Annotated in this window: 114 protein-coding genes, 3 pseudogenes and 2 riboswitches (2 of these 119 only partly in view); of the genes and pseudogenes, 33 read left to right on the forward strand and 84 right to left on the reverse strand. The window is 43.5% G+C overall.

Annotated features, from left to right (window positions below; translation table 11 throughout):
• The 7 genes from ACNAZ4_RS10280 to ACNAZ4_RS10310 all read right to left on the reverse strand — a co-directional run.
• Positions 1 to 1,203, reverse strand: the 5' portion of a protein-coding gene (locus ACNAZ4_RS10280) for a sigma-54-dependent transcriptional regulator (protein WP_415814260.1). 138 nt of this gene lie to the left of the window's left edge; 1,203 of the gene's 1,341 nt are visible here — the first part of the coding sequence; it begins with the start codon at positions 1,201 to 1,203; the stop codon falls past the left edge of the window.
• A complete protein-coding gene (locus ACNAZ4_RS10285; RefSeq protein ID WP_415814262.1) occupies positions 1,175 to 3,397 on the reverse strand; it encodes an ATP-binding protein in 2,223 nt (740 codons plus the stop codon). The genes ACNAZ4_RS10280 and ACNAZ4_RS10285 overlap by 29 nt, the downstream gene beginning before the upstream one ends.
• Positions 3,394 to 4,398 (reverse strand): ABC transporter substrate-binding protein, encoded by a 1,005-nt coding sequence (locus tag ACNAZ4_RS10290; RefSeq protein ID WP_415814263.1) that lies wholly within the window; start codon positions 4,396 to 4,398, stop codon positions 3,394 to 3,396. Before ACNAZ4_RS10290 ends, ACNAZ4_RS10285 begins: the two co-directional genes overlap by 4 nt.
• A 310-nt stretch (positions 4,399 to 4,708) precedes the next feature.
• Complete coding sequence (gnd, locus tag ACNAZ4_RS10295; protein ID WP_415814264.1) at positions 4,709 to 5,605, reverse strand: phosphogluconate dehydrogenase (NAD(+)-dependent, decarboxylating); 897 nt, start codon at positions 5,603 to 5,605, stop codon at positions 4,709 to 4,711.
• A gap of 130 nt (positions 5,606 to 5,735) precedes the next feature.
• Complete coding sequence (locus ACNAZ4_RS10300) at positions 5,736 to 6,596, reverse strand: MurR/RpiR family transcriptional regulator (protein WP_415814265.1); 861 nt, start codon at positions 6,594 to 6,596, stop codon at positions 5,736 to 5,738.
• Positions 6,597 to 6,894: 298 nt separating this feature from the next.
• Complete coding sequence (gene map / locus ACNAZ4_RS10305) at positions 6,895 to 7,644, reverse strand: type I methionyl aminopeptidase (RefSeq protein WP_415814266.1); 750 nt, start codon at positions 7,642 to 7,644, stop codon at positions 6,895 to 6,897.
• A 376-nt stretch (positions 7,645 to 8,020) separates the two neighbouring features.
• Positions 8,021 to 8,539: a type 1 glutamine amidotransferase domain-containing protein gene (locus ACNAZ4_RS10310; RefSeq protein ID WP_415814267.1), complete on the reverse strand. Its 519-nt coding sequence runs from the start codon at positions 8,537 to 8,539 to the stop codon at positions 8,021 to 8,023.
• Between the two features lie 203 nt (positions 8,540 to 8,742).
• On the opposite strand from ACNAZ4_RS10310, the gene ACNAZ4_RS10315 reads away from it, so the two are divergent.
• Positions 8,743 to 9,018, forward strand: coding sequence for a late competence development ComFB family protein (locus ACNAZ4_RS10315; RefSeq protein ID WP_415814268.1), 276 nt, complete (start codon positions 8,743 to 8,745; stop codon positions 9,016 to 9,018).
• Between the two features lie 104 nt (positions 9,019 to 9,122).
• Here the strand turns inward: ACNAZ4_RS10315 and treR are convergent, their stop codons facing one another.
• Entirely contained in the window at positions 9,123 to 9,848 is a 726-nt protein-coding gene (gene treR, locus ACNAZ4_RS10320) for a trehalose operon repressor (RefSeq protein ID WP_415814269.1), read from the reverse strand.
• A gap of 270 nt (positions 9,849 to 10,118) precedes the next feature.
• On the opposite strand from treR, the gene ACNAZ4_RS10325 reads away from it, so the two are divergent.
• Positions 10,119 to 10,439, forward strand: a complete 321-nt coding sequence (locus ACNAZ4_RS10325; protein ID WP_415814271.1) for a helix-turn-helix domain-containing protein — start codon at positions 10,119 to 10,121, stop codon at positions 10,437 to 10,439.
• A 102-nt stretch (positions 10,440 to 10,541) separates the two neighbouring features.
• Here ACNAZ4_RS10325 and ACNAZ4_RS10330 read toward each other — a convergent pair whose 3' ends face one another.
• Both ACNAZ4_RS10330 and ACNAZ4_RS10335 read right to left on the reverse strand, forming a co-directional pair.
• On the reverse strand, positions 10,542 to 10,670 hold the full coding sequence (locus ACNAZ4_RS10330) for an anti-repressor SinI family protein (protein ID WP_415814272.1): 129 nt from the start codon (positions 10,668 to 10,670) through the stop codon (positions 10,542 to 10,544).
• 29 nt (positions 10,671 to 10,699) lie between these two features.
• Positions 10,700 to 10,785, reverse strand: a riboswitch (cyclic di-GMP riboswitch).
• Between the two features lie 217 nt (positions 10,786 to 11,002).
• Entirely contained in the window at positions 11,003 to 11,218 is a 216-nt protein-coding gene (locus tag ACNAZ4_RS10335; RefSeq protein WP_415814274.1) for a hypothetical protein, read from the reverse strand.
• 220 nt (positions 11,219 to 11,438) lie between these two features.
• On the opposite strand from ACNAZ4_RS10335, the gene ACNAZ4_RS10340 reads away from it, so the two are divergent.
• Both ACNAZ4_RS10340 and ACNAZ4_RS10345 read left to right on the forward strand, forming a co-directional pair.
• Positions 11,439 to 11,780: a helix-turn-helix domain-containing protein gene (locus tag ACNAZ4_RS10340; protein WP_415814275.1), complete on the forward strand. Its 342-nt coding sequence runs from the start codon at positions 11,439 to 11,441 to the stop codon at positions 11,778 to 11,780.
• Between the two features lie 244 nt (positions 11,781 to 12,024).
• Positions 12,025 to 12,693 carry a nitrous oxide reductase accessory protein NosL gene (locus tag ACNAZ4_RS10345; RefSeq protein ID WP_415814276.1) on the forward strand — a complete coding sequence of 223 codons (669 nt, stop codon included), beginning with the start codon at positions 12,025 to 12,027 and terminating at the stop codon, positions 12,691 to 12,693.
• 71 nt (positions 12,694 to 12,764) lie between these two features.
• Here ACNAZ4_RS10345 and ACNAZ4_RS10350 read toward each other — a convergent pair whose 3' ends face one another.
• From ACNAZ4_RS10350 to motA, 7 genes are all read right to left on the reverse strand, one after another.
• Positions 12,765 to 13,496 (reverse strand): ABC transporter ATP-binding protein, encoded by a 732-nt coding sequence (locus tag ACNAZ4_RS10350; protein ID WP_415814278.1) that lies wholly within the window; start codon positions 13,494 to 13,496, stop codon positions 12,765 to 12,767.
• Positions 13,489 to 14,307 (reverse strand): ABC transporter permease, encoded by an 819-nt coding sequence (locus ACNAZ4_RS10355; protein WP_415814279.1) that lies wholly within the window; start codon positions 14,305 to 14,307, stop codon positions 13,489 to 13,491. The genes ACNAZ4_RS10350 and ACNAZ4_RS10355 overlap by 8 nt, the downstream gene beginning before the upstream one ends.
• Positions 14,304 to 14,765 carry a nitrous oxide reductase accessory protein NosL gene (locus ACNAZ4_RS10360; protein WP_415814280.1) on the reverse strand — a complete coding sequence of 154 codons (462 nt, stop codon included), beginning with the start codon at positions 14,763 to 14,765 and terminating at the stop codon, positions 14,304 to 14,306. Before ACNAZ4_RS10360 ends, ACNAZ4_RS10355 begins: the two co-directional genes overlap by 4 nt.
• A complete protein-coding gene (gene nosD / locus ACNAZ4_RS10365; protein WP_415814281.1) occupies positions 14,762 to 16,108 on the reverse strand; it encodes a nitrous oxide reductase family maturation protein NosD in 1,347 nt (448 codons plus the stop codon). The genes ACNAZ4_RS10360 and nosD overlap by 4 nt, the downstream gene beginning before the upstream one ends.
• A gap of 569 nt (positions 16,109 to 16,677) precedes the next feature.
• Positions 16,678 to 17,895, reverse strand: coding sequence for an MDR family MFS transporter (locus ACNAZ4_RS10370; RefSeq protein ID WP_415814282.1), 1,218 nt, complete (start codon positions 17,893 to 17,895; stop codon positions 16,678 to 16,680).
• A gap of 104 nt (positions 17,896 to 17,999) precedes the next feature.
• A complete protein-coding gene (gene motB, locus ACNAZ4_RS10375; protein WP_415814283.1) occupies positions 18,000 to 18,773 on the reverse strand; it encodes a flagellar motor protein MotB in 774 nt (257 codons plus the stop codon).
• Positions 18,766 to 19,560, reverse strand: a complete 795-nt coding sequence (gene motA, locus ACNAZ4_RS10380) for a flagellar motor stator protein MotA (RefSeq protein ID WP_415814285.1) — start codon at positions 19,558 to 19,560, stop codon at positions 18,766 to 18,768. The genes motB and motA overlap by 8 nt, the downstream gene beginning before the upstream one ends.
• 201 nt (positions 19,561 to 19,761) lie before the next feature.
• Between motA and ACNAZ4_RS10385 the strand changes: the two genes are divergently transcribed.
• Complete coding sequence (locus ACNAZ4_RS10385) at positions 19,762 to 21,243, forward strand: methyl-accepting chemotaxis protein (RefSeq protein WP_415814287.1); 1,482 nt, start codon at positions 19,762 to 19,764, stop codon at positions 21,241 to 21,243.
• A 62-nt stretch (positions 21,244 to 21,305) separates the two neighbouring features.
• Here ACNAZ4_RS10385 and ACNAZ4_RS10390 read toward each other — a convergent pair whose 3' ends face one another.
• Positions 21,306 to 21,680 carry a DnaJ family domain-containing protein gene (locus ACNAZ4_RS10390; protein WP_415814288.1) on the reverse strand — a complete coding sequence of 125 codons (375 nt, stop codon included), beginning with the start codon at positions 21,678 to 21,680 and terminating at the stop codon, positions 21,306 to 21,308.
• 173 nt (positions 21,681 to 21,853) lie between these two features.
• Between ACNAZ4_RS10390 and ACNAZ4_RS10395 the strand changes: the two genes are divergently transcribed.
• Complete coding sequence (locus ACNAZ4_RS10395) at positions 21,854 to 23,665, forward strand: solute:sodium symporter family transporter (protein ID WP_415814289.1); 1,812 nt, start codon at positions 21,854 to 21,856, stop codon at positions 23,663 to 23,665.
• Positions 23,666 to 24,228: 563 nt separating this feature from the next.
• On the opposite strand, the gene cydB is transcribed toward ACNAZ4_RS10395, so the two are convergent.
• The 3 genes from cydB to ACNAZ4_RS10410 form a co-directional block, all read right to left on the reverse strand.
• On the reverse strand, positions 24,229 to 25,257 hold the full coding sequence (cydB, locus tag ACNAZ4_RS10400; RefSeq protein WP_415814290.1) for a cytochrome d ubiquinol oxidase subunit II: 1,029 nt from the start codon (positions 25,255 to 25,257) through the stop codon (positions 24,229 to 24,231).
• Positions 25,247 to 26,599: a cytochrome ubiquinol oxidase subunit I gene (locus tag ACNAZ4_RS10405; RefSeq protein WP_415814292.1), complete on the reverse strand. Its 1,353-nt coding sequence runs from the start codon at positions 26,597 to 26,599 to the stop codon at positions 25,247 to 25,249. The genes cydB and ACNAZ4_RS10405 overlap by 11 nt, the downstream gene beginning before the upstream one ends.
• Before the next feature lie 293 nt (positions 26,600 to 26,892).
• The gene (locus tag ACNAZ4_RS10410; protein WP_415814293.1) at positions 26,893 to 27,504 is read right to left on the reverse strand and encodes a peroxiredoxin; all 612 of its coding nucleotides are present in this window, start codon (positions 27,502 to 27,504) and stop codon (positions 26,893 to 26,895) included.
• 117 nt (positions 27,505 to 27,621) lie between these two features.
• Between ACNAZ4_RS10410 and ACNAZ4_RS10415 the strand changes: the two genes are divergently transcribed.
• Positions 27,622 to 27,786: a hypothetical protein gene (locus ACNAZ4_RS10415; protein WP_214707667.1), complete on the forward strand. Its 165-nt coding sequence runs from the start codon at positions 27,622 to 27,624 to the stop codon at positions 27,784 to 27,786.
• A 122-nt stretch (positions 27,787 to 27,908) separates the two neighbouring features.
• A complete protein-coding gene (locus ACNAZ4_RS10420) occupies positions 27,909 to 28,226 on the forward strand; it encodes a YbjQ family protein (RefSeq protein WP_415814294.1) in 318 nt (105 codons plus the stop codon).
• 80 nt (positions 28,227 to 28,306) lie between these two features.
• Here ACNAZ4_RS10420 and ACNAZ4_RS10425 read toward each other — a convergent pair whose 3' ends face one another.
• Both ACNAZ4_RS10425 and ACNAZ4_RS10430 read right to left on the reverse strand, forming a co-directional pair.
• Entirely contained in the window at positions 28,307 to 28,720 is a 414-nt protein-coding gene (locus ACNAZ4_RS10425; RefSeq protein WP_415814488.1) for a GNAT family N-acetyltransferase, read from the reverse strand.
• 51 nt (positions 28,721 to 28,771) lie between these two features.
• Positions 28,772 to 29,203, reverse strand: a pseudogene (locus ACNAZ4_RS10430) (NUDIX hydrolase); the annotation flags it as partial.
• 70 nt (positions 29,204 to 29,273) lie between these two features.
• Between ACNAZ4_RS10430 and ACNAZ4_RS10435 the strand changes: the two are divergent.
• Positions 29,274 to 30,209: pseudogene (locus ACNAZ4_RS10435) on the forward strand (DNA topoisomerase); the annotation flags it as partial.
• Between the two features lie 137 nt (positions 30,210 to 30,346).
• Here the strand turns inward: ACNAZ4_RS10435 and ACNAZ4_RS10440 are convergent.
• Positions 30,347 to 30,887: pseudogene (locus ACNAZ4_RS10440) on the reverse strand (Tn3 family transposase); the annotation flags it as partial.
• Positions 30,888 to 32,017: 1,130 nt separating this feature from the next.
• Here ACNAZ4_RS10440 and ACNAZ4_RS10445 point away from each other — a divergent pair.
• Genes ACNAZ4_RS10445 through ACNAZ4_RS10455 form a run of 3 tightly spaced genes read left to right on the forward strand, consistent with a single transcriptional unit; the run spans position 32,018 to position 35,490 of the window.
• Positions 32,018 to 33,358, forward strand: a complete 1,341-nt coding sequence (locus tag ACNAZ4_RS10445; protein WP_415814295.1) for a spore germination protein — start codon at positions 32,018 to 32,020, stop codon at positions 33,356 to 33,358.
• The gene (locus ACNAZ4_RS10450; RefSeq protein WP_415814296.1) at positions 33,351 to 34,424 is read left to right on the forward strand and encodes a GerAB/ArcD/ProY family transporter; all 1,074 of its coding nucleotides are present in this window, start codon (positions 33,351 to 33,353) and stop codon (positions 34,422 to 34,424) included. Before ACNAZ4_RS10445 ends, ACNAZ4_RS10450 begins: the two co-directional genes overlap by 8 nt.
• On the forward strand, positions 34,411 to 35,490 hold the full coding sequence (locus tag ACNAZ4_RS10455; protein WP_415814297.1) for a Ger(x)C family spore germination protein: 1,080 nt from the start codon (positions 34,411 to 34,413) through the stop codon (positions 35,488 to 35,490). The genes ACNAZ4_RS10450 and ACNAZ4_RS10455 overlap by 14 nt, the downstream gene beginning before the upstream one ends.
• A gap of 171 nt (positions 35,491 to 35,661) precedes the next feature.
• Here ACNAZ4_RS10455 and ACNAZ4_RS10460 read toward each other — a convergent pair whose 3' ends face one another.
• The 5 genes from ACNAZ4_RS10460 to ACNAZ4_RS10480 all read right to left on the reverse strand — a co-directional run bounded on the left by ACNAZ4_RS10460 (position 35,662) and on the right by ACNAZ4_RS10480 (position 42,747).
• Positions 35,662 to 35,925 carry an ATP-binding protein gene (locus ACNAZ4_RS10460; protein ID WP_415814299.1) on the reverse strand — a complete coding sequence of 88 codons (264 nt, stop codon included), beginning with the start codon at positions 35,923 to 35,925 and terminating at the stop codon, positions 35,662 to 35,664.
• 248 nt (positions 35,926 to 36,173) lie between these two features.
• The gene (locus ACNAZ4_RS10465) at positions 36,174 to 36,764 is read right to left on the reverse strand and encodes a hypothetical protein (protein ID WP_415814300.1); all 591 of its coding nucleotides are present in this window, start codon (positions 36,762 to 36,764) and stop codon (positions 36,174 to 36,176) included.
• Positions 36,745 to 38,397 (reverse strand): site-specific integrase, encoded by a 1,653-nt coding sequence (locus ACNAZ4_RS10470; RefSeq protein WP_415814301.1) that lies wholly within the window; start codon positions 38,395 to 38,397, stop codon positions 36,745 to 36,747. Before ACNAZ4_RS10470 ends, ACNAZ4_RS10465 begins: the two co-directional genes overlap by 20 nt.
• Positions 38,398 to 38,411: 14 nt before the next feature.
• The gene (locus ACNAZ4_RS10475) at positions 38,412 to 41,456 is read right to left on the reverse strand and encodes a helix-turn-helix domain-containing protein (protein ID WP_415814302.1); all 3,045 of its coding nucleotides are present in this window, start codon (positions 41,454 to 41,456) and stop codon (positions 38,412 to 38,414) included.
• A 46-nt stretch (positions 41,457 to 41,502) separates the two neighbouring features.
• The gene (locus ACNAZ4_RS10480; RefSeq protein WP_415814304.1) at positions 41,503 to 42,747 is read right to left on the reverse strand and encodes a hypothetical protein; all 1,245 of its coding nucleotides are present in this window, start codon (positions 42,745 to 42,747) and stop codon (positions 41,503 to 41,505) included.
• 131 nt (positions 42,748 to 42,878) lie between these two features.
• Between ACNAZ4_RS10480 and ACNAZ4_RS10485 the strand changes: the two genes are divergently transcribed.
• The 4 genes from ACNAZ4_RS10485 (at position 42,879) to ACNAZ4_RS10500 (ending at position 48,122) form a co-directional block, all read left to right on the forward strand.
• Positions 42,879 to 44,090 carry a DNA topoisomerase gene (locus ACNAZ4_RS10485; RefSeq protein ID WP_415814305.1) on the forward strand — a complete coding sequence of 404 codons (1,212 nt, stop codon included), beginning with the start codon at positions 42,879 to 42,881 and terminating at the stop codon, positions 44,088 to 44,090.
• 274 nt (positions 44,091 to 44,364) lie between these two features.
• Positions 44,365 to 45,633 (forward strand): MDR family MFS transporter, encoded by a 1,269-nt coding sequence (locus ACNAZ4_RS10490; protein ID WP_415814306.1) that lies wholly within the window; start codon positions 44,365 to 44,367, stop codon positions 45,631 to 45,633.
• Between the two features lie 189 nt (positions 45,634 to 45,822).
• Positions 45,823 to 47,055, forward strand: coding sequence for an aminopeptidase (locus ACNAZ4_RS10495; protein ID WP_415814307.1), 1,233 nt, complete (start codon positions 45,823 to 45,825; stop codon positions 47,053 to 47,055).
• 794 nt (positions 47,056 to 47,849) lie between these two features.
• Complete coding sequence (locus ACNAZ4_RS10500) at positions 47,850 to 48,122, forward strand: acylphosphatase (RefSeq protein WP_415814308.1); 273 nt, start codon at positions 47,850 to 47,852, stop codon at positions 48,120 to 48,122.
• A 31-nt stretch (positions 48,123 to 48,153) separates the two neighbouring features.
• Here the strand turns inward: ACNAZ4_RS10500 and ACNAZ4_RS10505 are convergent, their stop codons facing one another.
• From ACNAZ4_RS10505 to ACNAZ4_RS10515, 3 genes are read right to left on the reverse strand one after another with little or no spacing between them, the layout of a single operon-like run.
• The gene (locus ACNAZ4_RS10505; RefSeq protein WP_415814309.1) at positions 48,154 to 49,476 is read right to left on the reverse strand and encodes a hypothetical protein; all 1,323 of its coding nucleotides are present in this window, start codon (positions 49,474 to 49,476) and stop codon (positions 48,154 to 48,156) included.
• Between the two features lie 12 nt (positions 49,477 to 49,488).
• Positions 49,489 to 49,881 (reverse strand): DUF6114 domain-containing protein, encoded by a 393-nt coding sequence (locus ACNAZ4_RS10510; protein ID WP_415814310.1) that lies wholly within the window; start codon positions 49,879 to 49,881, stop codon positions 49,489 to 49,491.
• Positions 49,882 to 49,895: 14 nt separating this feature from the next.
• Complete coding sequence (locus ACNAZ4_RS10515) at positions 49,896 to 50,468, reverse strand: DUF6230 family protein (protein WP_415814312.1); 573 nt, start codon at positions 50,466 to 50,468, stop codon at positions 49,896 to 49,898.
• A gap of 204 nt (positions 50,469 to 50,672) precedes the next feature.
• On the opposite strand from ACNAZ4_RS10515, the gene ACNAZ4_RS10520 reads away from it, so the two are divergent.
• From ACNAZ4_RS10520 to ACNAZ4_RS10540, 5 genes are all read left to right on the forward strand, one after another.
• Positions 50,673 to 52,172: a response regulator transcription factor gene (locus ACNAZ4_RS10520; RefSeq protein WP_415814313.1), complete on the forward strand. Its 1,500-nt coding sequence runs from the start codon at positions 50,673 to 50,675 to the stop codon at positions 52,170 to 52,172.
• A 100-nt stretch (positions 52,173 to 52,272) separates the two neighbouring features.
• Complete coding sequence (mscL, locus tag ACNAZ4_RS10525; protein WP_415814314.1) at positions 52,273 to 52,641, forward strand: large-conductance mechanosensitive channel protein MscL; 369 nt, start codon at positions 52,273 to 52,275, stop codon at positions 52,639 to 52,641.
• A gap of 78 nt (positions 52,642 to 52,719) precedes the next feature.
• The gene (locus ACNAZ4_RS10530) at positions 52,720 to 53,355 is read left to right on the forward strand and encodes a Bax inhibitor-1/YccA family protein (RefSeq protein WP_415814315.1); all 636 of its coding nucleotides are present in this window, start codon (positions 52,720 to 52,722) and stop codon (positions 53,353 to 53,355) included.
• Positions 53,356 to 53,689: 334 nt separating this feature from the next.
• The gene (locus tag ACNAZ4_RS10535) at positions 53,690 to 53,827 is read left to right on the forward strand and encodes a hypothetical protein (RefSeq protein WP_176167229.1); all 138 of its coding nucleotides are present in this window, start codon (positions 53,690 to 53,692) and stop codon (positions 53,825 to 53,827) included.
• 262 nt (positions 53,828 to 54,089) lie between these two features.
• Positions 54,090 to 54,422, forward strand: a complete 333-nt coding sequence (locus ACNAZ4_RS10540; RefSeq protein WP_415814316.1) for a DUF3243 domain-containing protein — start codon at positions 54,090 to 54,092, stop codon at positions 54,420 to 54,422.
• A 46-nt stretch (positions 54,423 to 54,468) separates the two neighbouring features.
• Here the strand turns inward: ACNAZ4_RS10540 and ACNAZ4_RS10545 are convergent, their stop codons facing one another.
• On the reverse strand, positions 54,469 to 55,407 hold the full coding sequence (locus ACNAZ4_RS10545) for a magnesium transporter CorA family protein (protein ID WP_415814317.1): 939 nt from the start codon (positions 55,405 to 55,407) through the stop codon (positions 54,469 to 54,471).
• A 181-nt stretch (positions 55,408 to 55,588) separates the two neighbouring features.
• Between ACNAZ4_RS10545 and ACNAZ4_RS10550 the strand changes: the two genes are divergently transcribed.
• The gene (locus ACNAZ4_RS10550) at positions 55,589 to 55,846 is read left to right on the forward strand and encodes a hypothetical protein (protein WP_415814318.1); all 258 of its coding nucleotides are present in this window, start codon (positions 55,589 to 55,591) and stop codon (positions 55,844 to 55,846) included.
• A 286-nt stretch (positions 55,847 to 56,132) separates the two neighbouring features.
• Entirely contained in the window at positions 56,133 to 56,792 is a 660-nt protein-coding gene (locus ACNAZ4_RS10555; RefSeq protein WP_415814319.1) for a TrkA C-terminal domain-containing protein, read from the forward strand.
• A 237-nt stretch (positions 56,793 to 57,029) separates the two neighbouring features.
• On the opposite strand, the gene ACNAZ4_RS10560 is transcribed toward ACNAZ4_RS10555, so the two are convergent.
• The 4 genes from ACNAZ4_RS10560 to ACNAZ4_RS10575 all read right to left on the reverse strand — a co-directional run bounded on the left by ACNAZ4_RS10560 (position 57,030) and on the right by ACNAZ4_RS10575 (position 61,492).
• Positions 57,030 to 57,416: a DUF1284 domain-containing protein gene (locus ACNAZ4_RS10560; RefSeq protein ID WP_415814490.1), complete on the reverse strand. Its 387-nt coding sequence runs from the start codon at positions 57,414 to 57,416 to the stop codon at positions 57,030 to 57,032.
• A 113-nt stretch (positions 57,417 to 57,529) separates the two neighbouring features.
• The gene (locus ACNAZ4_RS10565; RefSeq protein WP_415814320.1) at positions 57,530 to 58,861 is read right to left on the reverse strand and encodes a polysaccharide biosynthesis protein; all 1,332 of its coding nucleotides are present in this window, start codon (positions 58,859 to 58,861) and stop codon (positions 57,530 to 57,532) included.
• Between the two features lie 445 nt (positions 58,862 to 59,306).
• On the reverse strand, positions 59,307 to 61,205 hold the full coding sequence (gene abc-f, locus ACNAZ4_RS10570; protein WP_415814322.1) for a ribosomal protection-like ABC-F family protein: 1,899 nt from the start codon (positions 61,203 to 61,205) through the stop codon (positions 59,307 to 59,309).
• 128 nt (positions 61,206 to 61,333) lie between these two features.
• Positions 61,334 to 61,492, reverse strand: coding sequence for an RAxF-45 family protein (locus ACNAZ4_RS10575; protein WP_415814323.1), 159 nt, complete (start codon positions 61,490 to 61,492; stop codon positions 61,334 to 61,336).
• A 248-nt stretch (positions 61,493 to 61,740) separates the two neighbouring features.
• Between ACNAZ4_RS10575 and ACNAZ4_RS10580 the strand changes: the two genes are divergently transcribed.
• Positions 61,741 to 61,935, forward strand: a complete 195-nt coding sequence (locus tag ACNAZ4_RS10580; RefSeq protein WP_214707700.1) for a hypothetical protein — start codon at positions 61,741 to 61,743, stop codon at positions 61,933 to 61,935.
• A gap of 48 nt (positions 61,936 to 61,983) precedes the next feature.
• Here ACNAZ4_RS10580 and ACNAZ4_RS10585 read toward each other — a convergent pair whose 3' ends face one another.
• The 7 genes from ACNAZ4_RS10585 to safA form a co-directional block, all read right to left on the reverse strand.
• Positions 61,984 to 62,166 (reverse strand): hypothetical protein, encoded by a 183-nt coding sequence (locus ACNAZ4_RS10585; protein WP_415814324.1) that lies wholly within the window; start codon positions 62,164 to 62,166, stop codon positions 61,984 to 61,986.
• Between the two features lie 18 nt (positions 62,167 to 62,184).
• Positions 62,185 to 62,817, reverse strand: coding sequence for a response regulator transcription factor (locus ACNAZ4_RS10590; protein WP_415814325.1), 633 nt, complete (start codon positions 62,815 to 62,817; stop codon positions 62,185 to 62,187).
• Positions 62,810 to 63,856, reverse strand: coding sequence for a sensor histidine kinase (locus ACNAZ4_RS10595; RefSeq protein WP_415814326.1), 1,047 nt, complete (start codon positions 63,854 to 63,856; stop codon positions 62,810 to 62,812). The genes ACNAZ4_RS10590 and ACNAZ4_RS10595 overlap by 8 nt, the downstream gene beginning before the upstream one ends.
• Complete coding sequence (gene liaF / locus ACNAZ4_RS10600; protein ID WP_415814327.1) at positions 63,853 to 64,587, reverse strand: cell wall-active antibiotics response protein LiaF; 735 nt, start codon at positions 64,585 to 64,587, stop codon at positions 63,853 to 63,855. Before liaF ends, ACNAZ4_RS10595 begins: the two co-directional genes overlap by 4 nt.
• A gap of 127 nt (positions 64,588 to 64,714) precedes the next feature.
• The gene (locus ACNAZ4_RS10605; RefSeq protein WP_415814328.1) at positions 64,715 to 65,359 is read right to left on the reverse strand and encodes a PspA/IM30 family protein; all 645 of its coding nucleotides are present in this window, start codon (positions 65,357 to 65,359) and stop codon (positions 64,715 to 64,717) included.
• Between the two features lie 45 nt (positions 65,360 to 65,404).
• Positions 65,405 to 65,749, reverse strand: coding sequence for a lmo0954 family membrane protein (locus ACNAZ4_RS10610; protein ID WP_415814329.1), 345 nt, complete (start codon positions 65,747 to 65,749; stop codon positions 65,405 to 65,407).
• A gap of 186 nt (positions 65,750 to 65,935) precedes the next feature.
• Positions 65,936 to 66,544 carry a SafA/ExsA family spore coat assembly protein gene (gene safA, locus ACNAZ4_RS10615; protein ID WP_415814331.1) on the reverse strand — a complete coding sequence of 203 codons (609 nt, stop codon included), beginning with the start codon at positions 66,542 to 66,544 and terminating at the stop codon, positions 65,936 to 65,938.
• A 123-nt stretch (positions 66,545 to 66,667) separates the two neighbouring features.
• On the opposite strand from safA, the gene ACNAZ4_RS10620 reads away from it, so the two are divergent.
• On the forward strand, positions 66,668 to 66,811 hold the full coding sequence (locus ACNAZ4_RS10620; RefSeq protein ID WP_415814332.1) for a hypothetical protein: 144 nt from the start codon (positions 66,668 to 66,670) through the stop codon (positions 66,809 to 66,811).
• A 124-nt stretch (positions 66,812 to 66,935) separates the two neighbouring features.
• On the opposite strand, the gene ACNAZ4_RS10625 is transcribed toward ACNAZ4_RS10620, so the two are convergent.
• From ACNAZ4_RS10625 to ACNAZ4_RS10640, 4 genes are all read right to left on the reverse strand, one after another.
• Positions 66,936 to 67,514, reverse strand: a complete 579-nt coding sequence (locus tag ACNAZ4_RS10625) for a general stress protein (RefSeq protein WP_415814333.1) — start codon at positions 67,512 to 67,514, stop codon at positions 66,936 to 66,938.
• A gap of 76 nt (positions 67,515 to 67,590) precedes the next feature.
• Complete coding sequence (locus ACNAZ4_RS10630; protein WP_415814334.1) at positions 67,591 to 68,886, reverse strand: methyl-accepting chemotaxis protein; 1,296 nt, start codon at positions 68,884 to 68,886, stop codon at positions 67,591 to 67,593.
• Positions 68,887 to 68,976: 90 nt separating this feature from the next.
• Positions 68,977 to 70,119 (reverse strand): trans-sulfuration enzyme family protein, encoded by a 1,143-nt coding sequence (locus ACNAZ4_RS10635; RefSeq protein ID WP_415814335.1) that lies wholly within the window; start codon positions 70,117 to 70,119, stop codon positions 68,977 to 68,979.
• Positions 70,120 to 70,187: 68 nt separating this feature from the next.
• A riboswitch (SAM riboswitch) is annotated at positions 70,188 to 70,289 on the reverse strand.
• An 86-nt stretch (positions 70,290 to 70,375) separates the two neighbouring features.
• Positions 70,376 to 71,650, reverse strand: a complete 1,275-nt coding sequence (locus tag ACNAZ4_RS10640; RefSeq protein ID WP_415814337.1) for a CBS domain-containing protein — start codon at positions 71,648 to 71,650, stop codon at positions 70,376 to 70,378.
• 175 nt (positions 71,651 to 71,825) lie between these two features.
• Between ACNAZ4_RS10640 and ACNAZ4_RS10645 the strand changes: the two genes are divergently transcribed.
• A complete protein-coding gene (locus ACNAZ4_RS10645) occupies positions 71,826 to 72,692 on the forward strand; it encodes a YitT family protein (protein WP_415814338.1) in 867 nt (288 codons plus the stop codon).
• A 202-nt stretch (positions 72,693 to 72,894) separates the two neighbouring features.
• Here ACNAZ4_RS10645 and ACNAZ4_RS10650 read toward each other — a convergent pair whose 3' ends face one another.
• The 5 genes from ACNAZ4_RS10650 to ACNAZ4_RS10670 all read right to left on the reverse strand — a co-directional run bounded on the left by ACNAZ4_RS10650 (position 72,895) and on the right by ACNAZ4_RS10670 (position 82,319).
• A complete protein-coding gene (locus ACNAZ4_RS10650; RefSeq protein ID WP_260983522.1) occupies positions 72,895 to 73,029 on the reverse strand; it encodes a hypothetical protein in 135 nt (44 codons plus the stop codon).
• 24 nt (positions 73,030 to 73,053) lie between these two features.
• Positions 73,054 to 74,541 (reverse strand): amidase family protein, encoded by a 1,488-nt coding sequence (locus ACNAZ4_RS10655; protein ID WP_415814339.1) that lies wholly within the window; start codon positions 74,539 to 74,541, stop codon positions 73,054 to 73,056.
• Positions 74,542 to 74,655: 114 nt separating this feature from the next.
• The gene (locus ACNAZ4_RS10660) at positions 74,656 to 75,798 is read right to left on the reverse strand and encodes a DEAD/DEAH box helicase (RefSeq protein ID WP_415814341.1); all 1,143 of its coding nucleotides are present in this window, start codon (positions 75,796 to 75,798) and stop codon (positions 74,656 to 74,658) included.
• Positions 75,799 to 76,101: 303 nt separating this feature from the next.
• Entirely contained in the window at positions 76,102 to 78,492 is a 2,391-nt protein-coding gene (locus ACNAZ4_RS10665; RefSeq protein WP_415814342.1) for an immune inhibitor A domain-containing protein, read from the reverse strand.
• 338 nt (positions 78,493 to 78,830) lie between these two features.
• Positions 78,831 to 82,319 carry a bifunctional 2',3'-cyclic-nucleotide 2'-phosphodiesterase/3'-nucleotidase gene (locus tag ACNAZ4_RS10670; RefSeq protein ID WP_415814343.1) on the reverse strand — a complete coding sequence of 1,163 codons (3,489 nt, stop codon included), beginning with the start codon at positions 82,317 to 82,319 and terminating at the stop codon, positions 78,831 to 78,833.
• 292 nt (positions 82,320 to 82,611) lie between these two features.
• Between ACNAZ4_RS10670 and ACNAZ4_RS10675 the strand changes: the two genes are divergently transcribed.
• On the forward strand, positions 82,612 to 83,664 hold the full coding sequence (locus tag ACNAZ4_RS10675) for a M20 family metallopeptidase (protein ID WP_415814345.1): 1,053 nt from the start codon (positions 82,612 to 82,614) through the stop codon (positions 83,662 to 83,664).
• Between the two features lie 33 nt (positions 83,665 to 83,697).
• Here ACNAZ4_RS10675 and ACNAZ4_RS10680 read toward each other — a convergent pair whose 3' ends face one another.
• The 21 genes from ACNAZ4_RS10680 to ACNAZ4_RS10780 form a co-directional block, all read right to left on the reverse strand.
• Complete coding sequence (locus tag ACNAZ4_RS10680) at positions 83,698 to 84,879, reverse strand: hypothetical protein (protein ID WP_415814346.1); 1,182 nt, start codon at positions 84,877 to 84,879, stop codon at positions 83,698 to 83,700.
• A 136-nt stretch (positions 84,880 to 85,015) separates the two neighbouring features.
• Positions 85,016 to 86,227, reverse strand: a complete 1,212-nt coding sequence (locus tag ACNAZ4_RS10685; protein ID WP_415814347.1) for an HD-GYP domain-containing protein — start codon at positions 86,225 to 86,227, stop codon at positions 85,016 to 85,018.
• A gap of 222 nt (positions 86,228 to 86,449) precedes the next feature.
• Positions 86,450 to 87,685 (reverse strand): ATP-binding protein, encoded by a 1,236-nt coding sequence (locus ACNAZ4_RS10690; protein WP_415814348.1) that lies wholly within the window; start codon positions 87,683 to 87,685, stop codon positions 86,450 to 86,452.
• Positions 87,686 to 87,860: 175 nt separating this feature from the next.
• Positions 87,861 to 88,217: an SCP2 sterol-binding domain-containing protein gene (locus tag ACNAZ4_RS10695; RefSeq protein ID WP_415814349.1), complete on the reverse strand. Its 357-nt coding sequence runs from the start codon at positions 88,215 to 88,217 to the stop codon at positions 87,861 to 87,863.
• A gap of 118 nt (positions 88,218 to 88,335) precedes the next feature.
• On the reverse strand, positions 88,336 to 89,127 hold the full coding sequence (locus ACNAZ4_RS10700; RefSeq protein ID WP_415814351.1) for an ABC transporter permease: 792 nt from the start codon (positions 89,125 to 89,127) through the stop codon (positions 88,336 to 88,338).
• 11 nt (positions 89,128 to 89,138) lie between these two features.
• Positions 89,139 to 89,927 carry an ABC transporter permease gene (locus tag ACNAZ4_RS10705; protein ID WP_415814352.1) on the reverse strand — a complete coding sequence of 263 codons (789 nt, stop codon included), beginning with the start codon at positions 89,925 to 89,927 and terminating at the stop codon, positions 89,139 to 89,141.
• Positions 89,902 to 90,927: an ABC transporter ATP-binding protein gene (locus ACNAZ4_RS10710; protein WP_415814354.1), complete on the reverse strand. Its 1,026-nt coding sequence runs from the start codon at positions 90,925 to 90,927 to the stop codon at positions 89,902 to 89,904. The genes ACNAZ4_RS10705 and ACNAZ4_RS10710 overlap by 26 nt, the downstream gene beginning before the upstream one ends.
• Before the next feature lie 276 nt (positions 90,928 to 91,203).
• Complete coding sequence (locus ACNAZ4_RS10715) at positions 91,204 to 92,739, reverse strand: SulP family inorganic anion transporter (RefSeq protein WP_415814355.1); 1,536 nt, start codon at positions 92,737 to 92,739, stop codon at positions 91,204 to 91,206.
• 122 nt (positions 92,740 to 92,861) lie between these two features.
• Positions 92,862 to 93,167, reverse strand: a complete 306-nt coding sequence (locus ACNAZ4_RS10720) for a DUF5658 family protein (RefSeq protein ID WP_415814357.1) — start codon at positions 93,165 to 93,167, stop codon at positions 92,862 to 92,864.
• Between the two features lie 122 nt (positions 93,168 to 93,289).
• Positions 93,290 to 94,006 (reverse strand): LPXTG cell wall anchor domain-containing protein, encoded by a 717-nt coding sequence (locus ACNAZ4_RS10725; protein ID WP_415814358.1) that lies wholly within the window; start codon positions 94,004 to 94,006, stop codon positions 93,290 to 93,292.
• 68 nt (positions 94,007 to 94,074) lie between these two features.
• Positions 94,075 to 94,695, reverse strand: a complete 621-nt coding sequence (locus ACNAZ4_RS10730) for a TasA family protein (RefSeq protein WP_415814360.1) — start codon at positions 94,693 to 94,695, stop codon at positions 94,075 to 94,077.
• 82 nt (positions 94,696 to 94,777) lie between these two features.
• Positions 94,778 to 95,356, reverse strand: a complete 579-nt coding sequence (sipW, locus tag ACNAZ4_RS10735) for a signal peptidase I SipW (RefSeq protein ID WP_415814361.1) — start codon at positions 95,354 to 95,356, stop codon at positions 94,778 to 94,780.
• 1 nt (position 95,357) lies between these two features.
• The gene (tapA, locus tag ACNAZ4_RS10740; RefSeq protein WP_415814363.1) at positions 95,358 to 96,221 is read right to left on the reverse strand and encodes an amyloid fiber anchoring/assembly protein TapA; all 864 of its coding nucleotides are present in this window, start codon (positions 96,219 to 96,221) and stop codon (positions 95,358 to 95,360) included.
• A gap of 251 nt (positions 96,222 to 96,472) precedes the next feature.
• The gene (locus ACNAZ4_RS10745; protein WP_415814364.1) at positions 96,473 to 98,149 is read right to left on the reverse strand and encodes an acyl-CoA dehydrogenase family protein; all 1,677 of its coding nucleotides are present in this window, start codon (positions 98,147 to 98,149) and stop codon (positions 96,473 to 96,475) included.
• Positions 98,146 to 98,511 carry a MerR family transcriptional regulator gene (locus ACNAZ4_RS10750; protein WP_415814365.1) on the reverse strand — a complete coding sequence of 122 codons (366 nt, stop codon included), beginning with the start codon at positions 98,509 to 98,511 and terminating at the stop codon, positions 98,146 to 98,148. Before ACNAZ4_RS10750 ends, ACNAZ4_RS10745 begins: the two co-directional genes overlap by 4 nt.
• 95 nt (positions 98,512 to 98,606) lie before the next feature.
• On the reverse strand, positions 98,607 to 99,767 hold the full coding sequence (locus ACNAZ4_RS10755; protein WP_415814366.1) for a murein hydrolase activator EnvC family protein: 1,161 nt from the start codon (positions 99,765 to 99,767) through the stop codon (positions 98,607 to 98,609).
• Positions 99,768 to 99,902: 135 nt separating this feature from the next.
• Positions 99,903 to 100,808 carry an L-serine ammonia-lyase, iron-sulfur-dependent, subunit alpha gene (gene sdaAA / locus ACNAZ4_RS10760; protein WP_415814367.1) on the reverse strand — a complete coding sequence of 302 codons (906 nt, stop codon included), beginning with the start codon at positions 100,806 to 100,808 and terminating at the stop codon, positions 99,903 to 99,905.
• Between the two features lie 27 nt (positions 100,809 to 100,835).
• Positions 100,836 to 101,501 (reverse strand): L-serine ammonia-lyase, iron-sulfur-dependent subunit beta, encoded by a 666-nt coding sequence (gene sdaAB, locus ACNAZ4_RS10765; protein ID WP_415814368.1) that lies wholly within the window; start codon positions 101,499 to 101,501, stop codon positions 100,836 to 100,838.
• A 143-nt stretch (positions 101,502 to 101,644) separates the two neighbouring features.
• Entirely contained in the window at positions 101,645 to 102,679 is a 1,035-nt protein-coding gene (locus ACNAZ4_RS10770; RefSeq protein WP_415814369.1) for a GGDEF domain-containing protein, read from the reverse strand.
• A 240-nt stretch (positions 102,680 to 102,919) separates the two neighbouring features.
• Complete coding sequence (locus ACNAZ4_RS10775; RefSeq protein WP_415814370.1) at positions 102,920 to 103,921, reverse strand: anti-sigma factor; 1,002 nt, start codon at positions 103,919 to 103,921, stop codon at positions 102,920 to 102,922.
• Positions 103,902 to 104,447, reverse strand: coding sequence for a sigma-70 family RNA polymerase sigma factor (locus ACNAZ4_RS10780; protein ID WP_415814371.1), 546 nt, complete (start codon positions 104,445 to 104,447; stop codon positions 103,902 to 103,904). Before ACNAZ4_RS10780 ends, ACNAZ4_RS10775 begins: the two co-directional genes overlap by 20 nt.
• A 181-nt stretch (positions 104,448 to 104,628) precedes the next feature.
• Here ACNAZ4_RS10780 and ACNAZ4_RS10785 point away from each other — a divergent pair, with 181 nt between their 5' ends.
• The gene (locus ACNAZ4_RS10785; protein ID WP_415814372.1) at positions 104,629 to 104,973 is read left to right on the forward strand and encodes an ASCH domain-containing protein; all 345 of its coding nucleotides are present in this window, start codon (positions 104,629 to 104,631) and stop codon (positions 104,971 to 104,973) included.
• Between the two features lie 3 nt (positions 104,974 to 104,976).
• Positions 104,977 to 105,417: a hypothetical protein gene (locus tag ACNAZ4_RS10790; RefSeq protein WP_415814374.1), complete on the forward strand. Its 441-nt coding sequence runs from the start codon at positions 104,977 to 104,979 to the stop codon at positions 105,415 to 105,417.
• 479 nt (positions 105,418 to 105,896) lie between these two features.
• Here ACNAZ4_RS10790 and ACNAZ4_RS10795 read toward each other — a convergent pair whose 3' ends face one another.
• From ACNAZ4_RS10795 to ACNAZ4_RS10825, 7 genes are all read right to left on the reverse strand, one after another.
• On the reverse strand, positions 105,897 to 106,325 hold the full coding sequence (locus ACNAZ4_RS10795) for a protein-tyrosine phosphatase family protein (RefSeq protein WP_415814376.1): 429 nt from the start codon (positions 106,323 to 106,325) through the stop codon (positions 105,897 to 105,899).
• Between the two features lie 49 nt (positions 106,326 to 106,374).
• Complete coding sequence (gene arsC / locus ACNAZ4_RS10800) at positions 106,375 to 106,794, reverse strand: arsenate reductase (thioredoxin) (protein ID WP_415814377.1); 420 nt, start codon at positions 106,792 to 106,794, stop codon at positions 106,375 to 106,377.
• A gap of 18 nt (positions 106,795 to 106,812) precedes the next feature.
• Positions 106,813 to 108,108: an arsenic transporter gene (locus tag ACNAZ4_RS10805; RefSeq protein ID WP_415814378.1), complete on the reverse strand. Its 1,296-nt coding sequence runs from the start codon at positions 108,106 to 108,108 to the stop codon at positions 106,813 to 106,815.
• Between the two features lie 15 nt (positions 108,109 to 108,123).
• Positions 108,124 to 108,447, reverse strand: a complete 324-nt coding sequence (locus tag ACNAZ4_RS10810) for an ArsR/SmtB family transcription factor (protein ID WP_415814491.1) — start codon at positions 108,445 to 108,447, stop codon at positions 108,124 to 108,126.
• A gap of 219 nt (positions 108,448 to 108,666) precedes the next feature.
• Complete coding sequence (locus ACNAZ4_RS10815) at positions 108,667 to 108,897, reverse strand: thioredoxin family protein (protein ID WP_415814380.1); 231 nt, start codon at positions 108,895 to 108,897, stop codon at positions 108,667 to 108,669.
• Between the two features lie 21 nt (positions 108,898 to 108,918).
• Positions 108,919 to 109,920, reverse strand: a complete 1,002-nt coding sequence (locus tag ACNAZ4_RS10820) for a permease (RefSeq protein ID WP_415814381.1) — start codon at positions 109,918 to 109,920, stop codon at positions 108,919 to 108,921.
• Positions 109,921 to 110,283: an ArsR/SmtB family transcription factor gene (locus ACNAZ4_RS10825; protein ID WP_415814382.1), complete on the reverse strand. Its 363-nt coding sequence runs from the start codon at positions 110,281 to 110,283 to the stop codon at positions 109,921 to 109,923.
• 215 nt (positions 110,284 to 110,498) lie between these two features.
• Here ACNAZ4_RS10825 and ACNAZ4_RS10830 point away from each other — a divergent pair, with 215 nt between their 5' ends.
• The 4 genes from ACNAZ4_RS10830 (at position 110,499) to ACNAZ4_RS10845 (ending at position 112,116) form a co-directional block, all read left to right on the forward strand.
• Positions 110,499 to 110,813: an ArsR/SmtB family transcription factor gene (locus ACNAZ4_RS10830; protein ID WP_415814493.1), complete on the forward strand. Its 315-nt coding sequence runs from the start codon at positions 110,499 to 110,501 to the stop codon at positions 110,811 to 110,813.
• An 81-nt stretch (positions 110,814 to 110,894) separates the two neighbouring features.
• Positions 110,895 to 111,065, forward strand: a complete 171-nt coding sequence (locus ACNAZ4_RS10835) for a hypothetical protein (RefSeq protein WP_415814383.1) — start codon at positions 110,895 to 110,897, stop codon at positions 111,063 to 111,065.
• A 19-nt stretch (positions 111,066 to 111,084) separates the two neighbouring features.
• On the forward strand, positions 111,085 to 111,948 hold the full coding sequence (locus ACNAZ4_RS10840) for a permease (RefSeq protein ID WP_415814384.1): 864 nt from the start codon (positions 111,085 to 111,087) through the stop codon (positions 111,946 to 111,948).
• A 36-nt stretch (positions 111,949 to 111,984) separates the two neighbouring features.
• A complete protein-coding gene (locus ACNAZ4_RS10845) occupies positions 111,985 to 112,116 on the forward strand; it encodes a hypothetical protein (RefSeq protein WP_415814385.1) in 132 nt (43 codons plus the stop codon).
• Positions 112,117 to 112,317: 201 nt separating this feature from the next.
• Here ACNAZ4_RS10845 and ACNAZ4_RS10850 read toward each other — a convergent pair whose 3' ends face one another.
• The 3 genes from ACNAZ4_RS10850 to ACNAZ4_RS10860 form a co-directional block, all read right to left on the reverse strand.
• Entirely contained in the window at positions 112,318 to 113,583 is a 1,266-nt protein-coding gene (locus ACNAZ4_RS10850; RefSeq protein ID WP_415814387.1) for a hemolysin family protein, read from the reverse strand.
• A 215-nt stretch (positions 113,584 to 113,798) separates the two neighbouring features.
• On the reverse strand, positions 113,799 to 114,299 hold the full coding sequence (locus ACNAZ4_RS10855; RefSeq protein ID WP_415814389.1) for a flavodoxin domain-containing protein: 501 nt from the start codon (positions 114,297 to 114,299) through the stop codon (positions 113,799 to 113,801).
• A 465-nt stretch (positions 114,300 to 114,764) separates the two neighbouring features.
• Positions 114,765 to 115,066, reverse strand: partial view of a methylated-DNA--[protein]-cysteine S-methyltransferase gene (locus ACNAZ4_RS10860; protein WP_415814390.1) — the 3' portion only. Its footprint extends 202 nt past the window's final position; 302 of the gene's 504 nt are visible here — the last part of the coding sequence; its start codon lies beyond the right edge, outside the window; the stop codon is at positions 114,765 to 114,767.

The following is a 115,066-nucleotide window of genomic DNA, read 5'->3' on the forward strand; positions in this document are numbered from 1 at the left end:
TGAGCAGAGCCTGGTTGTCCCACCAACGGGTGCAGCACCAACGGCAACCTGTTTCGGTAAAAGCAAATTGTCGGCTTCGATCAGACTGCCCTTTGACAAAAGCACGCCGCGTTCGATCAGATGGCTGAGTTCGCGGACATTTCCCGGAAAATCGTATTGCTCGAGTGCAGCAAATGCTCCCTCCGACAACTGCTTCGACGGGTCTTTCGTCCTCACAATAAAGTAATCAATCAGCGAAGGCAAATCGCCTTTTCGCTCACGCAGCGGAGGAATCGTCAGCTTGACGACATTCAACCGGTAATATAAATCCTCACGGAAACGTCCCTCGGCGACTTCTTTTTCCATGTCGCGATTCGTGGCTGCGACTACGCGAACGGTTACATGGCGCTCTCGAACATCGCCGACGCGACGGAATTCACCGGTTTCGAGGAAGCGCAGCAATTTTACCTGAAGCGCCAATGGCATTTCACCTAGCTCATCCAGAAACAGTGTCCCGCCTTTCGCTGCTTCGACCAGGCCTTTCTTATCCTGGCTCGCTCCGGTGAATGCGCCGCGGGAGTGCCCAAACAATTCGCTTTCCAACAGATGTTCAGGCAGCGCTCCAGAGTTCACCGGCACAAATGGCTCATCAGCGCGGCAGCTCCAATAATGGAGGGCCTTCGCGAACAGCTCCTTCCCGGTGCCGCTTTCACCCTCAATCAGGACAGGCACATCGCTGTCGGCAATCCGCCTAGTCATTTCCAATACTTCTTTAAAATTGGCACTGTCACCGATGATCCTGAATTCATTATGCTGGGCGATGATTTTTTTCATCGAGTCATTTTTCTCTTTGAGCGCTTTATTCTCGGCAGCCTTTCCGATCGTCAATTCCAGTTCTGAAAGATTATAAGGCTTGGTGATGTAATCGAAGGCGCCTACTTTCATCGCTTCTATTGCGGTATCGATCGTTCCGTGCCCGGTCAGGATCAACACCTCGATATCAGGCTGCACTTTCTTCGTTTCTTTTAAAAGCTCGATGCCATCCATCCCAGGAAGTCTGATATCATAAACGCCGATGTCGTATTCGTTCTTTTTCACAAGCTCGAGGGCATCCTCTGCGGTACCCGCGCTGTCGACATCGAACCCCTTCCGCTTTAGCCGCCTCACCAATAGCTCCAGCAAATCCTGTTCATCATCAACGACCAACAATCTTGTTGCTGACATCGTAGACCACCTCCACAGTTTCTAATCTTGAGTTCCGGTTGTCATCTGCATTGTCCGCAATCTGCTGGCCGGAAAAACTTTGTCCGGTTTCTCCTGCCGAATTTTCCACACCGCGCCAGGCATACACCGATCGTTCTGCCGGCAGCTGAATTTCAACCGTAGTTTCTTCCTCCGGTTTGCTGTCAATCGAGATTGTCCCGCCGAATTGCTGGATGATGCCGTAGCAGACGGATAATCCAAGTCCCGTTCCTTTGCCAATCGGCTTTGTCGTAAAGAACGGATCGAACAATTTATCCATGGCGTCTGCCGGGATTCCGTGGCCGCTGTCCGTCACTTTGATCGAAACCTGCCCACCATCATTTGCCGAGGCGGAGACGACCAGGCTACCTTCCGTTTCCATCGCATCAACCGCGTTATTAATCAAATTGACGATGACCTGCATCAGCTTAAGCCCATCACCACTCACCATCGGAAGCTCATCAGCGACCCGCAGTTCAAGCTGGATCCGCTGCTTTTTCAGCTGGTGTTCGACAAGGCTGAGGCTGCTTTCAATGATTTCCCTGACCCGTATATGATCTTCTGTCCAATCATTTTTCCGGGAAAAATTGAGCAGATTGTCGGTGATCTTTTTACAGCGCTCGGTATTCTCTTTGATTTTACGAAGATAGTGCTCCATCTCTTCTTCATCGAGGTCCTCATCACCCGCCTGGATTCTGTCGATCAAATCCTCCGCATACACATTGATCGTCGCCAGCGGGTTGTTGACTTCATGCGCAAAACTCGACGCCATGATGCCGAGCGCGCTCAGTTTATCGGTCTGAATCATCGTTTCTTCCATTTGTTTTTGTTCGGTAATGTCCTCGAGCACGACGAGGAACTCTCCTTCTTCCTCAATTGCGTGGTTCAGCGGGAATACCCTGTGCCTGAAGATCCGCTCGCCATTTGGGCCATCCTTGAACTTCATGACCTCATCGGCGATTTTATCAAGGTCGGGACAGGTAATCGGACAGTTCAGGCACGGTGCATTCTCTCCGCCAATCATCGCGTAGCAAGGCAGCGTCAGCCGGTCCTCCTTCAGCCACCCTTTTAAAATTGGATTCATCCAGGTAATCCGGTATTCTTTCGTCACAAGCGCAAGCCCGGCGCCAATCCCGTTCACCACGACATCAAGCCTTTCCTTCTCCTGCTCAAGCAACCTTGATTTTTCGAGCAGCTCCTTGCTCATGTCGTTGAAGGAATCAGCCAGTTTGCCGAGCTCATCGGTCCGCCTCATTTTCACAGGACTGATTTTACGTCCCTGCTTCAAATTGTTCATTTCCCGGTCAATCGAAACAATCGGCCTTGTAAAATAAAGCCCTGCCCATACGCTGATCAGGCTGACGGTTAAAATCATCAAGGCAACCGCTCCGATGCCGCTCTGGAACATCCGGTTAATCGGGGCGAACGCCGTGGCTTTCGGCTGCTCCATCACAAGCACCCAATCCAGGTCATCGATTTTTGCTGTTACGCCGATCTCATCCTTGGCTCCCGAAGCCTGCTTTTGCCATAGCTTGCTGTAATCCTGATGGGCAATGACCCGTTCTTTGTCGTCCAGCAAATAAATATAGGAAGAGTGGTCCTGGCGCATTGAAGAGATTTTTCCAATGATCTTCTGGAGCTGGACGACGACTCCGATTGCCTTCTTGCTATCGTCTTCATAAAAAGGGATTGCTAGCTTCATGACAGGCTGGCCATACTGGTTGAATTCCACCTGGCCATATACTTTGTCGCGGGTTTGCAGCTGGAACCACATATCATCCGTGAACCATCGCTCCCTATCGCCGGCGATGTTGAGTTCATAACGGGAAACCCTTTTTTCGACATAGCCTTTATCATCAGCGATGACGACCTCTTCAATCGATTCGCTTTGCTGCAAAAGTTCATAGAGAGCACTTTGCTCTTTATCCAATAGATTGAGCGAAGCCAGTACATGGATCCGCTGGAAGGTCTGGCTGAATTCGTATTGTATTTCCCGCGAAAGATTCTCAAGCACCAGATGCTGTTTTTCAAGGATCCTTGTTTCGAGGTCCGCTTTTACGAAAGAGTAATAAAACAGGCTGAGAAGCAGCAAGGGAATCGTCGACATCACCACGCCGAATACAAGCACCTTATTGCGGATAGTCTGGGATTGCATTAAATCCATCAACAATTTCATCGCTTCCTCCCTCCCTGTACTTCCGGATGGATCAGGTCAGCGATATGCAACAAATCCTGGTTATAGGTGATTCCTAGTGCGTCCTTCGTCTGCTGGTTCACGACAAACCGGATCCCGTCTGGCAGCTCAACCGGCAAATCGCCCGGTTTGTTGCCCTGCAGAATCAGGCTGACGAACCTGGAAGCCTGATATCCCTGGGAATAAAAGCTCGAACCGTAGCTAGCCAGCAGCCCTTTTTCTGCTTCAAAGTCATACAAGCCCATGGCCGGGATTTTTTTTTCGGACGTCAGCTTGACGATTTCATCTGTCAGCGATTCAATCCGGAAGCTCGGAAGAACGAGGATCGCTTCTTTTCTCCCGACTGATTTCCATAAAGTATCAAGACAATCCTTGGAAGCATCACACGGCTTGATTTTCACACCCAGTTGTCCTGCTGCATTCCTTGTTTCTTCAAGGCTTAGTTTGCTGACTTCAATCTTGCTGTCGTAAATCACATGCACCCTGTCAACTGCCGGCACAAGGGAGGTAAGCATCTCCAGCCGCTTGCCCGAGATGCTGGCATGGTAATTATTGATTCCGGTAAAATTTCCACCCGGGGATTTATAATCTTTGATCAGTCCGAGTTCCTTCGGCGCGGCCAGGCCTGCAAAAACAACCGGAATGTCGATACTGGCTTCATCCATTTTTTCCTTTAGACGAAGAGATTCAATTCCGCCAAGCGTCACGATCAGGTCCGGCTGCTCCTCAAGCAGCTGAACAATCTGCCTGTCAATCAACTCTTCATCATCTTGTGCATTTTTCACGGTAAAATGGATGTTTTTCGCGCTGTAACCGAGGTCCTTCAACCCTGCTTCCAGGCCTGTGAATTTCTCATAACGGTTTTCACCAATCATCAGGACGCCGATTTCAACAGAATCTTCTCCCTTCACCCCGAGAAAAGCATAAATTATAGCCGAAACGGCAACCGTTGTCAGGAAAAAGAAATACCACTTTGTTTTCACGTTCCGCGCCCCCATTTACCGTATTCACTACCACTATAACGGAAAAAGCAATGTAGCCATCTTGCAAAAAAGGATAATTTTATGAACAAGAACAAAAAGCGCAAGCGCCTTGGTCAGCCCCGACAAGCGCTGGAGAGCCGACCGATGAAGTCGTTCTTTGACTTCGTTGGGCGGACCGAAGCGACTCGAGGGGCTAGGCGCTGGAGCTGGATTAAGAAACTGCATGTAGTTATCCACATTTAAAACATTTATAAATCCATACAAAACAAAAAGGTCCCCCTCTACTAGAGGAGAACCTGATTTCTCGTTTTTATTTCTTTTCGACAGCGTGTCCGCCGAATTCGTTTCTTAATGCTGCGACAACTTTTCCTGTGAACGTGTCGTCTTCCAATGAGCGGTAGCGCATCATCAGTGACAGTGCGATGACTGGTGCTGCTGTTTGCAGATCCAATGCTGTTTCGACTGTCCATTTCCCTTCGCCTGATGAATGCATGACGCCTTTGATGCTTTCAAGCTTTGGCTCTTTGGAGAAGGCATTTTCCATCAGTTCCATCAGCCAGCTGCGGATGACTGAGCCGTGGTTCCAGACGCGTGACACTTCTTTGTAGTCGTAATCGAATGGGCTTTTCTCAAGGATTTCGAAGCCTTCAGCGATTGCCTGCATCATTCCGTATTCGATACCATTGTGAACCATCTTCAGGAAGTGGCCGCTTCCGACTTTTCCTGTGTAAAGATAGCCTTTTTCAATTGAGATGTCCTTGAAGATTGGCTCAACATGGGCAAAAACCTCTGCGTCTCCGCCAATCATTGTGCACGCTCCATTGCGAGCGCCTTCCATTCCGCCGCTTGTTCCTACATCCATGAATTGGATGCCGGCAGCAGAAAGTTTTTCTGCACGTCTTAACGTATCCTTATAGTTGGAGTTTCCGCCATCAATCAGGATGTCGCCTTCTTCGAGATACGGTGTGAACTTCTCGATCACCTGGTCGATCAAATCGCCGGCAGGAATCATCAGCCAGATCACGCGCGGCTTTGGCAGCATGTCCGCCATTGCCTGATAGTCCGCTGCAATCTCAGCGCCTTCTGATTTGATTTTTTGCATAGCCTCTTCATTTATATCATTCGCCACAACCTCATGGCCGTTTTCCATCAGATTCAATACCAAGTTATAGCCCATTTTTCCAAGGCCAACCATTCCTAGTTTCACTTCGATGCACTCCTTTTTATGTAGCTCTTTTCGTGTAGATTCCGGATAACGAATAGAGCTCAATGATAATATGATAGTATCAAATAATTTTTCATATGTATATGTTATTCAAGAAAATAATTTTCATCCGTCAATATCTTTTTATCGAAATCGCTTCCCTGATTTTCTGCAGATTTCCTAATGTCTGTTCCTGCCTGCGTACCGATACTGCCACGTGAAGCACATCCATCAGGCTTAACTGGACGAGTCTTGATGCCAGTGCCTCTGACCGGAAAAGTGTTTCGCGTGATGTGGTGTATAGAACATAATCCGCTTCCTTCGACAATGGCGACTTGTAATGCCCGGTGATTGCGATGGTCGCTGCCCCATTAGCTTTTGCTATTTTCAATGCTTCTATGACATCTTTATTGCTGCCGCTATGCGAAATCCCGACAGCCGCCTGCCCGGGGCCGAGCAGCGCAGCAGAAATGATCTGCTGATGGCCGTCACTATGGGCATTGCAATGGATGCCTGTCCGCAGGAATTTATGATAGGCATCAAGCGCGATGGCTGATGAGCCGCCTGATCCGTAAAAATCAATTCTTGAAGCTTGTCCAAGTACATCAATAATCTTCTCAAGCACTTTGGCATCCAGGAGATTCAGCGTTTCTTTCATTGCTTCGATATGTCCGGCGAAAACCTTTTCCGCAAGGGTTACGACCTCATCTTCTTCTTTTATTTCTTCATGGATATTCTTGATTGGTTCCACGAGTTCACTTGCCAGCGCGATTTTGAAAGCTTGATATCCTCTGAATCCAAGCCGTTTGCAAAAACGAAAAATTGTCGCTTCGGCAACAGAGGCATACTCTGCGAACTCGGTGATCGACAGATGGATGATTTCCTGCGTGTTCTTCAAAATATAATCTGCAACCGCCTTCTCCTTAGAGGAAAGCGATGAGTAGATGGCTTTTATTTTAACAATCACATTTTGACCTTTCAGTTCACTGGCCATTTAATTGCCCCCTTCCTGACGACTTTATTTTACCAAAAGATTTTCATCGATATTTATGGATGATGAAAATTTTTTTCACAGTAAGTAAAAAGAAAGGGCCAAACCCTGGTTCAGCCCGATGCACTAATTAATCTTGTATTGGTAAAAATGAACGGCAAAGCTCTTGTTCCGTTCGACGCAGGTATTAATCCTGTTCAGGTGAAAATGAACTACAAAACTCTTGTTCAGTCCGATACAGGTAATAATCCTAAATCTGGTAAAATGAACAACAAAACTCTTGTTCAGTCCGATACAGGTATTAATCCTGATCTGTTAAAATCACCGGCCCATCCTTCGTGATTGCGATTGTATGCTCATACTGGGCAGACATCTTGCCGTCCACCGTTCTTGCTGTCCAGCCGTTGTTATCCATCTTTGTTTTCCATTCTCCGACATTCACCATCGGTTCGATCGTGAATACCATGCCTTCCTTGAGCCTCGGTCCTTTGCCTGGCAGGCCATAATGAGGGATATCCGGCTTTTCGTGAATGACCGAGCCGATTCCGTGGCCGATGAATTCGCGTACAACTGAAAATCCTTCAGCCTCCACATAAGACTGGATTGCATGGCCGATATCGCCAACCCGATTCCCCGGTAATGATGCAGCAATCCCGCGATATAAAGCTTCTTTTGTCACATCCAGCAGCTTTTGCGACTGCTCGCTGACATTCCCCACAGCATAGCTCCAGGCCGAATCGGCAAGGGCACCGTTCAGGTTGACAACCATGTCGATCGTCACGATGTCTCCCTCGTTCAGGGCATCTTTCCGCGGAAAACCGTGGCAAACCTCATCATTGATGCTTGCACATGTTGCATATTGATAATTCCGGTAGCCTTTTTGTTCAGGTGTGGCTCCATGCTTTGTCAAGTAATCCTCAACAAACTGGTCAATTTCCCAGGTCGTCACCCCAGGCTTGATCAGTTTGCGCAACTCTTTATGAACAGAAGCAAGCAATTTTCCAGCTTCCTTCATATTTTCAATCTCTCGTGCTGATTTTAAAACAATCATTCCTTCATCTCCCTGATTCATTTCATCCTCTATATTATATTATCTTATACGTAAAATTTCGCAAAATGAACCAGTCCATCACAAGGTGAAAGGAAAATAGCCTTAGTTTTGTGGATTTCATCCCACTTTTCATGGTATTACATCCTAAAATTACTCTCTGCAATATTTTTTATAGCGAGTTTTTTGCTTTTATAGCGAGTTTTTTGCTTTTATAGCGACTTCTTCGGTTTTATAGCGAGTTTTTCGTTTTTATAGCGACTTTTTCATTTATATAGCGAGTTTCAACTTTTTATAGCGAATTGGAAATTACACTCGTTTTTTTCCAGTTCCGAACACAGTAAAAAACCCTTCTGCCTCAGCAAAAGGGTTCTTACTATTATTTTTCCAGCACCTTAAGTGATTCGCGGTTGAACGCTGGTATATCCTTCGGCTCTCTGCTTGTCACCAGCTGGTTGCAGCAGACGACGACTTCCTTGTCCTGGTATTTCGCCCCTGCGTATTCCATGTCGACACGGATTGACTTATAGCCTGTCGCTCCTCGGCCTTCGAGTGTCTTTGCAGTCAATAGCAACTGCGGGCCATGGCAAATCGCAAATACCGGTTTCTTCTCATCCATAAAGTACTTGGCGAATTTGACGAATCGCTCGTCCTCACGAAGTTGATCAGGTGAAAAGCCGCCTGGGATGAACAATGCGTCGAAATCTTCCGGCTTGACGTTGTCGATGCTTTCGTCAATCTTGACCTCAGCTTTGCCCTGCTTGCCTTTTACTGTCTTCCCTTTTTCTTTTTCGATTGTCATAACTTCATGCCCCGCTTCTGAAAAAGCGCGTGAAGGCTCAAGATATTCCACATCTTCAAATAGATCAGTTATTAAACAGGCAATTTTTTTACCCATGGATTCAACATCTCCTTTAATAATTTCTCCACTATTAAATGTTCCCTGTCTGCTGAAGCCAAAACATTGAAATACACTTCCACTTTTTAGTATAAAACAGTGAAAATAGACCTATCTTAAGTCGATGGGAAAAAAATCATTTTTTCTTGCCTGAATTCATCTATAATTTAGTGTAGGACAACCATAGGGAGAGAAGGAGCATCATGAATTTCGGATATACCAATGTAATGGAAGAAGTGGTTTCCACGCTTGTCAATGTGCTGATGATGAGTCCGGATTACCAGACGTTCTGCAATTGCCAGAAGTGCCGGGATGATATCATCGCCATCAGCCTGAACACTCTTCCAAGTCACTATGTCACTACGGAAGATGGCCGCAAGATGGTTTATGAACAGCTTAATACCCAGGAAAACAGGGCCTGGATCAATAAACGGATCATCAGTGCCATCCATCTTGTCGGAAAATACCCTAAGCATTAGACTTATTTTCACGTCTGAGGCAACAAAAGGGTGAAAACAGAGATAATAAAAGCTGCCTGCTGACAGCCCGGTCTTCAGGGCCTGCCATGGGGCAGCTCATTTTTTTATATGTTCTGGGTATCCATTCTTCTTGCGAAATCCACAAACCTGAACTTGTCCGGTCGGTGTCTTGATTCGGTATACTGGAAAAGTGTCGCATCATCGAAATAAATATAGTTTTTCACGATGACAATCGCGTGGAACCCTTCCATATCGAGAAGCTCCTGGTCCTCTGCATTTGGTTCCTCAACCGTGAATTCCTTCTTGGCAAAACTGATTTTTTTCTCCAGTTCCTTTTCAATATACTCAAAAATCGAGTTCTCACATTTATGGCGTGACAGCCCAGGAACATGTCTTTCGACAATAAAATCCTTATCGAGAATCACCCGTTCTTCATCAATATGCCTGACTCTTTTCACCTTCCAGGCCATCTCATCAATTTCCACATTCAATTCCCTGCCGATGTTATTTCCTGCCTGTTCGAGAACAAACTCTTCAACAGTTGTCTTCGCTGTTCCACCCATGTTTTCGGCCAGTTCTTTAAAGCTGATCAGCCCGGAAATCGGGAACTGGTGCCTTTTTAAATCGAGCACCAGCGAGCCTTTGCCGCGGATTTTTTGGATGAAGCCATTTTGCGCAAGAAGGTTCAGGGCTTTGCGGATGGTTTCGCGCGATGTTTGATACATATCGGCAAATTCATTTTCAGAAGGCAAAATCGTTTTCGCGGGATAATGCCCCTCCTGTATTTGTCTGGCGATTTCTTCATAAATCGATAAATACTTTTTCTGCATATCATCACCGTACCTTGTCTGATTGCTACCATTTTACCTTTTTTTAAATCAAAAGAATATAATAGAATGTTCCGTTTGCATACTATAAAAATTTATCGAAAAACTGCCGATAACTATAGTGACTAATTTTTTCCCAACCTTTTTATAAAAAAAACACCACAAAAACCGAAAAGATTGTTTATAATTGTTCTGTAGGGTGTTCTTAATATGGAACTATTTTATCAGATTTGTTATGATATAACTATAAATTGACAAGGTGTGTGGATTACTGTGATTGGTGAACGCGTCAAAAAACTTCGACAAGAAAAAAGAATGTCCCTATCCGAGTTGGCAGAGCAGGCTGGCGTCGCAAAATCCTATCTAAGTTCTTTGGAACGGAATCTGCAAACGAATCCTTCCATTCAGTTTCTTGAAAAGATCGCTGGAGTCCTGAATGTCCCGGTTGATCAATTGATCCATGAACAAGTCGACAAGGAAAATATTGATTCAGACTGGGTCAAACTTGTGAAGGAAGCAATGGATTCAGGGATCAGCAAAGACCAGTTCCGTGAATTCCTCGAGTTTAACAAATGGAGACTCAACAATAAATAATTTCAAGGGACAGCATTCTCGCTGTCCTTTTTTTTCACAAAATAAAAAGCACCTCTGTTACGAGCTGCCCGATTATTTGACGGTTATCTATGTATGAGTGGTTTATTCCTGTCCGTTCCCCAATAAAAACTCCCTGATTTCTTCTTTATTTATGCCCATTTCCAATGCTTCCGTGATCAACTGCATCCATTCTGTATCCAGTTCTTCGAAAATTACCTGTTCTTTAATCAAGTTCTTCCCCCCAAAATACAGTTAGTATTCCAGGCAGTCCGGCCATCCTAGCACTTTATACCTTAGATCCGTGACTTTGCGTCCTGATTTTTCAACCAGTTTGCCTTTATCTGATTCTTTTTTCCTTTAACTTTAATTCCCAATGTCATTGTACCCTGTTCTATATATTTAACATGTAAGAATTTGTCGGTGATCCAATGTAAATATCTTTCTTTTTCTTCCAAACAATTACAAAAAAACTGGTAAATAAGTCATTTTTCTGAAAATTGTAATCATTTCACTTATGCTTTTTGTCGCATTCTATCCTAAATTGTTGAACTCTTTTTATAAATTCACCCCCATAAATCTGAGGCTGGGCCTTTGGGCTGTTGAGTTTGCGAATATACTGCCGTTTTCCAGCGATGCTTGATGACCACTTTTTCAAGGCTGATGGCATTGAAGAACGGGTACCTTGTTAAATCATTTCTGCACACAGGACATAGCCATTCCCCCTGTTCACTGCTGCTATATGAGGGACGATTGCATCGATCGCAGTTTTTTCTGTACATTGCCATTTGCCTCCTTCAAATATTTTGTCCGGTGCTCCACTCGAGTATAGTTCAGAGGAACCATTTTTGAAAAAGTCCATAATAAGGCGAATTTTCTTAAAAAAGAACAAAAATCGTTCTTTTTTAAGAAATAGCTTCGATTATCACACTTTCTTGTGTTTTTTAAAGAATAAATTTGTTCGTTATAATGAATATAGTTGAAACTTAAGGAGATAACCAGATGAAGGTAGGAGAGAAGATTAAAAGATTACGGTTGGAAAGAAATTATTCTATTACCGAGCTTTCCCGAAAAGCTAAGGTTTCTAAGTCCTACCTCAGTTATATCGAGAGAGGCATTCAGGAAAACCCATCGCTCCAGGTGCTGTCACGACTTGCCCACAACCTTGATACATCCGTCGAAGACTTGATGGGGAAGCAAACGAAAAGGGCCGACACTGTTCCCGTTGATGAGGAATGGATCGGACTTGTCGATGAAGCGATAAAAAATGGCATCAGCAAAGAAGACTTTTCATACTACCTTGATTTCATGAAATTCAGGAGCCGTAGTGAAAGAGAAAAATAACGAGTATTATAGAATACCATTCAAGATTGCAATTTATACCTACTATTCCAAAACCAGCATTAAAAGCTGATTCCCCTATGTGTAATCTTATAAAAAATACTAAGACAGCGTGATGGCATGCCTCATGATTACTGTCATAAAATCGTCAAAAAAAATCTGTACATCTCACTTTTCCCCCACGATTTTTTCGCATTTTACTCACAACTCCCTGATAGGATTAAATTCGATCAAAGGAGGAGATTGTATGAAGAAATTACTTGCTGCTATGATGGCAATTTTATTGACGATATTCGTTTCAGCCTGCGGTGATGACTCTGCCAAAAGCGAGCCAAAAGAGGACAAGGATCCCGCAGCGACAGAAATGAATCATGAAGGAGCGGATGCCCATGAACACTCAGAAGGCCCACATGAACCTGGAATCGATGATGTTTGTGCTTTCTGCAATATGAAGGTATACCCTGAAAAAGATCCGATGGGAGTTTTCACGGCACAGGCGAAGACCAAAGACGGTGACTATGTGTTCTTTGATGATAGCGGATGCCTGCTGAATACCCCTAGACGCGATGAAGTGGAATTCGAGGAAAAATGGGTGCGTGACTACCTGACATCAGAATGGATTGACGCGGATGCCGCCATTCCTGTAAAAGCAGATATTAAAACACCGATGAAATATGGTTATGCGTTCTTCAAAGATCAGGAAAGCGCCGAGAAATTCATTGCCGAAAACAGCGATAAAAACGCGATGATTGCTTCATGGGAACAAATTGACCTGATGGCGAATGAAAGATTTATGAAAAAAATGAAGATGAATTCGGACAGCATGAATAAAGGTAGTGAAAATAATATGGAAGACATGAATAAAGATAGCGAACACAATATGGACGACAGCGACAAAGAAGACAGCGGTCATTGATAAGGAATAACAGTTAACGCTTTAATAAGAAAGCCTAAGAAAACTCCCGGCACCAGGTACCGGGAGTTTTCTTATCCATCATAAACGGAACTGGACTGATTGAAAAATACTTTTTCCAGCGGAAGATAACTGCCGTTAGGATTGACGAGCGAGTCGACGGTTTCGCAGATCTTCATCTGCCCTTCTTCCATGAAGGCAGCGCGGTCAGCGAGTTCCTCCACAAGACTGAGAATATGGGTAGTGAAGAAAATCGTCTTTCCCTGTCGCTTCTCTTCCTCGATGATTTCCTTGAATCGGAACACCCAGAGTGGGTCAAGACCATTGGTCGGTTCATCGAGAATCCGTAACGGAACATCCGGAAGCAGTGCCTGCGCCAAGGACAGCCGCTGTTGCATGCCTTTTGAATATTGCTTGATTTGCATATTGCGCACATCATATAAACCAACCTGCTGAAGTACTTCATTCACTCTTACATCCCCAATGCCTCTTAATCTCGCAAAGAATGTCAACACTTCAAGACCCGACAATTGGCGCTGGAACAGCATTTCATCTGGCATGTATGAAATCAGCTTTTTGAATTCATGGCTGCGCGGGTCAATTTCACTCCCGTCCAGCAAAACCTTTCCACTTGTCGGCTTCATGATTCCCGTGAGCATTTTGATCAACGTACTTTTACCCGCACCATTTCCGCCGCAAAGAGCGAAGATTTCCGGCTTATTAATACCAAAGCTGATATCGGTTACCTTTTTCGTCTCACTATAAACCTTAGCAAGAGCATCAATCCTGATCCACTCATCACTCATCTGCAGCACCCCTTTTCATCCTGCGGACAGAAATAATCACCGGCAAAATCATCCAGAGCAAGACAGCAAGAATAACCAGCATTTTGCCCATCATGCCATCCGCCCAGATCGTCAAATCATAAAGTCGCGGCCCAAATACCGATGCACCATCAAGCGAAAGGATCGACTGGACCCGGATCAATTCCACTGGATTCAGGAAGATCGAAACCGTCAGCATCGGCAGCAGCCATTGCTTCAACAAGAACATACTCAAACCCATGATGATGAATTCATAGAACAGGACCAGGAATGCCCAGACAATCAAGCTGAGGCCAAGCGCCTGGAACCGTGATTTGGAAATGGTCCCGATCACCATCGCCAGCGACAGGAAAATTGCCGCAAGCAATAAGGAGTAGAGATAAAATAATATCAGCAGCGACACATTAACGCCTGCCCCTAAAAAGAAAATCACCAGCAATGCCGCACCATATCCAAACGTCAGTACCGACCAGACGGCGACAAACAGCCCTGCATATTTTCCGAGGATGACACTCCATGGAGAAACAGGGTAGGTCAGCAGCAGCATCAGCCCCCGGTCCTCTTTTTCACCCGACAGGAACAGGCTGCCGATTAAAAGTGAAAGCAGGGGAATCAGCAATAAATTGATATTCAGGAGGCTTGCTGTCATCCTGTTGAAACCATCAAATCCTGAGCCACCGGTGTTCCCAAGGAAGGCAACCATGATGGCAAGTGATGAGAACAGAAAGCCAAAGCCGGCCAGCCAGTGGCTTCTCATCAACAGGGTAATCTGCTGCCTGGCAATATGCCTCATTGCTCCCAGCTCCACTCATGTTGTTTTAATAGCTTATAATCTAGCACTTCTCCCTTGCCCTGTTCTTTTACATATTGTTCAGCACTCTCCTTGTCCTTGAAGCTGACCACTCCATTTGCCATTGGTGTCCAGAAATCAGGATGGTACGCATGGAAAGCATTTTCCAGTTGTATCCATTCACCCGTGTCCACATCCCGGACGTATTTTTTGGCGGCCTTTTCTTCCTGAAGATCGGCTTCCTTCCCAAGGAACTCATCCATACAGCCGATATCATCAAACTTATATACTTCCCCATCAGCGGTAACGACTTCGGTGGCATAGTGCTCATGGGCAAGACCCATATTGCAGACTTCGCACACATCGATTTCCGCGTTGATTTCCTCCGGCTCCATCGCATCGTTGCTGCAGCCGGCAGCTGTCACTGAAAGCAGCAGTAATATCCCAAGCGTCTTGATCATCTGAATTTCCTTCCTTTCATAATGACAAATAACGCTATCACCATAAATATGATTCCAATCAGACCGGACCTCCATTGGCCCTTGTCCTGCTTAACAGCAGATGGCAGAATGGCTGCCGGTGCTACCAGCGGACGGGCATCATAAACCTCTGCCGATCCAAAGCTTGGAAATAAAGACTCCGCCTTTGTCCACAACTTTACCGACGGGCTTTCGAAAAAGAATTGCCAGTACGGTTGCTTGCGCAGGATACGGTCGTATAAAGAACCAGCCTTATAGGCCTCTTCGCCAATACCATCGCCCGAAAGGTCAAAACTGCTGTAATCATCCCAGTAGTTCCCCTTCAAGCCATCATCAAGCCTCATGTCTTCTCCCGAAATCTTGGACTGGACCACATTGCCGATAAAATTGTTTTCAGCAAAGAGATTTTTTTTATTTTTTCCGACGAATTCAAGTCCAACTTGATTTGCTGCAATCAGGTTCTTATTAATCGATATATTCTCTCCATTTTCCAATGATAGCCCTGTGCTGTTCCGCAAAATTTCATTGCGCTCAACGAGGATATTCTTCGTTTCATAAATGAGGATGCCAAAGCCACGGAAATGAAAATGATCGGTAACCCTGTTTTCAATGAATTTGATGTCTGAAGAATCCATCACCATGAACCCGGTCACATTCTTTTCGATATGATTCCTTCCCGCTGACACGCCCTTACTGAACATGAAATGCATTCCATATCGGGAATCGCTGACATGGTTCCCTGTCACTTTGATCTGTTCCGTAAAATCGTAGTAAATTCCATCCTGGACAGCGGTGATTTCATTTTCCTTCAGTAAGTGTCCGCCGCCCTTGAACATATGGATCCCGTTTCCACGCTTCGAAAAATGGGATTCATAACTGGATATGCTATTCTTCACAATCTGATTATCCTTGCTGTTGGCGATATAAATTCCATTATGGACATTATTCAAGCTATTGTTCTCGATGATATTTCCATCTGCCTTCTTAATGAAAATCCCGCTGTCCTCCTGTCCGGAACCGCTGTTTTGGATTCTCAGTCCTTTAACGATGACATCAGAAACCAAAACCTCAATGACATTGCCTTTTCCACCGCCATCAATTATTGCTCCATGTTCTCCGATTAAGGCAATTCGCTTATTAATCACGATATTTTCCTTGTACGTGCCCTGGGAGATTGTGAGAGTATCCCCTGCTGCAGCCTGATCAATCGCGTTTTGGATCGAACGGCCTTCCTCCACTTTTAGTTCTTTGGCGCTGGCATCAACAGGCATAAGCCAAAGAAGCAAAAGCATAATCAACCAAAATTGCCCTGGCAGCCTGTTCATACTGCCGCCACCTCCCGAAAAGTTTCTCATTTAAAACTAGCAAATAAATGTGATGAAATCTTGAAATATATGTTGGGAATCATTGAAGTCAAAAATGGTTTTTAACGTAGACAGTAAGAAAAACACTAAATCAAACTGTATTTTTCAGAATAATCAGTAATTAAATATGTCTATTTTGTGACAAATACAATATAATATAGGTAATATCTAAATCTTAATAACCCAGGAGGTTATGGACATGACCATTGTTCATATACTTAATTTCTCCATTCCGATTGTGATGATGCTGGTGATTGGTATCGCTCTCGATAAGATGTGCCAGCCAGATCCACCGGGTAAGGAAGCCGAGTAATGAATTGACCGGCTTCTTTTTTTTAGGGATTTTCCTACTTATTTTCCAATTCGCTATAAAAATGAAATTCTCGCTATATAAATGGGTTTTTCGCTATATAATTGGGATTTCTGCTATATTAATTATTTTCTCGCTATATAACATTCTGTCACAATGATTCATCTCTTTAAAAAAATACAAAAAGAGCAAGATTCTCAGCAGAATCTTGCTCTTTTTGCTAGTTTTCAAAAGCAGGAGGCGTTTTTTTCACAAAAATTCGGTTCCCCTGGACGAAAAACAGGATACTCCCAAGCACAGCCAGGGAGATGAATGTAAATAAGATGGTCCCGCCTGCTTCTTTCAGTAAAAATCCTCCTGCAATCGGGCCGAGGAAATGACCGATCTTCCGGAATTGTGCGGCTCCGAAATAAGTTCCCCTCAGTTCATCTGTTGCAAGCTGATCAACCAGATAACTGCTTGATGGGAAAATCAGTATTTCCCCTACTGTTATAAAGACAATCGCCGTGATGCCTGTGATCCAGCCAGAAACAAAGCTGAATGCCAGCATGCCTAACGACAGGAACACCGCACCGGCCATCATCACCTGCATCGTTTTGAACCTTTCCGCAAAGTGGCTGATTGGCATTTGCAGCAGGACGACCAGGACCGCATTGATGGAAAGCATCACGGAATAGACAAATACTCCGTTCGCAATCGACGATTCAAGATATTGCGGCACATTGGATTCCATTTGTGAATAGCCGAAATTAATGATGATGGTTCCCAATATCAAATATCTTAAAGCCTTATCTTTGCCGATGATTCTTAATGAACTGGCAACCGTTACTTTACTTGCGCCTTCAGCTGACTTGTTGCCGAGATCGTATTTCTTCATCATCAGTGCCAGGATCAAAACATAAAGAAAATACATAATGCCCGTCACCAGGAAAGCTGATTTTGCGGAAACCACTGCCAGATAGGCCCCAAGCAATGGCCCGACAGACGCTCCGATATTGATGGCCGTATATCGTAGTGAAAAGGCCCTCATCCTTTTGCTCTTTTCCGTCAAATCGGCAATCAAAGCCTGGCCGGTCGGTTCAAAGAATGACCCGCTCAAGCCATTCAATGCGTTCAGGATTATGAACCAGCCCGGTGTCTCAGCAATCATGAAGCCAAAATAGACAAGCGACATCGCAAACAATGAACTAATCATGACTGGCTTGCGGCCGTATCTGTCTGACAAATGGCCGCCCAGAAAACCGCCGATCACGCCAGATAACGGGCTGATTCCAATCGTCAATCCAATCAATACAGGATGCAAATCAAGATTCCTAGAAAGGTAGATGGCCAGGAACGGCAGGGTTGCGAACGCTGATCCCCTAGCAAGGACAGTCCCGCTCAGCAGTATCCAGACAATCGGGTGAAATTGGCGATAATAGTTTTTTAGTTTATTCATTTTTTTACCTCGGAAAGTTAGATTCCTAAATCATAGCAAATATCCAAAATTATGAAAATACCCCAAATAAAAACCGCCACCATTTTGTCTGGCAGCGGTTTTGACTATTGACCCGGATTATTGCTTGTTCGCGGAAGGATCAGGATTTCTACCCGGCGGTTCCTTGCCTTGCCTTCTGCTGTGTCATTCGTGGCGACTGGCTGGAACTCGCCAAACCCTTTTGCGCTGAACCAGCGAGGGTCGAGCTGATCATTTTTCAAGATGATTTTCATGAATTCAACGGCCCTCATGACGCTCAGTTCCCAGTTCGATTCATATCTTGCAGTCCGGATTGGCACGTTATCTGTATGTCCACTGATGATGATGTTCCGCGGCGGCTCCATTACCAGCAAGTCGGCAATTTCTTTGGCAATGTTGATATCCGATGAACGGACCTCCGCCCTGCCCGACTCAAACAGGACATTGTCACGGATTGTCAGCAGCAGACCCTCGTCCGTCAGCTTCGTATTCAGCTTGTCTGTCAGCTTTTTATCTTCAATATAGGAGTTGACCTTCTGCTGGATGGCCAGAAGCTCCATCTGGTCCTGTGCAACATCTGTGTCATCCTTATCATTCTTTTTGACGTCTTCCTTGCGTTCATCAGGCGATTCCATCTGTCCTTCCGGCATCGGGCTCTGGAATTCGAAAACACCGGTTCCCCCCGAGAATACATCACTGAATGCTTTGGATAGCTGCTGGAACTTGACGGCATCGACCGAGCTCATTGCGAACAGGACGATGAACAGCGCGAGCAGGAGCGTCAGCAAGTCCGCATAAGGGATCAGCCATGACTCATCCATATGCTCCTCGTGATGCTTCTTCTTCCTTTTCCTACTCATCCTTCGTCACGCTGCTTTCTTCAAGGATTAGTTTCCGTTCGCCAGCTGGCAGATAGGAAGCAAGCTTTTGCTCGATCACCCGCGGCGCTTCACCCTCAAGGATTGAGAGAATGCCTTCAATCATCATGTATTTCACTTGTGCTTCCTGCTTTGATTTGCGCTTCAACTTATTGGCGAATGGGTGCCATAACACATAACCGGTGAAAATCCCCAGTAATGTCGCCACGAACGCCGCACTAATCGCCCTGCCAAGCTCATCGGTATTGTCCATATGGCTGAGTGCGGCAATCAGGCCAACTACCGCCCCAAGGACCCCGAGCGTCGGCGCATATGTGCCAGCCTGGGTGAAAATGGCCGCGCCTGATAAGTGGCGCTCCTCCATGGCTTCAACCTCTTCTGTTAAAACATCCCTGATATAGTCGGCACTCTGACCATCCACTGCAAGCGATAAGCCATTTTTCAGAAAATCATCATCGATTTCACTTGTTTTCGCTTCGAGCGCAAGCAAGCCTTCCTTTCTGGCAAGCTGGGCCCAATCAGAGAACAGGCGGATCAATGACGGCAAATCAGCACTTTCCTGTTCCTTGAAAAGGATTTTAAACAATTTAGGCACTTTTTTCAGTTCTCTTCCCGGAAACGCGATTGATACCGCCGCAACAGTACCCACGATTATGATTAAGAAAGCTGCCGGATTCACAAGCGCATTGATGTTTACACCCTTCAACACCATCCCGACTCCGACCGCAATGATCGCTAATATGACACCAATGATCGACGACTTATCCATGTACGACTCCCCTGTCTGCTTTACTTCTATTTCTGTCTCTAGCTTTAACTGTCATAATATCTCTTTTTATTTCGACATATTTTTAGAAATCTTAAGTGATTTAGCAATCAAAAATAAATTTTAGCCAGGCAATTAAGATTGTGAATTTCTATGCCGATATAACATGTGCAAAGACAATTGATTAGTCGAGGAGGATTTTACGTGGAGGCTATTGAAAATCTCCGCAGGCAGGATACGAAAAAGAAAAACATCTTGATGCTCAGCACCTATTCGGTATCCTTGATTGCGACTTCTGCCTATACTCTTATTGAAAAAGAACCATTAATTAAAACAATGGTTTATGTAAGTGAATTAACATTTTTCATCCTGTTCTTCCTGATTTTCCAGCTCTGGCTTAAGAAAGCGGCACTTTTCCCTTATACCGCTTTTGCTGCGATCTTCATCCATCACTTTACCTATATCGGGATGTTTGGTGGCAATGGGGCATTCTTGCTGGTACTGATTTTCCTGGCTGTTTTCTCCGCCATCCATTTTAACCTGAAAGTCTTTCTAACCGGCTACATTCTGGGCCTTGCGGCAATTGTATCGAACATTATGCTGGCCAAAGCAGATAATGATTTCCTCAGCGCTAATTTTGCTGCGATTTTACTCTGCTACATTTTAATTGGTGCAGTCCTGTTCGTATTGATCCGTTTAAACCACAATACGTATAAGTCACTTGAGGCCTTTCTTACCGCTTCAGAAAATGAAAAAGCGCGTAAAGAAGAACACAGCTCTATGCTGCATCGTGAGCTATTGGTCGTGACAGAGAGTCTCGGTAAGATCAATGACCAGATCCAGACCCACCTGACTTCTCAAACAGAAATGAAAATCGCTGTAAATGAGATTTCTGCAGGTAGCCAGGTCCAGACCGAACAAATCAACCAAATTTCCGAAAATGCAGAGCTGACAAAACAACGGATGGATGAAATGTCCGATATGTCAGTACAGCTTTCAGACAATACTCTACAGGCTGCCAAAGCATCAGAAAACGGTTCTGTAAAAATTAGCGAGCTCCAAGGTGATATGAAGGAGCTGGCCGCTTCGATTTCCGAATTAAGCGAGACATTCTCGATGCTGACGAGGAAAATCGAAGAAACGAATGGCTTCATCGTCAATATCCGCAACATCACTGAACAAACGAATCTGCTTGCCCTGAATGCTTCGATTGAAGCTGCACGTGCTGGCGAGGCTGGCAAAGGCTTCTCCGTCGTTGCCAATGAAATTCGCAAGCTAGCGGAAATGACGAAGGAAACCGCGATGCTGATCACGGAGAACCTTACTTCTGTGAATGAAACAAACTCAGCGGCACTGGAAAAAATGAATGACAGCAGTGCAAAACTGGCAGAAAGCCGGACCGCTGTCGAGGAAGTGTCCGGTTTCTTCGCAGATGTCAGTTGCACTTTGCAAGTGCTGACAAATCAATTCAGTCAATTCGAATTGATGGTTGGCGATGTCCAGAACCAGACTGGTGATGTCGATGCATCGACACGTGAGCTGGCTGCGATCATCGAGCAGGCAACTGCCGGCCTTGAAGAAATGAACGCAACGATTGAAACTCTGAACGACGATAACCAGACAATCGCCGCATATGTAAGCCAAACAGCAGGAGCTGCTGAAAAAATCAAAACGCTCGGTGCCTAAGCATCCAACAGGCACATGATAACAGAAGGGCCAGGCTGGATTTATCCGCCTGGCCCTTTACTTTATAATAGTTTCTTTTCTATTTTTCGCTCGTAATTTTTAAACAACGAAGAATTTGTTCGGGCACCCCTGCTGGACATGATTTTATTGTACTTCAGCAGCTTGGCGCTCAGTTCCTGGTTCAGCCTGCTTTTTTCTTCAGGATTTTCGCATGTCCGGATCAAATCTTCAATCGACATTACTTCCTGCCTCAGCCTCTGCTCTTCTGGTGAAAAACCAGCGTTTTTCAGCATCTTGTACGCCATTCTAAGATTTTCCGGCACAGCTGACAAATCTTCCAGATTCAACGGTTTCCCGTAGCCTGGCAAGTTTTCAAACTCTCCATCTTTATAGGCACGCTTGATACGATCCTCCGACACCACCATTGAAAAATCCATCTGAACCACTCCAGTCCATTAAATTCATCATTACTACTATTAGTATATAACTTTCATCCATTTTTTTCTAATCTAAGTATTTGGAAAAAAGATTTTATCGCGTTAAAGGTTTAGAGAGTCAGCAAGCAGGCTATTAAATAGTAAAAAAATTACACATCAAGGGGTGTCATTGCATGATTATTGGGGGAATTGGATTCACTCTTATCACGGCTGCTTTTTTCATGAGTCTGGTGGCCTGGTATTCCTATATAAAAACGAAAGGGGAAGTCAGTGATACAGCTGGTTATTTCCTCGCTGGACGTGGCCTGACTGGCGGTTTCATTGCCGGCTCTCTGCTGCTTACCAACCTGTCGGCAGAACAGCTTGTCGGCTTGAATGGCCAGGCTTACCGCACCAATCTATCAAACATGGCCTGGGAAGTTACCGCGGCATTCGCCATCATTATCATGGCCACCTACCTTCTGCCGAAATACCTTGGAGGGAACTTCACCACCCTTCCCGAGTTTTTGAGCAAACGGTTTGATGAAGGCGTAAGACAATACACTGTACTTCTGTTCATGCTCGGGTACATACTCGTGACTGCACCTTCCATGCTTTATTCTGGTGCCCTGGCTGTCCTGCAGCTTTTCAATGTCCCTGAACTGTTTGGCATTTCCTACGAAGCATCTGTATGGATCGTCATCTGGATCATCGGCATCATTGGCGCCATCTATGCGATCTTCGGCGGACTCAAAGCTGTGGCCATTTCAGACACTTTAAATGGTGTCGGATTGATCATCATCGGACTGCTCGTTCCGATACTTGGGCTGATTGCCTTAGGGGACGGCAGTATCGGCGATGGCATGAAACAAATCGCTACTACGGATACGGAAAAAATGAACTCCATCGGGACCAAACAGGATTCCGTGCCGTTCGGGACCATTTTTACCGGCATGATTTTCGCGAACCTTTTCTACTGGGCTTCCAATCAGTATGTCATCCAGAGAACCCTTGGCGCAAAAAGCCTTGCAGAAGGACAGAAGGGTGTCTTGATCTCCGGTTTTTACAAGCTGCTCGTGCCGCTGACAATGATGATTCCCGGCGTCATAGCCTTCCACATGTATGGAGGTGGACTGAAATCAGTTGATCTCGCCTATCCAACATTGATTTCCGATGTGCTGCCAAAGTGGATGTCAGGCTTTTTCCTGGCCGTCCTCCTCGGTGCCGTCCTGAGCTCATTCAATTCGTTATTGAACAGTGCGGCGACGATGTTCGCGCTCGATATCTATAAAGCAGGCTTCAACCGGAATGCAGATGACGCGAAACTGATTTTCGTAAGCAAAATCGCCGGTACGCTGCTGGCAGTGATCTCATTATGTATTGCACCATTGTTGATGAACGCACCTGAAGGATTATGGGACCTGATCAGGAGATTCACAGGCTTTTTCAATATCCCAATCATCGCCATCCTGCTTGTCGGTATCTTCTCAAAACGCATACCGGCACTGGCAGCAAAGGTCGTCATCATCTTCCATGTCATCACCTACTATATGCTTGTCTGGGGAACCCAGCATTTGTTCGATTATGCTGTGCCAATCCACTTCATCCATATTTACGCCATCCTGTTCGTGGCTGAAGTCGCCATCATGATCGGGATTGGAATGTGGAAGCCAAGAGCAACACCATATACCTTCCGCTCAGAAGCAGCAGTTGACATGGTTCCATGGAAATACACATTGCCAGTATCCGTGATCCTGCTCGCATTCGTTGCCATCACTTATTTTGTGTTTTCCCCGATCGGATTAGCTTACGACGGCGGTTATGTATCCACAGCATTCTGGCCAATCATCGCGGGAATCGTAGCAGTCACGGCAGTCCTATCATACACTTCCATAAAAAAATGGAACAAATCATATGCCAGCTACCTGCTAAAAGAAGAGAAAACTACTGAAAGAAAAATTGCCACCAAAGCTAGTATCAAAACGACCGTTACTGATTTAACATAAACATCGGACCTATTAGAGTGAATCTAATAGGTCTTTTTCATGATGTTTCACTCATGCTTGCCTTATTGTTTTTTATTAGATATTTTGGAGTGGCACTCTGGTCGAAATGTCTAAGAAATCTCTTTTTATAGACATTTTGGGGCCCTGCTTTGCCCGAAATGTCCATGAAACCCCTTTTAATAGACATTTCAGAGCGCGACTTTGCCTGAAATGTCTATTAAACCCATTTTTATAGACATTTCAGAGACCAACTTTGCCCGAAATGTCCATGAAACCCCTTTTAATAGACATTTCAGAGAGCGACTTTGCCTGAAATGTCTAAGAAACCTCTTTTTATAGACATTTTGGAGCACTGTTTTGGCTGAAATGTCCAATAAACCTCTTTTCTTAGACATTTTGGAGCGCAACTTTGCCTGAAATGTCTAAGAACCCTCACTTCATAGACATTTTGAAGCCCTGCTTAATCCAAAATGTCCAAGAAGCGACTTAGCCTGAATGTACTAAGCTTCCCTGCTAAGATCTTTCTGCAAAAAGAAGGCGTCTGGTTGTCCAGACGCCCATTCTTATTGGTATCCTTTTGCATTTTCTTTTAGAATTTTGTCTTTGAACAATGTGTAGCTCCATGATTGGTAGGCAAGGATAATTGGCACGAAGATGATGGCGACGATGAACATGATGGTCAGGTTGAGCTTGCTTCCTGCTGCATCAAAAAGACTGACACTGTAGGAGCTGTCAATTCTTGATGGCAGCATGTTCGGGAACATCCCGATGAAGCCGAACGCCATTTTTGTGAAGATCGTTATGCAGACTGCAGTGAATGCATAGCCGATTTTCTTTTTAAAGATAAAGTAAGCCGACCCAAGCATCGCGGCCAAGGCGAGAATCGGTACGATCCAGAGGACTGGATGTTCAGAATAGTTATCCAGCATTGGCGTCATGTTCACCGTTGCCAGAAAGAATAGGGACAGCATTGCTGGGGCCACTCCTGCCAACACACGTGAAATCCTATACGCACGGACCGCGGTTTGTCCTGATGTCTTCAACTGTATCCATAATGACCCGGATAGCAGGAACAGCGAGACAAACAATAAACCGCCTAAGATGCCGTAACCGTTGAGAAGGCTGAACAGGTTCCCTTCATAGCCATTTTTCCCGATCATCAGGCCGCGATACAAATTGGCAAACGTCACCCCAAACAGGAAGGCAATCAGGAAGCTTCCGGCAAAAAAGCTCCATTTGCAGGCTGCCTGCCAGATCGGATTGTCATCCTTGTGCATGAATTCGAGCCCGACCGCCCTGATGAACAAAGCAATCAAGACAAGGAATAAAGGAGTGTATAAAAAGCTGAACATATCTGCATAGACAGCGGGGAATGCCGCGAAGGTCGCGCCTCCGGCAGTAATCAGCCACACCTCGTTCCCGCCCCAGAACGGCCCGACTGCTTCCTGGAGCTGATTTCGTTCCTGGCGGTTTTTCGCAGTGAACGGCAAAAGCATGCCTGTTCCGAGCGTGTATCCATCAAGAATGAAATAAACGGTCCAGATCAATCCCCAAAGCCCGAACCAAATAATCGCAAGTGTATCATGAGACATGCTTCACGCCTCCTTCAAGACCATATCGGACCTCTGACTCCGGCCCTTTTTTCGCATACTTAATGATCAAATAAACATCTGCAATCAGCAGAACTGTGTAGAAAATCACGAGCGCTGCGAGCGAGAAGACCACTTGTGAAACAGCAATCGGAGATACACCTTCTGAGGTCTTCATCAATCCATAGACCACCCACGGCTGCCGTCCCGCTTCTGCCACCATCCACCCAGCGTTGATCGCAAGGTATGGAAGAAGCACGGAGTAAAGGACGAGTTTCAAAAATCTCGGAGAGCTCTCCAGTTTATTTTTACGATACAAATACAATCCATACCACGATACAACCAGGAAAAAGACGCCGAGCGCGACCATCACCCTGAAGGCGTAAAACACTAGTTCAACATTCGGCCGTTCATCCTTCGCTATATCATTCAGGCCGGTTACCTCTCCATCGAAGGAATTTGTGTAAAAAAAGCTGCCAAGCTTAGGAATGCTGATTGCTTCGAACGCATTCCGCTCATTTTCCTGATCCGGAATCTGAATGAGATGGAAAGGCATGTCCTTCTGGGTTTCCCAGACTGCTTCCATCGCGGCTCCTTTGGCCGGCTGCATTTTAGCCGCGAATACTCCGGACTGATGGCCGATGAATGGCGTCAGCGTCGCCGAGAACAGCGCCATGGCCAACCCGTATTTGAAAGATTTTTTATAAAACGCTGTTTCATTTTTCCTCAGCAAATGATAGGCACTGATGGCCATCATGAAAAATGCGCCGACGATATACGCACTCACGACTGTATGTACGAACATATACCATGCATAAGGATTGGTGACGAGCTCCGTGAAGCTGTTCAGCTCGACGCGGCCATTTTTCAGGACATAGCCGACCGGATTCTGCATGAAACCATTGGCCGTGATGATCCAAAGTGCGGAGATATTCGTGCCAAGTGCGACCATCCAGATCGAAATCGCCCGCAGCTTCGGTGAAAACTTGTCCTTGCCGAACAGCCAGATGCCCATGAAGGTCGATTCAAGGAAAAAGGCAGCCAGTGCTTCAATCGCGAGCGGCGAACCGAAGATATCCCCCATATACTTCGAATACTCAGACCAGTTCGTCCCAAATTGGAACTCCATCGTGATTCCCGTGATGACTCCAAGCACAAAGTTGATTGCGAACAGCTTTCCCCAATAATTCGCCATCCGCTTATATGTCTGGTCAAGGGTTCGGGCATACTTCGTCTCCATGATGGCAACAAGAATGACCAGCCCCAGCGTCAGCGGTACAAACAGAAAATGATAAAACACAGTAACAGCAAATTGGATCCGGCTTAATATCAGGACCTCATCCATTTTTGGTTCCTCCCAAATTCAATAGTTTGTGAAATGGTTAACATAATGATAATTCTATTTTAAAAAAACTTTGTGTGTGATATTGCAGATTTTTGTAGATATTTTGTGACATTTTTCCATTATATTGTGATGCGCGTCACAGACATGTGCCTAAGCCAATCCGTGCAAGCGCTTAAAGGCCAACACGTGAAGCCGTTCTTTGACTCCATCAGACGACGAGGCAACCCGCTACAGCTTGATAATCCTCCTTTTGGCCGTAAAAAAACAGGCCCTTTATTCAGGACCTGCGCTCATTAAATATTCCCGATATTCGATGGATCCGTACTGATCCCCTGCTGTCCGGGCACCCAATTCGCCGGTACGCCTTTTCCTGTCTTCTTCGCATATTCCAGAGCCTGAAGGATCCTCAGATGTTCCGGGAGGTTCCGGCCAACGTTCCCAGGATAAGTCAACTTGGCCCTGATGATGCCTTCCGGGTCGATGTAAACCGATGACCTGAAGGAGGCACCTGTTGTTTCATCTAAAACCCTGTAGGCGCGCGTGATAACGTGGGTCCTGTCACTGACCATCGGGAACGTCACATTTTTCAATGAAGGCGATGTTTCCTTAAACACCCGGTGGCTGTAGACACTGTCCGTGCTGATGGACATCAGTTCTGCCCCCATCGCTTTTATATAAGGGTAAATAGCGGCGACCGCCGCCAGCTCTGTCGGTCAGACGAAAGTGAAATCGCTCGGATAGAAAAATAAAATGACCCACTTCCCCCGAAAATCCTCCAGGTTGATCTTCTTGATATCGCCATTGATCAAGGCATCTGCTGTGAACAATGGGGCCTGGTCATCCCGGTTTGCACAAAAAACAGTCGGGCATTCCACTAAATCTTTGGCAAACAGTTTTTCATCCATATAAGCAAGCGCCCTCCTTTCAGAAAATTTGTATCTATACAATCATATGCCGTTCATTTTTTATATTTCAGGTTCTCTCAGGAAAAACTAAATGAGACAAGAAAGGAGGGTTCACGAATGAGCAGAGGAAAAGAGTTCAACCATAAGAAAAAAGGCCATCCTGGAGACTTGCCTGCAGGAGCACTGAAGGCAAAGCGTCCTGAAACCGAAGCACAGGAAGACGAGGAATTCCTGGTTGTCCAGGAAGCTTTCAAAAACCGGATCGAGGAAGATGAAGTTTAACCAATTCCGAAGCCTGGCCACTGGCCGGGTTCTTTTTTTGAAACTTTTGCCGCTGAACATCGTATAGTTATCTATACACAATCTATTCACACTAAGTATATAAAATTCGGGGAGGAATAAGCATGATCATAAGCACTACATCGACACTGCAAGGCAAGGAAGTTGAACAATACATGGGGGTTGTTTCCGGAGAAGCGATAATGGGAGCGAATGTCGTGCGCGACTTTCTGGCAAGTGTCACCGATGTGATCGGCGGCAGGAGTTCGGCATATGAGAACAAACTGGCTGAAGGCCGTGAGATCGCCCTTCGCGAAATGGAGGAAAAGGCCCGCCGCATGGGTGCGAATGCCGTCATCGGCGTCGACCTTGATTTTGAAACATTACGTGAGGGCATGATGATGTGCATCGCAACAGGAACTGCTGTCAGGATTAAGGAATAAGGTTAATATATATTATCAAAGAACCACGATTAAAATTCAGGAATAATGCTCAAAGGACCAGGCAGGCTGCCTGGTCCTTCTTATTTTTTAAAATTGGCGATTACCAGTCCGTTTCCGACTACTGAGTCTTCTTGGCGTACAAATCCCCGTTTTTCATAAAGCTTGATCGCAGGCGTATTGGCGGCCCCGGTTGAGACAATGATTTCATGGCAGTCCTTCCGTTCAACCTCTGCCAGCAGTTTTCCGGCAATTCCTCGGCGGAAAAAATCAGGATGGACCATCATACGATGTATATCCAGCACCTTCCCTGTTTTCTTATAGGAAACTGCCCCGGCCAACACACCTTCAATATAATAGCCCATGAAGGTTTCGCCGCAATTTTGCAGCTGTTCGAATGTTTCTTTTAACGGAGGGATTTCATCCGTTCCAATCAGGTCCGCTTCAATCTTGTACGCCTTTTTCTGAAGGTCAAGGACTTCCGCAGCTGCCTTCACTTCATACAGTTCAATTCCCCTGATGACAGGCAGGATTCCATAACCCTTTATTTTATTAAGGATCAGTTCCGGCCTACCCTGGAGCGATGGAAGTTTGTTCATTGCAAAAAAACGCAGCTCCTTGCTTTCGCCATCGAGCATCTGCAGCTGTCCGTCCCAATCTGTGCAGGCATATAAGGCAATCGCGTTATGGATTTCGTCGCCATTAGGATATTGAAAGTAATATTCCTCACCAGCTATTACATCCAATAACTTCAATGAATTCAGGCGCAGCCCTGTTTCTTCATAAAGTTCTCTGCGGGCGGTCTCTTCAAAACTCTCCCCAGGTTCCATCGCACCCCCTGGGATTCCCCACCTGCCTGTATCAGAGCGAAGCTGCAACAGCACTTCATACTCCTTATTAAAAACAAGTACCGCCGAACCTGCCAGGATGAATGGCCGGCTGCCAATCAAGGCGCGGATTTCTTTAATATAATCGCTCATGGTATCCTCCAATACAAAAAGTTGCTTTTTTCCATTATACTAAGTAAAGCATGTTTTGAAAGGAGCAATCATGAAATCACTAGTCCTTGCAGAAAAACCGAGCGTTGCCCGTGAACTTGCGCGTGTGCTTGGCTGCAATAAAACGCATAAAAGTTATTTTGAAGGAAACCAATACATCGTCACCTGGGCACTCGGCCATTTGATCGAGTTGAAGATGCCGGAGAATTATGACCCGAAGTATAAGGTCTGGAAGCTTGAAGAACTCCCGATCATTCCGGATAAAATGGGTCTGAAGGTCATCAAGCAAACGAGCCATCAGTTCAAGATAATTGAACATCTTGCTGAGCGCAAGGATATTGGGGAATTCATCATCGCGACCGATGCCGGGCGTGAAGGCGAGCTTGTCGCAAGATGGATTCTCCAGCGCATCAACTGGCGAAAACCAATCAAGCGCTTGTGGATATCATCCCAGACAGACCGCGCCATCAAGGACGGCTTTAAAAACCTGAAACCCGGCAAGCAGTATGAGGACCTGTACGAGTCGGCTGTCTGCCGCGCCGAGGCTGACTGGCTGATCGGACTGAATGTTTCACGGGCACTGACCACAAAGTATAAGGATCCCTTATCAGCTGGACGCGTCCAGACGCCGACACTCGCAATGGTCCTTGAACGTGAGGATGAAATCAACAAATTCGTTCCGAAGGATTACTGGACCATCCAGGCAAAGGTTGGCTCGCTAAATGCTGAATGGGACCATAAAGGCGAAAAGCGGATTTTTTCCCAGGAAAAAGCAGGGCAGATTAAACAGAAGCTATCCAATAAAAAAGCAGTGCTGAAGTCACTCGACCGCAAGCAGAAGTCCGAACCGCAGCCGATGCCATACGACCTGACGGAATTGCAGCGTGACGCCAATAAACGCTTTGGCTTCTCAGCAAAGAAAACTTCCAATGTGCTTCAGGGTCTGTATGAGCAGCACAAGCTCGTCACCTACCCGAGGACAGTATCTGCAAGAAAGGAAGTGCGCATAAATTATTTACCTTAAAATCATATTAATTTACCAGTCTATTTTTCTGTTTATAAATTGTGCATAATATTTTAGTGTACATAAATATAACCAAACGCGGAAATATACCGGCTGGCCCCCCATTGGGATACATTCGCTAATTGCTTATATGTAAGTCCTGGTGTTGCTTCTGTCATCTTGTAATCCATTATTCATTCCCATCCCTAAAAGGGCAGCCATAATCATAATCGATTCTTTTTTATCTGGCTTTCGATTATTCGAAGCATGAGTAAATTGCATGAAATCTGGTTATATGAGCAACATCCATGAGTAAATCGGTTAATTTTATAAGATAGCATCTGATACAGGCTTTCACTAAACTTTTTTGCTTCTCCTGGAACATCTTTTTCTAAGCGTGCAAGTGACAGCTTTCCTTTTTCAGGCGAAACTCCATCTAACTTGTTGGAATTGGTAGCTAACCACTTTAACTTTTCATTAAGGTTGCTGGCTCTTTCCGATATAAACATCGAATGATAAACTAACTGATAACCTCGTATTTCCCTTCGTTTAATTCCATGTATCTACCAAAAACAAATATTCCTCAAAATCCCTATATTGTCTGCTGTATACAATGGAAACGTCTCCTGCCAGAACATACTCCTGCAGTTCTGTTAAAACAGCTTTTTATTTTCTAAACAGATCAGTCCTTTTTTTCGACAAAAACAGTTGTTATCGGTTTAATAACGATTGTTCTTGGAATCGATACAATCACACAACCAGCAACCGCCCTTGTTGCTTCTTTGACTGCTACCTTGCAGGCTGGCGGGGATACGAAGTTTCCGATGTATATGACAGCGATAGGAATATGGGCGATTCGGACCGTAGGGGTTTATTTACTAGGTGTTTATTTTGGATTAGGACTTATCGGAGTCTGGATGCAATAGACAATTATGTTCGTGCGATATTTTTAATATTACGTTATCGTTCTTCTAAGTGGATTCGAAATTTAACTTGATTAGCATTTGTGTTTCTTTTTTCTTTATTCCATTATAGGGCGCTTTAATGAAGTAACTAAAGCCTAATTTCTCACTTAATACCGAGAAATTAGGCTTTTTTATATTTGGATTTCCTTAAAGTTGTAAATCCGCATTATCCTGACGCCACCCTAATTATGATAAATCTTGGAAGTAACTTTTTTGTTTCATGATTACTACCTACACCCTTTTATGTAAAGTGGAATAATGTATGTAAAAGCAGATTTGGAGGTGAAGAATCAAGAATGGAAAGTTATTCAACTCAAAGTATAATTGTCCTTGGCACGGGGATACTTGTTATAGGTGCAATGTTCGTTTTTATAGGCGAATATAAGAAGTTGGGTGAATTAAGGGCGTAAATTTTGTTGGTGGTGGAATAAAAATGGCTGAAAAATTAGAGACCTTTATATTGAAGAAATTTAAAGATGTAAGTGATTTTGAGTTACACAAGGGGTAGCGTCAGGAAAATGCGGATTTACAACGCTAAGATTATTTGAAATATTATTCCCCCGTCTTTAACAACGTTAAGTAAGTTTTAATGTTATTTCAGAATCTATTAGAATCATTTCTATTTCTTTCTAAATTAAATAGTATTCTTCCATCAAAAATGCGCGAAGAAAGGGTATCTGCTTGAAATCACATTGATTCTTCATCAAGTTATCCCAGTTTGATACACCTTTTCTTCCCCCACAATGAATATTTTATTTAATTCGTGCTTACCTTTCATAGGGTACAAATTATCATAACCGAGTGAGTAGTGAATAGGAAGTTGCTCTTATGAAAATAATAGGGAAGATGAATTATTCTGAAAGGACGATCAACTTGAACTCCTTTTTAACTGATATTCAATCATCTTTTAAAGATTCCGATGATTTTTTCTCCTTGCCCATACGGCTTATAGGGGCAGAGTATTATATTTTAGGTCTTAATTCTTTAATTGACCTCACTAAAACAAACGAATTACTTACCCAGACTTCTCAAGTTTTGATTGATGAAAGCAAATGGAATCAACCGAACGTAGAAGAAAGTATTTCAGAAATTCTTAATGGAAAATTAATCATTTATCATTTTGATAACCATCATAATTATATCCTAGATCCTGTTCCCAAAACTCTAAGCAGATCAATTGATAAACCGGCAAATCAAAATATTCTCCAAGGACCTCAAAAATCTTTTATTGAGGAACTAGATACTAACCTTGGTATGATGCGAAAACAAATTATTTCAAATAATCTTCGTACAAAAACTTTTATTATTGGAGACGACCAACCAAAGGAAGTTGCCATTCTATACCTTGAAGGTATTACAGATGTTGATTTTGTAACAGAGTTAGTTAGCCAAATTGAAATTCATAAGAGTAAAAATATTGCCCATCTTCAGGACGTAAGTAGGGTGTTGGGATTTTCTAAAGTTAATCTTATTCCAAAATTTAATACTTCTGAAATTCCACAAGAAGCTGCTGCTTATTTAAACAAAGGAAGAATTCTTATATTTTTAGATGGTTTACCGTTCGCTTTAGTTCTTCCTCATCTATTCACTGATATGTTTTTTCAACAAAATGACCATAACTTTTCCTATCTTATTATGTATGCAATTAGACTTCTTCGAATCCTAGGTGCCTTTACTGCTGTTATTTTTCCAGCACTTTATGTTGCAGTCGTTGCAGTAAATCCAGAGTTATTGAAGATTGAATTAGCTCTCTCTATAGCATACAGCCGAGAAGGAGTACCATATCCTGCTTTTATTGAAATTATATTAATGCTCCTCATTCTCGAATTAATATTGGAAGCAAGTATTAGACTCCCTGCTAGTATAGGTCCAACCATTACTATGGTTGGAGGAATCATTATAGGTCAGGCGGTGGTTGAGGCAAAACTAGTTAGCAACATCTTAATTATTGTCATTTCCGCAACCTTGATTGCTAATTCAACCGTTGTAGGTTTTCAAAACAATTTCACTTTGCGTATCTTTAAATACGTCATAGTAAGCGTGGCCGCTGTATATGGTTTACTCGGCACTTTACTCGGGGTTGTTTTCTTTTCAGCCTATTTATCAAGTAAGACTATCTATGGAACTCCTTATGTTAACATTTTTGAAGGTGGAGAAAAAAGTGGATAAAACCATCCAAGTCGTTTTTGTTTACTGGTTAATAAATATAGGATTACTTTTTTTTGTTTACCCGGAAAAAATCATTAGTAGTACAGATAGTGGCCACTGGATTCCTATCTCTATTGAAATCATCATCCATTTATTTGCTCTTGGGTTATTTTTGAAAGGGCTTTCTCTTTCCCAGAACACTGATATTATTACCATTTATATGAGTCTAGGAAGGAAAGTTTCATTAATATTTTCCTTGCCCTTAACTATTTACCTTATGGATGCTTTAGTGTTAACATCTAGAGCTTATGCTGAGATTACTACCATTGTCTTTCTTGCCAACACCCCTATTTGGTCTATTACTGCTCTGCTTTTGTCTATTCCAACTTATTTAGCTATTAAAGGTATTCATACAATTTTTCGAACCGGAATGCTAATAGCAATTTTTTTTCTACCTGTTTCACTTATAATGATGTTTGTGTCCTTCCAGAACGCCGATATTTATCAAATGTTCCCTATTAGCAATTCGTTTGAATTTATTAGATCAACTTCTTTTTATAGTAGCTTTTTTTCAATAATTGTAGGGTTTCTTTTCTTAGGATTTATACAGCCATATGTAAAATTTAAGGAAAAAAAAATGTTTTTCTCAGCCTTATTTCTAATACCCATTTTTTTCTTATCTGTATATGTTCCCATACTTGCTTTGGGGCAGGAAACAAGTAAAAGATTATTATTTCCTTTCGTAGTTCAATTAGACTCGATTGAAATTTCATGGTTCTTTTTTGACAGGGTAACCATGTTTTTTATGCTTTTTTTGTACACGTATATATTATTATTTTTTGCACTTCTTTTATGGAGTATCGCCAGGATATGTAATCAATATTTTTCCAAAATCAGAATACCCACCTTTGTGATAGGCATCTCCATTTCAGCGTTTGGGATCGCCCTTCTGATTCCAGGCTGGGACTGGATTAATAAACTCTTATGGTGGGGGACACCTCTAAGGATCTATAATATAGTGATTGTACCATTATCCATTTTCCTTTTAGGAAAAAGGAGGAAAAGGCTCCATCATGAACATATTTAAGACTGTATCAAAAATATTTTTCTGTTTATCGCTGCTGTTGCCACTTGCTGGATGTTGGGATATAAAGGATATCAATCACCGTACCTTACCCCTTATGATGGGAATCGCTAAAAACAATGACCATTTTATCGTTATACTTCAAATCCCTATTCCTACAAAGGATGGAGCGAAATATACAATTGTAAAAGGGATTGGGCCTACAGTCTCTAAGGCAGTTGAAAATATAAGGACAAACTCAGAAAGCTCTATTGATCTTTTACATCTTAAATTAATAATATTTGAAAAGAACTTTGCGGAAGAACAAGGGATTCAAGAGCCTATTAATACATTTATTCGTATTCGGGATATTTCTCCTAAAACGATTGTGGCTATTAGCGATGAACCCATAGATTATTTTTTCGAGAAGATATCAAAGGGCATGGAAAACCAAGGAACCTTTGTATATGATTTTTTTGAGAAGAATGCAGGCTGGACGCCGGAAATAGCTTTAACAAGAGTTTGGGAAATCTTTCGCAGCATGGAGTCTTTCACTCAAGATACGGCTGTTCCTATTGTGAAATCAGGAAAGAATACTATTTTTGAGTATGTGGGGTCAGCACTATTTAAGAGAGGAAAGTTAGTTTCTACTATTAGCCCAAATCAAACGCTATTATATAATGCGTTTCACGGCAACAGCGTCTATGGGAAAATTGAGGTAATGAAACATGCAAATGTCATGATAGTGAGTAATTCTATCAAACATGATAGTCAATTAATCGGGGATACTCCTCATATTAACTCGGTAATTAAATTAAAGGTTGTTTTGCAGGAAGTGAAAGGGAATCCTTCTGAGGCAGAAATCAATAAAGAAATGCAAGATGTGCTAACAAAAAGATTAAGGAAAATGTTAGTCACCTTGCAAAAAGACCAAATTGACCTTTTGGGATTGGGCCAATATTTTAGAAATCAACTTTCTTATGAAGAATTAAAAAATTGGCGATCCGACTATTATCCCAAATTAAAGATGAACTTCCGAATTAAGACGCAGATACAAGATGAAGGGAATCTAAAATATTTGTCTGATTAAATGTAATATTTCCTATCTGTGAGGCTGACTCAAGAAAAAAAGTAGGACCCCACTATACAAATATCTAGGTAACCCTTAAAAAATTATTTAAATATTGTATTTATTAGCGAGGTCAGCTGTCAGCCTCTAGGAGATAGATTACATAAGATTTATTCAGCTATAAAGAAATTTTTAACTTATTGGTAAAATGACCGAGACTGTAGTCCCTTGATTGATCATACTTTTTATTTCCATTCTCCCACCATGTACTTGGATAATTTTATGACAAACCATTAATCCCATTCCCGTACCCTTTTCTTTTAGACTATAATATGGTTCTCCAATATGAGAGAGTCTTTCATTAGAAATCCCACACCCTTGATCCATAAAACTTATATTAATCGAATCATTATCAACTCTAGTCATCGTCACCTTGATAAGTCCACCATTTAACATGGAATCTGCCCTATTTGACAGTAGCAGAAGGAATGAGGCTGGCTGCCCTTACGTTCGATAAAGATGTATCCAAATTACCTTGTTATGCAGGATAACGATTTTTTATAATATCTAGCCGATATTCCACAAAGGATATCGGCTTTGTTTTTATCTAGAAATCATGCTATATCCATCTATAGTTTTGTTTAGGTAAGATACAAATTTGGAATCAGAAAAGTGTTGATGAAATAAATTGATTTATCTCTCATTTAGTCATCAAATAATGTTGCGAAACTACTCTTAAGATCCAGGCTGAGACTCTCCTGTTTATTCTGTTCATTTATGGAAATTACATTATCTCGTATTCCTTTTTCTCGCCTTACACTTGGATTAGTACTAGCAATTACAAGACTTTCATAATGTTTAATAATGGCTTGCTGTTCATTTATTTCTTTTTCTTTTTGTTTGATAATCTCCTCTAAGTCTTCTGTATCCTTTACTTTTTTATTTAGCTTTAAGTTTTGTTCATAAAGAGACTGAATGACTTCGTTTAAATTAAACAAAGCATCCCTTAATCCCTTTTTATTATTTTCAAATCTTGTAATATATTCATCTATATTTGGAAGGGGGAGAGAATGATTTGTTGTAACTAAGGATTGACTAATGATAGGTTGATTCAATCTATTAATCACATGCGCCATTCTCCGTGACCAAACATGGCGTTTGATTTTGGTTGCCTTCTCTAATTGTAGGTAAGTTACTTTCCCAGGATTATCTTTAACATATTTCTCAAGTATTGACTTAAGTTCAGCCTCTGTATACCTATTAGGACGACCTTTTTTATTTTTGTTCGGTTCCATCTGGATTCACCTCAAATCTTTTTGGGATTAGTGAGTCTACCATAGCTTTTTGTTCCATCAACCTATTAAGTTCATTTGCGGTAGAAGATAGTTCTTCCTGATCAATTGTCGAATAATAGTTAGTATCTAGATTAAATTTCATATTTTGATTAATATGTTCTAATAACTTAATTTGATTACTGATACGACGGTCTAATAAGTCTGAACAATCTGTTAACCAACGAATTCCGTCTGTGAGATTTTCCTCTGGATTGAAATGATAAAAATCACAAAATCGACAATCACCAGTACAGTTATTTGGAAAATTCGAATCTGTACAATATCCATATTCAACAGGTCTTAGTGTCTCAAAGTCACTAAGCTCATAAATACGATGTTTGTCAAGTTTGCCTTTAACAGTAAATATACCGTCTGACATAGATTTATTTAATCGGTCTAATCGATTATTCTCGGACAAAACATATACCATTGACTCTGCAAAATACTCAATATGTCCCCAGTAATTTTGTTGAGTTCTTAATCGTCTATGTCCACCCATTTTAGCGATGGATAGCATGTTAAACCCCTGTAGCATCATGTTGCAAAAGGCGAAATGCCTTGTGTCACCAGGAGAAACTTGCTCTACTTCTAAGTATTTATATTTACCTCCCATAACTTTCTTGTAAAAATTATCTAATAGCCACTGAAATTGTGATAATAGTAGAACAGAGCGATCCTTTTTGTAGGTATCTCTCTTTAAATCTAGATACTTATAATAGGTTTCATACGACATTAAATAGTTCGACGTATAATCATTTGGTAGCATATCTTGATATGTTTTTAATAATCTATATGTTTCTTGGTTAATTTGAAGCGTGTCTTCAACATCGATATCACTATAACTTTCGTATTTCCGTTTCTCCCTTGGGACTGTGATCCAATATGAATTATCTTGGTTTTTCGTGATACAGTTTTTCTTCAATAGGAGAAATTCACTAGGACGCAAAGGTATAATCGTTGTTATTTTCCACCATAATAATATTGGGTAATATTTTGCCCGTTCATGTTGATTGCAAGTGTTTTCAAAGTCACTTATTACATCATCAAATACTAGGATAGATTCGTACTTAGGAAGTTTTCTATTTCTTTGAATATATTGATATAAAGGGGTACATTTTTCAATATATTCAGCAGCATTAGAATGACTGAAAAAATGCAGAAATCTGACTGTGTACAAAGCAATACTATTCCGTTTGCTATACCCAAATTGATTAATGTATTCTTCCAACTCTGGTAAAGCCCCTAAGCTAAATCCTTTGCTAATATATATCGCTTCTTTTATTGAGGTAACAACGTGTTGTGTATGATGAATTGTAAATTCAGATGAAATTTGAAGTAGGGCAAAACACTTCAGAGCAATATTTAATTCGCGAAATAGTTCAAGTTCGAACTTCAAAGATCGTGTGTTTCTAAAACGGTCACAAAGTGTCCAGATAGTATCGTCAAAACAATCTGCTTCAAGATAACCTTTTAATTTATATTCCATAAAAATATTATAGTATTGAGAGATATTTGTTTTATCAAATCTATGATTTTCAATGATATTTATATTCATAGATTTCCCTAAATCTTTTATTCTTTTTTGTGAGATCACAAGTCCACAACCCTTTATACTTTGGTTTCTGATACCTTAGATGTAACAGATAAATCATCTTGAATATCAATTAAAGAATTTCTTAAATCCCTTAAGTCAATAAATGTTCCAATATGCTCTCTACCTAACTCAACCGCTGCTTGTTCTAAAATAAATAAAACCTTAAATAACAGAGATGAATCTCTTTTTCGTATTGCCTCAAATTTCGTTGATTTTATTGATTCAATCAGTCTCTTTAATTCCTCACCTACTGAAAATAATAGGTAGTCTTTTGGTATAATATATTCGCAATTTAAACAGGAGGTAGCCGCATTATTACTACATTTAGGAAATATAAAGCATTGAGCATGTTTCATTTTAGCAGGCAATTCTCCGTGGAAAATCTTCTTTAATTTAATTTCTAATTCTTTTTTTGACATCATTGCTAAGCGCAATGGTAACGAATTCTCATTATTTTGTTCCTTTAGTAAGAAAGACGATAGACCTTCCAATTGAATAGGTGCATAGCCGTCACGGTATAACTGTATCATCTTTGTTCGTTCTTCTAGTGTCTGTGAACCCTGATCCGTATATAAGTTAATCATACTATTATACAACCAACCAAAATGGCCGCGATTAAACAGGTTAAGTGAAACATTATCTAGAGGCCCATCTTCATTCGTAAATTGTATATAAACAGTTGTTGAGTCTTGATCTTTATGATATCGCATCGTTCGTGTTAATTCGTATGAAATATCAGCATCTTTTCCTGATTCATTAATATGGTGGAAATAATAGGTTAGTAGAGTTCTGTTCATTTTTAAACTTTTAAAATCCGACAAATCTTTCTTATGCTTAAAAAATTTTTTGTTAATGAAATTGTGCCTGATGGATTCGAGCAATAAGATATCTTTCCATTTTCTACGGTGCAATTCAACAATTACTACGGCAGTTGCAAATGGAACGACAAGATCGTTATGACACAAAAACTGTCCAAGTGCACCCGTTTTGGAAATCCGCAATTTCCCTACTTTTAAATAGACCTGATTTGCAATTAATAGGGCTTGTTCTTGCGATAGTCTTTCTTTTTCAAAGTAACTAAGCGAGTTGACTTTGATATCATCCAGATCAATGGAAGGAAGCCCGTGAATAATATCTGATTTACGCCAGGCATTAATCATATGCATTAAAACAAATAACCACGTTTGAGCAATTGTTTTAGTTTTTATTGCTTCTGGGACATGAACCTCAATATTTTTTACATAATTGTAGTAGTCCATAAACTTTTCAAAGCTATATATATTTTTGTCTTTGGAACCCTTGTTTGCCATATTATAATTATTTTTAAAATTACAATTCACACGTTTTGCACAATATTGAAGAAAAGAAACAAAGTATTGTTTGACATAATCAGGAGTGCTTTTTGATTGCAGTATTCCTTCAATTTCTCTATCTGTAAGAAGAAATACTTCTCTAGGAATAATCGATATTATAGCATCAATTGTATTTGCGTAATAAACGACTTTCTTGTTTAGTGTATCTCCATTTGCTTTACTATTAGATAGCGTGTGATTAACAAATTCCATATACAAATCAAATGAACCTTGGAGTGTGTTTGGTATTTCCAAATTCAAGGATTTGTATTTAAACTTATTGATCGCATCGAGAGTAGTGAACTGACCTTTAGTTTCAGGTGTAAACTGCTGATACAGTGAGGTTTCATAATCAGCAATATCTGCTTCTGGAATAACCCAACTTCCTGTTGACATTTTATAAGCTCTTGGAAATCGATTATATAATATAAGCTGTTTAGTATAGCCCTTGCTAAATTTTAACCTTTCAGCAACTTCACTTATGGTTAAATAGCCTGGAGGAATTGATAAAGTTAACTCAAGACTTTCAATATCTGTTTCAGGGATTAAATAGCCCTCTCTTCGTGCCCTTAAGATAGCATTTGGGAATTTATTTTCTTTTATATATTTTCTTATAGTATCTGGATGACAAGCCAATATTTCAGCAGCTTCTTTGATTGTTATATATCCAGGTAACTTAATTGGCTTTTGCATTTCAAGTAATTGAATATCTGTTTCTAATATTAAGTATTCATTTTTATGACCGCGAATATAGTTAGGGAAGTTTCCTTTTCTGATATGTTCCCTAACTGACTCCTCATGACAGCCGAGTTTCTGCGCAGCTTGAGACACAGTTAAGAAGCCATCAGGTATCACAAGAGATTTTTCATATGCTGAGATATCTGATTCTAATATTAAATAACCTTCAGTTTGGTTTCTGAAAATAGTGTTTGGAAATTTGTTAGCTTTAATATAGTCTCTAAGAGTAGCTATACTAATATCTAATATTTTTGCTGCTTCTTTTAATGGTATGTATCCTTCTGGTAACTCTAAGTTTGTCTTTAAATTTTCAATATCCAATTCTGGAATAAGATAACCTAGACCGGCCCCTCTTAAAACCGCATTATGGAGTTTATTTGTTCTAATGTAGGTTAAAATATGACTTTCACTCCACAACATTCGCTTAGCAGCTTCTTTAGTTGTTATGTACCCTTTTGGTATGCTTAAATCTTGTTGTAAGTTAAGTATATCCTTTTCAAGAATCCAATATTTCCGTCCAACTTTGTGATAAGAAAGGGTGCCAACATTTATATAACGAAGAATAGTATTAGGGTTTAACGACACCATACTAGCAACATCTTCTAAGGAGACATAACCATCTGGTTCAAGGGCTTGTTCGAAATCTTCCACATCAGATTTCGGAATTAATCGGCCTCGACCGTGTTTTTTTGAAATTGTATTAGGGAACTTTCCTTGTTTGATATAAATTCTTATGTTGGAATCAGAACATGACAATCTTGATGCAACTTCTTGAATTGTTAGGTAACCTTCGGGAACGGTGGCAAGTTCTTGTCTAAGAGTATCAATGTCTGATTCAGGTATGAGATAGGAACGACTATTTTCTTTTTGGATCGCATTCGGAAGTTTGTTTTTTTTTATATAGCTTCTAACGGTACTTTTATCACAGGATAGTGTTTTAGCTGCTTCCTCAACATTTAAATAGGACATCTTTCAGCACACCCTTTCAAACTCTCTGATTTAACTTACACTTGAATCATGGTTTTGTAAGCTCTGGACTGCTTGATCCATATAGAGTATCTAATCGGTTTTCTAACTTTTCTTTCATTCTGTTCGTATTCGCAAAGTATGGCATAACGGATTCAAAGCTACTGTCTCCACGAGGAAATGAAACTTCATAAAGATTTTTCGCTTCTTCAGCTAAAAGATTACTAAAAACACCTCTTCCTAAGTGCGTTGACCACTTGAAACTTGCTAGGGTCAGTGAGGCCATTTTATCATCTACATTCTTTGAGTTTCTTAAATATGAAAGAAACTCTTCCTTTAATTTGTTAAAATAATATCTGTAACTTTGTCCAGTTAAAGCATAGCCATGTTTGTTTATAAAAAGTGGATCTGAACCACTTGTAGCAGGATATTTTTCGAGATGATTTTTATAAAAAACCTTTGCCCAATTTTTGTACCCTAATACCAACTGATACCTAGGCTTTTTAACATAATTTGATCCAGACGTATTACTAAGATCGGTTCTTAGGTTCCGACTTTCAAGGTTAAGAACTAATCCATTTTCACCATAGGACCCAAGAGTACTTACATCCATTCGCCGTAAGTTTACAATTTCCCCAACCCTTAATCCCCCAAAAAATTGCATATACACCCCTAATGCAATTGCACTTTTGGTTTGAAAGGCTATTTCTAAGAAATATAGAATGAATTCATCAGGTATGGTATGTAAAATATTATTCTTTTTATCTCCTAGGTAGTTAACATTATGGAAAGGGGAGACATAATAAGTCTCATATTTATTGTAGGGTTTGGTCTTCTTCTCGAATATATCCATTTCAATGTAAATGAAATTTCTTTTTGCTAAATAGATATAGAACTCAGTAATGGTTCTTTCTATTTTTTGTACAGTACTACGAGGAACTTGATTATAGGTTAAATCATTTAGAAAATCACTACCATGTTCTAAATCTATCTCGGTTATGGAAGAAAGGTTATAATAATTTTTATTCTCAATAAGGTAATTAAGGAACTTAACTAGATTATAGGCATGAGATTTCATTGTATTAAAAGCACTGTACTTCCACTTATAAAAAATAAAGTCTGTTAAAGGATGTATCATCGACTTATTGTTTCGTCTGTTTTTAACTGCAATAACTGCAAATTCTTTTTCAACCTTACTGCCGTCTTTGTTTTTACCAATTTGTGACCAAACCGATCGAACAATAAATTTGATATATCCACTTCGATCAAAGTCAACTACATTTTTACTTTTCATATAAACCCTTCCTTGTATAAATATAACCTGGTAATCTTAATAGCAACCATATCATTTAACAGATTAATGCACAATAAAACTAAATTTTTTTTAGGATGAAACGTTGATAAAAAAAGGTGCTTTGGCTATTAATGCACAGAAACTATTTATGTACAATTGTTAATAGATACCGGACAGACTCACGTTATTTGACGACCGACATGGAAGCAACGATGCTCGACCGTCTTCAGGGAATCATGTCAGGTTACCGGGATGAAGCAAAACCGGCAGTCGCCCAAAAAGGCAAAGTCCAGGCACGCCGTGTGTTCAATAACGAAAAGGTCACCGACCACCACGCCATCATCCCAACAGAGGAACAGCTTCACCTTGCTGATTTGTCACCTGATGAACGGAAGCTGTACGACTTGATTGTCCGCCGGTTCCTTGCTTTATTTTACCCGGCCTATCAATATGAAGTTGTTCATGCAAGCTTCGAAGTCGAGGGTGAAACATTGTCGGCACGCGAAACGAACATCCTTGAGATCGGCTTTAAAAAGGTACTTGGAAAAGATGAGGATGACACCGCAACTCAATCGCTTGGCCATCTGGAAAAAGGCAAAAGCTACAATGTAGGCCAGGTGACAGTGAACAAGAAGATGACCGAGCCGCCGCTGCGCTTGTCTGAATCGGATATCCTGTCAAAAATGGAGAAATTCGGCCTCGGCACGCCGGCAACAAGAGCAGAAATCATCGAACGCCTGATTTCATCGGAGGTCGTCGAGCGCCAGAACGGCCGCCTGTACTCAACACGGAAAGGGAAACAGCTTCTCGATCTTGTCAACGACGAACTGACCTCCCCGGAACTGACAGCTAAGTGGGAAAAAGAACTGGAGGAAATCGCCCGCGGCAAAGGCGATCCGAAGGCATTCAAAAAACGGATTCGCGAACAAACTTCCCTTCTCGTATCCGAAATCAAGAAAAGCGACAAAACTTACCGGGCCCATAACATGACTGGCTCAAAATGTCCTGAATGCGGTGAGTTCATGAAGGAACGCAAGACAAAAGAAGGGCGAATCCTTGTCTGCTCAAGCCCTGAATGCAGCTTCCGCAAGCATAAGGATCCTAAACTGTCCCAGCGCCGCTGCCCGCAATGCCACAAGCGGATGGAAATCCATAACGGCAAGGCAGGCGCCTACTTCCAATGCCGCCGCTGCAATGTCGTCGAAAAGGCTGAGGACAAAAAGAAAAAAGACGTAACCAAGCGCGAGGAGCGCAAGCTGAAGGAAAAATACGCGCCATCCCAGGAAAACTTCGGCACAAGCCTCGGAGATTTGCTGAAAGCAGCACTTGAGGATAAGGAATAGTCTTGCAACAGCACCCTAATAAGGTGCTGTTCTTTATTTTCAATTTGAAGGGTTTAACTTGTAAAAAATTCCTTTGGAGTAGTATGATATTCGTTGGTTGTCATAAAAATCGAAAAGCGGAAGCGCCTCGTTCTGCCTCGACAAGCGCTGGAGGGCCTGACAGTGAAGTTGTTCTTTGACTTCATTGGCAGGACCGAAGCGTCTCGAGAGGCTTGGCGCTGTAGCTGGACACTACAAAAAGATTATACTTAAAAGGAAACTAAGGAGCAGCATCATGAGAATAAGAGATTGGGACCGCAACCTGAAGATTCGCCTGTTTGGCGAAGCACTGATGAATATAACCTTTTGGATGTTTTTCCCGTTTTTAACGATTTATTTTGCCGAAAGCTTTGGGAAGGATAAGGCGGGATTCCTGCTGATTTTTTCCCAGGTGTTCTCGGTGTTTGCCAATTTGCTTGGCGGCTATACGGCTGACCGGTTCGGCCGCAAGCGGATGATGGTGATTTCCGCATTTGGACAGGGGATTGCATTCCTTGTTTTTGCCTATGCGGTATCACCGTGGTATACGTCCCCTATGCTTGGGTTTATCTGTTTCGCTCTGGTCGGCGTGTTCGGCTCCATCTACTGGCCCGCGAGCCAGGCGATGGTTGCAGACGTCGTCCCGGAAAAAGACCGCAGCAGTGTGTTCGCGATTTTTTATACACAGATCAATATCGCCGTCGTTGTCGGCCCAATCTTAGGGGCAATTTTTTACGTAAAATACCGGTTTGAATTGATGATCGCCGTGGCAATTATCTCGATCCTGCTTGCGCTTGTACTGGCAAAATGGACGCGTGAAACGGTTCCTGCTTCCTCTAAACAGGCTCGTGCGGAAAATGGGAAATGGTATGATTTCCTTAAAGAACAGATTGCTGACTACAAAGTCATCATCCAGGACAAAGTTTTCCTCATGTTCATCATCGCCGGGATTTTGGCAGCACAGACTTTTATGCAGCTGGATCTGTTATTCCCTGTTTATACAAAGGAAATGGTGAATAATCAGACCGTATTGGAATTGGGCAGCAAGGTGTTCACCGTGAATGGCGAGCAGGCCTTTGGCTTGATCCTTTCCGAGAACGGATTGCTTGTCGCCCTCTTCACCGTCGCTGTCACTAAGTGGGTAACGCGCTTCCCTGAACGGAATGTATTTGTGTTATCGTCGCTTGTTTATGCCGTTTCCATCCTGATGTTCGGCGCGACTTACTGGATTTGGGGGTTGATTTTAGCAATGGCGGTCTTCACGCTGGCTGAGCTGATGACGGCCGGTTTACAGCAAACCTTCATTTCGAATCTGGCACCCGAGAAAATGCGCGGCCAATATTTCGCAGCGGCCTCGTTGCGCTATACACTAGGCCGGACGATCGCACCAATCAGCATCCCGCTCACCGTGTGGATCGGTTATGGCTGGACCTTCACCATCCTGAGCGTACTTGCTGTTTTAAGCGCGGTGCTGTTCTGGGTGATGTTCCGGATGTATGAGAGCAGGAAGTCAGCCGGTGTTTAGGAAGTGCTAAAAAACCATGCGGGGAATCTGCCCTGCATGGTTTTTTTTTTTCATAGTGGAATATTAAAAAGCATCTTTGTAGTTGATAACCAGCTCTCTCCCTGTCTGCAAAAGTCGAATGTCTTAAGTTTCTTTTTTCCTGTGGAATCGTTACAATATAAAAGAAGATTCAGAAAAGGGGCGAAATAAATGAGTGATTTCCAAACGAATTTAGAAAAATATGCGGATCTTGCTGTCAAGGTTGGCGTGAACATCCAGAAGGACCAGACGCTTGTCGTCAATACGACGATCGACTCTGCTGAGTTTGTCCGTCTAGTTGTGAAAAAGGCGTACGAAGCTGGCGCTAAAAACGTCGTTGTGAACTGGAATGATGACGTCGTGAACAGGACGAAATACGATCATGCACCAGATGAGGCGTTCACAGAGTACCCTGAATGGCGAGCACGTGAAGTGGAAGACCTTGCTGAAAACGGTGCGGCATTCATGTCAATTGTTTCTTCAAGTCCTGACCTGTTGAAAGGTGTAAAGTCCGAACGAATCGCAAACTTCCAGAAAGCTGCTGGAACAGCACTTTCAAAATACCGTAAGTACATACAATCTGATAAAGTAAGCTGGACAGTCATTGCCGCTCCTTCTGAAGGTTGGGCAAAAATGGTGTTCCCTGAAGATTCTGCTGAAACTGCAGTACAGAAGCTTTGGGACGCAATTTTCAAGGCAGTCCGCGTCGATACTCCAGATCCGGTTGCTGCATGGAAAGAGCACGACTCTTCCCTTCACGAAAAGGTTGACTATCTGAACGGCAAGCGTTATAAGAAGCTTCACTATAAAGCCCCAGGCACGGACCTGACAGTCGAGCTTCCTGAAAAGCACATCTGGGTTGGAGCTGGCAGCGTGAACGAGCAAGGCAACGAGTTCATGGCCAATATGCCGACTGAAGAAGTCTTCTCTGTTCCGTTGAAAACAGGCGTGAACGGTTATGTTTCAAGCACAAAGCCGCTTAGCTATGGCGGAAACATTATCGACAACTTCAAGCTGACTTTCGAAAACGGAAAAATCGTCGGTGTCGAAGCAGAAGAAGGTGAAGAAATCTTGAAGCAGCTTGTCGCAACCGATGAAGGTTCACATTATCTTGGTGAAGTTGCCCTTGTTCCATTCAACTCGCCAATCTCTCAATCAAATGTGTTGTTCTTCAACACACTTTTCGATGAGAATGCATCAAACCACTTCGCAATCGGCAGCGCTTATGCTTTCTGCGTAGAAGGCGGCAAGACAATGTCATCAGAAGAACTGGCTGAAAACGGCCTGAACGAAAGCATCACGCACGTCGACTTCATGATCGGATCCGATAAAATGGACATCGACGGCATCACAGCAGATGGAACCGCTGAACCAGTATTCCGTAATGGTGACTGGGCCCTGTAAAATTGGATATTTAACAAGCAACAGCCGGACAAATTAGTTCGGCTGTTTTTTTGTTGGGGTAGTTCGGCTCTGCTTCTGACAGCTTTTGCTCTTTCACCTCCAACCTGTCCGAACTCGGCTCTACTTCGGACAGCTTTTGCTCTTTCACCCTCCAACCTGTCCGAACTCAGCTCTACTTCGGACAGCTTTTGCTCTTTCACCCTCCAACCTGTCCGAACTTCGCTCTACTTCGGACAGCTTTTGCTCTTTCACCCTCCAACCTGTCCAAACTTCGCTCTACTTCAGACAGCTTTTCTGCTTTTGCCCTCAAACCTGTCCGAACTCTTCTCTACTTCAGACAGCTTTTACTCTTTCACCCTCCAACCTGTCCGAACTTGGCTCTGCTTCGGACAGCTTTTGCTCTTTCACCCTCCAACCTGTCCTAACTTCGCTCTACTTCGGACAGCTTTTGCTCTTTCACCCCCCAACCTGTCCGAACTCAGCTCTACTTCGGACAGCTTTTGCTCTACTCCCATCAAACCTGTCAAAATCACTTACTTTTCTTGACAGCTTTAACCCTACTCCCACCAAACCTGTCAAAATCNCNNACTNTTCTTGACAGCTTTATCCCTATTCCTATCAAACCTGTCTGAATCACTAATTTAATATAGTTTTTACAAAAACGTCCTGCCAAAATTAAAACTTCTTTTCCCTTATGCACCCTAATTCACTGTGCTATAATGAAGTTATCAAGGAATCTTTAAATATAATATTAGATATATTGTTAACCTAATTGTTTATCTGGGGGCGACGTCTTGATTCAATTACAGATTATTGTGTCAGGAGAGGTTCAGGGTGTGGGGTATCGGTACTATACGCAGATGAAAGCTATTCAGTTTGGAGTTACAGGCTGGGTAAGGAATCTGCGGGAAGGCGGCGTTGAGATTCTTGCTTCGGGTCCTAAAGTTGATCTCGAGAAATTCATTGACGAGGTGCGAAGAGGCAATCCTTTCTCCACTGTTGACCATATTGAAGTGAACGAGGTTGAAAATACCGAAACCTATAAATCTTTCGCAATAAAATATTAACAGGCAGAGGAATGATCCTCTGCCTTTTCTGTTAGTCAAAATTGATGACTGATCCATCTGGTTCTTTTAAAATCGCTTCTCTCATCTTTTTCAGCTGTTCTTCTTCGCTCGGTTTCAATCCAAGCAGCTTCAGCAATCCAAGTGAATTGAGCAGGTCTTCTGTCCAGCTTTCAAGCTGGTCTGTCAGTTTCGTGTCTGTTGGGCAAAGTTCATCCAGCATCTTGTTTTCTGCCAGTGCCTTGTCGATCAATTCCAGGCCCAGTTCTTTGGTGATGTCGCCATTCGCAGCCTTGAGCTTTTCACAGGCGGATTTTGCGGTGGTGTCAACTGTGCCTTTTACTGGCTCTGTCACCAGTTCAGTCACTTTTTTCGCAGTGTCGGTCGTTTCTTTGACGACCTCTTTCACAGGCTCTGTTACTTTGCCCACGGTCTTATCTACAGGTGTCACAACCTTATCGACTGTATCCTTGACCGGTTCGGTTACCTTTCCAACTGTGTCTTTCAGCGGATCGGTCGCCTTCTTGATTGGGTCGGTCACTTTTCCGATCGTGTCATCGAGTGGATCCGTCACCTTCCCGATTGTATCTTCGAGAGGATCTGTAACTTTCCCGATCGTATCATCCAACGGATCTGTCACTTCCCCAATCGCATCATCGACTGGGTCGGTCACGTCGTCAAGCAGTTCGTCGGCAGGTTCCGTGATGGCGCCTACTGCACCCTCACCTCGATCACCGCTCTCTTCATCTCCTTCACAGGTAAGCGGAAGCTGTCCGCTGGTGATTTTTCCAATCTCCTTCTTCATCTGTTTGAATGGCATTGATCCAAGTTCCTGTAAAATTTTCAGGGTGCCTGGCTTCTGGACACCGCCATTGCCGCTGACTGTCTGCAGCTGGAGCTGGTCAAGACTGCTATCAGCGGCTTTCATGGAATGGGCGACCATCGTCACTCCTTCGAGCGCAGCATTCGGGATGACTTTCGCTGCGTGCACGCATGCTCCCTTGAAGGAAATCGCGCTGGCATCGACCTGCATTCCTTTTATATGGACGGGGCCGCTTGCTTTCATCGTGATGCTCACGGTTCCTCCTGGAGTCGTGAACTGTTTAGTCAGTCTCATGCCGTAAATCTGTGCGGAATCGTAGGTGATCCGCAGCATCGGCTTGGCTTTAGAGCCTGACGTCTCTCCAGCCACAACCGTTGCCTGCATATTTTCGCCGACGACTCTGTCAGCCTGGATGATGAAGCCGTCGACATCACTTCCAGCTGCATTTACTTTTTCACTAAAAGGGAGAAAGGTGATTGTAGCGAGTTGAATGGACATTGCTATTAAAAGTAACCGATGTTTGACAATCTTCATTTTTCCGCCCCTTTATCCCGTTTTGGCTGGTTGCTCTGTGACGTCCGAGCCTGGTGATTTTGCTGACTCTTCTGCCGGCACCAACCTCCAGGCAGTGAGCAATGCACCGCCAATGATGCCGAATATCGTCCCGAACAGGAAGCCTCCCAGAGCGCCAATGACCGATAGAATGGATAAAAAAATGACGATGATGCCCAATGCCCTTGAAGCACTTGGCAAAAAGAACGACATCAATCCCATCAGCGTGATCAATCCGCCAAACAGCAAGCCGATAACTGCGACCGATCCTGGCAGGAAGGTGCTCAAATACAGGTTCAACGGCACCCATAGAATCATCAGCCCGCTTAATACAGTCAATATCGCTCCGAAAAAAGGCCTTGTATGCCTCCACTTTTTAAAAACCATATCTGTCACCTCGATTATTTCTTATCGATTTTTTCCACGGTCAATTTCATGCCCGCCATGTTGATGGTCTCCTGGAATAAGTAATGCGTTTTCAATCTGGCATTCTCAAGTGTGATCGTGCTTGATGTCTGCTCGAATTGCTTTGTCCAGTCGGTGCTGTTGTTTTCCTTAAGCGCGAGATTCTGGAATTTGGCATTCGCTTCAATCAGCCCGGCATCATGCTGGAGACCGGAAATCTGAACTGGCTTCGATGCCTGGATTTTGACGCGAATCCATTCGCCGCCTACCTGAAAGTCCTTATATAATTTCAGATTGTCGATGGTCAGGGTATCGATGATATTCGTTCCTTGCGGTGCAGCGTCAGAGCTGCTCGTCTCGCCTAGTTTTGGATAGAATTTATAGCCTTGCCCCTCAAGCTTATCGAATTCAACATAGAAATCCCCCACACCGGCAATCGGTACTGCATAGGCCACACCGGAAAGCCCGAAAGACACGAGCAGGATTCCCAGCGCCAGCAAGCCTGATGCGAGCGCACCCCAAAACACCTTTTTATTCGTCTTGCTTTCCATTACGACAGCTCCGTTCAAGAAAGCCACCTCCGTAAAATATTTTTAAAATTCAAAATTAATTCTCCCCATACTATATCCCCGAAAAATCAAGCCAACAACTCCGAAAAAAATCGTTACCAACGTGTTAACCCCGTAAAATGTCGGGTATAAGATTTTGACGGACAAAAATCTGAATTTTTAAACGAATAGTATTTTACCAGAATTTGAGAGTGAGGTCGCCTGATGGAACATAAAATTGAGGATTTGGCCATTAGAGGTTTGTTCCTTTTAAAAGAATACGAGAAACCTTTTCTTGAAGAATGGTCCTGCTTGAAGAAGGATTTAAGGGCCTTGCAAAATGACCTTTTATCAGAGTTTGAACGCATGATTGTTTATGGCTTCAACAATCTTACAAAGACCACTTTCGTCTCTACAAATGATTTCATCCAGCTGCTGGTGCAGAAGTGGCAAAAGCGCCATCCGGAATTCGTCGATGACTTTGACGCCATTTTCCTGATCAGTGCAGTGGAGAACCTTTTTCATAAAGCATTAAAAAGAAAGAATGCTGGATTCCTTGATCACCAGGCTGTCCAGATCTTTTTTACGAGGATCATCGATAAGGTCTTGCGCACACAGCGGCTGGAGTATCAGGATGATAAGTGGCTGAAGACCATCCTCGGGCTGAGGACTGTTCCAAGCAATTGGCTCGCGGTCATCCGCAATGAAAAATCCAGATTCAAGGTTCATAAAGTCGTCTGTGGAGACGCCCTGCCGGCAACTGAGCAGCTAGTCACCATGTGTGAGGGCCTGCAGGCAGACCATCTGGCAGATGTGTCGACCGCCCTTGGCAGATTGCTGTCACCAGGCAATGAAGCACCTCAGATCATCACGATTCCCTGCCTGACTGAGACGTTGATGCTTTGTGTAAAGGAACAGGCCGAGACTATAACAGATGAGCAAAAAGAAACGCTGAGAAAAATGTATTTGAAACAAATGAAACTGAATCACCTGGAAAGCGAGCTTGAGTGGAAGGATGCCAGCCTCCTGTTCCAGCAGCGGCTAATCCATTCGCAGAGCGCTTCGGAAGCGGTCAAAATGATTACCCAGGGACTGGTGGATTATCTTCCTTTTTCGCGCTGTGCCCTTTTCATCTACTCCCCTGGCGAGCAAAGCGGTGTCGGCGTCCATGCGCATAATGTCAATACAGGCTCCGTCCAGCATATTAAGGAAAGCATCGCTGAATTCCCGCTCTTGCGTAAATACTTAAAGCATTTCAGCCATTCAAAGCCGATTTTCATTGAAGACGCGGCCGAGATTCTGCCGGTGAAATATGTCCGCGATTACAGTTTGAAGTCGCTTGTCGTCCTGCCGATTTACGTACCTGCCGAGAATAAACTGATTGGCCTCGCGCTTCTTGACCGCGGAGAAAACAAGTCATTTACCGTCAACAATCAGACTCTGACAGCGCTCATCAAGTTCGGACAATATGGCGGTGAATTATTGAACCAGTATTACGAAGATGCCGTCCAACTTTTTGGCGTCCAGCACGCCGTCCTGACCATCCGTGAACGGGAAGTGCTCAAGCTCATCGCCGAAGGTGCATCCATCAATGAAGCAGCTGACACACTCCATCTCAGTGCCTATACGGTCCGTGACTATATTTCTGCCATCATCCATAAACTCGACGCCAAGAATCGGACAGATGCAGCAGTAAAGGCGTTGAAGATGAGACTGATTCAGTGAAGTTAATTGGGCCTTTTCCTCAAGGGGATCAGGCCTATTGCTTTTTGCCTCCCCTTCTCGCAAAATAGAAGAGATATCATTTTTAGGGGGTACATAGTAAATGTGGAATGAGTTCAAGAAATTCGCCTTTAAAGGCAATGTGCTGGACCTGGCAGTCGGGGTCATCATCGGGGCAGCTTTCGGGAAAATCGTTTCCTCACTGGTTGATGACATCATCATGCCGATCGTAGGCCTTGCTACATTCGGCGCTGACTTTTCTGATCTTACATATAAAGTAGTAAAGTACGGTGCATTTCTTCAGTCTGTCGTCAACTTTTTCATCACAGCCTTCGCTATCTTCTTTTTCATCAGAATCATCAGTCGCTATCGTAAAAAGGAAGAGGCTAAGCCTGCCGTTCCTACACCAGATGTTAAAGAAGAGCTTTTAAAAGAAATCCGCGATCTTCTAAAGGAAAAAAATCACATTTGAATTTTCGCGTTCTGGATGAAACCTGTGATGCCTGTCACCCGTATATATAAACAAATAATTTTATGAGGTGACTTATTAATGTACGCATACACGGATAACTCGATGATGCCATCGGTAATGAAAACTTTCGCTCTTTCTCTGGCAATCGCCTTCATCGGCACAATGGCCGGGGTGTTCATTCCGCCAGCGCTGTTCCTGCCGCTTGTCATTATCGAGCTTGCGATGCTGATTGGGGTGTTCTTTTTACGCAAAAAGAAAGCTATTTCTTATACATTCCTTTATGCATTTACGTTCATTTCCGGAATGACGATGTATCCGGCCATAGCCCATTATATCGCGATATCTGGTGCCAATGTCGTGATCAATGCGCTCGGAGCCACTACTGTTGTTTTCACTGGTCTTGCGATTTATGGAACAAAAACGAAGCGTGACCTCAGCTTTCTTGGCGGCATGCTGATGGCAGCCTTGCTTGCACTGATCGCAGTAGGCATTTTCAACTGGATTTGGCCTCTTAGCAGCACTGGAATGATGGCCTATTCATTCATCGGGATCCTCGTCTTCAGCGGATATGTTCTATTCGATTTCAATAGGATGAAACAGTATGGTGTAAGTCCTGAGGAAGTGCCGTTGATGGCCCTAAATCTGTATCTGGATTTCATTAATCTTTTCCTATATATCCTGCGTTTCTTCGGGATCCTATCAAGTAATGACTAAATATGGTTCACAGGCAGTCCAAAGCGGCTGCCTTTTTTTATTCCATTTTTTAACTTTAATACCAATCTTTAATCGAGTTTATTATGTTTTCTGACGTTTCACCCGGGTATATATATAGTGCAAGGCCAATACAAAACAAAGAAGGGACTGGTTAAAGTGCAAAACTTTACGGCGACTTCAGAATATGTCATTGGCTTAGCAAGCGGAGGAAGATTTGCGCTGCTGTCTCAAGGCACGCTGGTCTTAAATCGATNNACTTAACATCGAAGGGCTACAGTGTTTATTGATTCATTAAAGCAGAACACTCCTCTAAATTGTCCGCAGGATTGAAGCAATGCCAATATTAGTAAGGAAGGGACTGGTTAAGTTGAAAGACTTCACGGCGACTTCGGAATACGTCATTGGCTATGCAAGCGGAGGAAGATTCGCGCTGCTGTCTCAAGGCACGCTGGTCTTAAATCGATACATTTAAGATCGATTCAACCCAGATGGGCAAGTTGAATAGCAACAGCTGAATACTCCTCCCATCGTCCGTATGTCGGACTTAAAAAAGGTGCAGGCCCAGTGGCCCGCACCTTTTTTAATGGAGATTTTTATCACGTTAAAATCGTCGCAACATCTTTACGAAAACAGCCTTTCATTTTAGCCCTCGATCCTTGAATGTGCTCCACCAGGTTTACTAGATTCCGGCAACAGGGTATTTAATAACTATCTTTAATAAGGAGGTTTTTTACATGGAAAAAGATCATATGATTCATAAAGATGGCGAAGTGGATACGAGCAAGGTGGATGAAACGCTTGAGCGCATGGATTCGCAGCAGGCGGATGAAATTCTTGGTGATTTCAATGAGTTCAGGACTTATTTAAGCAAACGGATCAATCTTGGCAAAACAGCTGGTTTAAATGAAGAGCAGCTGGCAAAAACGGCGGAAAAGGTAGCCGGTTATCTCGCCGAGAATGTGGCACCGCGCAATAAGGAAGAGCAGCTATTGCAAGAGCTATGGAAGGTCGGCGATAAAGAACAGCAGCATGCCCTTGCCCATATGCTCGTGAAAATGGCTGAATAAAAAAAATCGCCCTAGGGCGATTTTTTTATGCTTTAATCTACAAATCTTAGCCGAAGAACCGGTTCTTCTTTTTCACCTTCAGGATATCTCCCGTCCAGCCTTTCACCTTCAAATAATAGTAAAGGCCTGCGGTTGAAGCCAATATCAAGACCCCTGCAAATAAATAACCTAACTTCCACTCCAGTTCCGGCATCACTTTGAAGTTCATTCCCCACACTGCACCCCAGGCTGTCACTGGTGTGAATAAAATCGTCATGACCGTGAGCGTCTTCATGATTTCATTCCCTCGGTGGGTCGAGACTACTTCTTCCAGATTGACCATCGTGTCAATTGCCTGCTGGTATTCCCTTAACAGCATTCTTATTCGTTCTATCCGGGTATCAACCCGGTAAAATTCGCTATATTCACGAATTTCTTTTCCATACGCTTCTTCAGCAATAAATTTTATTTCCACGATCGGAACAACCAAGTTTTTCCAAACCAATAGTTCATGGCGATTTTCATAGATTCTCTCGAGGATCTTTAGATTGTTTTGTTCCTTCATTTCCCACAGAAGGTCATGAAGACGTTCTTCATAAGCATCAATCTTTTGTAAATAGGTAGATAAAATCTCTCCCAGAACAATGAAGAAACCTTCAACCGCATTTTCAGCGTGATCCATTTGTTTGTGTAAACCACTTGAACTTGTATTAACAATGGAAATATCAAAATCAACCGTAATAAAGCAGTCCTTACTTATATAAAAATGGAAGATATTTTTATCGCCCTTCTTTTCTATATCCTGCTGATAAATAAGCGAGCCCCAAATGTACTCCTCCCCCTTTGTCTCTGTGTTAATTTCAAGAAGGTTTGCATTCTGCTTTTCGATATTGTCGAACCATTCCCCACAGGCAGGACCTTTTGAAACCACCTCCTTGATTGTTTCCTCTTCTCCTTTATCAAAATCATACCAAATCCATTTATTCTCGTTGAATGTATGCTTCAATGGTCTCAGACCTTTCATATATGATAATCAACTATTAATCTTCCCTGTTTTAACACGCTTAAAACGACATCGCTAATACTTGGCAGGCCTTCCATTTTAAAAATGTTTCTCATTTTTACAGAGCGGGTAAATGTGAATATAGACAATAAAAATAGCGAAAAAATTACAGGAGGGAAAAACTATGCAAACCAAAAATGCAGTCATGTTAGGTGTCGGAGCCGCAGCACTGTGGATGGCGATGAAGCCGGAAAATAAGGCGAAACTTACTGAGATGGCTACACAAGTTAAGGAAAAGGTAATGTCATCGAAGACAGATGTCGTACCGGTACAAAAAGCCGGCAACCCTGACCCAATGGATGTGGAAGACAACAAGATGGTCAGCGAAGGCGCGATGTACGGAGTGAATTATTATAACGAAAACCTTCAGGATCAACGATAAAAATTATCCGGGGAATTGCTTCCCCGGTCTATTTTTGTTTAAGGCTGTTTTCGTAAGGTTTGTTGTAAAAATCCTAAAGCCGATTTTAACGTGATCATAGCCATTTTGTATGTCGGTACTAAGTTTGCAAGTTCTTTTCTCAGCATAAGCTTTAATTGGGTGAATAATCTTAGAAAATTCATTCCTATTAGATAGGCAATAGCAACAAAGTTTGAGAAAAGAGCCTTGTTTAAATCACACCTCGGCGATCAATACTAGATCATGAGAGGGAGGAATGGAGGAGATAATGGGCATCTTATTCATTTTCATATACCTGTTCATCGTTTTTACCGTGATTGAGATTAATACATCCATCTTTGTGGCGACGGGGCTGGAACGTAAAATAGCCAGATTCCAGGTGATATCGATGTTAACTGGCACTGGATTTACGACTGGGGAATCCGAGCTGATCATTGACCATCCTGTCAGGAGAAGATTGGGCGCTTTTTTGATTTTGTTTGGCGCTTTTTCACTGGCAGTTATCATTTCTGCCATCAGCAAACTGTTAGAGGATAATTTTTATACAATGGAAATCGGCTATGTTGCCGGAGGGCTATTGGTCCTTCTGCTAGTATTGAGAGCTCCAATGGTGCAGCATCTGATCGCCAGAAAATTAAAGAGCGAACTCCAAGAAAACTATGAACTTGCTGATTTGCCGATCAGCGATGTCCTGTTAATGGAGGATGACGATGAGGTAAGGGAGATTGCCTTAGAGGAAGAGTCACGATTTGCTGATAAGAAGTTCGATGACATTGTCGATATGGGAGATGATATCATTCTCTTGTTCATTAAAAGAGGCGAAATCAATATCCGCAATAAAGCGCATGAAACGAAACTGGAGCCAGGTGACGTACTGGTCTTATATGGAAATAATCCTAAAATCGAAGAAAAATTTAAAGATGCCTGACACTGTGGTTGTATGGTTCAAACACGGATCAGGCATCTTTTATGTTGGCTCTTTTCTCAAACTTTGTTGCTATTGCCTACAAAATAGGATTGAATTACCTAAGATTAGTCACACAATTAACGCTTATTATGAGAAAAGAGCTTGCAAACTTAGTACCGACATACCAAAAGACTATTATCAGGTTAAAATCGGCTTTAGGATTTTAACAACAATCTTTACGAAAACAGCCTTTATGTTTTAGTCCATTTGGGCACTTGAGTTGCTCTTCTCGCGAAGTTGTGCAATCCCTTCCTTGCAGACGCCATACTGCAGCCAGGAACAATTTTTGCAGAGTTCATCAAGGTCGTCAGGTTCAACTTTTTCAGCGGTCCAATTTACTAGCTCAGACTTTAAATAGCGCTGGCCGGGAACAAGCCCTAAATGGCGGATGACCTTCCCGTCCATTGATAGGACATGCTCATTGGAACCCTCACTCGCCTCACAGATTTCAAGCCCGCGGTGCGGACAAGACATGCAAGCGTCATCGAAAGCAGCAACAACTTTTATGTAAAAATCCTGGCCGGGATCACGGATATCCTTCACGATTCCTTCCATTTTCTTAACAAAATCAGCACTATAGCCCATCCCCCTGAAACCATGCACACAGAGGAGATGATGCCCTCGCAATACTTTTTCCACACCATCACTCCTGAAAAAATCATCTATCTACATATTCTGCGAAAATGTCCAAATTCCTTTTACAATCGGGAATCCCTGATTGTGTTCCCGGACAGCCAGGTGATGCCTATCTTCTTGCATATCGTCATGTAATGCAATAGCAAGATTACCATACTGCCGGTATTCATTCCGATGATGACGCCCTCCATCCCCCATTGTGGCCTTGAGCCGACCAGATAAATGAGCGCAAAGGTAACGATGGTTGCATAGACGGAATGGATAAAAGCATCCTTCACCAGTCCGAGCCCGATTAAATAGGCCTGCATCGGGATCGTAAAATAATGGAACAAGAAATAGGGTGCCAGCAGCTGCAAAAAGACAGCCGCTTGTTTTGAATGGAAAAACGTCATGGTCAACGGCTCGGCCAGAAAGTAAAAAGCCGTTACAGCCGGCAAGCCATAAAGCAAGGTCAACAGCATCACCTGCTGAAGCAATTTTTGCAGCTTCACGAACTCTTTTTCTGCATAGGCCTTCGAAACGGTCGGAATCAGGATGATCAGGAAGGAATGAGCAATGAACGCCGGGAAAAATCCGATCGTCATCGCAATCCCCGCCATCATCCCGAATTGTTCTGTTGCCATTTCCGGGGATAGCCCTGCGCTGACGATGGCAAATTTGATCAGGAAGGGCTGGACGGCATGGGTCAGGGAGTGGAAAATCCTCAGGCCGGTCGTCGGAACGGATACCTCCACCAGATTTTTTCTGACTTCCCGGCCGCTTACAGGCTTACCTGGCACCGTCCTGATTTTTTGGTAAGACATGATGAAATGGTGCAATAAATACAGGAAGACGACAAGTTCGCTCCCCGCAAGCGTACAAAAAGCCACAAGCAGTGCCGTTTCACTGCCAAACTCGAAATACTGGAAAAGTGCCGATAGCAAGACAAGCTGAACAGCTCGCCGCAGGAAATGCGAGACCGCGATCCTCCCCATTTCCTGTTTCCCCATGAAAAACCCCCTGGCAATCGCCGTGATCGTCATGACCGGGATGAGCGAAAGCACGACCCATTTAAGCATCGGATGGTAGTCATTGAAAACCGGGATGATTGGAATCACGATGGCAGCCAAAATCAGCAGGACCGTTGTAAACACCACTGCCAGCCTGATGGCATGCCGCATCATGCTTCGATGGTACGACTCATCATGCTCGGCAATCATCTTCGATATCGACACGGGCAGCTCAAAATTCGCCAGCAGCATGATTAAAAAGATCGTCGGCAAAATCGTCATATAATGACCCATACCGCTTTCCCCAAGCTCACGCGCCAGAATCATATTGACGAGGAATTCCACCACTTCACCAAGAAAAGTAGCAACCACGAGGATGGACATCCCTTTTAAAAAAGTATTCATAGCTTCTCTCCCAATCCTGTCTCATTTACTCCTATAAACATATGAGACAAGTCCGGACAATATTAAAGAAAGTGCAAATTGGCGGTGAACAACGCTTAATAGCCGATTTCAATAGTAAATGCTTTAGTATGGGAGTGGATTTTATAGGAAGAGTATATTTTTATACTGATTTTATAGTGCGTTTCGGGTTTTTAGCGGATATTTTATAGCTAGGGTTTCTTTTTTAAAGCATGTTTCAGAATTATATAGCGAGTTTNNNNTTTTTATAGCGACTTTTCGAATTATATAGCGAGTTTCGATTTTTTATAGCGACTTTTCGATTTTTNTAGCGACTTTTTCTTTTTTATAGCGAGTTTCAAATTTATATAGCGAATTGGAAATTCTGCTCGTTTTTTTCCAGTCCAAAAAAAGAACTGCTGGCCGCCCAGCAGTTCTTTGTGGATCACTATGATATTTCCTCCAGCATTTCATACAGCTGATTGCATTTGCATTCCAACACTTCTTTTTTATGATGAAGTTCCTGCAGTATAGCCAGGTCTGAAACATGCGCCATTTCGTTTTCTATTGAAGCGATGGCTGCTTCCTGTGCTTCGATGTTCTCGAGCAGTTCATCTTCGCTGGAAACTCCAGGAAACGCCTTAACAGCCTTTTCCCTGTTTACAGGCTCTTTTACGGGACGTATAACCTCTGTGGCCGCAACCTCTTGCTGCTTCCGCTTTTCTTCCATCTTGATCCTCGCCCGGTCGTAGTTGCCGGTTATTTGTGTCAGCTCTCCGCTTTCCAGCCAGTATACCTTGTCAAAAAGTTTATTCAGGAAATAGCGGTCATGGGAAACAGCCAGCAGTGTTCCCTCGAAGCCTTCGAGCGCTTCCTCCAGTACTTCCCTGGAGTCGATATCCAAATGGTTGGTCGGTTCATCAAGAATCAGGAAATTAAGGTCCTGATGCATCAGTTGGGCGAGCCGCAGCCTCATCCGTTCCCCTCCGCTCAGCTGAGTCACTTTCTTAAAAACGGCCGGACCGTAGAAAAGGAATCCGGCGAGCACATTCCTCGCTTCCCCCTCGTTCATGACGACTTCACTCCTGAATGCGTCTAGTACAGTTCCATCCTTGCTCGAAAGCTCCATATGCTGGGACAGATAGCCGATTTTGACATTGCTTCCGAGCCGGACTTCTCCCTGATCAGGTGAAATTTCATTCCTGATGAACTTCAGCAGCGTCGTTTTTCCCGAACCATTTTCGCCGACAATTGCCGCTCGGTCCTGATATTTCAGCTGCAGATTGATGCTGTTAAAAAGCTCTCTGCTGCCAAAAGACTTCTTCACTTCCTTGAAAACAAGCACATCTTTTCCGCTCCGGGCTGCGGTCTCGAGTTCAAAGTTCATTTTTTTCCTGTTCAAAATCGGGCGGTCGAGCTTTTCTATCCTGGCCAGCGCCCGCTCCATATTCGTCGCCCGCTTATGAAGCGCCGAGCTTGGAGGATTCGAGCGGTTTGCCCAGTCTCTCAGCCTTTTGATCGCTTCCTTCATTTTCTTGATTTTTCGCTGCTGCTCTTCATACGCCTGGAATTCACGCAGCAATTTAGCTTCCTTTTCCTGCACGAATCCTGAGTAATTGGTGTGATAGAGATCAATCTCTCCATCCTCCATATCAAGGATCTTCGTCGCCGTTTCATCAAGAAAATAGCGGTCATGGGAGATGATGATGACGGTGCCACCATAGTCTTTCAGGAACTCCGCGAGCCACTCGGCAGCCATGATATCAAGGTGGTTGGTAGGCTCATCGAGAAGAAGCAGCTCTGGATTCCGCAGCAGGCTCAGCCCTAGGCCAACCTTCGTTTTTTCTCCGCCGCTCAAGCTGTTGAAATTGGAATCCAACAAACCTGCAATCCTCAAGCCGTTGGCGACCCTGTCAATATTCGCTTCCATCTCATAGCCGCCGCCAAGCGAAAACCTCTCCTGGAGAACACCGTATTTCGCCAGCAGCCTTTCAAGCTTATGCGAGTCCTCCCCGGCATCTGCCATCTCCGTTTCCATCTGCTTCATCTCATCCTGGACCTCCAGCAAGTCTTCAAAGGCTGTCGCAAGGACATCTCTCGCAGTCATGCTTGCTTCATATCCTGGGATTTGGGCCAGATAGCCAATCTTCAGGCCTTTCTTCCAGTGAATCTGTCCATTGTCCGGCTCTTCCATGCCGGCAACAAGTCGCAGCAATGTCGTCTTGCCGCAGCCATTTGGTCCAACGAGGCCCACTCGGTCCTTTTCATTTATCTCAAATGACATATCTTCAAAAATCAGATTGCCGCCGTACATTTTGCTTATATGGTTAACACTGCATGTGATCATTATGATTGCCTCCTGAATCGATCCCCCTCTTCACCTATCGGTAAACGCAAAAAAGCCAGGGGCAGATGGCTCTGCTCCTGGCTTTTGGATTCCATGAATACAATGGAGGACAAGTGTGCCCTCCTCATTCACCTAAGCGGGAAAAGAGATGATCGTACCGTTTGTTTTTGATATTGAGCTGTAAAAAAGGGCATACGTATCCCGTGGACAGCTGCAACAGCAAATTTTGCACGACAAAAATAAAGGAATTCATTCCAAAATCCGCGTACAAAAACAGTCTTGATCATCTCTCTTCACCTCCGTTCATTAATAATTAATTCCATTCTACAATCACATAATCTTTTTAGCAAGTTTTTCCTGGAATATTTAGCAACTATTTTCTGCAAATTCAAATAATTAATCGTTTGATTGAACGGAATTAGGGCCGACAGCTTAGGGTTTTTATCAATTTTTCCCATGCTGATATTCTTGTAGATAAAGCGTTTAAACGGGCTTGGACACCGGGTAAGGATAACTAACGAAGGAGAGGGTGACAATGCTAAGACACGTGGAACTTTCAGATTACCAGCTCTGGATGTGTAAAAAAATAAAGGAAAAGTTAGCTGAAAAGCATAACTATATAAATAGTGCTTCCCATTATCCAAACGAATTTGAAGAACGGGAAGTCATATCCATTGCGTTAAGCGAAATGCTTATGAAGTTAGATGTAATCGAAGAAAAAGCAAATTAATTTCACAGGGGCCATTGGCCTCTTTTTTGTTTTAATGGCTCCACGCCTTTATCGATCCAAATACGTTCTGTCTGTTTGATCCTTCCTCAGCTCTTGAAGGATTTCCTTCATCAATGCTTCCTGTCTTTTAGTGCTCGTCACAAGCATGACGAACAGGATGATCATGGCCAGTGGAAGCACGAGTGAAATCAATACTCCCAACAGGCCGAATACTCCGAAAAATGGTTCCATACGCTGAACCCCCCTCTATTATTTTACAAGTGAATGCCTGAATGCATAGATCACTGCCTGGGTGCGATCCTGCACCTGCAGCTTGCTTAAGATATTGCTGACATGCGTCTTGACGGTCTTCAATGCGATGAACAGCTCATCGGCGATTTCCTGGTTCGTCTTGCCCTCAGCGATCAGCTTCAAAACTTCCATCTCGCGCTCGGTCAGCTCTTCATGTAATTCGACATTGTTCTTCTGGCGCATTTTCATCATCATCTTCCCGGTCACTTCCGGTTCAAGCACAGGCTGGCCAGAATAGGTGACCCGGACTGCATTGGCGATTTCACTCGCCTTCGAGGTCTTCAGCATATAGCTGGTCGCACCTGCCTCTAGCGCCGGATACACTTTTTCATCATCGAGGAAACTTGTCACAATGATGATTTTTGCTTCTGGCCACTTTTCAATGATCTGCCTTGTCGCTTCGATGCCGTCCATTTCCTTCATGACCAAATCCATCAGGATGATATCCGGCCGCAGTTCAAGCGCCATTTCGACGCCCACTTTACCGTTATCGGCTTCACCGATCACCTCGATATCCGGCTGGGCCGATAAATAAGAGGATACGCCGATCCGCACCATTTCATGGTCATCCACGAATACTACTTTAATCATTCTTCTCACCCGCCACCAATAAAATTGGAACCTTGACCTCAAGCCTGGTCCCTTTATTTTCAACACTTACGATCTTCAATGTCCCGCCGATTTCCCCTGCCCGTTCATGCATGTTCTGGAGTCCGTATGATCCCGCCTTGGCTTCATCGACATTAAAGCCCATTCCATCATCAACCACCCGCAAAATGACTTTCTCATCACGATGGATCAGCAGCACTTCCAGCTGATCTGCTTTTGAATGGCGCAGCGTATTCGAGATCGACTCCTGCAAAATCCGGAACAGGTGGTCCTCAACACCTTTATCAAGCGGAAAATGCTCGACCTTCCAGTTGATATTCATGGTGACTTTTTGTCTTAATTCGATCAAGAGCTCCTCAATTCCTTCCTGGAGGCTCTTCCCTCTTAACGCGACCGGCCGCAGATGCAGAAGCAGCGCCCTCATTTCAAGCTGCGATTGATGGATCATTTCCTCCACCATCTTCAGTTGCTTTGCTTCACGTTCCTCTGACGGTCCCTTTGTTTCATTGATTGCCGACATCAGCATCGACGCCGCAAACAGCTGCTGGCTCACCGAATCATGCAGCTCCCTTGCAAGCCTGTTGCGCTCTTGGGAGATGATTTCCTGGATGCGCGACTCCTGCTCCTCCGCTTTTTCGGTTGCAAGTCTCTGTGAGAGCATCGCTTTTTCAGAGATTTGCTTATACAGCTTGCTGACCCGTTTCGAAATCGATGAAATCTCTGCGTATGCCTGGTTTGCTTCAATTTCAGGCTGTTGCCCTTCCTCAAGCTGGAAAAGCCAGTTATCCACCGTTTTGAACTGCTTCCGCCAGTATATGCCTGAAGCCATTCCAAACGCGATGCCAAGCACAACACTGATGCTGAAGGTGAAGATGACAAACGGAATATCCATCAGCTCGCGGTTCCATAAATCGGAAAAACGCGCTGCCGGGAAAGCCAGCCAGTAGGACAATGTCAGCGCAATAAAAGCTATGATTCCAAGGGTTAGACCCCATAAAATTTGGCGCATGGCAGTTGTCATATGCGTTTCACCTCGATATTCCCGACGATCATCGAGGTAAAGATTTTCACCTTTTGCCCTGCCTCTTCATAGCCAGGTGTCTGGACGAATAAGCTTTGATTCAGCACCCTTCCCTCCTGATGCCCGAATACTTCCGCAGATCCGACCACCGATGAATGGCGGAGGGTGACTTCTAAATCATATGGCACATACACCTTCACATTCCCGATGATATTCCGGATGAAAATCACCGTCTCGCCCTTTGGCAGCACCGTCAGGCTCAAGTCGATCACTGTGTCGCCTATTCCTGTCTGGATGTTGACATCGTCCCATTCATATACATGCGAAGGCGTTTCCTGATGTCCGTACAATCGATTTTTAAAAAAAGGCGGTTTTTCAATCAGCATTTCCTGGCTGATTTCCTTCTCAGGCTCCTGTAAAACTGGTGTGATCATTTCAGGCTTCTTTTTTGACTGGATAAACTGATATACCAGATAGATCAGTACCGCCAACAGGAAAAACCTGAACGTCATCATGCTGAAAACGCTGCTCAGGAAAAAGAATAACCCTGCCCAGAACAGCACCTTGCCTGATTTTTTTGGCATTAAAGAGCGACCGAAGTAAATCATCGCTCCACTAGCCAGAAGGGAGAAAATCAGCCCTTCGTTGAAAAAAGAAACTTCAAGCAAAAGCAGGATGGCTCCAGTAATCACAATCCAGCTGACATAATCATTTTTCATATTTTTCAACATGCCATTTTCCCCCTTCCTTTTGAATATTTTGGATTGAATTTAGAGTGGATTTAAAATGAAGTTCATACGAGGTGATACCCAAAAGGCGCAGCTGCCTGCGCCTTTATAGAATACCATGTTTTGCCTGTTAAATAGTATGTGTTTCTTTATTTTTATACTCTTTTTCAAGCTGTGCAATCCTTGCGTCAATCGTATTCCGCTGATAGCTGCTGTTCACCTTTTCTTCGAGCTGGTCAAGATAGGTTTCCATATCCGCAAACCTTGAATAGGCTTTGTCGGAGTCAGAGCTGTGATCGATCACCTGGTCCATCCGGTAGTTGGCACGTGTTACATTTTCACGGCCCATCAATTCAAGACGGCGGATGTGCATATCTTTTAATTTATGCTTCATATCTTCATATTTACGTTCCAGCTCCAGCTGCTGCTTGCCCGCATTTTCCATCGCTTCCTTCAGCCTTGCTCCGCGTTCTTCGTATTGAACCTGCTCCCTGCTGGCAAACTCTTGAAGTTCCGCTTCACCGGCTCTCATCGCGATTTCCGTCTGATGCTTCCGTTTTTCTGCCATTTCAACTGCCTGCTGGTACTCCCTTGAAAACTGTTCCTTAAGCTCGCCCTGGCGCTCAAGAAGCTTCCTGAACTTTTCCGTTTCCGTCTCACATTCACGGAGGTACTGGTTCAGCAGCGCGATTGGATTCTTCTTTTCCTTCTGGTCAAGTGCCTCGTGAAGATCTGCCATCACTGTGTTTTTGATTCTCGTTAATAGATTAGCCATTTACAATCTCTCCTTATTTTTTGCGTATTTTTGTGTTTCAACAACCTAGTTGTTTTTCAATTCTGTCCATTGCTTTTCGAAGTTGATGAAAGGGTCGTTCTCTTCTTTGATTGCATCCTCTTTTTTGTCCCAGTTCTTGTATACAAGGTAAAGGACGTAGGCTGCTGCGATTCCAAGGATTGCTGGTACGTTGGAGGCTGTGGCCATCAGGATGATGAACCCGGCAATCCCCCAGCCGATTTTCCCAGGTGTCGAGTGAGTCTTTAAAAATTGCTTGACGACAAAGTATAGCACCAGCAAGCTCACACCGAGACCAACAAGCGGACCAAGATTTGACATCAGCACCATCGCAGCGATGAAACCTGCAAGCAGTAAACCAAATTTTTTCATGTTCAATTCCTCCTTATCTCTTATGTACTCATCTTACCTCTGCCGCTAAAAATCCATAACGTGCCTGAGCTTGATTTTCAGGTAGGTCCTGAGGCTTAGCGAGGTACCGGACCGGCCGTCCTTCTTACGTTTTCCGCCCATAAAAATACCCCGGTGACAGCTTCACCGGAGTATTACTTTCGTTATTCATTTTGCAATAAACATCTGGGTCCAATAATGACCATAATTCCCGCCTGTTACATGCCCGACGCCAATGTGCGTATATGCAGGGCTCAGGATATTCTTGCGATGTCCCGGACTGTTCATCCACGATTGGACTACTTCGTTCGGGGTCCTCTGGCCTGCCGCTATGTTTTCAGCAGCACTTCGGTAGTTGATCCCAAAGTTCCCCATCATGGTGAACGGACTGCCGTATGTAGGACTTGTATGGGAAAAATAACTCTTATCTCTCATATCTGCGGATTTGTAGCGCGCAACTCTTGAAAGCTGCCAATCAGCCGCAAGCGGCTTCAGTCCATTCTTCTCCCGCTCCTTGTTCGTCAGCTGGATGACCTGGCTTTCAATACTCTTTGCAGCACTTAAATCAGGGATATTGACCTGCTGGCCAGGATAAATCAAGCTGGGGTTCTTGATTTGCGGGTTAGCACCAATAATTTCCGAAAGGCCAATCTTAAACCTGACTGAAATCTTCCATAAAGAGTCCCCGGGCTTAACGGTATAGACCTGCTGTGCGAATGTTGCTAGCGGCATCGCCATACACATTAAAAACAGGACCACTATGATTTTTTTCACCATCTTCACTCCTCCTCAACTGATAGGATGAGAATATTTGATAAAAATATACAGTTTGTTAATGAACTTACAAGAAAACATCACTTTAACCATGCATATAGTTTTATTAAGGGAGGAATGAGGATTATGGGATATCTATGGGTTATGACGATCGGTTATGTCATTTGTCTCGGCCTGGTTGGCGGCACTTTAATGTTTTTCATTACCTCTGCTTTTGATTTCGATGATGCGAGCCGGATTGATTTACTGGATACACGGGAAAAAGAATAGCAAAAGCTGGCTGCCAACTGAACGCCAGCCAGCATGAATGGACTAACTGCAAATGAATGTGCCCGGGAATCTTGAATATCGGAGCACATAAAAAAAGCTGCCAGATGGCAGCCTTTTTTATGAATTAAAAATCACGTGTGTTGTCAAAACGAGTGTTGGCAGGATTGTCCGAAGTTAGCGGTGCATCAACAGGGTTGTTGGTCCTTGTTCCGTCCAAGCCAGCTGTTGTAGTTGTAGTACCATCATTCAGGCCAACTCTGTTCTCGTCACGCTCGACGACTACGAGGATTTTGCCTTCCTTTACATAGCCTTCATAGCGATCTGCTTCATCTTCCGGAATACCCATTCCGATCAATGCTCCAGCTAATCCGCCGGCACCAGCGCCTACTGCAGCACCTGTAAGTGTCGCAGCAATCGGGCCTGCAGCCACGATTGGGCCGATTCCAGGAATCGCTAGGGCCCCGATGCCTGCAAGTAATCCTGTAAGGCCGCCTAATACGCCGCCTGTTGCCGCACCTGCAGCAAGACCTTCCTCAGTCTTTGTACCGGTTGCTTCGTTGACGTGATCAACCTCTTCGTCGTTTTTACTAATAACAGAGATATCGTCGGTATTGTACCCTTGCCTCTTCAGGTCCTCAACGGCCTGGATTGCGTCTTGCTCGTTATCATATACTCCAACAAGATGTTTTTCATGTTCAAACATTATAAAAGCCTCCTTTAGACGAGTAGTCCTTTTAAAGATACCCGCCTACAGGAGGTGTAAACCTAATGTCGAAGGATTATTGGCTGGGGGTATAGACTGATACAGTTTTGTTCAACACCGAGGAGACTTGTGTCAGGTTCTCTGCAGTCGAGGTCAATTCCCTGACCGTCTCTCCCTGGTTTTCAAACCCTGCTGCCATTTCAGCGATCCCGGCTGCATTTGTCTGTAATATCGCATTCGTCTCATCATTCATCGCCAACAATTTATCTGTCTCTTGATTCAAATCTGCAGCGTATTGGCTGATTGTGCCTATTTCAGCCTGGATGGAGAGGATTCCGTCCCGCATCTCATCATATTGCATCTGGACATTGCCGAATAACCTGCTCCCCTTCTGCACTTCCAAGCTGCCTCCAGACATCACCTCCACCATTTTTTTGATATCGCTGCGGACAACTTCGATCGTTTCCTGGATTTGACGCGAAGCCTGGAGCGATTGCTCAGCCAATAAGCGCACTTCCCCGGCAACCACCGCGAACCCCTTCCCCTGATCTCCGGCACGCGCAGCTTCGATGGCCGCATTCAATGCCAGCAGATTCGTTTGATTGGCAATTCCGGAAATGATATTGACGATCTCGTCGATTTTATTTGTTTGTTCGGCCAGTGATTCAGCATCCTCTGCTGCCTGTTTCGTAATCTGATCCATCCGTCCTACCTGTTGGCTCGTTTCGCTGATGATTGCCTGACCTTCTTCACTTTTCACTGCATTGCTTGTGGACATCGTTTCGATCATATTGGCAAGTTCAGCAATCTCGCTGATTCTACGCACCATATTGTCGACGATATCACTCAGCACGATTGAATGCCCCTGCTGCTGTTCAGAACCGGCAGAGACTTGAAGAATCGAAGCTTTGATTCTCTCGCTTTCTTTTTCATGGACCTGTGAACTCTGAAATAGCTTTCTCGCAGAGTCATGCAACACCTGAGTATTGTCCTGGCATTGCGCCACGAGCAGCCTTAATTGACTGATCATCGCATCAAAATGGGAGGTCAGCTTTCCAATCTCATCACTTGAGTCACTTGCCAGATCCACCGACAGGTCACCCGAAACAATTTTCTGCGTCGCATCTGTAAGTCGGTCGATCTGCTTGAACACCCTTTTGAATAAAATAATGATGAAAACAAGACAGCCTATTGAAATCAGCGTTCCTGCAATGGCTGTCGAATACGTGCTCCTCGATACCAGTTCGGACGGATCAGAGCCTTTTTTGAATGAATTTAGCAAGTAAAAATTGTAAATCGTCGAAATGGCATAAACAAAAAATAACATGCCAAAAAAAGCAAACACCTTTGTTTTTAACGAAAGGTCCCGCATACTATCCACTCCTGTAAAATCCCCAGCATGAATACTGGGGATGAATAATCTTCTATTAATAATATCGACATTTCAGGAAAAATTCCTATCTCACTCAACAGCTTTAGCCAATGCTGCTTCAAACTGGGATACGATATCCTCCCCATGCTCAATTCCGACCGAAATCCTCACAAGACGATACGTGATTCCAAGTTCCGCCTGAGCCTCAGGAGGCAAGGCACGGTGGGAAGTTTTCAGCGGATGGGAGACCGTGGTTTCGACGCCCGCGAGTGTCGGAACGATTTTCACCCAGCCCAGCGATTTGAAAAATCGATCAGCATCAACATGTTCCGCCAGCTCGACCGATACGATAGCCCCAAAGCCTTGTTCAGCTTCTTCGAATGGATAATATACCTTTGCGATATTCTTATTTTCACGAAGTTTAACAGCAAGCAATCTCGCATTCTCCGATTGTGCCTTCATCCTTAAAGCAAGCGTCTTCAAGCCCCTGCATGTCAACCATGCTTCAAACGGACTCAGATTCGCTCCAAGATTGACAATTCTCGCGCGTACTTCGGCAATCAGTTCCTTACGGCCAACGATGACGCCAGAAGTGACATCACTATGGCCGCCAATGTATTTTGTCGCACTATGAACAACAAGATCAGCACCGAGCTCATATGGACGCACATGGAGCGGAGTAGCAAACGTATTGTCGACCAATACAACGAGGTTCCTCGTCTTTGCAAGCGCGATGACTTCATCCAGCTTTTCAACGCGGAGCAGCGGATTTGTGATCGACTCGGTGTAAAGAAGCTTCGTATTCGCCTTGATGGCGTTGGTGACATTGCCCAGATCCGCGAACGGCACGAAGGTCGTTTCAATCCCGAAGCGCTCCAGCTCTGCTTTTAGCATATGGAAGCTCCCGCCATACACATCGTCCGCGGCAACAATATGGTCACCGCTCTTCACCACTGCGAGGACCCCGGCCAAAATTGCAGCCAAGCCCGAGGAAGCAGCCACTCCATCCTCGGCATGCTCAAGAGCCGCTACTGCATGCCCGAGTTCATCCGTATTCGGATTGCCGACCCTGGAGTATAAATAATTGCCCTCACCCTGATAAAAGCCCTCGAGTTCATCAAGATCACTGAACGTAAATGCCGAAGTCTGGTAAATCGGCGTTGCCTTGCTTTTAATTCCCTGCTGCTTCGTATGTACTGAATGAAGCACTTCCGTTTCAAACCTGTTGTTCATTTCATCCACCTGCTTTTTTAAAAAATAAAAACCTCTCCAAATAAGGAGAGGTTCCAACTGCTCAGCCTCTCTTATCTTCAGAAATCGATCCTCAGGAATTAGCACCTTTCTATAAAAAAGAAGGTTGCCGGGCTTCGCAGGGCCTGTCCCTCCGCCGCTCTGGATAAGAGTTATTCTTTTCAAATCATTATATTAGCTGAAGTATATCAATTTCGCCGTAATCTCGTCAATGAACGAATTTCAAAATATTTGTGAATCAGTCCTCAGGGTCGCTGTCAAGCAAATCCCATGGGGTGATGACGCCAATTGGCTTTCCGTGCCGGTCGCCTGTTTCCGTGATGATGACCGCCTGTAGCTTCTTGCCTCTCGTATGGTAACGCTCGAATAATTCCTCAATATGGTATAGAGATGCTTCCTCATCCACGAACGTGACGAAATAATTCTTCCCCTTCGTCAGCAATTCTTTGATTTGGACATTTTCAAAGTGGACGACACTGTCGGAAAAATGCTTCGCCATCCACTGGATGATTTCCGTCGAAGTCAGCAATGCAACATATTTATCATCCTTGTCATAGACAGGGAATCTCGTAAAATCAAACTTGTTGATGACCTTAAGCACATCTTTTAGATAAGCATCCTCATAATAATAAAACACCGGGCTGGTCGCGATCGATAATGCCGTCTGCGGCTTCTCGAATTCCTTCGCGATTTCCTCAATCCGTTCGACCACTTCGATATGCGGCTCGGCAATATAATAGTCCGCATTCACCCGCTCATGGACAATCGCATTCCGCAGCTTGGCAAACTGATGCAGCTCACTTTTATACTTGCGGACCAATGAATGATTTTTATAGCCAGAGTACAGAAGCTCGACAAACGCATCGCTGTCCGTCCCCTTCACCATTTCCTTCAGCGCTTTATGGATTCGGTTAAAAGCCGTCTCAAACTTGCCGGACTGCTCCTTATGCTTTACCTCCTGGTTATCTGAAGAGCCCTGAGGCGCAGAAGTTTTTTGGGACTTTTCGTTGTTGCTGTTTTGGTTTTTGGAATTGTCGGTGTTCTGTTTTTTTGAATTGTCGGTGTTCTGTTTTTTTGAATTGTCGCTGTTTTGGTTTGCGGCTTTGCTGCTGTTCTGTTTCGTATCCTGGTTTGACGCTTTGCTGTTGTTTTGTTTTGTGGATTTACTGTTATCCTGGTTTGATGCTTTGCCGCTGTTCTGTGTTATGGATTTACTCTTATCCTGGTTTGATGCATTGCCGCTGTTCTGTTTTGTGGATCTACCGTTATCCTGGTTTGATGCTTTGCTTCTTTTTTGCTTTGTCTCGTTGCTATAATCCCTTTTCTGTTGATCGTCAACGTTCTCATCTACACGCTTGAGGCGGTTATCGTCAACAGCAGGTCTCGGATTGGTCCGGAGATATGAGTCGTTGCCCCGGTTTTTGCTGGTTTTCCTGTTGTGTTGGTTTTTCCGTTTTTTTGATGATGTCTGATGCTTGTTGGATCTATGTTTAACTTGAGTATCGTTAGCCAAAATGGTCCCTCCGTTGTTTCGATTCACTTCCCTACTCATTACCCCAAAACGTACTTTTTCTAATCATGGATATATCATGTAAAATTTCCAGATGACATTTAAGTTTGATACAATAAGTATAGTACATACATTGAAATTAAATAGTAGATTTTTATAGAAAAGGGTTTGATATGCAGTGGCAGCAACGAAGAAAAAAAGAGTCATAAAAGAGGTTACACAGCTGGTGACGATCACCATCGGGGCAATCATCGCCGCATTCGGTCTTGATATGTTCCTTGTGCCCAATGCCATCCTTGACGGAGGTGTCATCGGTCTTTCGATCATCGCAGCCGAATTGAGTAACATCTCGATGAGTATATTCCTGATCCTGTTCAATCTGCCTTTCCTCTATATCGGATACAGGAGGATGGGCACGAAATTCACGCTTCGGACGCTTTACGGCGTCATTATTTTATCCGGAGCGACCGCCTACTTCCATCACTTCGACCGGGTGACCGATGATTTATTTTTGGCAACCATCATCGGCGCCGTCATCCTTGGAACCGGCGTAGGACTCGTCATCCGTGCAGGAGGAGCCCTCGACGGAACCGAAATCATCGCAATCCTTGTCAGCAAAAAGCGCACCGTGTCCGTTGGCCAGATCGTCATGGTCATGAACTTGTTCATCTTCCTTCTGGCCGCACTGCTTGTGTTCAGCTGGGAAACAGCCATGTACTCGATCATCACCTATTTCATTGCCTTCAAGATGATTGACGTCGTCGTCGAGGGGATGGAAGAGCTAAAATCAGTGACGATCATTTCCGATGTCCCGGAAGAAATCGCCGAAGCCCTGTTAAAGCAATTAGGACGCGGCATGACCTATATCCAGGGCCAGGGCGTTTTTTCAAACGAACCAAAGAAAATCATCTACACAATTGTCAGCCGGATTGAATTATCCACCCTGCGCTCCGTCGTGGATGACATCGATCCGAACGCACTCGTCGCGATTGAGAATGTGGCCGATGTTTCGGGGAGTAATTTTGATAAGAGCAGCGGGCATTAAATGTAGACTTGGTCGAATTATTCAGGAATGTGGTCGAATTAATTAAAAATCCGCCAAATTATTTCAAAATGTGGTCGAATTAATTCCAAAAGTGGTCGAATTATTCATTTTTTCGCCAATAAAATTCCCAATGCGAGTTCAATTATTAATGATGTTTTCTAAAAAATGCCCCCGCGAGGAAATCGCAGGGGCATTTTACTGTTTAATCAATCGGATTGTTGAATTTCTTTTCTTTTTGGCCGGTTGTAAATTCAACAAGTTCTTCTGGTGTGTTATTTCCCTTTTTCTTGTTGTTGTTGCGCTGGGCGTTTCCGTTGCCTAACTTTTGCTTACCCATGCTTCCTCGCTCCTTTTAATGGATTCAAGGTGTAGTATGGATTTTTTCGTTGGTGTTTATTCCAAGTTCGGGTGCGCGGCGGACCGTGGTTGCCTGCTCGTAGGCATAAGCGAGCCTGATCAGCAGCGGTTCGCTGAAGGCTGTGCCCGTGAAAGTGATTCCGATTGGTTCCCCATCTTCGGTATAAGCGGTTGGTACCGTAACTGATGGATAACCCGCCTTTGAGCCGATTGTCGATCCATCCATCGGGAAAAGCACCGCATCCGCTCCGTATTCCTTCAGGGCGTAATCAATTCCTTGTTCCCTGGCCATATAAAGATTGTATTCAAGTTCTTCGAGATACTCCGCCTCCTTCAAGCTTCCGCTTGTCGCTTCTGAATCGAGCAGTACCTGCTGGCCATATTTCAGCATTTTTTCACCATGTTCATAATTGAAGGCAATGACATCGGCAAGCGTCCTGACTGGAATAGTCGGTGCCAATTCGTTTAGGTAGGCATTCAGGTCAGCTTTGAATTCATAGCTCAAAACATTGTATCCCCACTTCGCTTTTGCTGCCGGGATAGCTGCTTCAATCACCTCGGCGCCGAGTTCCTCCAATTGTTCAACCGCTTTTTGAAAGATTTGCTCCTGTTCCTCTGTCCATTTGCCAATATACTCTTCCCTGACAACAGCAATCTTCGTTCCTTTTAATGCTTTTTTATCAAAAAGTGATTCATGGTTGAATTCAGGCAGACTTACCATTGTTGCCGGATCCTGCGGGTCCTGTCCGACAATACCCTGTAAAAGATACACCGCGTCCTTTACCGTTCTTGCCATCGGGCCTGCCGTGTCCTGGGTGTGGGCAATCGGGATGATGCCAGTCCGGCTGACCAGTCCGACTGTCGGCTTGATGCCGACCAATGAATTTTGCGATGCAGGGTTTAAAATCGAGCCATCTGTTTCCGTACCAATCGCAGCTGCAGCAAGATTCGCTGCAATCGACGCGCCAGACCCAGCGCTTGAGCCGCCGACCTCGAACTTACCCGGTCCATATGGATTGAGCACCTGACCCCCGCGTGAACTGTAGCCGCCCTTCATGTCCATTCCCATAAAATTGGCCCATTCGGTCATATTTGTTTTTCCAAGGATCACTGCGCCAGCCTCCCTCAGCTTGGACGCAACAAAAGAATCTTTTATAGCAATGGAATCCTTCAATGCCAGCGATCCGGCACTTGTATGCATTTTATCTCCCGTATCAATATTGTCTTTGACCAGGATTGGGATGCCGTGGAGCGGACTTCTCGGTCCCTTTTGTTTCCGTTCCGCATCCAGCGCAGCTGCGATATGGAGCGCATCGGGATTCAGTTCAAGCACAGAGTTGATTGTTTTATCAAAAGCAGCGATCCTTCCCTGATACATCAGCACAAGATCATGAGATGTCAGCTCGCCGCTCTCCATTTTTGCCTGCATGTCATCGATCGTCGCTTCTGGTAGCCATTCTTCCATCATTGTATGTAAACGTGGATTTTTCATGTTCAACAGTTCCTTTCACAAATAAACTACGATATATAAATTCTGATTTTTTCTCGAAAAACCTTTTTTTACATTAAAAAAGCTATAGGAAAAAATCCTATAGCTCCATCCTCATTATTCAGGGTCAACAATTTTACCACCGTAAAATTCTTTTGGCATTGGCGTAATATTAAGTGCCTTGCAGAATCTTTTCAAATCCCGTTCTTCGCGTTCGTTGACGATCGAAATGACTGTTCCTTCCGCGCCAAAACGTCCTGTGCGTCCGGAGCGGTGGACGTATTGGTCCAGCTCCCTCGGGAAATCATAGTGGACAACGTGAGTGACACCTTTAATATCCAAGCCGCGAGCTGCGACTTCTGTGACAAGCAGCATTTCGCTGTTGCCGTCACGGAACTTATTCAAATAACGCTGACGATCCTGCTTGCTTAAATCACTGTGCAGCTGGCCGACATGGATTTCTTTGAACTTCAGTTTTTCAGCAGCGATGGTCAGGTTCGCGATATCCTTGATGAATACAAGCGACTTCGTTCCATCTAGACGCGCGATTTTCTCAAGGATCTTGATTTTGTCACGCTGCTCACTCATGAAGTAAATATGCTCGACTTTTGCGGCATCGATAGTTTCATCCTTCTTCACCTTGATGATTTCAGGATCATTCGCCAGTCTCTTGATCGATTTTTCAACAGCCTCGGGCAATGTTGCTGAAAAAAGCAGTAGCTGCCTTTGGTCAGCAAGTGTCGACTTTACAATACTTTTAACCGTTTCATTATGTTCAGGGGTAAGCAGCTGGTCACCTTCATCAAGGATGACAGTCTGTACTTTGTGCATCTTCAGCTTTTTCTGCTTGATCAATTCATTCGTGCGGCCAGGCGTCCCAACGATAATATGCGGACTCTTTTTCAGCTTATCAATCTGGCGCTTCAGGTTCGCACCGCCGATCAGGCTTGCCGATTTGATTCCGCTGCCTTCTCCCCATTTCTGGATTTCGGCGAGGATCTGCATGACAAGTTCCTGTGATGAAGCAAGGATCACTGCCTGTGTATTCTGCATCTTAGGGTCGATTTTATTTAAAACAGGAAGCAGGTACGCCAAAGTCTTGCCAGTACCAGTCGGTGATTCCGCGACGATATCTTTTCCTTCAAATATTAATGGAATCGCCGTCGTCTGGACAGAAGTCATCGTCTCGAATCCGGCCGTTTCCCAGGCCTGCTGCAGGAACGGTTTCAGTTGTGAAATAATTGGTTGAGTTTCTGACATGATTTTCTCCTTAAGTTAAACATTCTAGTATTGATACTAGCTAAAACCCGCTTATAAGTCCAGTATTCCCCCGCATAATCACGTTTTTTCATGTTGAAATACTTTCGTTTTTATTTTATTGGCGGAGTTCACAACTTTATTGGCGAAAATTAAAATATATTGGCGATTTCCACCACTTTATTGGCGATAATTTTCATATATTGGCGATTTTCAATTTTTATTGGCGCACTGGAAAATCCGCACGATTTTTTCCAATTGACGCAAAAAAACATCGGACGGAAATCCGCCCGATGCCTTAATGTCTTATTTATGGATCCAAACCGCGCCAGCAGAATTGTCTTTCGCTTCGCCGATTACCTTGAACTTAATCGGGAATTGAGCTGGGACTTTACGTCCTGCGTCTGGAATCAAAGTATTCATGTAAGACTTGGTCGAATCGAATTCCGTTACTCCTGGAAGACCTTTGTAATCAAAGATTCCGCGAGATGGAGAATCGACATACCATGCAGGTGTCTGATCCATAGAGAATGCAGCATCTGCAACCTGGTAGCGTGTGCTCTGCTTAACAGAATCCTTGCCGTTCAAGGTACCAACGATTGCTTCTGGATGTGAATCGACTGGTCCTAAGAAGCCTTCACCCGGGTGGACACCAACCCAGTTATCTGTGAATGAATCATCCGCATACCATACGACCATACCAGTGTTGTACTTCACGCCGCGTCCTTCAAGCAATGCCTTGTCCGAACCAGCGTAGTTTCTCCACTCTAGGTAGTAGTAGTGGTCCTTCAGGAACGTACCATTTGTTTGGATGAAACCATCCAGCGTTACTGCTGCGTCGCCTTCAGCACCATCAGCGAAAACTTCTTCGCCGTTAACTGTCAGCTTAAGCTCGTCCATTGCGAAACCTTCTGGAGCAAGGCCGCCGTCAGTTACGTATTCAAAAGCAAGCTTTACTTTCTTGCCAGCGAAGTCACTTAGGTCGTATTTGACATCTTCCCATTTGCCTTTAGTAGTATCCATTCCACCAGCAACATTTGTGTCACCGATCTTGTCGATTTCTACTTCTTTGCCATCAACAATTGCATTGACGTATACATAATCGTAATCAAATTCAACTTCATAATTCGCTTTGTATGAAAATTCAGCGCTGGTAGCGTTTGTCAGATCAAATTCAGGTGTGACAAGTGCTGTATGAAGGTCATCACCTTTTTGGCTGTAGTAGTACTTTTCGCCAAATGAAGTCTGCATTCCCTTCACTTCTTTACCAGGAAGGTTTACTTTTACAATCCCTGGGTTCTTTGATTTTGTAACACTCTGGTCAATGACTGTTGCCAGACCTTTTGAATCGATGTCTTTGTAATCCACTTCTGTCATGTTTGCCCAGTTGCCGCCAATTGTCTTCTGGAAGAATTCTTTGTTTTGCGGAGAGAAGCTTGGTGCTTCTGTTCCTGCAATTTTACCATTCCAGCTTCCGCCTGACATGATTGACCATGAAGCTACTGGGTCACCTTGTCCTGTGTACTGTGTGTCATACTCATCCGGAAGACCAAGGTCATGTCCGAATTCGTGAGCGAATACGCCTACTGCGCCGTCTTCAGGCTCGATTGTGTAATCGAATGCAGCCATTTTTCCGCCCCAATAATCAACTTCAGCAGTTGTGTTTGCTACTGGATATACACCATTCAATGTCCAGCGGTGTGACCAGATCGCGTCATCACCAAGTGCTCCTCCGCCAGCTTCCTGTCCAACACCGGCATGAAGGATCATCAAGTGATCGACAAGGCCATCAGGTTCGTTTTGATTTCCGTCACCATCTAGGTCATACTGATCAAACTTATCGTAGTCTGCCAGGTTAATGCCAGAAGCTACAGCTGCATTCAATGCATCCTTAACAAGTCCACGAGGTCCTTTTGTACCTGTTGCATTGTCATGTCCGCCAGCAGAATTATCACTGCCATAGTCTGCAGCATTGCCTGGAACTGTCAGCCAGTCAGAAACCTTTCCATCGACTGTATAGCTTCCGCCGGACTGCTCTTCATAATATTGTTTGAAGGTTTTTACTTTTTCACCATTGAAAAGCGTGAAATCCTCGTTCCCAAACAGCATTTTTTCGTAATGCTCTTTGTTAAAGTTATCGGAATACATATATCCCGGTTCCTGCTCGATGTTGTTGTGCTTGAAATCAGCATATTCTACAAGAAGGACTAAAACCTCATCCTCACGCACATCACCGTTATAAGGTGCCTGCTTTGCAGAGTCTACCTTCACTGCTCCGTTCGGCTTTCCTTTTTTGAAGTTGTCATGACCTTTTTCAAGCTGCTTAGCGAGCTTGTCCTTTTGTTTTGAAACAAAGTCTTTGGCTTTTTTGTCAAAAGCCTTCTCTTCTTTCGTCAAAGCTTTATCAGACTTACCAGGCTTCTCGCCTTGTTTCTGTTTGATATATTTTTGCACCGCTTTGGTTACTTCTTCCTGCGAAGCACCCTTTGCAATAAGTCCGCGCTTTTCCAACGCTTTTGCCAGGCGATCCTGATCCACGATGTTCAGGTCGATTGGTGCAGATTCTGGTGCAGTGGCAGCAGCCACATTCTTAGTTGCTGCAGGTGTGCCTGCAAATGATCCAGCAAATAACGTTGAAGCGAATACTGCGCTTGCCGCAACGCTTGAAAGAACCTTCAACGAACTCTTTTTCTTCAAAAAGATTACCCCCTGCTATTATCCAAGTTTCGATTTTTCATATTTTCTGAAGAATCTGATTTGAATTGTAGCAAGGTTTTGAAATATTGTAAATTTTTATAATATAATGATATTTACCTATAAAATCGCGCGCTTCCTGTCGAAAGCTAACGTTTTTAAAATGAAAATGAATCTTTTTTCCTGTTTTCATCCCAATAATAAGTGAATATAAAACTATTTTTTTAACTTTTTAGATTGGGAAAATTTCTTCGTGTCACTAAATTTGATTCTAAAGAACTAGATTTTTTTTACAAAAAAAGAGAGCACTATGATTATGTGCTCCCTTCTAACCTATTAATTTAATTTAATTTCGTAACGCGGCCTTCGATTTGCGGATTCACTTCACCCTGGTCTTTGAGATAGTTGACCAATGCATCTAAGTCTACTACATCAATTGTCTTATCGGTGATTGTTGCAAGGATTGCGTAGCCATCCCCGCCACCGGCCATGTAATTGTTGACTGTAATGGAGTAAGTTTTATCCATCTCCACCGGTGTTCCATCATTCTTGGTAATGGAAACGATGCGATCCCCGTCAGCTCTGGAATCATCATAAGTGACCTTCAGACCGGAAATTGGCATGATGCGCACTTTGCTGCCCCATTGCTGCTCGAGCAATGTCTTGATGACTTCACCAGTCACGTTCATTTTCACAAGGTCATTTCCGAATGGCTGGACGGTGAAAGCTTCCTTCCACGTGATTTCGCCTGCGTCAATGTCTGCACGGACTCCGCCTGAGTTCATGAAGGCAAAATCAGTGCCTGTCTGCCAGCGCATTGCGTCAGCTACCAGGTTGCCCATTGCTGATTCACCAGCAGCACTGGTATCACGACTAATATAAGAAGGTGTTGTTCCAATTACTTCATTAAGAATCGGCGCGACATCCGCTACATAGCTATCCAGCATCGCTTTGATTTCAGCATCTGGCTCAATTTGGTCACGGTATGTTGTTACGATTTCAGACTTGCCAGCCATGACATCCTTTGTAACAGGGTTGATCAGTAAGTCTATATCAGAAAAAGCTGTACCTGAAGAATACGACTGTACGACAATTTTGCCATCTACTTTAGTGTTTGTGTATGCATGGTTATGCCCGCCCAACAAAACATCCACTTCATCATCTACATTTTGAGCGATCTCAATAAGCTCTTCCCCAGCGTTTGATCCATCAGGATTCGAGAATGATGGATTGTGCGCTAAAACAACGATTGTTTCAACACCCTGTTCCTTTAACTCTTCAGTATAGCGGTTGATTGCTTCCGTTTCGTCAGTGAACTCCACGTCTGTGACTGCACTTGGAATGACAATGCTTGGTGTGTCAGACAAAGCAACCCCGATTATTCCAACTGGAATACCATTCACATCGATCACTGTATATGGATCTAAAACATTTTCACCAGTCTCTTTGTATACAAGGTTTGCTGCAACATATGGGAAGTCAGCGCCTTCGAATTCGCCATACTTATCCACTGTCTTCGGATGGCTTCCACCATTGATCAGGCGCAGCATTTCGTCTACACCTTCATCAAACTCGTGGTTGCCGACCGTACCTGCGTCAAAACCAAGCTCGTTCAAAATCTTGATCGTAGGCTCGTCCTGAAGCAAAGCGGATACGGGTGAGCTTGCTCCGACAGCATCACCGGCATGAAGCAGCAATGTGTTTGGATTTGTCGCTTCACGTTCCTTCAAATATGCCGCAAGATAATCTACTCCGCCAGCATTGATCTTAGAATTATACGTGTCCAGCTGTCCGTGGAAATCATTGATTCCTAAAAGCTGAAGACCGATTGGGAGGTGCAGTTGGTATTTTGCAAAGCCATTAGCAGCCTCACCAGCATAGTCAATAAGGCCATTCTCCGGCAACACAGTTTTTGCATCCGGAGTTGAGTTGAAAGTCACATTCAAATCTTTGCTTACTCCTGCAAAGCTCCAGTTATTGTCTGCAGAAGGATCGATTGTTCCCACTTCACGGATATAATCGATGATTGCCTGGCGGTTCTCATCCGGGTACATTTCTACTGCTGTCTGGTTTTTCACACCAGGGAAAGTTCCAGTAGCACGGTAGTTATTAGTTACAACAAGGAATTCCTGCTCAAGGTCAATTGGCTGGCCATTGTATTGAAGGTTCTTGATTCGGTTTGCACCAGCGTCAACTAGATTTCCCTTATCATCGTACTTAGCCGGCTCTGTCACATCAATTTCATAAGTAACACCATCAATGACATCATAGTTATATACCGGGAACTTCGGATTGATTAACGGCTGTTCTGTTGTGATGTCCTCATCAATCTGGTTGAATTGTCCAGCAGACATTTCAAGCCATTCTTTTACATCGCTGCCTTTGATTTTGATTGTTGACACTGTATTTGGATATAGGTATAGATCCGCTACGTTTTTAATCGCAATTGTACCTGAAGGGATATAGGTGTAATCACTCACACCGCCTCTGCCAGACTTGAATGGTGCCCCCGCAGATAAGATTGGCAGATTTTCATCAGGAGTTCCTTTAACCTGCTTTTCCACATACCATTTCTGTGCGTTTGTCACGATTTGGATCGATGGATCGTCTTGTACAAGTGCGAAGTAACTGTGGATGTCAGCAGCAGTTTCCCCAACCGGCTGGCGGACATAGTTTACAGTTCCTTCATGATCTTCCTTTACAGCTTCCAAAATATCTTTGTCAGCCTCCACTAATGGAGTCTTTGTTCCTTTATCATAAATCGCTCTTAATTCTGACTTCGAGCTTTTAATATTCCACTTGCCTTTTTCCTTGGCAATGGTCAAATCCATGACACCAAGCTGGTTGCCCCAGTTTCCTGCCATGACAACTGGCACACCATTGATTGTTCCATTGACTGAATCTACTCCTGGGAGGTTCTTGAAATCACCAGGGAATGTCAGATGGTTGTGTCCAGTGATGATCGCATCGATGCCATCAACGAGTGATAGGTCGTATGCTGCATTTTCTTCCATCTCCACTACCTTCTCATCACCAATTCCGGAGTGAGAGAGTGCTACGATAATGTCAGCGCCTTCTTCTTTCATTTTAGGAATCTGTGCTTGTACTGATTTCACGATGTCCTTTGTAATCACTTTGCCATCAAGGTTCGCTTTATCCCATTGCAAGATTTGCGGTGTAACAGCACCGACAACCCCCACCTTGATCACCTGTGTCTTGCCGTTATTATCTGTGACTTTCTTGTTAAAAATGGTATACGGCTTAAAGTAGTTCTCATCATTGTCCGGATTATCATCGCCATCATCCTTGAAAACATTCGCATTCACATATGGCATTGGCGCGTCATCCAGCACTTCGTCAAGGTAATCCAAACCGTAGTTGAATTCATGGTTGCCGACTGTAGCAGCATCATAATCTAATTGTTCCATAGCTTCAAAGACCGGATGCATTTCCCCGTCTTCCAGAACATCAACCTTAGCTTTATAGTCGCCAAGCGGATTCCCCTGGATTAGGTCTCCGTTGTCAAAAAGGAGGTTGTTTTTTCCTTCTTCTTCATCCCTTGCCTGCTTGATCAGGGTAGCCGTCTTGGCCAGGCCAAATTCGTTCGTCGGTGCATCTTTGTAATAATCATAGTTATATAAATGTGTATGTATATCTGTCGTCCCCATGATCCTCAGCTGAACTTCATGCTTCCCTGCTTTATCTGGCTTTCCTGCATGACTAGGCTTTCCGGCTGCAAATGTTGTGTATGAAACAGGTCCTGCCAATACAGACAATGCCATTGTCGTTGCAATAACAGTCTTTCCTATCTGACGCAAAGGCTTCTTCAAGAAAATCCATCTCCTTAATAATTAAATTGGTAGCATACGAGTTTAATTATAGTAGGATTAAAATAGAAGGAAATGGACTGAAGGACCTGACTTTTCTTAACTTTTTGTAAAATCTGAGTAAACAATCGGGACTTGTTACCCCTTTTTTTTCAGTTACCCTAAAAGGATAGCAGTTCCTGCGAATCATTTAATTATCTCTCTTATTTAAAAAGTACTACTATTTATTTATAAGATTGAAACATGGATAGAGTGGTAATGTACTATAGAACCTTTTTTGAGGAGTGTTGAAGGAATGAAGGAATTATTAAAAGAATTGCTCCTGATTGACAGCTCCACCATGGAAGGGGCCAATCAGGCGGTCGAGTTTTGCAGACAATGGCTGATTGAGCATGAACTGCAGCCAAGTTTGATTGAGAATAATGGATATAAAATGCTTGTTTGCGAGATTGGAGAGGGCGATAAAACAATCGTCTGGAATGGCCATGTCGATGTTGTCAGCGGGAAAAAGGAGCAGTTTGTCCCTGTTGAGAAGGATGGCAAAATCTTTGCCAGGGGTTCAGCGGACATGAAAGCTGGCGTTGCCGCCATGATGTTCGCCATGAAGGAATTACGGGATCAGAAACCTGGTGTGAAAATCCAGCTGCAGATTGTCTCGGACGAGGAAATTGGCGGTCAAAATTGCACAGGCTACCTTGTCGAAAATGGCTATCGCGGGGATTTCGTCATCGCCTCGGAACCGACCCAGCTCGGAATCGCCCTGCAGGCCAAAGGTGTACTGCGGCTTGAAGTTGAAGTGGCAGGAAAATCGGCTCACGGCAGCCGGCCATGGGAAGGCGAGAACGCAATCGTCAAAGCCTATCAAGTTTATGAAAAATTGCTCGATCTGCCTTTTACCAAAGAAAGCTCAGAGTTCTATGAATCACCCTCTATCAACCTTGCCATCATTTCAGGCGGTGAAGTTTTCAACAAAGTACCGGACCGGTGCATCATGTCCCTTGATATCCGCTACCTTCCTGGACAGGATTCTGATGCAATCATCCAGCAGATCGAAAGCATTTCAAACGGGAAAGTCACCGTCAGCTTGAAGGGAATCCCGGTCGCCACAAAAAAAGACGACCCATTCATCAGCCAGCTGAAACCCGTAGTGGAAAAACATATCGAGGGTGAAGCCATCCTGTTTGGCCAGCATGGAGCAGCAGACACCCAGTTTTTCGCAACCCATGGAATCCCGGCAATCGAGTTCGGGCCAAGCGGAGCGAACTGGCACGGCGATGATGAATTTGTCTTGCTGGAATCGCTGGAAAAATATAAAGAAATTTTAATAGATTACATCAAAAGCTATTAAAACAGACGAAAAGACAGCCACCCGGCTGTCTTTTTAACTGCTGATACGATATTTCTTCGTCCATGAATAAAGCAATAACCCCAAAACCAAAACAATTTGCAGCAAAAAGACAACCGAGTCCCAAAAACGTATGCTGGTCAGCGGCTCTGCAAAACCAGGAACCATCATCTCGTTCACCGCAAAAATCATTTGCGGGACATAGTAGTAGGCGGTGATCACGATCGTTAGGAGGATGCCGGCAAGGTAGAAATAGGCGTATCTTTTCACAATAATTTCTTCCCCATTGAATGGCATGGTCGTTTCATCTTTTTTTATAATCGGAAACCACCTGCTTAAAAAATTCCGGCCATTTTCCATCAGGTTATAACAACCTGTAATGTTTTCAAGAATATAGTAGAAGTCCGTTTTCATAAAGACGCATAACTGGTACAAAAGCCTTACAATAGTATTAAAGACTACTATACCTAAAATCCCAGCATAGACACTATCAGCTTTCATGAATAATTGGAGCAGTAATGAAATGAAAATGACCACGATATCAATGTACATGCCAGCAAATAATAGAGTGTTTCGTCTCTCCGCAGGCAACTTCCATCCCTGCGTTAAATCCGTTTCAAGCACAGCGAAAAACAATCTGTGACCCAACTCTAATCTTGCATTCAGATTTTCTCCACGAATGGCAATAACATGTCCTAGTTCATGCAATAAAACGAGCAGTAAAGTGATCAAAAAAACAGTTAGGACATTTTCAATCATTAAATCAAATATAAAAATATCCTTATAATGAGGAACCAACTCAGGATTAAAAATCAAAATTAGAATACTGCCGAGCAGCATGGCGAAATAGATCTTTGCGGTATATCGATTAAAAAGTATCTGCCCTATCTTTTGAGGTATCCATTGAAAACCCGTGCCTTCTTTCATTTTCACGATCCGGGTTATTGTCTTCCCATCAATTTCACTTACAAAATCCAATTCAATCAATTGCTTAATAAACTCAATGATATTTACATCCTCATCAAAAAACTTTTTACTTAATTTTTCCTCAATATCTTTTAACAGTCCATTATTCTGAATCATCGAGATTGCTTCAATACAAACTTCAGGCATTTCAAAAAAATCATTTGTCACTGTATTCTCTACAATATAGTGAAGCTTCTCCTGCCTTACACTAAGTGGGAACAGCTTAATTTTTGTATCGTAGGTAATTTCCATCGAGAATCCGCCTTTTCAAACATACTGGATTGAAAAAGGATGCTCCTTAAAAGCATCCTTTTCTAACATCAAGGGAAAATCGGAAGATAGTTGCACCACCAGCAAGTTGTTTTAACTTTTTTAAGTTTGCGGATCTTCATATCGTCACCTCCTCTTTGACAAACCTGTATGTTGGACTTGGAAGCGGTGTATCTGCAGATCTTTGATATTTATCATGACATTCAACCCATGTTGAAAAGATCTCTTTGAATAGTACAACTAATTGTGGATCAAATTGGGTCCCAGCCCCATCTATTATCCGGTTATAGGCCTCGCCAACAGGCATTGCAGAGCGATATGACCTTGAAGAAGTCATGGCATCAAATGCATCAGCTATTGAAACGACCCTGGCTAGAAAAGGAATTCCCTCTCCTGAGAGCTGCTCTGGATATCCTTTTCCGTCCCATCTTTCGTGATGAGATTTTATAATTTCGATACTTTCACCTAAACCATCCACTTTCATGATTGCTTCTGCTCCCACTTCAGGATGTTTCTTGATTACATCGTATTCTTCTTTTGTAAGTTTTCCAGGTTTCATGAGGATATGGTCTGGAATATTGACCTTGCCTATATCATGCAGCAAACATGCATAAAAGAAAGATTCTAACTCCTCACTTGAATACATCCCGGTGGATTTCGCAAGTGTTCGGGCATATTGCGCTACTCGTTCACTATGGCCCTTCGTATAAGGGTCTTTTAGTTCTATAGTGGCAATAACGCCCTTAACGATTCCTTCCAATTGCTTATCGTATGAGGTCTTCATCGCTTTCACGTATCCTTGGAACCTTAATAATACCGTATAGGCAATTCCCGATAACACCAGAACAAGGACAATCGGGAACAAAACCTCACTAGTTTGTAGCATAAACCCTATGAATAGATATTTAAAAAGCATTCCGCCAAATACTACAAAAAAGAATCGTGTATTCACAAAAATGGGTGAAAAGAGAATTAAAAACACTTCTACTACATTGCCACTTGCATAATCCAGAGTGTTTCCCCAATAAGTAACCCCATCATTGATAATGGAAAGAATGACGAAGCTTATGATGAAAACAAATTTTATCGATGATGTCCTATTGTTCTTTTTCAGATAGAATGCTAACGGGATAAGCAGCAGCATCACTAAGTAATACCAGTATCCGAAGGCACCAGGAAGTCCCGGAGCTAGATTTAGAACATATTTTGCGTAAACAAAGTAATAGAAAAAGTCATAGACTATCGATATTCCATAGAATAATGCCATGAACCAGCCTATTGCTCTTATTTCTTCGTAATTTAAACTAGTATCCCTTGCTTTAATCTGCATGATGCGAGTACCCCACGTTTTCTGTTAAATGCAAAAACCTTTTACTTTTATAATCGCCAATAATTTTTCCAGGTTTATAGTTTTCGTAAGATAATAATAAATATAAGTAATATTACCTATAAAACTAAATTCTGGTATTCGACATTTTTCTTCATTATAAACCAAAAGGACTATTTAATAAAATAGTCCTTTTGGTTTATTTATTGGATAACATTGCATAATTCAGCCATTTTTTTGAGTGGTTGGCAATGTAATGGTCACATTTGTGCCTTTATCAAGCTCGCTCTGGATATCAATATTGCCATCGTGTTCTTCAATGATTTTCTTTGTAACCATTAAACCTAAACCATTGCCATTATTCTTGGTTGTATAGAATGGTTCACCGAGTTTAGCCAGTTTATCAGGATGAATGCCGCAGCCTTCATCGATAACAGAAATTTTGACATGATCGCTGCCTGGCTTTGCCTTGATGGTAATCGTGCCGCCTTGAGGCATGGCCTCCATCGCATTTTTAATCAAATTGATAAAAACCTGTTTCAATTGATTTTCGTCACATAAAAGGAAATATGGTTCCTTAATGTCCAGGTTTATTGTTATATCTTTTCTTTGCGCATGCGGGTCAATAACAGATGTTACATAATCAATGATATTTTCAAGGTTTTTTGGAGTCTTAACAGCGGTATTCGGTTTTCCCAGAATCAATAAATCATTGACGATCGAATTAATTCTGTCAATCTCATTGAGCATGATCGGGTAATATTGATCATCCCCTTTATCTTTCTCCTGTTGAAGCTGTGTGAAGCCCTTTAATGAAGATAGAGGATTTTTGATCTCATGTGCAACCGCTGCAGCCATTTGTCCAATAACAGCCAACTTTTCTTTTTGTCTCAAATCATTATGGATTGCTGTAATAGCATTTATATAAGATTGGAAACGTGTAAGCAGGATCCAGGATATAATCGCTATAAAAATAATCAGCCCCATCGGCACTAACACTTTAGGCGACTGAAAAGCAAACCCGAGTAAGGAATATTTTATGAAAAATCCTAAAGTCATGGTCCAAAAGAATCGTTTATTAACGAATATCGGTGAGAACAGGATAAAGTAGATCTCCAGGACATGCCCGCTTTTAAACTCATGGTCAGTTCCCCAGTAAATCATGAAATTATTAATAGAGTCAATTAGCACAAATGCTATAAAGTATAAATACTTTACTTTCTCTGGCTCACCACGCCTTACCAGGAAAATAGCCGCTGGAAGCAGCAAAAATAAAAAGATGTGAAAGAAAAAGCCAAGTCCGCCCTCAGGTAATCCCATTGTTCCTTTATTGAAATAAGGAACTAGAAAATAATAAATAAAATCATAAGGTAAAAGTATTATATAGAAAGTCCATAAAAAGAATTTAACTGCTTTTACTTCTTCATATATTAAAATAGAATTTTTTGGGAATGGTTCCATCCGGAATCTCCTTAAATATTTAAACTTGATAGCCTTATTATAGCAGGATGTGTCACATCTTGTTACTTTTTGTCTCATCGCGCTTATGATTTTTAATAAATATTTTTTATGGATGGAAAAGAATTTTTTATCGAATAAAAAATGGACCAGGCGATTAAGTCCCTGGTCCGTTGCTTCATGCTGTTTCGCTTAGATTGTAATCATTTAGGATTCCTTCAAGTTTGAGCGCGAGTCCCATGCTTCCCTGGATTTTAAGTTTTCCGGTCATGAAGGCTACGGTTCCGTTCAGCTTGCCCATGATCATTTTCTTGAAGTTTTGATCTGACAGTGTCAGGGTGCAATCTGGAGCTGCTTCAGTACCTTCGACAACATGTGCCGTTCCGTAAGAGATTAGCAATTGGAATGTTCCGCTGTCATCTCCCGTAATGTCATACTGATATACGGCCTTCATCTCTAGTATTGGCTCTGGTTTTTCATTCATGACCTTCTCGACTTCCTGCCACACTTCTCTGATGGACTTGCTTTCCAACATCCTTGCCACCCCTATCAATCTATTTTTTTTCCATTTTACCTGATTGAAATCCTATGGGGCAATACGATAATGAAAGTGTTAGGCGCAAACTCCCTACATTTTTCGGGTTGCTTTCAAATTAACTACCTGTACTTGCAAAAGCTTTCAGACCCCTGTTCCAGAAGGCATAGGCAAGCACACAGCAAACAACCGCAGCAACCGGAGTCCATAGCGCGAACTCCTTGTAGCCAGACTTATCGATAAAATAAGCTGCCGGGAAAAATGCTGTGAAACCGTATGGAATGATCCATGTCAGGAACATGCGGATTCCCTTGTGATAGATCGTCAGCGGATATCTCGCAAAGTCGCTCAGGTTGAAGACGGCCCATACAATCGGCAGACTGTCGATCATCCAGAAGCTGAATGTCGCGAAAAATAAGTTAATCGCCACGAAAATCAAACCGGAGGAGATGATCATAATGACCAGCATCGCGATTTCCGTCGCTCCCCAAACAAGGTTAAGCTGTGGAATTGCAGTTCCGAGGATAATCAACCCGATGATCAACTGGCCAAAACCATCTTGATGCAGTCGATCTGCAACAACATGAAATAACGGATTAACTGGCCTGATCAGCAAACGATCCAGCTTCCCTGGCCTGATATACTGCCAGCCGAGCGTCCACAGATTATCAAAGAAAATCTGATGAATCGACCGGCCCGTAGCTGCAATCCCATAAATGAACAATATCTCATAAAACGACCAGCCATTGATCTGCTCAATATGGTCAAACACCACTTTTACAAAAAAGATCGAAGCGAACTGCTCGAGCATCACTGAGGCGACACCAATCAAAAAGTCGATTCGGTACTCCATCATCACCTTCATATGGCTCTTCGCAAACTCCCAATATAATTTCGTATAACGACGCATACAATCGCCTCCTAACCTCCAAAAATCGTAATCTGTTTAATCGCCTGAGACCAGATTACCCTAACCAAAACATATAAAAACAGTAGCCAGAATAGCTGGACTCCAAGTGCCATATAAGCGTCCGTCCCGCTGATGAGGCCTGAATAAATCGAAACCGGCAGATATACCATCGCCTGGAACGGCAGGAATTCCGTGATCGTTCTCAGCCAATCCGGAAAAAGCGTGATCGGCACGAGTGCACCTGAGAAAAATGTAATCAAGGATTCCTTCAGCACCCTGACTCCCCATACATTGACGGTCCAGAATGCGAGCACACCGACAAGGAAATCAAAGAACGTTCCGATCCAGATGCCCACTAGTGCACTCAGGATAAATAAAATGAGCGTCTCAGGGGATTTTGGAAAACTTAAATCCATGAAGAAGTAAGCAATCAGCACCATCGGAAGCGTCCCCTGGATCAAATACATGATTTTCGAGCCAATATCGACCGCGAACAGTTTAAAGATCATATCGTACGGACGCATCAGCTCGATCGCGACCTGGCCGTCCTTAATATTTTCCGCAAGCTCATTCCCAACACCGCCGACAAATCCCTGAAGCATCATGGCAATGACGATGTATGTGAGCATTGTTTCCAAATTAATGTTTTCAATCGTCGTCTGGTTAGCATAGACCGCCTGCCAGAAGAAGTAAATAATCAATAGCCTCATTACCGCAGATAGAGTCCCAGCCCAGTACCAGGCAGAATAAGCTGTGTTCTCCTGCATCCGTCCCTTAGCTATTTGCCAATACTTTCTCATGCTCTCCCCCCTGTTCCTGCTTGTTGTACAGCTCCTCAACGATCGTTTCAATCTTAGGATCTGCAATATTCAAATCGCCAATCTCATACATGCCCATCATTTCTGAAATGACGAACGAGCTTTTAACAGCCTCATGATCAAAAGACAGACTGACCTTCGTTTCTTCTTCGTTCGGTAAAATTTCCACCTGTCCATTGAGTGGATCTGGCAACACGAATCTTTCCTTGTCAGCCAGTTCAAAATGGATCACACGTTTTTGCCCGAATTGCTTTTTGATTTGCTCCAGCCCGCCATCATACAAAATCGTACCGCCATCAATAATGATGATCCGGTCGCAGATTTCCTCAATGTCCTGCATGTCATGTGTAGTCAGCAGCACTGTTGTGCCCCAGCGCTGATTCATTTCTTTGATAAACTTTCTGATTTTCACTTTTACCGCAATATCAAGGCCGATTGTAGGCTCATCCAGGTAAACAACTTTAGGTCTGTGAAGGAAGGCCGCAGCCAGCTCACAACGCATTTTTTGCCCGAGCGAAAGCTGTCTGACCGGAATGCTGAGCAATGGTTCCAGGTTCAGTACCTCGGTGAACATCCCGATTGTCTCCTGATACTGGTCCTCAGGAATCTCATAAATATGTTTTAACAGATTATAAGATTCACGGACCGGGATATCCCAGAACAACTGCGTCCGCTGGCCGAAAACCGCCCCGATATTCACCGCATTCTTCTGGCGGTTTTCATATGGCACCAGCCCATTCACCGTCACCTTGCCAGACGTCGGTGTTAGGATTCCCGTCAGCATCTTGATCGTCGTCGACTTACCCGCACCATTCGCACCGATATAGCCAACCGTCTCCCCCTGTTGGATGGAAAAATTAATCCCCTTCACCGCATGCTTCGTCTCATACTTCCGGTTAAAAAGGGATTTGACCGCACCCTTAAGACCAGGGTCACGCTTCACCAATTTATATTCCTTTTTTAAATTTTCAACAGTAATCACAATACCACTCCCCAAGAACATACATTCGATTTTTAGGCACAAAAAAACCACAGACATCCCAGTCCGTGGTTTAGCTATTATTTTAGATGACAAAAATAAGCGCTACTACACACAATACAGGCAGGCCGAAGGAAAAATATATGAAATTGTTGTTGCTGTTCCATTAGTTGTGGTAATCATTTCGACTGCCTCCTTAAGTTAATACTTTCATATTGTACCTGTAAAAGAAAAAAATGGCAATATTTTTATAAAAAAATAAATAGTGCCTGATTTTACTCAGGCACCGTGAACTAATTTGTTATTGAACTTTAAAAAGGTGATTAATTCTTCCAGGGTTTCAAAATGCCCTGTTGTGCCAAATTCATGGAAAATATTCATCTTCCGCAGGATTCCGCCAAGATCAAGGTCATTGCCGACAAGATAAAGATTCTGGCCACGCTCTTTTAATTGGTCTTTAAGCTGAAGCAGAAGTAATGCTCCCGAAGCATCGACTATAGTGACTTTTTCGATATCAATCACGATATCCTCGCTGCTATCCGAACTGATCGTTTTGGTAATCAATTCTGTCGCGCCAAAATATAGTGGTCCTTCGAGCGTGTATACTTTTAAACTATTTTCGAACCTACTAGTAATCTTGAAACCTTCCTCGCTCATCCGCTTCATGAAAATCAGCGCGCTCATCACGATTCCAACGCCCACCGCTACCATAAGGTCAATGGCTACTGTTAATATCATTGTCACCAGCATGACGGCTGCATCGGTTTTTGGCTCATCCTTTAAAATTTTCAAGCTGTCATAATCAAACATCGTGATTCCTGTCATGATTAAAATCCCTGCAAGCACGGCCAGCGGAATCTCCTCTGCAAGCGGTCCAAACACTAGCATGAACAGCAACAGGGCCACACTGTGGACCATCGCTGACAGAGCAGTCTGGCCACCACTTCTTAAGTTTACCACTGATCGGACGGTAGCTCCCGCACCAGGCATCGCGCCGAACAAACCAGCAAGCGTGTTGCCGATCCCCTGGCCGATTAATTCCTTGTTGCTTTTGTGCTTTGTACCTGTCATGTTGTCCATGACGACAGAAGTTAAAAGAGAGTCAATCGAACCCAGGACTGCAATGCTTAATGCGGCAGGGATCAACTGGATCAGTGTACTAACGTCTGCTGCAGGCAAATGAAACTGCGGAAGTCCTTTTGGAATTTCTCCTATTCTAGCAACACTGTCAAAGAAGATAAAATCGTTGAGGAATGGCAATGTGAAATGAACAGCTGGTAAAGCTTTCTCCAGAAGCACCACAGCGACTGTCCCTAAAATCAACGCCATCAAGCTAGGCGGAATCGCCTTGATCCACCTCATTGAAACAAGCATGAAAATGATCGTCAAAACAACGACCAAAAAACTGCCGGTTACATACTGCAGCTGCCCCATAATAATAATGATGGCAATCCCATTCATGAAACCGCTGACCACTGGCAATGGAATGAATTTTAAATAATTGCCTGCCTTTAGTAACCCAAAGACAATTTGAAAAACCCCGCCCATGAATGCGGCAATGAACGCATACTCCAAACCTTGAGTCGCCACAATCCCTGTAAAAATGATCGTAATCGGCCCAGTCGGACCCGTAACCTGGCTCTTCGTCCCGCCAAACAAAGCAGCAAAGAAACCAGTGATGATAGCACCATACAAACCAATAATGGCACCATCAGAATTACCCGTCGCCTGCATCCCAAAAGCCAATGCCAGAGGCAGCGCAACAACCGAAACCGTAATCCCGGCCAAAAGCTCACGTTTGAGCGTTTGAAACATGTACGATACGCCTTCTTTCTTATATGTTTATAAGAAAAATTATACGCCTATCACGATGAATAATTAATATAGCTAACTATGAAAGAAATGAACTTTTGAGGAACTTTTTAAGTTAAACACTATTAAAAGATGTGGATGAGCCAGAAGGCATGCATAAAGAAGACGGCAGTGTAAGCAGCTGATGCAAAAATTGTGATGCCCTTGATAATTGAAGACTGAGGGACTACTTTAAAAAGAACAAATAATAAAAGGAAAATGGAAAGAATGACTTTGATGAGGATGAATAAGAAAGGATGTGCTTCATAGACAGCAAGTATAAACGGATTCAATTCAGAGATCAAAGAATTCTCTAAACCAATCCAAGTTACCGCAGCGTCAAATAGATTAAGTATTATTAGGTAATAGAAGAGTAATGTCAAAGGAATCACCTCAAAGAACTAGTTAGAGAACTATCCATAGTTTTCCCAAACAAAGGGCACTGTTAACATTCATTACATTAGTATCCTTGATAAACTATTAAGGCCTTGAAGTAAATAACTCCAGGCCTTAATCAGTTATCACGGCGATTTCTTCTGCGATGGAGTAAAAGCAGAAAACTTCCTCCACCCAATAAGACTCCACCAGCAAGAAGTAAATTATAATTATTAGTAGCCGTATTCGGAAGTCGATTAACATCTTTAGGTATTACAACTACATCTTTGACATCTGGCGTGTTCGGACCCTTTGGAGTTTCACCTGAAGGCTGCCCGCATCCTACCTGCGATGGATCCTCCTCACAACTCGGGGGAGTATTGGTAATTGCCTCAGCATAAAAAATAATCTCAGCCTCTGCGGCAGAACCCTGAAATTCATTCCCCAGTTCATAAGGCATCGTCACCTGAAAAAACAAATTTTCCTGTGAACCCTTTGGTAGCACACGTGGATTAAGACCTTTAAAGTCTTTTAGCTTGCCATCGAAGAGAACATTGGTATCTTTTTTGACCAAAAGCTCAAGTTCCTCGAATAGACCTTTGTAGGAATTTTTTTCACCAACCTGGGCAGTGTATTTGAAGTCTTGTTTGCCGTCGTTTTTGATGACTAGATCGCGTGGCATCCAGTCACCAGGTTTAAGATCATCTACATTAAATATGAAACCATTTTCAATTACATGTATGTTTATTTCATTTTCCTCCGCATATACAGCAATCTCATAAAAAAAGACAGTTACTATGAAAATCCCTGCAATAAAAACTGTTAATAGTTTATAAATGAAACATTGTGTTTTCATAGTACTCTAATCCCACCTTTTAATTTAACAAAAGGTGGGAGAATCCCCCACCTTTTAAGTAATAGATGTTATCTGTTAGTTCCAGCTGTTTGTTTTGCATCAAATTTCCATTCGAGTTTTAAAGTATCTCCCTGGAACTCATTTTGATCTGCATTGTTATCTACAAATTCGAACTGAACATAAAGTTCATCCTGTGTACCTGCTGCGATTCCACTCGCTTCGTCTCCCCAGCCAAACCAAGCCCAAATTTTATTCTCAACTGCATCAGGCATTTGACCTTTTAGATCAGCCAAAGTAGTGCTTACAATAATATTTTCCTCAGGTTGAATAACACCATTTTTATCTTCATTTTTCAAGAAGTTAACACGAATATGCTTACCTAAATCATCAACGTTTGCAGGTGCGCCTGTTTTGTTTACAACTGAATAGTCCGTCTTTATCAATACCTTAGAAATGTCTAATGAACCAGTATTTTTCAGCTTAAATGTACGTGACATTCTATCTCCAGGTTTAATGTTTGTTGCTGTAATAATTGTTGATGGATCAATGGACAAATCTAAAGTACCTGCTGCAAAAGTGTTGTTTGTTGTTTCCACATCATTAAAGTAAGCAAATGTGCCCCCACCAATAAGTGAAATACCCATTGCTGCTGATGCAATGCCCAGACCTAATTTCTTTTTCAAACTCATTACAATTTCCTCCTCTTACCCCATTCGGGTATGTATAATTTTATATATTGACCCTTGCTTGAAAACAAGGAGTGCAACCATGTTAAGCAGTTTTTTCTTCTGGATCATCTTTTTTCTGTTTTGGGTCAAGTTCTCTAAGTGCTTGGGATATAGAGAAACCTGCATAACCAAGAAGCAGTAATCCTGGTCCAATTAATAGTAATGCGCTTCCCTCTTTAGACTGAGCAAAATCTATGAAGTAACCTACATAAGGAATGGTGAAATCTGTATATACTGCTTTTACATTTGCTGAGAGGACTGGGTCCATATCAGCTGTTTTATTGTTATCACCTTTTGTCTCGTACATCACATTGTTTCCACTGGTTTTAACACCAATGATTCGGTGTGTTACAAGTTTATCTTCACTAGCCTGGAAGGTAATAACATCGCCTTTTTTTAGTGTTTCTTTTTCTTTGGCATCAACTGGCTTGACTGCAATAATCGATCCTGTTTTAAAAGTAGGCTCCATGGAACCCGAGAGGACAGTCTTTAACTGGTAACCAAATGCCTGAGGCTCTCCACCAGATGCTTTAGAGGAAACAACCAGAAATGCCATAAGTATTAGATTGATAAATAAGACAGCAGTAATAAGATTGCTAAATATTTTTATTGCCTTTTTCAAACTAGTTACCCTCCTTAGAACTCTGTTCATTGCTGTCAGTACTTTCAATATTTTCAGTAATGACTTCTTCTTGATTAGCAGTCTGATCTGATGTTTTTACATCTTCTTTTTGCTTTTTATCTTCTTGGATTTTGCCTTCTGCTCCCTCGTTCTGTTCCTGCGCAGGTTGCTCCTCATTTTTCTTTACACTTGATGTTTCTTTGTCAGTATTTTGGATCGGATCATTGCTTTTACTATCTTCTTCAACCTTTGATTCTTCTTGCTCTATCTGATCTCCATTCTCGACTTTCTTTTCATCATTGGCAGGTTGAGAAACCTTATTCATACTGACGATAATCTCATCACTCCATAGTTCTCCTCCACCAGGATGATCTTTATGTTGGTATGCTTTAAACTTATATTTACCACTTAATTCAGGTGTAAATGTTAACGTAAATTCTTCACCTTTTTTCAGAGCTTTAAATGAAATAGTTTCAGAAAGTTTTTGACCTTTTTTGGGATTTTCATTTTCACTATAATAAATTTCGTATTTCCCACTAGCCTTCATATCAGATCCCGTATTCTTAATAGTAGCGATTATAAATTGTCCATCAAATTTACTGTTAGTAAACTTTAATGAACTACAATCCCAATCTCCATGTGTCTTATCATCTGAACATCCACTATTCTCCTGCGTTTCCCATATTCCAGCTTTTATTGTTCCACTTACTGAATTTGAGTCACTGAAATAGGCACCCGTTTGGCCAGTTATTGTGGAAGATATCCCTATGAGTAAGTACCATACAGCCAAAAATTTTAACAAAAGAAAATGATAACCATTTTTCTTTTTAAACTTTCTTAGTCTACCGTACCGTATAGAGACCACCTCCAGTCAGTAACCGTTCGCTCAAACGTTCTTTTTAACGAACTTTATATTGTGAGTATATTGCAACATACTAGTTTTGAAAAACCCCAAATTCGGCCATTTCTTCTTAATAACGCACAAATATCGTTCGTTATCTCTTATTATCTTCCGTATTCTTAATATTTTGTAATTTAAATAGAACGATTTGTTATATATAAAGAACGGCAATCGTACAGAAAACGCCTCCTGAATAAGGAGACGCTTTTGCATGGCTATTTTACCAAGGATTTTCCTTGAGGTAAGGATTCGCTAACTATCTCATGAAAATAATTCACTGGATTTAATTGTTCACTAAATTCATATCCTGAATTCCAAGTTTCTTCTATATAGACATCCATCACCTTCTGCGCCCGTTCATCCCCACCTGCTGCATATTCTAACGCATTCACACTCTCAAAGATCTTCACCATCAATTCAGCCATCCGCTTTGAGTGAAACGTCTTATGGTCTTGAGATGCTGTTTGCAGAGACTCCAGCAACTTATGAAGCTGTGCTATTCCACCGCGCACCTGGCCGACATGCCCTCCATCCATCCCAGCAATCAGGGTCTTCATCTCCTCCAAAAACAACTCTCCAGCACCAAACTTCTCAATCAACCTCAACACCTCAAGCCCTAGAATGTTAGCTGTCCCCTCCCAAACGGTCAACACCTGAGCATCCCTCAATAACCTCGGGGTGACAAAGTCTTCGATATACCCATTCCCACCATGCATTTCGATTGCTTCATGTGCGAAGTGAACTGCTTGTTCTGCGGTTTCCTTTTTCAGTAGGGCGATGTAGAGTCGGTTCAAAACGATATCCTTTTCTGATACTCCCGGTTCATTCCTCATGACTTTCTCAAACAAAGGGAGGTACTTAAAGACGGTTCGGGTTTCGATTTCGAGTTTTACAGACATTTTAACTAGTGAGTCTTTGATCATTGGGAATTCGGCGAGCTTTTTGCCGAAAGCATCCCTCTTCAATGCATACTCCCGAGCTTCACTGTACGCTCGGCGCATGATGCCGAGTGAGGCGACGGTATTGCATACGCGGGACAGGTTCAACGCTTCCATCATGTAGTAAAAGCCTTTTGTTGGATCGCCAACTACATAAGCTTCTGCTCCTTCAAATTCGACTTCGGCTGATGGGACTGCCCTAACGCCGAGCTTATCTTTTAGCCTTCGGATTTTGATGCCGTTCAGTTTTCCGTCTTCTTTCCGCCACGGCACGGCGAACAGAGTTAGACCCTTTGTGCCGGATGGAGCTCCTTCTTTTCTTGCCAGAACCATCGCAACTCCGCACATTCCTGCGTTTGATGCGAAATATTTTTCACCGTAGAGTTTGTAGCCTTCACTTGTTTGGACTGCCTTTACCACATTCGCACCAACATCTGACCCACCCTGTCGTTCGGTTAGAAAGGTAGCCCCTTCATATAATGTTGCCTCTCCTGTTGATAAAACATGTGGCAGGAATTTTTCTTTTACCTCTGGTGATGCGTACTGGTCCAATAAATAAGCGGTGGCCATTGTCAGAGTGACAGGACAGTAAAAGCCGGCCTCTGTTTGGGACAGGAGATAACCCTGTGCGTAAGAATAGATATAATTCCCACGGCGTCCCAGTTCGGGGATATCCTTATGAACATAACCGACAATTCCTGTATTATAAGAATCCTCAACAGTTTTCCGGTAGCCATCGTTCACCCAAACTTCGGAGATATCGTCACCATAGGCATCGAACTTGATCAGCTTTGGCTGGCCTTCGCGGTCGGTGAACCTGGCGCGCTGGTCGATTTCGTTGGCGCATTTTTCTCCAAACGCAAGGAGCTCCCTGTCTGCATACTCGAAAAATTCCTCATCCAAAAGTTCCTTCAGCAATGCCCTTAACTGCGGCTCTTCTTCGTAAAAATTCATTCATTTAGCCTCCCTTTGAATTCAATCATCAGCTTTTCGATTTCTTCCTTGATTTCAACCAGTTCACAGATTCTTTCATTCACTTCTGCCAGCTTCTCTTCACCATACTCAATCGTCCGCTTCAGCTGTTTTTCACCTGTCCGGTCTTCGTCAAATAACAGGATCATCTCTTTGATTTCCTCGAGTGAAAAGCCAAACCGTTTCCCTCGGATGACTAGCTTTAACCGCGCTAGCTCGCTGCTGGAGTAGATGCGCCGGCCTCCTTCGGAACGTTCTGGGTTCAGGAGACCAAGTTCTTCATAGTAGCGGATGGTCCGGGTGGTGACGCCAAACTCCCTGGCCAAATCAGAAATACAATACATCAACAAAACCTCTTTTTTAACAGAATAATCAGTAAATAAATTATACCATTGACGTTAACGTAAAGAGCAAGCCAGATTCCCAAAGGAAACCTGGCTTATTTTTTCACATATTGCAGCGGGTCGACGCTGTTTGATTTTTGATAGTTCCACTGTCCTTCGTGGATTTCGAAGTGGAGATGCTTGCCGCGGCTGTCTCCGGTATTACCCATGTAGCCAAGCATTTCCCCTTTCTTGATGCTCTGTCCGGTTGTGACTGTGCTTTTTTCCAGGTGGGCGTATAGTGTCGTGAAGGTCCTTCCTTCGATCTTATGGGTAATCAGGACACAGTTTCCGTAAGTAGCAGAATAGTATGAGCGGATGACAGTCCCAGAGGCAGCGGCGACAACGATCGAATCCGGAGACTCATCGGCTATGTCAATCCCGGCATGGAGCCTTCCCCATCTTGGACCGTACCCGGAAGTCAGCTCGCCTCTGGCAGGCATGATGAAACCAACCTCAGGTTGAGCACTGCTAAACTCCACTCTCTGTTTTTCTTTTAAAATCGCAATCTCCTGGGAGGCAAGGTTGACATAGACTTCATACATGTCCATCAATTCCGATTCGTATTCTTGTTTCTCCTTCTGGAGGGAATCAAGCAAACTCTGTTTTTCTTCAGCCTTTTTTTGCAATTCAGCTTCGAGAGACTGCAATTCCTGATGGTCTTTTTCCATTAAAACAATTTTCCGTTCCAGCTCTGATTCCTGAATTTTCTTCAACTCAAGATCTGCCTGATGCTTTTCCATTAAATCTTTATCTGCTTTAATGAAGGTTCTGACGGCAACTGCGGCATCAAATAATTGTGAAAGATTTTTCGAGTCGAATATTATATCCACATACATGCCCAATCCGTTATTGGTCTGCATCGTCCGCAGCCGCTCTTTGATTAATTGCTCTCGATGCTGTAAGGTGTTGGCCAGCTTGTCGATTTCATTTCTCAAATCCGCTGCCGTTCTCTCTGACTCAATCATGATGCTTTGCAGGTCCCGGATTTCCTGATTCAACTCCGACATCTCGTCATCCAATGCCTTTAATTCCGAAAGATATTTTTGCTCCGCTGCATCCATTGATTTTATTTGCTCTTCTTTTTCGGTGAAATCCTGCTTCAGGTCAAGACGCTTCTGGCGAATTTCGGGAAGACCTTCCGTTGTTTCAGCGTAGACTGCACTCATTCCAGCCAGTCCTATCGCCACTGCGAGAAATACACTGCGTTTTAACACCCTTTCCCTCCGTTATACAAGTCTGCATGACTGATTATATGTATTCTTTCTACCAGTATATAGCAGAGAAGCTGCTAAATCTGTCGACTTTTCGGTTCATGTAAAAGTAAAAAACCACCCTCGATTGAGAGTGGCTTACTTCTGAATCAAATAATCTACAAGCTTCTCCTTTGGCTTCCCAAAGATTTCTTCCTCTAAACGCTTGCCTGTAGGTGTTGCGGCAAGTCCGCCTTCTGCTGTTTCCCTCAGTGCAGATGGCATTGTCTGGCCGATGGCGTACATCGCGCCGATGACTTCGTCGCATGGGATTCGGCTTGTTATGCCGGCAAGTGCCATGTCGGCAGCTGTGATGGCGTTCGAAGCACCCATTGCGTTTCTTTTTACACATGGAACTTCGACTAGCCCTGCAACAGGGTCACAGACCAAACCAAGCATATTTTTCATCGTGATCGCAAATGCTTCAGATGACTGCTGTGGTGTTCCGCCTGCCATTTCGACGATTGCCGCCGCGGCCATACTTGCAGCTGAGCCTACTTCTGCCTGGCATCCGCCCGCAGCTCCGGAGATCGACGCATTGTTGGCAACGACAAAACCGAATGCAGCTGTCGTGAACAGATACTCAATCATCTCCATGCGTGTCGGATTCAATTTTTCCTTTACGGCAAAAAGTGTCCCCGGCACGACGCCTGCTGAACCTGCAGTCGGTGTCGCGCAGATTATGCCCATTGCGGCGTTCACTTCATTTGTGGCAACCGCCTTGCTGACGGCATCCAATAATAGATTGCCAGCCAGCGATTTTCCGCTGTCGATGTATTTTTGCAACAAGACTGCGTCCCCTCCGGTCAAACCGGTCTGGGATTTAACGCCGTTCAAGCCTCTTTCCACAGCGCGTTCCATGACCTGCAGGTTATTGTCCATCTGGGCAATGATTTCCTCGCGGGTACGGCCTGAAACTTCTATTTCCTGCCGAATCATGATTTCGGCGATCTTCACGTTATTTTTTTCAGCTAATTCAACAAGCTCCGCAACATTACGAAACATGGCTTGCCCTCCTGATGTTCCTCATATTTAGTCAACGAGACGGATGACCTGGTCAACGCCATCAAGGGCAGTTAACTCTGCATAAACTCCGTCTTCGAGTTTGTGATCCATTTCGATGACCATGACGGCGATGTCTCCCTTGTCTTTGCGGGAAACTTCCATATGGCCGATATTAATCTGATGCTTTGATAAAACGGTCGTCACGGCTGAAATCAGACCGAATCTGTCATGATGGACGACGAGGATGGCCGGATTGCCATCGGAAAGCTTCAATTTGAACGAGTTGATTTCGGTAATCTCGATTGTACCGCCGCCGATGGAAATCCCGATAATTTCTAGCTCCTTGCCCTGTCCATCGTATAAATTTATTTTCACCGTATTCGGATGCTCTGTGACCGCATCTTCGGTAATGAATTCCACTTCGATCCCGGATTGCTCCGCTATTTTCAAAGCGTCGGGAATCCGTTCGTCAAATGTATCAAAGTCCATGATTCCCGCAACGAGTGCCCGGTCAGTACCATGGCCTTTATAAGTTTTAGCAAAAGAACCGTAAAGCGAGATGACAGCCTTTGTCGGCTGCTTCTCGAACAATGTGCGCGCCACGCGGCCAATCCTTGCAGCGCCGGCTGTATGCGAACTCGATGGCCCGATCATCACCGGACCTATAATATCAAATGCAGAACGATACTTCATGGTGATCTGCTCCTTTTACCAATCTATTGAAAGCGATTTCATATAATAATATTTTTAAAGAATCCTAGCCATAGTTATCTTACCACATTATCTATATAGTTAAATCATTTATTGTTGGAAATTTAAAAACCACCCCAAATTAATCAGGATGGTTCCTTCACGCTGACTTTATTTCTGCCGCTGTTTTTCGATGCATACAATGCTTCATCGGCACGATTTAGCAATGATTCAATATTATCGTCAGACTGATAATCGGTCACTCCGAAGCTCGCAGTCAGGCTGCCTGCTCCTTTAAAGCAATGGTTCTCTACGATTTTGCGGAAATGCTCGGCTTTTTCATATGCTTGTCCGCCGGTATCATTGATAATCAGCATGAATTCCTCTCCGCCCCAGCGGCCGAAAAGGTCTCCGTCTGTTAAATTGCCAGAAACAATGGCTGATAATTCCTTGAGCACACAGTCGCCGATTTTATGTCCGAACTCATCATTAACCTTTTTAAAATGGTCAATATCGAAAAAGATGATCGAAAATGGCTTCTCATCCTCCTCTGCTGCTGCGAGCTTTACCTCAAGCCAGGCATCAATCTGATGGCGGTTGGCAATGCGGGTCAGGGAATCGATATAAGCGTGCTTTTTAAAGAAATCCCTTTCTGTAAAAGCACGGAACATATTTTGCGCATAAAAAAGCACGAGAATATAGACGATGTTCGCTGCATGGAATTGAGTCAGGGAATCGATTGGTTCTGATGTCATTTGTCCACTGTGGACCACCGCGATTGTTACGGTGATCAGGAAGATGAAAATCGAGTAATACAATCCTTTTTTTGTTCCCAACACAAGGAAGAATAACATGATGATCAGCGGCATCCATACGATGAAATCACCGAGCGAGCCGCTTGTTGTCGCCAGATCGTTGTGGACAACGTCATACAAGGTAAAGACATGATATAGGCTGACTAATAATAAGTTGGAATATTCTCCAAACCGGATTCCCCGATTGATAAATGCCAGGACCCAGCTAACAGAAAACCAAAAAATAAGTGTGAAGTTTATGATCATATCAAATTGGCTCTGATTATTCAGGAAGCTATTTATGACAAGGGCAACCGTGATGATCGGCAGCATCCACATGTAGACACTTCGTTTAAGCTCATCAATACTATCAAAGTTAGTGAACATCTTTCTCATCTCCCCAGCCGCCAGACATCGATAACGATCCAGCAGGCTATGCCTGATTCAGAACTACAGGCTCAAGCTTTCCCCTCGAAAGTATTTATTTTGTTTAAGGCGATTACAGCAAGAAAAGCTGTTCTCCCTCTACTTCCATTGTACTAGAAAACACTATTTTAGTATATTTCCAAATGCAAAAGAAGGAGCAAAAGTCCTAAAAAAGACCTTTGCTCCTTCATAAATTTCATTTTATTCCTCTGTCCAATTCCAGTACGTCATATCCCCTAGGCTAGCACCCTGAATTTGCTCGTTTTCCTTCAGTTTGAGCAGTTCTTTTACCGGTCCGGTCACGACTGCGCCGTAAACCTGGAAGCCCTCTTTCATCAAGTAATTGTACCGCTCCTCTAAATGGGTAAGGCCAAGGAAATTCTCCCGATAGCTGGTCGATTCATCTTCCAGCAGGTTTTTCATTTGTCTCAGCATTAGCTTTTTATTTTCCTCAGTGAATTTCTTGTCCAGGCTTAATTTGCTCTGTGAATTGAATCCGTCATTGGCTTCACGTCCACCTGTGAAACCAAAAGGTGCGACTGACAAGGAATCACTGCTGCCCCACCAGCTTTCTTCATAATCCTTCAGCTCCCCTGTATACAATGGCATCCAAAGAACATCGAGGTCATAGGGTTCCAGGAATTCCATCATTTCTTCTGGGGTCATATACTCTTTTGTTGAAAAAGAAAGCTCGGCAACCGTGCCTTCATGGACTTTCTCAAGCTTGGTCCAGACCGCTGGATCCTCATTCGCTTCAAGTTTGTTCCCGGTCTTCGGATGCTCCGGCAGGTAAAAATGGTATTCACTTTCGGTTTTCGGTTTGAGGAATTCCGTCGTATTCGTTGAATACATCGGGATCAGCCGTTTGGCCATCTTATTCGTGCCCACCAGTTCCGGCTCCTTTCCGACCATCTTGAAGACTGGATAGGAAATCTTTTGCGTAAAGAAAGGGGTGATTTCGGCTGATTCAATGGTGCCAAACTCCTCCTGCATATTCGGCTGCGTCCAATCCATCGCCACCCTGCTGTAAAAAATATGTTTTTTGTCTAGCCCCAGGGCGTCATAGCTGATTGAAACAATCAACATATACAGCCAGAAGAAAAACAGCGTGGCCAGGATGACCTTAATGACCTTCACCGTCAATGCAAATCGATATTTAAAAAGTATTTTCTTTTCCTTGTCCTTAGTCCATTCCATGTTCATCGTCCTTCCATCCTTGTTTTTCCGCCATTTGCGCGAGCCTTTTCCGTGCCCTGTGCAGTGTCACCTTTACCTGGTTCTCCGACAGGTCGAGCGCTTCCTGTATTTCCTGGTAACTGAACATTTCGACCTCGCGCAAATAGAGGATCGACCGGTACTGTTCCGGCAAAAAAGTCATCAGCTGCTGCAGGTCATCGGAGGTCTCCGCCTTTATCGCCTCATCCTCCGGCAGCCCATAAGGACTTGCCATCTCAACCTTCGCAAACAAATAGTCGGCAAATGGCACCCATTTCCTTCGCTGCCGCTTACGCCATTCATCCAGGTAAGCATTACGCGCCACTTTGAACAGCCAGGCCCTGACATCCTCATTTTCGTAAAAAGAAAGCGAAATCGTTGCCCGGACAAATGTTTCCTGGGTCAAATCCTCGGCAAGCTGCGGCGACCCTGAAAGCTTCAGCAAAAAATAATACAGGGGCTTCGTGTACTTCCTATACAAATCTTCGAGTTCATTCCTTCTGCTTTCGTCCATACAACTGCCCCTTATTTTTAAAATCTCGCTACTAAAACGATGAACCATGTAAAATGTTACACTCTATTTCCGATATTTTGGGAAAAACTTTTAAAAACACTATTTTCAGGTTATATGGCTTGGCTTTCTTTTTTACAAATATGGTACATTAGATAGGAACATATGGAAGGGAGTTTTTTAAATGACAGAACAAAACAATGCTTTGCCGCCAAAAACATGTGAGATCGAGCGTCTGGTCACTATGGAAGACGACATTAATAAAGTACTGGAAGGCACGAAAACAGCGACACGCCGTAACGGTCGTTATGCCGATGTAGGCGAAGTGATGGAGTTAAAGGGAAAGAAATTTGTCGTGGACAATGTCTACTCTCAATCACTTGGAGAATTGACAGATGCCGATGCCGAGCGCGAAGGCTTTGAAAATGTAGATGAGTACAAGCAGTCGATCCTTTCTTATCACCCGGGAATGCCATGGCTTCCGCAAATGCGCGTCTGGGTGCATGAATTCAGCCCTGTCGAAGAATAAGCAATGGATTTATTGTACCGAATCATCATTTATCTTCACGTCGCAAGCGTGATTGCTTCGATTGGCCCATTTTTTATTTTGATGCCAATCGTAAAAAAACTGCCTGATGCTGTGGGGAGAGAACTGGAATCCCACTTGGCTTTGCTGAAGTCAGTCGTGCGGCTGTCCAAGCATGCCGGCCATGTGCTGATTGGATCAGGGGTTCTGCTCGTCATCCTCGGCCCATGGACATGGAAAACACCGTGGATTGTCGGAACTCTGGCGCTGCTGTTTGCCTCCCTGTTTTTCCTGGCACGGGCATTCTCGCCAACACTTCGGAAATTTGCCGAAGAAGGAGCGGACAAGCAGGAATTAGCCGCGAAATTGAAGCGCACCATCTGGACGTACATTATTCTTTTGATGTCGATGCTCTGGTTCATGGTCGTGAAACCGAATTTGTGGTGAATAAGTGGAAGCCCGGGCTGCGTGCCCGGGCTTTTTTTAGCGAAATGAACGACTTGGTCGAATTAATTCAAAATGTGGTCGAATAAATCGGAAATGTGGTCGAAATAATTTGAAATCCGCCAAAAAATCTAGAAATGTGGTCGATAAATTTTAATTTTCGCCAAATAAACTTTATGCTAAGCGATTTTCAATAAGAAATGAAAAACAGCCACCAATTTTCTGCGGCTGTCAGCAAAAATTCTTATTTGTCAGTACAAAATCACCTTTTACATAATCAATTGTCACCGTTTTTGCTTCATATTCGATTGAAGGGTCCACTGCGACCTTGATTCCATCGACGAGCATAATCTCATCATCTTCATCCGGCTCATCCAGAGCCAGTCCAATTCTGGAGCTCCTTCAGCTGATGCCGCCAAAGTAAAGTCGAATGCAAGACACCTGTTTCTTCCTTAATTGCTCACGTGCTTTGTCCGTTATCTTCATTTTTTCTCAGGGAAGATTCTTTCTAGGGATGTGATCAATTGGGAATTAAGATTCAGGACTTCGCGGACTTCTCGTGCCTTCGACTTCGCTTCCTCGATGCTGTCTGCTTGATTCAGCTTAAGCAAAGTACCTGCCGCCAGCGTGCCTGTCCGTGTTCTGCCAGTTGAGCAATGGAAGTAAATGTTTTTCCCGGACTCGTATGCAGTCGCAACCTCATCCAACGCCTTTACAACCGACTCATCCTGCTGTGAGTCATTATCATACATTGGCAAATGGGTGCGTGGATAATCGTAATTACCTTCCTTATTTTCCGCACGCAAATCATACACCATATCGATTTTTTCATTCTCCAGCAGTTCCGGGATTGCATCTGCCCCGCCAATAAAAATCCGCCCTGGGACTAGCGCTTGATAATTTTTGTTCATTCACATTTCCTCCTTTGAAAAAGGCCAGGAGTTTCCCCCTGGCTTCATTTTATTTCCCTGTCTCAGCAAACGTCTTGATGCGGTCGCCGATCTGGTCACGCACGCTCTGGAACACAGCCCACTTTTCTTCTTCCGTTCCTTCCGCTTTGGCAGGATCATCAAAACCCCAGTGTTCGCGTTTTACATGTGGAGGTGTCACCGGGCAATGCTCATCTGCATGGCCGCATAGTGTAACCACTAGGTCAGAGTTGTTCAAGATTTCTGGGTCAATCACATCAGAAGTGTGACCTTTAATATCAATGCCAATCTCATGCATGGCGTTAATGGCATTTGGGTTCAAGCCGTGCGCTTCAAGCCCCGCACTCTTAACTTCCCACTCGTCACCAAGATATTTTTTTGCCCAGCCTTCAGCCATCTGGCTTCTGCAAGAGTTTCCTGTACATAAAAAGTAGATTGTTTTTTTAGCCATAGTAGATTCGCTCCCTTGTTAGATAATTAGCAACCAAATATATAGACCTACCAATGTAATGAACAAAGTAGGAATGGTTAAGATAATTCCCGTTTTAAAATAAGTGCCCCAAGAAATTTTGACGCCTTTCAATGAAAGGACGTGCAGCCACAATAGTGTCGCCAATGAGCCAATCGGAGTGATTTTCGGTCCTAAATCGGATCCGATGACATTCGCATAAATCAGCGCTTCACGGACAACACCTGTTGTGTTAGTATCTGCAATCGCCAGCGCATCAATCATGACAGTTGGCATATTGTTCATGACTGAAGAAAGAATCGCAGCGATGAAGCCCATGCCAATCGTGGCAACAAACAAGCCCTGGTCAGCCGCTGCCTGAATGACATCCGCAAGAATGTTCGTTAAACCAGCGTTACGCAGTCCATAAACGACTACATACATTCCAATCGAGAAGAACACAATTGCCCACGGCGCCCCTTTTACAACCGTAGCCGTGTGGACAGCTGGACTCCTTCTCGCCATCATCAAGAAGAAAATCGCAACAACCCCGGCAATGAAGGAAACAGGGATGTTCAGGAATTCACTCGCAAAATAACCAACGAGCAGGACTCCCAACACAATCCACGATAAGCGGAACATCTTCTGATCCTTGATCGCCTCGGCCGGCTTTTTCAAATGTGACATCTCGTAGTTCTTCGGGATGCTTTTTCGGAAAAATAAATACAACACCAAAATACTGGCACCCAATGAGAAGATGTTCGGCACGATCATGCGTGATGCATATTCGACGAACCCAATATTGAAGTAGTCAGCAGAAACGATATTCACCAGGTTGCTGACGATCAGCGGCAATGATGTCGTGTCGGCTATGAACCCGCTTGCCATGATGAATGGGAATACCATTTTTTCTTCGAATTTCAGGTTTCGGACCATGGCCAGGACAATCGGGGTTAAAATCAATGCCGCCCCGTCATTAGCAAATAACGCGGCCACACCTGCACCAAGCAAGGTAACGTAGACAAACATCCTGACGCCGTTTCCTTTTGCAGTCCGCGCCATATGTAAAGCCGCCCATTCGAAAAATCCTATTTCATCCAATATAAGTGAAATAATAATCAGTGCAATAAATGTAAGTGTTGCATTCCAGACGATTCCGGTTACGTCGATTACGTCCTGGAAAGTAACAACACCAAATAATAAAGCGATTAACGCCCCACCGATAGCAGACCAGCCGATGCTCAGCCCCTTAGGCTGCCAGATCACCAATGTCAGCGTCACTAGGAAAATCAGTGAAGCAATGATTGCTGTGGACAATTTTCATACCCTCCGTTATTCGCAGGAAATCCGTTTTCCCTGCTTTTCAAGTTCTGTTAATTTTTCTTCCTGGCTTGGCAGTGCATCCAAGAGCATTTGAACAAATTCGAAATGTTCATATTGCCGGTTCAGTGAATAAAATACCCACTGCCCCCTCCTGCTTTCTTTTACCAGACCCGCGTCCTTCAGCTTACGGATATGCTGGCTGATCGCCGGCTGGCTGGCTTCAAAAATCGCCACAAACTCACAGACACAGCAATCCTGGTCAGCCAGAATCCCCATCATCGTCAAACGCGTTTTGTCACCAAGCAGCTTCAAAATCGCCGCAGCCTGATTCATTTCGATACTTTGCTTACTCAATTACTCTCCACCTCCAATTACCGTATTATCATATAATGATTTGCTTATATGGTCAATATTGTTTCATATAAGAAAATATTAAGGTTTTGTAAAGGTCTCTATTACCGTTATTTTAGTCCAATGCAGCGAATCCTATTTAACTCCATATAAAAACGCTTTGGGTATACCCAAAGCGTTTTACACAATTCATCGATCTGCCTAAGCAAGCATAGCTTTTACTTCATTCACAGAAAGAAGTTTGCCTGTGGAAACCAATTTTTCATCAATGACCAAGGCTGGAGTGCTCATGACTTTGTATTTCATGATTTCCCTGATGTCTTCCACCTTTTCTACCTGCGCGTCAAGCTGCAACTCTTCGACAGCCACACGAGTATTCTTTTCAAGCTCCTGGCATTTTTTACAGCCTGTTCCTAAAACTTTAATGTTCATTGTTCAATTCCTCCTCAAAAATTATAGAATGGCGTTAAAACCATAGCCAATAATGATGATGCCCGAAGCAACAACACCAACAAATACAGCAATCAGCTTCGGCTTGATTACCTTCCTGAGCAGAATCATTTCTGGAAATGACAGGGCAGTGATGGCCATCATAAAGGCCAGCGCCGTTCCGGCACCTACACCTTTGTTCAATAATGCTTCAACAATTGGCAAAGACCCGACAGCGTTCGAATATAACGGTACACCTAAAATCGTCGCAATCGGCACCGCAAAGAAATTCCCTTCCCCCGCATATTTGACAAGCAGTTCCTGCGGGGCATATCCGTGTATGAACGCGCCAATGCCAATGCCAATCAAAAGATACAGCCAAATCTTCTGCATTGTCTCCACAACATTCCGGGCTGCGAAAGTGGTTCTTTCTACAAGCTCCTCCCGGGTAAATAGAGCGTTTATTTTTTCGGCAAACGATTCAGAACCTTCTTCAGGCTCCATGATACGTTCCTGCCCAGCAGCGATTTCATAGATATATGGCTCAACATGCTTTTCCATTTTCAGCTTGCCGATGATGGTACCCGCTACAATCGCCAAAATCATTCCGGCAAGAACATAGCTCAATGCTACTTTCCAGCCAAAAATAGAAAATAGCATGACTAACGAGATTTCATTGACGATCGGTGATGAAATCAGGAACGTAAATGTGATACCTAACGGGATACCGGCTTCAACAAAGCCAATAAATAACGGCACGGTCGAGCAAGAGCAGAATGGTGACAGGACACCCAGGACGGCTGCCATGACACTTGCAGCTCCCTTCCTTCTGCCTTCAAGCCATTCTTTGACTTTTTCGGGCGGGAAAAAGCTCCTGATGAAAGAGATCACAAAAATCATGATTGCCAGCAGGAACAAAATTTTTGTCGTGTCGTAAATGAAAAAATGCAATGCTCCCCCAATTCTGGAGGACAGCTCCATGTTCAAAACATCGACGACAAGCCAATTGGCCATTTCATAAAACATTTAGATCGCCTTCTTTATATATGGAATCAGCGGTGCCAGCCTGTCTTTATCCAGACTGAAGACAGTGAATTTGCCTTCTTTTCTTGATTTGATGAGCCTGCCCTTTTCCATGATCTTCAAATGGTGGCTGACCGTCGAAGCGGCACCTGACAGCCCATCGACAATTTCACACATGCATAGGTCATCGAACCATAATAAGGCAATGATCTTAAGCCGTGTTTCATCTCCAAGTGACTTGAAAAATGCCGCCGTGCTTTCAAGCTCTTCTGAAGCATTCACTACTGGGAATTCTTTCTCGGCTTCTGAAATGATTCCTTGCATGGATTCTGACGATTTAATTTCCCATCCTGTTCTGCAACTCATTCACTGCACCTCCTATTTGTATTATATAACTATTTTTCTAGTTTTATAGTTTTGTTTATGACATTTTTTTGACTCACGAATTATAAATCAAAAAATTTTGATTTAACGGTTGCAAAATGGTTTTAAAGGAAATATAATACAATACATCAAGAGATTTTGATTAAGGAGAGCTGACAGTGGAAAATTTCATTCCTTTAACAGACCTGACAACTGACATTAAAGCACCTAAGGAACCGCCGCTACAAAGCACCTTCGAAAAATATGAAAAGAAATTCAAAGCCCTTGCCGACCAAAAACGCCTGCACATCCTCAATCTTCTTTGCCAGCAAGACTCCAGCTGCGTTTGCGACCTAAGTGAACTGATTGACATGCCGCAATCAAAATTATCGTATCATTTAAAAATTTTGCTTGATGCCAATCTGATCCAAAAAGAGACAAAGGGAACCTGGAGCTACTACACCGTAAACACGAAAGAAATCAATCACTTATTATCTCCAGAGCTTTGCTGCCTTTTCAGACCTAGCTGTTGATAGTTAGGTTTACTTTTCAAAGGATAAATCAATTTTTTTTGATAAATAAATCAATATATTTTGATTAAGGGGAGGATATACATGTTTTATCACGATTATCAAGCTCTGGCACAGTTAAAACAGCGAGAAGTTGAAAAGAAAGCCAGCAACGCGTGGAAGTTCTTTGAACAGCCTGAAACGAAGCATTTCCCATTGTTCTCACGGAAACAAAAACAGCAGCCAACATGCTGCCCAGTACCAGCTAATTGCTAAAGGAAGAAGGTAGAAGAATATGATTGAATTTCTTCAAAGCTTTTTATGGATAGCCCTTGAATTGACCGTGCTTTTTATTGGGATTTCCTTCTTGATCAGCCTGCTTCAGGGTTACATTCCTTATGAAAAAATCGAAAAGAAACTGACAGGGGGCAATAAGGTGCTGGCCAGCTTTGCCGCCATCCTGTTCGCTTTTATCACACCATTCTGTTCATGCTCCACGATTCCGGTCGTCGTCAATATGCTCAAAAAGAAAATCCCTTTTTCAATCGTCATGGTTTTCCTTTTCGCCTCGCCTGTTTTGGATCCGACGATTTTAACCATAATGGGTGTCGTTATGGGCTGGAAGGTTACGATCATTTACACCGTCATCACAAGTATTTTCTCGGTCATCATCGGTTTTTCACTTGATAAACTCGGGTTCCAACGTTATGTAAAAAACGTCCTTATGTCTGGTTATGAAGAAAAGAATCAGAAATTCAATTGGCGTTACGCTTTGAATGAAACCTGGGCGCTGATGAAAAGCGTATACCCTTACTTGCTGATAGGCGCTGCGATCGGTGCGGTCATCCACGGCCTCGTGCCAACGGATTTCATCACCAAATGGTTCGGGCACGATACCTGGTGGCTCATCCCGGTAGCGGCAATCGCCGGCATCCCATTGTACATCCGCTTATCAAGCATGATCCCGATCTCGCAAATGCTGATTTTAAAAGGAATGGCGCTTGGTCCGGTAATGGCGATGATGATCAGTTCAGCTGGCGCCAGCCTGCCGGAAGTCATCCTGTTAAAATCAATCTTTAAAAAGCAGCTTGTGATCGCCTTCATTGCATCCGTGATCACAATGTCCACCATCTCTGGGTTTGTGTTTTACTTCGTTTAATTAATCAAAATTCATTGATGAAAGGAGGTGATTTCAATGGCTAACTTTATTAAAATCCTGTTGGGCAGCAACTCTAAGTCTGATTGCTGCAGCGTGGAAATAAAAGAAGTTGAGGAAACAGAAGAAAAAGCTGAGGCTTGCTGTGGCGGGGATGCTGCTTGCTGCTAGTATTTTTACAATAATAGGAAGACGGTGCAATTAGCATGAATTTACGTGCAATTAGCATCATTTTACGCGCAATTCCCTAGCTTTATTGTGCAATTACCGGTAATCTTCGCGAGATTATCGCTCATCGTTAAGAGAATAATTTTTCCTGTAAACAAAAAAGGTGGAACCAGGCATCTAAAACGCCTGATTCCACCTTCTTTTTTATTCTTCTACCTCTAAAACGGGCATGATTTCCACTTTAATTTTACGGATACGATGATTCTCTACTTCTTTTACGATGATCCGCAGGTTTTCATAAACGAATGTGTCGCCGTTTACCGGAATGCTCTCCAGTGTTTCAAAAATCCAGCCGCCGAGGTTATGGTACGACGTCTCTGGCATCGGCACATTGAACAATTCGGCAAAGTCATCAAGATCGTAGGCTGCTTCAAACTCATACGTGCTCTCATCGATTTTTGTCATGATATTGACCTTCTCATCATGCTCATCCCAGATCTCGCCGACCAGCTCTTCAAGGATGTCTTCAAGTGTGATCAAGCCGCTCGTGCCTCCAAACTCATCTACAGCGATGGCCATATGGCTCTTCGTTCTCTGCAGCTCAGGCAGCAGCGTGGCGATTTTCATTGATTTCACCACAAACATCGGCTGGCGCAGCATTTCACGCACATTGACCTCTTTATTCTGGATCAACTCGGCAAAAAACTCACGTTCAGACAAGAAGCCGATGATATTATCTATATTGTCTTCATAAACCGGGATCCGCGAGAAGCGTTCTTCAAGGAAGATTTGCTTGATTTCCTCGATGGACTGGTTTACTTCGATTGTAATCATATCCATTCGATGTGTTAATATTTCGCCGACAAGAACATCGTTGAATTCCAGGGAACGGTGTACAAGCTCCCTCTCCTCGTTGTTGATGACGCCTTCTTCTTCACTGATGTCGACCATCACCTTGATTTCTTCTTCAGTGACAGACGGCTGGGCTTCCCCGTCCTTCGAGAACAATCTCGATACGAATGCCTTCAATTTACTGAACAAGAAATTGATCGGCGTCAGGACTTTAATCAGCAACAAAAGAATACCGGAAATCTTTAACGAATAAGCTTCTGCATTTTCCTTCGCGATCGACTTTGGCAAAATTTCACCAAAAATCAGAATCAAGATCGTCATACCAAAAGTACTGATGATAAGACCTGTGCTTGCACCGAACAGATCGACAGCTACCTTGGATGAAATACTCGCCGCCGCAATGTTCACGATATTGTTACCTACTAGAATTGTAGACAGCGCGTCATCGAAGTTCTCCGAAATATACAAAGCATTCTTGCTGCCAGCGCGGCCTTCAGACTCATAGTTTCGCAGCCTGATTCTATTGACGCTGGAAAAAGCGGTTTCTGCCGAAGAAAAGAAGGCAGACAACAGAATTAAAACACCTAATAAAATGACTAAACCTATGGGAACTTCCAAAAAAATTCACTCTCCGAAAAAAAATTTGTCAGAATATATTTTACTGGTCCAGAGTAAATAAATCAAATACTCTAGCTCAGCCTCATACATGTACGGTTTACCCGGCACAAAGGTTTCATAATCAAAGATTCTTTGTTTCTTCGGCTGTCAATTTATTCTTATTCGTTTGATTATCCCCAAAAAAAAAATGAAGGCTCTAATTAAAGCCTCCAACTCTAAACAGGTAAATATTTATGGTTCCGATTGAATGCATCGGCGAAATCAAGGATTGCTTCCACATCGAACCTCGACAGATCCTCTGTCTCTCCGCTGACACTTTTCGCAATGATTTTTTCAAAGAAATTCATTTTCGAAAAAATGAACTCGCCGCCGAACAGCCCCTTCGCTATTGCCGCTTCCCTCAGTTTAACCGGAAACGCCGATTCAAACTGCTCGTGAGCGTCCTTCCCCTCCCTCATGCAGCAGAGAAATAATCCAAGATTCTTCCTCTGGAGCACATCCTCATGCTCCTTCATGAACTTCTTAATCTTCCCCTGGATGCTGCCGCCATGGATGGAACCGCCAATCATCACCGAATCAAACAGCTCCAAATCCGAATGAAGCTTCGTTTTATCAAGATTGATGGCAATGACATCCCCATCAATCTGCTTTCGTAAAAGATGCACCGCTTTTGCTGTCGTACCATGCGTTGAGCAGTAAACAATCAAACTCTTCATTCAATCGCCCCCATCAGCTCTCTGGTATCCTGCAACCGTCCATTTGGGTTCATTATAGCTTTTGGGTGCAGAAAAAGTGTGAGAGATGTATGGCAGATTTCTTACAATTTGAGTTTATCTGATGTGATTATTGGTGGTTCACCTGCTCAGGGACAGTTGGTTCTACTTGTGACCGAGATCTGTGATTCTCCCTCTTTTCGGACACATTTTAGCTCTACTTGTGACCGAAATCCGNGACTCNCCCTATTTTCGGGCAAATGTTACCTTCACTTGTGACCCAAATCTGTGTTTTCCCCTNTTTTCGGGCACATGTCAGCTTCACTTGTGACCCAAATCTGTGTCTTCCCCTATTTTCGGGCACATGTTACCTTCACTTGTGACCCAAACCTGTGTCTCCCCTCTTTTCGGGCACATGTCAGCTTCACTTGTGACTGTAATCTGCGACTTTCACCTTTTTCAGGCACATCAACGCTTACTATACTCTTTCTCCAACTCCAACAAATGCTGTTTCATCTTAATTCCGCCTCGGTACCCTGTGATCGACCCATTTTTCCCGATTACCCGGTGGCAGGGTACGGTGATCAGGACGGGGTTTGCGCCAATTGCGGTTCCGACTGCTCTTACTGCGGCGGGCTTGCCGATTTTTTCGGCGATGTCTGAGTATGTATATGTCGCACCATAAGGGATTTCCCTCAATGCTGTCCAGACGGCTTCCTGGAAGGGGGTTCCTTTTACATCGACCGGCAGTGAAAAATCAGTGCGTGCTC

The organism is Mesobacillus thioparans (genome assembly GCF_965138835.1).
In the GTDB taxonomy this organism is placed as follows: domain Bacteria; phylum Bacillota; class Bacilli; order Bacillales; family Cytobacillaceae; genus Mesobacillus; species Mesobacillus thioparans.

Coding starts and splice junctions, on each gene's coding strand:
- ACNAZ4_RS10530 (WP_415814315.1), top strand. CDS start 52,720: ATGTACGCATACACGGATAACTCGATGATGCCATCGGTAATGAAAACT.
- ACNAZ4_RS10605 (WP_415814328.1), bottom strand. CDS start 65,359: ATGGCTAATCTATTAACGAGAATCAAAAACACAGTGATGGCAGATCTT.
- ACNAZ4_RS10690 (WP_415814348.1), bottom strand. CDS start 87,685: ATGGAACCATTCCCAAAAAATTCTATTTTAATATATGAAGAAGTAAAA.
- ACNAZ4_RS10315 (WP_415814268.1), top strand. CDS start 8,743: ATGAATTTCGGATATACCAATGTAATGGAAGAAGTGGTTTCCACGCTT.
- ACNAZ4_RS10785 (WP_415814372.1), top strand. CDS start 104,629: ATGACAGAACAAAACAATGCTTTGCCGCCAAAAACATGTGAGATCGAG.
- ACNAZ4_RS10675 (WP_415814345.1), top strand. CDS start 82,612: ATGAAGGAATTATTAAAAGAATTGCTCCTGATTGACAGCTCCACCATG.
- ACNAZ4_RS10780 (WP_415814371.1), bottom strand. CDS start 104,447: ATGGACGAAAGCAGAAGGAATGAACTCGAAGATTTGTATAGGAAGTAC.
- ACNAZ4_RS10485 (WP_415814305.1), top strand. CDS start 42,879: ATGCACAGAAACTATTTATGTACAATTGTTAATAGATACCGGACAGAC.
- ACNAZ4_RS10845 (WP_415814385.1), top strand. CDS start 111,985: ATGGCTAACTTTATTAAAATCCTGTTGGGCAGCAACTCTAAGTCTGAT.
- ACNAZ4_RS10695 (WP_415814349.1), bottom strand. CDS start 88,217: ATGTTGGAAAGCAAGTCCATCAGAGAAGTGTGGCAGGAAGTCGAGAAG.
- cydB (WP_415814290.1), bottom strand. CDS start 25,257: ATGTCTCATGATACACTTGCGATTATTTGGTTCGGGCTTTGGGGATTG.
- ACNAZ4_RS10520 (WP_415814313.1), top strand. CDS start 50,673: ATGGAACATAAAATTGAGGATTTGGCCATTAGAGGTTTGTTCCTTTTA.
- ACNAZ4_RS10715 (WP_415814355.1), bottom strand. CDS start 92,739: ATGTTTCAAACGCTCAAACGTGAGCTTTTGGCCGGGATTACGGTTTCG.
- ACNAZ4_RS10285 (WP_415814262.1), bottom strand. CDS start 3,397: ATGAAATTGTTGATGGATTTAATGCAATCCCAGACTATCCGCAATAAG.
- ACNAZ4_RS10355 (WP_415814279.1), bottom strand. CDS start 14,307: ATGAGGCATATTGCCAGGCAGCAGATTACCCTGTTGATGAGAAGCCAC.
- ACNAZ4_RS10630 (WP_415814334.1), bottom strand. CDS start 68,886: ATGCGGGACCTTTCGTTAAAAACAAAGGTGTTTGCTTTTTTTGGCATG.
- ACNAZ4_RS10455 (WP_415814297.1), top strand. CDS start 34,411: ATGAACATATTTAAGACTGTATCAAAAATATTTTTCTGTTTATCGCTG.
- ACNAZ4_RS10420 (WP_415814294.1), top strand. CDS start 27,909: ATGATCATAAGCACTACATCGACACTGCAAGGCAAGGAAGTTGAACAA.
- abc-f (WP_415814322.1), bottom strand. CDS start 61,205: ATGATCACATGCAGTGTTAACCATATAAGCAAAATGTACGGCGGCAAT.
- ACNAZ4_RS10535 (WP_176167229.1), top strand. CDS start 53,690: ATGCCAATATTAGTAAGGAAGGGACTGGTTAAGTTGAAAGACTTCACG.
- motA (WP_415814285.1), bottom strand. CDS start 19,560: ATGGATAAGTCGTCGATCATTGGTGTCATATTAGCGATCATTGCGGTC.
- ACNAZ4_RS10510 (WP_415814310.1), bottom strand. CDS start 49,881: ATGGTTTTTAAAAAGTGGAGGCATACAAGGCCTTTTTTCGGAGCGATA.
- map (WP_415814266.1), bottom strand. CDS start 7,644: ATGATTGTTTTAAAATCAGCACGAGAGATTGAAAATATGAAGGAAGCT.
- ACNAZ4_RS10705 (WP_415814352.1), bottom strand. CDS start 89,927: ATGAGAAAGTATTGGCAAATAGCTAAGGGACGGATGCAGGAGAACACA.
- ACNAZ4_RS10820 (WP_415814381.1), bottom strand. CDS start 109,920: ATGTTTTATGAAATGGCCAATTGGCTTGTCGTCGATGTTTTGAACATG.
- ACNAZ4_RS10505 (WP_415814309.1), bottom strand. CDS start 49,476: ATGAAGATTGTCAAACATCGGTTACTTTTAATAGCAATGTCCATTCAA.
- ACNAZ4_RS10625 (WP_415814333.1), bottom strand. CDS start 67,514: ATGTTTGAACATGAAAAACATCTTGTTGGAGTATATGATAACGAGCAA.
- ACNAZ4_RS10395 (WP_415814289.1), top strand. CDS start 21,854: ATGATTATTGGGGGAATTGGATTCACTCTTATCACGGCTGCTTTTTTC.
- ACNAZ4_RS10815 (WP_415814380.1), bottom strand. CDS start 108,897: ATGAACATTAAAGTTTTAGGAACAGGCTGTAAAAAATGCCAGGAGCTT.
- arsC (WP_415814377.1), bottom strand. CDS start 106,794: ATGGCTAAAAAAACAATCTACTTTTTATGTACAGGAAACTCTTGCAGA.
- ACNAZ4_RS10700 (WP_415814351.1), bottom strand. CDS start 89,127: ATGCGTCGTTATACGAAATTATATTGGGAGTTTGCGAAGAGCCATATG.
- ACNAZ4_RS10335 (WP_415814274.1), bottom strand. CDS start 11,218: ATGTACAGAAAAAACTGCGATCGATGCAATCGTCCCTCATATAGCAGC.
- treR (WP_415814269.1), bottom strand. CDS start 9,848: ATGCAGAAAAAGTATTTATCGATTTATGAAGAAATCGCCAGACAAATA.
- ACNAZ4_RS10475 (WP_415814302.1), bottom strand. CDS start 41,456: ATGTCCTATTTAAATGTTGAGGAAGCAGCTAAAACACTATCCTGTGAT.
- ACNAZ4_RS10590 (WP_415814325.1), bottom strand. CDS start 62,817: ATGATTAAAGTAGTATTCGTGGATGACCATGAAATGGTGCGGATCGGC.
- motB (WP_415814283.1), bottom strand. CDS start 18,773: ATGAGTAGGAAAAGGAAGAAGAAGCATCACGAGGAGCATATGGATGAG.
- ACNAZ4_RS10540 (WP_415814316.1), top strand. CDS start 54,090: ATGGAAAAAGATCATATGATTCATAAAGATGGCGAAGTGGATACGAGC.
- mscL (WP_415814314.1), top strand. CDS start 52,273: ATGTGGAATGAGTTCAAGAAATTCGCCTTTAAAGGCAATGTGCTGGAC.
- ACNAZ4_RS10660 (WP_415814341.1), bottom strand. CDS start 75,798: ATGTCAGAAACTCAACCAATTATTTCACAACTGAAACCGTTCCTGCAG.
- ACNAZ4_RS10460 (WP_415814299.1), bottom strand. CDS start 35,925: ATGTTAAATGGTGGACTTATCAAGGTGACGATGACTAGAGTTGATAAT.
- ACNAZ4_RS10405 (WP_415814292.1), bottom strand. CDS start 26,599: ATGGATGAGGTCCTGATATTAAGCCGGATCCAATTTGCTGTTACTGTG.
- safA (WP_415814331.1), bottom strand. CDS start 66,544: ATGGTGAAAAAAATCATAGTGGTCCTGTTTTTAATGTGTATGGCGATG.
- ACNAZ4_RS10655 (WP_415814339.1), bottom strand. CDS start 74,541: ATGAAAAATCCACGTTTACATACAATGATGGAAGAATGGCTACCAGAA.
- ACNAZ4_RS10345 (WP_415814276.1), top strand. CDS start 12,025: ATGAAGAAATTACTTGCTGCTATGATGGCAATTTTATTGACGATATTC.
- ACNAZ4_RS10300 (WP_415814265.1), bottom strand. CDS start 6,596: ATGGCCAGTGAACTGAAAGGTCAAAATGTGATTGTTAAAATAAAAGCC.
- ACNAZ4_RS10340 (WP_415814275.1), top strand. CDS start 11,439: ATGAAGGTAGGAGAGAAGATTAAAAGATTACGGTTGGAAAGAAATTAT.
- nosD (WP_415814281.1), bottom strand. CDS start 16,108: ATGAACAGGCTGCCAGGGCAATTTTGGTTGATTATGCTTTTGCTTCTT.
- liaF (WP_415814327.1), bottom strand. CDS start 64,587: ATGTTGAAAAATATGAAAAATGATTATGTCAGCTGGATTGTGATTACT.
- ACNAZ4_RS10835 (WP_415814383.1), top strand. CDS start 110,895: ATGTTTTATCACGATTATCAAGCTCTGGCACAGTTAAAACAGCGAGAA.
- ACNAZ4_RS10620 (WP_415814332.1), top strand. CDS start 66,668: ATGGGATATCTATGGGTTATGACGATCGGTTATGTCATTTGTCTCGGC.
- ACNAZ4_RS10575 (WP_415814323.1), bottom strand. CDS start 61,492: ATGATCAAGACTGTTTTTGTACGCGGATTTTGGAATGAATTCCTTTAT.
- ACNAZ4_RS10795 (WP_415814376.1), bottom strand. CDS start 106,325: ATGAACAAAAATTATCAAGCGCTAGTCCCAGGGCGGATTTTTATTGGC.
- ACNAZ4_RS10465 (WP_415814300.1), bottom strand. CDS start 36,764: ATGGAACCGAACAAAAATAAAAAAGGTCGTCCTAATAGGTATACAGAG.
- ACNAZ4_RS10810 (WP_415814491.1), bottom strand. CDS start 108,447: ATGAATCAGGCTGCGGCGATTTTGAAGCTGCTTGGTGACAAAACGCGT.
- ACNAZ4_RS10360 (WP_415814280.1), bottom strand. CDS start 14,765: ATGATCAAGACGCTTGGGATATTACTGCTGCTTTCAGTGACAGCTGCC.
- ACNAZ4_RS10390 (WP_415814288.1), bottom strand. CDS start 21,680: ATGGATTTTTCAATGGTGGTGTCGGAGGATCGTATCAAGCGTGCCTAT.
- ACNAZ4_RS10635 (WP_415814335.1), bottom strand. CDS start 70,119: ATGAACAACAGGTTTGAAACGGAAGTGCTTCATTCAGTACATACGAAG.
- ACNAZ4_RS10415 (WP_214707667.1), top strand. CDS start 27,622: ATGAGCAGAGGAAAAGAGTTCAACCATAAGAAAAAAGGCCATCCTGGA.
- ACNAZ4_RS10580 (WP_214707700.1), top strand. CDS start 61,741: ATGCTAAGACACGTGGAACTTTCAGATTACCAGCTCTGGATGTGTAAA.
- ACNAZ4_RS10555 (WP_415814319.1), top strand. CDS start 56,133: ATGGGCATCTTATTCATTTTCATATACCTGTTCATCGTTTTTACCGTG.
- ACNAZ4_RS10480 (WP_415814304.1), bottom strand. CDS start 42,747: ATGAAAAGTAAAAATGTAGTTGACTTTGATCGAAGTGGATATATCAAA.
- ACNAZ4_RS10770 (WP_415814369.1), bottom strand. CDS start 102,679: ATGTTCACTAACTTTGATAGTATTGATGAGCTTAAACGAAGTGTCTAC.
- ACNAZ4_RS10595 (WP_415814326.1), bottom strand. CDS start 63,856: ATGACAACTGCCATGCGCCAAATTTTATGGGGTCTAACCCTTGGAATC.
- ACNAZ4_RS10825 (WP_415814382.1), bottom strand. CDS start 110,283: ATGAGTTGCAGAACAGGATGGGAAATTAAATCGTCAGAATCCATGCAA.
- ACNAZ4_RS10445 (WP_415814295.1), top strand. CDS start 32,018: ATGAAAATAATAGGGAAGATGAATTATTCTGAAAGGACGATCAACTTG.
- ACNAZ4_RS10745 (WP_415814364.1), bottom strand. CDS start 98,149: ATGAATTTTTACGAAGAAGAGCCGCAGTTAAGGGCATTGCTGAAGGAA.
- ACNAZ4_RS10725 (WP_415814358.1), bottom strand. CDS start 94,006: ATGAAAACACAATGTTTCATTTATAAACTATTAACAGTTTTTATTGCA.
- ACNAZ4_RS10560 (WP_415814490.1), bottom strand. CDS start 57,416: ATGGGCTATAGTGCTGATTTTGTTAAGAAAATGGAAGGAATCGTGAAG.
- ACNAZ4_RS10490 (WP_415814306.1), top strand. CDS start 44,365: ATGAGAATAAGAGATTGGGACCGCAACCTGAAGATTCGCCTGTTTGGC.
- ACNAZ4_RS10310 (WP_415814267.1), bottom strand. CDS start 8,539: ATGGGTAAAAAAATTGCCTGTTTAATAACTGATCTATTTGAAGATGTG.
- ACNAZ4_RS10840 (WP_415814384.1), top strand. CDS start 111,085: ATGATTGAATTTCTTCAAAGCTTTTTATGGATAGCCCTTGAATTGACC.
- ACNAZ4_RS10855 (WP_415814389.1), bottom strand. CDS start 114,299: ATGAAGAGTTTGATTGTTTACTGCTCAACGCATGGTACGACAGCAAAA.
- ACNAZ4_RS10650 (WP_260983522.1), bottom strand. CDS start 73,029: ATGGGTAAGCAAAAGTTAGGCAACGGAAACGCCCAGCGCAACAACAAC.
- ACNAZ4_RS10565 (WP_415814320.1), bottom strand. CDS start 58,861: ATGAATACTTTTTTAAAAGGGATGTCCATCCTCGTGGTTGCTACTTTT.
- ACNAZ4_RS10790 (WP_415814374.1), top strand. CDS start 104,977: ATGGATTTATTGTACCGAATCATCATTTATCTTCACGTCGCAAGCGTG.
- ACNAZ4_RS10350 (WP_415814278.1), bottom strand. CDS start 13,496: ATGAGTGATGAGTGGATCAGGATTGATGCTCTTGCTAAGGTTTATAGT.
- ACNAZ4_RS10680 (WP_415814346.1), bottom strand. CDS start 84,879: ATGGAAATTACCTACGATACAAAAATTAAGCTGTTCCCACTTAGTGTA.
- ACNAZ4_RS10775 (WP_415814370.1), bottom strand. CDS start 103,921: ATGAACATGGAATGGACTAAGGACAAGGAAAAGAAAATACTTTTTAAA.
- ACNAZ4_RS10550 (WP_415814318.1), top strand. CDS start 55,589: ATGCAAACCAAAAATGCAGTCATGTTAGGTGTCGGAGCCGCAGCACTG.
- sdaAA (WP_415814367.1), bottom strand. CDS start 100,808: ATGTTTCGTAATGTTGCGGAGCTTGTTGAATTAGCTGAAAAAAATAAC.
- ACNAZ4_RS10495 (WP_415814307.1), top strand. CDS start 45,823: ATGAGTGATTTCCAAACGAATTTAGAAAAATATGCGGATCTTGCTGTC.
- ACNAZ4_RS10730 (WP_415814360.1), bottom strand. CDS start 94,695: ATGAGTTTGAAAAAGAAATTAGGTCTGGGCATTGCATCAGCAGCAATG.
- ACNAZ4_RS10585 (WP_415814324.1), bottom strand. CDS start 62,166: ATGGAACCATTTTTCGGAGTATTCGGCCTGTTGGGAGTATTGATTTCA.
- ACNAZ4_RS10685 (WP_415814347.1), bottom strand. CDS start 86,227: ATGCAGATTAAAGCAAGGGATACTAGTTTAAATTACGAAGAAATAAGA.
- ACNAZ4_RS10610 (WP_415814329.1), bottom strand. CDS start 65,749: ATGAAAAAATTTGGTTTACTGCTTGCAGGTTTCATCGCTGCGATGGTG.
- ACNAZ4_RS10370 (WP_415814282.1), bottom strand. CDS start 17,895: ATGAATAAACTAAAAAACTATTATCGCCAATTTCACCCGATTGTCTGG.
- sdaAB (WP_415814368.1), bottom strand. CDS start 101,501: ATGAAGTATCGTTCTGCATTTGATATTATAGGTCCGGTGATGATCGGG.
- ACNAZ4_RS10750 (WP_415814365.1), bottom strand. CDS start 98,511: ATGTATTGTATTTCTGATTTGGCCAGGGAGTTTGGCGTCACCACCCGG.